The organism is Halopenitus salinus, from assembly GCF_055397165.1.
Genome location: NZ_AP043853.1, coordinates 1,006,938 through 1,116,785, shown reverse-complemented (window position 1 = coordinate 1,116,785; position 109,848 = coordinate 1,006,938). Strand labels below are relative to the sequence as shown.

Sequence of the window (109,848 nt, the reverse complement as noted above, 5' to 3'; positions counted from 1 at the left end):
ACACCTCACAGGACGCCGTCGAACACTCGACGGCGGTCGGGTCCCGCGCCCCCACCCGGAAGGTCACGGAGCCGACCGTTTCTGTTGCCATGATACGTGTACACACACTCTCGGACCACAAAGCTTTTCTGCCGTTTCGGTCGCGGATCGCGACGGTTCGTTCTCACACCCCGATCGATCTCCCGACCTCAGCCGCCTCACAGGACGGCCGATCCTCCGACCGCGTTGCGATACCCGATCCCGTAGACGTGCAACGCGGCGACGTACACCGTCGCCGCGATCACGGGACCGGCGATCCAACCGAGGATCGGTACGAGCGAGACGATCGCCGCGACGATCCCGCCGATGACCATGATGCCGAGCGCGAGCAGCCACGCCATCGCGTATTCCACGGACGTGAGGACCCTCGCGAGCGTTCCCACGTCGAATCCCGCAGCCAGCGTTCCGACCGCGGCGTGGTTCGCGAGCGACGCCGGCAGCAGGTAATAAAACGTCGCGGTGACCACGAAGACGAGCAAACCCGCGAGCGCGACGGAGACGTCCCGAAGGAGGAAAAACGAGATCGCCGCGACGACGATCGGTACGAGCATGTACGCCACAGCAACCGCGACCAGTTTCAGCCCGTCGACGAACAGATCGCCCCAGTCGCTCCACTCGGGGAGTTCCGATCCGCCCTCCGCCGTCGTCTCCAGGATCCGAACGTAGTAGCCAGCCACGAGGAAGATCGGGACGATCAACCACGAAAACAGCGACAGTCCCGCGAGAATCCCGATCTTGATGGGCCAGTCGTCCCCGCTCGTCGGATAGCTGATGGCGTCGTGTATCACGTGTGTCGTCCCCCTCTCGGGACGTGATCTCTCCCCCACCCCATTTAAACCCATGCGTCGATCCTTCGGGATCCGTCGCCGACCCGTCGATCGACGGGCGGTTTCGTTAGAGTCAAACCGGCCACTCGTAAAGTGTCACCCATGCACACTCGCGAGGAGCGGACCATCCGCTGTCTCGTCGCCAAGGTCGGCCTCGACGGCCACGACCGGGGTGCCCACGTCATCGCGCGGGCGTTCCGGGACGCGGGCTTCGAGGTCATCTACTCCGGGCTCCACCGCGCGCCCGAGGAGATCGTCCAGGCCGCAGTCCAGGAGGACGTCGACGTCCTCGGCATCTCCATTCTCTCCGGCGCCCACGACACGCTCATCCCGAAGGTGCTCGAGGGGCTCGAGGAGTACGGGGCCCTGGAGGACACCCTCGTCCTCGTCGGCGGGATCGTCCCCGAGGACGACGAGCGCCACCTCAAGGAGCTCGGCGTGGCCGAGGTGTTCGGCCCGGGGACGCCGATGGAGGAGACGATCGCGTTCGTCCGCGAGCACGTCCCGGATCGCGAGCCCGACCGATGACCGACCGTTCCGACGCTGACTCGGGGCCGGATCGGGACGCGGAGGTCGCATCCGATTCCGACCGTTCCGACGAGGACTCGCCCTCGAGGGAGCTGGTCGAATCCCTCCTCGCCGGCGACCAGCGCGCGCTCGCACGCGTCATCACGAGGATCGAGAATCGAACCGCCGGCTACCGGTCGATCGTCTCGATGCTCCACCGGCACGCCGGCGACGCGGCGGTGATCGGGATCACGGGATCGCCGGGAGCCGGCAAGTCGACGCTCGTCGACCGTCTGGCGCGGGCCTATCGCGACCGCGGGCTCACCGTCGGCGTGATCGCCGTCGATCCCTCCTCGCCGTACTCCGGCGGGGCGGTCCTCGGCGACCGGATCCGGATGGCCTCGAACGTCGGCGACATGGACGTGTTCTTCCGCTCGATGAGCGCCCGCGGCCAGCTCGGCGGGCTCTCGGCCGCCACGACCGACGCGATCACGGCCCTCGACGCCTTCGGCAAGGACGTGGTCCTGATCGAGACCGTCGGCGCCGGGCAAAACGAGGTCGACGTCGTCCGCACCGCCGACACGGTCGCCGTGCTCGTCCAGCCCGGCTCCGGCGACGACGTCCAGCTGCTGAAGGCCGGCATCCTCGAGATCGGCGACGTCTTCGTCGTCAACAAGGCCGACATGGACGGTGCCACCCGAACCGTCGCCGAACTGGAGGAGATGCTCCACCGACGTGAGGGGACGGGCGCGGGCGTTCCGACCGGACATCACGGCGCGGTCGCGAGCGCGGCCGAACACGGGGGCTCCGCCGACTCGAACGGCGAGGGTCCGGACACCGGCGCTGCGGACGAAAGCGGTGATCGCTCCGCGGAGTGGAGCCCGGAGATCGTCGAGACGATCGCCACCGACGGAACCGGGATCGACGACCTCCTCGAGGTGCTGTCGGCCCACCGCGAGCACCTGGAGACGTCGGGCGGACTCTCCGCCGCCGCACGCCGTCGGTACGCCGCGGAGATCCGGACCCTCCTGCGGAACGATCTCGGCGAACTCGTCGAGACGGAGATCGAACGACGGGGCGGGATCGACGAGCTCGCGCGCCGCGTCCGCGACCGCGAGACCGATCCCTACACCCTCACCGAGGAGATCCTCGCGCCCATTCGCGATGCGGTTCGCGACAGCGACTCCGATCGAGATCCTGACCGCCACGCGTGAGGTCGCCATTGCCGGGACGCGCCAGCCATAAGCCCGAGGGGACCGACGTACCGACATGAACCGAAAGCGGCTGGCGAGCGCGGTCGCGGTGGGGATCGGGGCGGCGGTCGCGGGCAACCGAGCGCTTCGTGGGGACCTCGACTCGTTGGAGCCGCCGCTCTCCGGCGATCCGGGGACCGTCTCCTGGCGCGGGATGGACGTCGCGACCGTCGAGGCGGGCGACCCCGAGGACCCGACGGTCGTGTTAGTCCACGGCGTCAACGCCGCCGGATCCGCGGGCGAGTGGCGGGCGATCTTCGAGGACCTCGCCGAGGACCACCACGTCGTCGCCCCGGACCTTCCCGGATTCGGCCGATCGGATCGTCCGCCGCTTCGATATTCCGCGACCCTCTATCGGGAGTTCCTCCGCGAGTTCCTCGCGTCGTTCGATCGTCCGCACGTCGTCGCCTCCTCGCTGTCGGCGGCCTACGTCGCCACGGTCGCCGACCACCCGGACGTGTCGCTCCGGACGGCCACCCTCGTCGTTCCCACCGCGGTCGCCGGCCCCGATCCGCCGAAGACGTGGCTTCGCGAGCTCCTTCGGAGTCCCGTCCTCGGCGAGGGCCTGTTCAACCTGATCGCCTCGAAGCCGTCGATCCGGTACTTCAACGCCGATCACGGCTACTACGACCCCGACGCGGCCACCCCCGAGTGGATCGATTACGAGTGGCGTACCGCCCACGTCGAGGGCACGCGATACGCGCCGGCCTCGTTCGTTTCGGGACACCTCAACGCCGACGTCGACCTCGCCGCGGAAGTCGCGGCCATCGACGCGCCCGTCACGCTGGTGTGGGGGCGCGAGACCGAGATCACGCCCCTCTCGGAGGGGCGCTCGCTCGCCGAATCGACCGATAGCGCCCTCGTCGTCCTCGATCGGGCCAAGCTGCTTCCTCACGTCGAACACCCGGACGTGTTTCTCGATGTGGTCCGGGACGCCTTCGAGGGGCGGCCCGGCGAATCGGATATCTGAGCCTTCTCGACCCCCGAAGCGGGCTTTCGATCCGGAGACCGGCCCTCCGGGATCTTCAGGGCATCTCGACCGGCCGAAGGGCGACCGCTCGACCTCCGTCCTCGCGCGTTTCGACGCCCGCCTCGACCTCGAGGCCGATCGGGATCGCCTCGTCCGCCGCCTCGACGCCGCGGAGCAGCCCCGTGAGTCGGATCGGGCCGAACGCGGCGATAGCCGTGACGTACGGCACGTCGGCGGCGAACTCGGGCGCACCGACGTGGACCACGGTGAACGTCTTCACCGTCCCCGTCGGGGGGAGCCGTTCCTTCGACAGATCGCTCGAGCCGCAGTCCGGACAGACGACACGCGGGGGCAACGCGGCGTGGCCGTTCGGACATCGCATCGCGTATCCCTCGCCGTCCGCGAGCGCGTCGAGCCACTCGTCGTGGCTCGTGTTCGCGATCCGTGACTCGATCGGCGCGTCGCCCTCGCCTCGGTCGACGGAACCCGCGTCGTCCTCGCTTCGATCGAGGTCGTCCCCACCGTCGTCGCTCACGCGACCACCTCCAGGACGTGCACCACGGCGCTCGCGACGCTGCCGCCGGCGTTGTGTGCGACTCCGACGTCGGCGTCGGGGACGTGTTCCGCGTTCGGGTGATCCCCCCGAAGCAGCCGGGTCACCTCCACGATCTGCGAGCCGCCGGTCGCGCCCACCGGGTGACCCTTCGCCTTCAGCCCGCCGGAGAGGTTGACCGGCAGGTCGCCGTCGGCCGTCGTGAGCCCCTCGCGTGCCGCGGCGATCCCCTCCCCGTTCGGAGCGAAGCCGAGCGACTCGATCGCGAGCACCTCCGCGATCGTGAAACAGTCGTGCACCTCCGCGACGTCGACGTCCTCCGGACCGATTCCGGCCTCCCCATAGGCTGACTCCGCGGCACGGGTCGCGGCCGGCGTCCGCGCCAGGAACTCGCGGTCCGCGAGCACCATCCGATCCGTTCCCTGGCCCGACCCGGTCACGGCGACCGGCGCGTCGACGTCCTCCGAGTCCGCGTAGCGCTCCGAGACGAACACCACGGCGCTGGCGCCGTCGGTGATCGGACAGGCGTCGAACAGGTGTAAGGGGGACGCCACCGTCGGGGACTCGAGCGCGCGATCGACGCTCACCCGATTGCGGTACTGTGCGTACTCGTTCGGGACCGCATTCTCGTGGTTCTTGCTCGCGATGTGTGCGAGATCGCGGCGCGTTCCGCCGTAGGTCTCGAAGTACGACCGCGCCATGAGCGCGTAGGCGCCGGGGAAGGTCATCCCCGCCTTCACCTCGAGGAGGTCGTCCGCCGCCGTCGCCAGCCCCGCGGTCACGGCGTCCGTCTCGAGGTGACTCATCCGCTCCATGCCGCCGGCGATCGCGACGTCGACGTCGCCGGCCCGGACTGCTCGGACTGCCTCGCGAACCGCCACTCCCGCGGACGCACACGCCTCCTCGTAGCGCGTCGCCGGACACGAGACCCCGGCGGCCTCGGCCATCAGGGGGGCCTGGTGGCCCTGGTTCTCCGCGATCGATCCCATGTAGTTGCCGTAGTTGAGCGTCTCGACGTCCGATCGCGGGACGCCCGCGTCCTCCATCGCCTCCGCGGCCGCCCGCGCGAACAGCTCGCGCCCGGTCCGCTCCGGATGGCTCCCGAACCGGGTGAGCCCGACGCCGGCGATGCGTGCGCTTCCCATAATGAGGGATTCGCCCCGCGCGGTATAGGCCTGCCGGCCCCGCTGGCGATCGGCCGACTCGTTCGGGTCGCCGATCGATCGAACCGTCCGGATCGGTGATCACCCGTCCCGTCCCGATCGGCGCTCGCTCGAGCCGTCCGATTCGACTCCGATCGCTTCGTTTCTCCGCCGATGTACCGCAGCTCCTCAGCCGATGTATCGAAGCTCGTCGTCGCCCATCGAGGGGCCCTCCTGCATCTCCTGGATCTTCCCCGTGACCTCCTCCATCTCCTCGGCGCGCTCCTCGAGCGATTCGAAGTCGACCTCGAAGCCGAGGTGCTCCTCGAGTACCTCGAGCACCGCGCGGGCGCTTTTGGGGTCCACCAGATATCCGCTCGTCTCGCCCATCAGGCAGGCGGCCGACAGTCCGCGACGCCCTCCGAGGCCGAGAACCAGTCCGGAGACACCGACGATCCCGCCGGCCGGCTCGTCGGACCGGAACTCGACGCCGACCGCCTCGAGTTCCTCGCGCATCCCGCCGTCGCTCACCGCGGCGAGCACCGAGTACTCCTCGACGAGTTCGCCGGTCGGCACGCCGCCCAGCGCGAACGCCCGCTCGACGCCGAACGACTCCGCGACGTCGAGGAAGGCGTCCGTGAGCCGGTAGTGTCCGGCGTTCGTCGCCGCCTGGTGGTCGCCGGTCAACACGAGCAGGTCGACGCCGTTCGTCCGGACCGCGTGGAACTCGGCGCATGTCAGCTCCGAGACGCCCTCGTCGTCGACGGTCACCTGCGGGGGGAACTCCGTGGCGTACACCCGGCGAACCAGCGTGCTCTCACACTCCTCGAGGAGGTGTTCGGCGGCCAGCTTCCCGACGTGTCCGACCCCCGGGAGCCCCTCGATCAAAACCGGGTCCTCGAGCTCCGGAGTCTCGACCTCGTCGATCTCGATGTCGTCCATGGCGTACACTCCGGTTCGCGGGGCATAAGTGCGTGCTCATTCGTCCGGAATTCTCCCCTCCGAGTCGTCTCCCCGTTCCGTTGGGAGCCTCGATCGTCAGGCTCGTCTGCCCGTCCACGAACTCACTCGTCCGGAACGGGACCGTCCCGCTCGCCGCGAGCGCGTCGACGATACTCCCCGTATCGATCCTCGGGAGAAAACGGCGGCGGGGCGCTGTTCTCGGTTTCGGCACCACAGTTCGGACACCGATCGCCGAAGGTGTATACCGGGCGATCGTGGGCCTCCCGCCAGGAGCCACAGACGCGGATCGGGGATTTCACGGGCGTCCGACCCCGTTACTCGTCGTCCTCGTGACGGTCGCGGTGGAAATTGCCGGTTCCGCCGACCGACTCGATCGAGGTCCGTGCTCGCTTTGCGGCCGCCTCGAGTTCGTCCTCCGCGGTCTTGTAGTCGGGCGCTCGTACCCGGATGCGGTACTCGGGCGAGCCGACGTAGGAGACCTCGAGTTCGACCTCCTCGGGCACCTCGCCGTTCCCCTCCGCGGCCTCCAGGGCGGCCTTCAGGTGGTCGATCCCGTCGGGTTCGGCACACTCGAGGTCGACGTAGCCGGTGACGTCGACGTAGGGAACGGAGACGTTCTCGCGTGCCGTCTCCACGATGCGCTCTGCCACGTCGTCGTCGAGGTCGATCGCGTCCAGCGCCTCGGAACCGTGGATCGCCGCGCTCTCGAAGGCGTCGTACAGCGACTCGTGCTCCGAAAGCAGCGCGTTCGCGACCGTCCCGTAGCGGTCGTCGGAGACGTCCTCGCCGAGCGCCAGCAGCATCCAGTTGTCGGCCTTCTGCTCGTTTTTCCACTCCTGGATCTTCTCCTTGCGCTGGTGCTCGTTGACGTCCTTGATCGAGAGATCGATCTGCTGGGACGACTCGTCCACCTCGAGCACCTTCGCGACGACCGTCTGTCCCTCGCGGACGTGATCGCGAACGTTCTTGATCCAGCCGGACGCGACCTCGCTTATGTGACAGAGGCCGCGTTTGTCCTCGTACTCATCGAGGTCGACGAAGACGCCGAAGTCGGCGATCTCGTCGATCTCGCCGACCACGAGCTCGCCGGGTTCGGGCCATCCGCTGTACTTCATGAGTCGTGGTGAGGCGGTTACCGTGCCTCGACGGTCTCTACGATCTCGCCTTCGATGTCGGCCTTGCCGCCGGTCGGCGTCGCGAGCGTCGTGCCGCAGACGGCACAGGCGACGCTCGTGGACGCCTTCTCGAAGACGGTCTGTTCGTTCTCACAGTCGCCGCATGCGACGCGGATGAAGTCTCCCGCCATGTTACTCCTGGAAGGTGAGACGGCCGGCGCGCCATCCCTCTCGCATGTGGGCCTTTCCGCAGTCGGAACACCGGTACTTCAGATGCGTCTTCTTCGTCGGCTTGTCGCCACCGGGAACCTTCGAGTACCCGCCGGCGTTGCCGATCGTCGCCAGCGCGCGTCGCTGCTGGCGTGCGTCGCGTTTCAGACCCGTCTGTCGTCCCGATCGGACCTTCTCGACCTCGTGTTCCTGGTGGGAATCGCAATGCGGACAGTACGTGTTAAAGCGGCGTGGCATCTCCATGGTATCTACCTTACAGTCCGCTTGGATGTGGTTTCTTAAAACCTGTTTGGTCTCGCGTCGTCACGGCCACCGTCGATCGACGGACGGTGTCCCCGATTCAGGCGGACGTTCATTACCGGTCGAGAGCCAGACGCCCCGTGAGTTGACTGACGCCTTCGACGGTCGAGGCGGGTGTGCGACGAGCCGTCGAAGGAACCGAACCGTGTCGCCTGGTCGCCATCGGATCCATCCCGACGATCCCGGACCCGTCCGTCCCGCCTCCGTCCGCTCCCTAGCCTAGATCCGATCGAGGTCCCGAAGGAACGCCTCGAGCTGTTCGCGGGTGACGTGTGGCATGCAGACGACCCGGACCTCGCCGCGTGCGGTCCGCGAGATCTTCCAGCCGGCCGCACGAAGCTCCTCGATGGTCGACTCCGGGATCGACGATGCGACGAGCGGCAGCGTCGGCGCGACGACTTCGTACCCCCGGCTCGCCAGCTCGCTCGCCAGCCAGTCGGCGTTCCGCTGACACCGTCTCGCGGTCTCGCGATAGCCGTCGGGCCACAGCTCCTCCATGACGGCGACGGCGCTCGCGACGCCCGCACCGCTTCGCGTTCCCGTCAGCGTCGCCTGCGAGTACGTCTCGAGGTACGGCGTCTCGACTGCCAGGGCGTCGAGCGTCGTCGAGTCCCGGGCGATCAGTCCCCCGGCGGGAACCACGGCGCGCCCGAACTTGTGGGGATCCACGGTCAACGTGTCGATCGGAGCATCCGCGAAGCTCCAGTCGTGTTCGGTGAAGGGGAGAACGAACCCGCCCCACGCGGCATCGACGTGCATCCGAGCTCCGGCGTCGTCGGCGATCGCCGATAGCTCCGGTATCGGGTCCACGCGTCCGTACTCCGTCGATCCCGCCACCCCGACCACGAGCGCCGTGTCCGCGTCGACGGCGGCCGAGACGGCGTCGGTATCCGCCCGCAGATTCGAATCGAGCGGGACCGTCCGAAGCTCCACGTCCAGCAGCTCCGCCGCCTTGGTGAACGAGAAGTGTGCGCTCTCGGGAGCGACCACGTTCGGATCGTCCGAGTCGGAGCGGTTCCTGGCCGCTCTGACCGCCTGTACGTTCGCCTCCGTGCCGCCCGAGGTGATGTAGCCGTCCGCCGTCCTCGGATCGGGATGGTCGACGATCCCGGCCAGCAGGTCGATCGCCCGCGTCTCGAGTTCGGCGATCTCCTCGTAGGTCGCGGGATCGCCGGGGTTCGACGCGAGAAACCGCTCCGCGGCCTCGCGAGCCGCCGGATGGGGCTCCGTACACATCGACGAGAGGATGCGATCGAACGATTCGGCGTCGACGACGGGTGATCGGTGCATGGATCGGTTCGTGTCCGGACTATCGCGGCCGATCGGTCCGTATCGCTATCGGACCGAGTCGAGCAACAGCCGCTGTTCCTTGCGCTTGACCTCGTGTTGGACGTCCCTAACGGCATCGATGTTCGCCGAGATCGACGAGACGCCGGCCTCGACGAGGAAATCGACCATCTCGGTCCGGGATCCGGCTTGCCCGCAGATGCTCGTGTCGACGTCGAGTTCGCGACACGTCTCGATCGTCCGCTCGATGAGCTCGAGGACGGCGGGGTGAAGCTCGTCGAACCGGTCGGCGACGTGTTCGTTGTTCCGGTCGACCGCGAGCGTGTACTGCGTCAGGTCGTTGGTCCCGAAGGAGGCGAAGTCGATCCCGGCCTCGGCGAGCTCCCGGATCATGAGCGCGCTCGCGGGCGTCTCGATCATCACGCCCCAGCTGCGCGCCTCGGGATCGATGCCCGCCGAGCGCATGTGCTCTCTCGCCTTCCTCACGTCCGTGGCGTCGTTGACGAGGGGAAACATCACCTCGACGTTGTCGTAGCCCATCTCGTAGAGCCGAGCGAACGCCGCCAGTTCGTGTTCGAAGACGTCCGGCTTGTCGAGGCTTCGGCGGAGCCCGCGCCAGCCGAGCATTGGGTTGTGCTCGTTCGGCTCGTCGTCGCCCCCCTCGAGTTCGCGAAACTCGTCCGTCGGCGCGTCCATCGTTCGAACCCGAACGGGTCGGGGGTAGAACTCGTCGGCGACGGTCCGGATCCCATCGATCAGTTCGTCCTGATAGGCGCGTGCGCCGTGTTCCGCGATGTAGCGCTCCGGCGTTTTCCCGAGCGTGAGCACCATGTGTTCGATGCGGAGCAGTCCGACCCCGTCGGCCCCCGTCGCGGCCGCTCGTTCCGCAGCTTCCGGGATGGAGACGTTCACCTTCACCTCCGTGGCGGTCATCGGCTTGACCGGCGTCTCCGGGCGTGCAGCCTCGACCGGCTCGCGTTCCTCCGCCGTCTCGGCTTGCTCGCCCGCGCCGGCGCGAACCGTCCCCTTGTCCCCGTCGATCGTGACCTGCTGGCCGTTCTCGAGCGCCTTCGTCCCCGATCCCGTTCCGACCACCGCCGGAACGCCGAGCTCCCGGGAGACGATCGCGGCGTGGCTCGTCATCCCGCCCTCGTCGGTGATGATCCCGGCCGCCCGTTTCATCGCGGGAACCATGTCCGGCATCGTCATCTCGGTTACCAGGACGTCGCCGTCCTGTACCTGGTCGAGGTGGTCGAGCTTGGTGACGATCCGGACGGCTCCCGAGACGATCCCCGGACTCGAGCCGATCCCCTGGATGAGGACGTCGTCCTCCTCGTTCGACGAGAGGCCGGTTCCACCCTCCTCGACCTCCATGCCCTCGTCGACGGTCGTTCCGTTCTCGCGTCCGTCCGACTCGTTTATCGTCGTTATGGGGCGCGACTGAAGCATGAACACCTCGTCGCCGACGATGGCCCACTCGACGTCCTGTGGCGTTCCGTAATGGTCCTCGACGAGTTCGCCAAGCGCGACGAGCTCCTCGATCTCCGCCTCCGTCAGCACTCTCGCGTCCCGCCGGTCCTCCGGAACCTCGCGTTCCGTGGTCTCGCCGGTCTCCGGGTCCTTTTCCATCATCACCTTCTTGTCGGCGATCGTGGCCTCGATCACCTCCTCGCTCGGCCGGTCGTAGACGTAGTTGTCGGGGGAGACGGAGCCGGAGACGACCGCCTCGCCGAGCCCCCAGGCCGCCTCGATGATGATCTGTGGATCCCCGCTCGATGGATGGCTCGTGAACATCACGCCGGACTTCTCGGCGTCGACCATCCGCTGTACCACGACGGCGATATCGACGTCCTCGTGGGGAAAGCCCTTCCGTTGGCGGTAGTAGATCGCCCGCTGGGTGAAGAGGGACGCCCAACAGTCCTTCACCCGTTCGAGCAGCTCCGCCTCGCGAACGTTGAGATAGGTGTCCTGTTGCCCGGCGAAGGACGCGTCCGGGAGATCCTCGGCCGTGGCCGAGGACCGAACCGCGACGAACGCCTCCGTTTGTCCCTCCCCGAGCTGGCGATAGTTCTCGAGGATCTCCTCGCGTACGTCGGCCGGGAGTTCGGTTCCGAGGATCAGCTCCCTCGCGCGCTCCTCCGCTTCGCGGAGCGCCGCGGAGTCCTCGGGATCGACGTCGACGGCCGCGAACAGCTCCTCGTCGATCCCCGCCTCCTCTATGAAGGTTCGGTACGTTTCGGCGGTCACGGTAAACCCCGGCGGGACCGGGAGCCCGGCGCCGGTGAGTTCACCGAGTGAGGCCGCCTTGCCGCCGACGGTATCGACGTCGTCGGCGTCCACGTCGTCCAGCCAGAGTACAGCCATTGCCTGTACCTTCGAATCCCCGAGACCACCAAAGAAACTTCCGAAGCGGATGTCCAGCAGTAATTATCACTCGAACGCGAGTAGTCATTTTCGCCAGGAGTCGACCCGATCGCCGTTTTGGTTGGGGGAGGGACCGTTATCGCGTCCTCGCGATCAAGCGACGTGTTCCTCGTAGAGCTCCTGTGCGTGTTCGATCGCGTCCTTGGCCGCGTCGGCGTCCTCCCAGCCGAGCGTTTCGACCTCCTTGCCCTCCTCGAGGTTCTTGTAGGTCGCGAAGAACTCGTCTATCTCGTCTCTGGTCTGTTTCGGAATGTCCTCGATATCTTCCATGTGGTCGTACCGCGGGTCCTCGCTCGGAACCGCGATCACCTTGTCGTCCTGCTCGCCGTCGTCGTCCATCCGCATCAACGCGATGGGGCGGGCCTCGATGACGCAACCGGGGAAGGTCGCGTCCTCGACGAGGACCAACACGTCGAAGGGGTCCTCGTCGTCGTAGTACGACCGGGGGATGAACCCGTAGTCGGAGGGGTAATGCACGTTCGAGTGCAGGACGCGATCGAGCACGACGCCGGGCACGTCCTTGTCGTACTCGTATTTGTTCCGTTCGCCCTTCAGACACTCGACGACCGCGTAGATGGTTTCCGGCGGATTCGGTCCCGTCTCGAGTTCCGTCCAGAGGTTCGTCATACGTCCCCTCGTGCGGCCAACGGCTCCAAAGCCCTTTCGGGTTCGGTCGCCGGAAACGTCACACGTCCGGAGCCTGAAATCCCGGTGTACGGCGGAATCCGGCCGCTCGTAGTACGTCGGCAATTCGCCAGCCCGGAGTCGATCCGCTTGCGAAGCGTTATATATACGGGTGTCATGCCTCGAACCATGTCAGAGGCACAATCCGTTCGTGCCAGGGGAAGCGTCATCAGCGAGTTGACCGCGTTTCAACAGAACATCCTCGTCATCCTCTCGCGGGAGACGATGTACGGACTCGCGATCAAACGCGAGCTCGAGGAGTACTACGGCGAGGACGTCAACCACGGGCGGCTCTACCCGAACCTGGACGACCTCGTCGAACTCGGGCTGATCGAAAAGAGCGAGCTGGACAAACGGACGAACCAGTACGAGCTGACCGAGGAGGGACACGACGCCGTCCTCGATCGCCTCGATTGGATCCTCTCGAAGTTCCTCACCGACGCGGAACGTGCCGGCCAGATCCGCGATCTCGTCGAGGACCGTCGGTAGCTCCGAGGTTCCGCCGGGACCCACGCGGATCCTGATCCGTTCTCTCGGCCGCTATTCGTTTCGCTTCTCGAGGTGCTCCTCGAGAAGCTCGAGGGACCGATCGACGATCGCCCGCTGGTCCTCGTTCGGCCAGGCGTTCCGCGGGTAGTACTCCTCGAGGAACTCCTTGCGGTCGTCGATCGTCGCCTCCTCGAGGCTCCGCACGTGGTGGTTCTCGAGGAACGTCGCGTACGCGCGCGCGTTCTCGGCGTGGTCGATGCCGTACTCGGCCTCGAACCGGTCGAGGATGGTCGCGTTCTCCTCCGTAACTCCCTCGTAGCGGTCCGGATCGCCGGCTCCCGAAAGCGGCCGCTCCACGGCCCGCTCCGTCTCCTCGATCCGGTCGAGCTGTACCGTTCCGTCGGCCATCCACTCGCTCGGGTACAGGACGAGCGTGTCGTCGTCCTCCCGTACTCGCGGCGTGTATCCGTGTTCGTCCGCGAGTTCCGACCGGTGGTCACGATAGGCGTCCGCGGCGTCCGGATCGCTCGCGTTTCGTGCAAGCCGGGTGAGTCGCTCCGCCTCCTCCACCGCGTCCTCGGGGATGTCCGGAGCGCGCTCGCCCTCGTTCGCTGCGCTCTCGAACGCGTGGTCCCCACCGTCGCTCCCGGCGGTTTCGGCTTCCGACTCCTCGAACCGTTCGGTCATCACGTGTTCGATGTCGTCGCGGGCGTTTCACTCGTTCGCTTCGGGACGCTCGTTCGTTTCTGGACGTCCCTTCGATTCGGGTCTATCCGTCGAGCGCCTCGTTCGCGAGGTCGTCCGCACGGCCGTTCACCGACCGGGGAACGTGGGCGATCGAGAACCGATCGAACTCCTCCAGCAGCGACCGCGCCTCGACCCGGTATTCGCGGAGCGTGGGATCGTTCGTGTTCCACTCCCCGCGGACCTGCTTTACGATCAGCTCGGAGTCCCCCCGGACGTCGACCTCGTCGAACCCGTACTCGCCGGCGGCCCGCAGTGCCGCCAGTAGCGCCTCGTATTCCGCCTGGTTGTTGGTCATCTTCCCGATCCGCCGTCCTCCCTCGGCGACGATCCCGTCGCTCGTCACGAGACACCACCCGACCGCCGCCGGCCCCGGGTTGCCGCGGGAGGCCCCGTCGAAGTAGACGTGGGCCCGACCGCTCTCCTCGGAAAGCAGCCCCGTGATCGCGGTCGGGTTCCGCCCCTGTACGACCACGGAATCGTCGTAGGCCACCGCGACCGCCCCGTCACGTTCGGCCCGCCAGCGTTCGTGGTCGGTGTTTCCCGCCTCGATCTCGACGCCCGCCTCCGCGAGTCGCTCGCGGGCGGCGTCGGGATCGCAGTCGATGGTCGGCATCGTTCCGGTCCTCACGCTCCCTCGCCAAAGGGCCCTCGATCGGCCGTGGAGCGAACCGTGACGTCGGGAAAATCGCCCGAACTTCGGCCGAACTTTTAACACCGTCGGCTGGACTACTATATAAATGCGATGACACGGCCAACCCGTCAGCGGGAGCATGATCGCCGGCGCACGCGTCAAGACGAGGAGCAAACGGCCGAGGAGGGTGAAGACGAGGCGGCCGCCGACGAGATCGACGTCGACGACCTCGATCCCGAGGAACTGACGCGGACGGCCGACGGGGAACTCATTCACGAGGAGACCGGCCTCATCATCGAGGAGGAGCGGATCGACCCCGGCCCCGAGTGGCGGGCGTTCAACCACTCCGAGCGCCAGGAGAAGTCCCGTGTCGGTGCCCCGACCACGAAGACGATGCACGACAAGGGGTTGACGACGACGATCGACTGGAAGGACAAGGACGCCTACGGCCGGTCGCTCTCCTCGGAGAAGCGCTCGCAGATGCACCGGCTGCGCAAGTGGCAAGAGCGCATCCGCACGAAGGACGCGGGCGAGCGAAACCTCCAGTTCGCGCTCTCGGAGATCGACCGCATGGCCTCCGCGCTCGGCGTGCCCCGGTCGGTCCGGGAGGTCGCGTCCGTGATCTATCGACGGGCGCTCGACGAGGACCTCATCCGCGGCCGGTCGATCGAGGGCGTCTCCACCTCCGCGCTCTATGCCGCCTGTCGCAAGGAGGGGATCCCCCGCTCGCTCGAGGAGATCTCGGAGGTCTCGAGGGTCGAACGCAAGGAGATCGGCCGGACGTATCGGTACATCTCCCAGGAGCTCGGACTCGAGATGCGGCCCGTCGACCCGAAGAAGTACGTTCCCCGCTTCTGTTCGGAGCTGGAGCTCTCCGAGGAGGTCCAATCGAAGGCCAACGAGATCATCGAGACGACGGCCGAACAGGGTCTCCTCTCGGGCAAATCCCCGACGGGCTACGCCGCGGCGGCGATCTACGCCGCCTCGCTTCTGTGCAACGAGAAGAAGACCCAACGCGAGGTCGCAAGCGTCGCGCAGGTGACCGAGGTCACCATCCGCAACCGGTATCAAGAGCAGATCGAGGCGATGGGCATCCCGAGTTAGCCGAACTGCGATCCTAACCCGCGGTCGGACCGCCCCGAACGGATCGCCGATCGAACCGGCCCGAACGGATCGCCGATCGAACCGGCCCGAACGGATCGCCGATCGAACCGGCCCGAACGGATCGCCGATCGAACCGGACAAGCTTCAAGCCGGTCGGTCACGAAGCCATGATCGAATGCGGCTCGACGAGTTCGTGGAGTTCGAGCGGAACGAGCGGGCCGAGCGGCGACGCCTCGCCGAGCAGAAGGACTACGCGATCCTCGACCACGTCGAGACCTTTCAGGACCGCTTCGAGGAGTCGCTTTCGGGCGATTCGCTCGTCGGCTCCGTCTCGCCGTCGATCTTCGTCGGACGATCGAACTACCCGAACGTCTCGACCGGAATCCTCTCTCCGGTCGGTCGCGAGGACCGGGCCGATCAGTTCCGGACCTCCGGCGCCTGGTACGACGAGGGCGTCTCCATCGCGGACGTCTTCGAGCGACGGACCAGCCTGCTCAACTCCAACCGTCCCACCGACGTCGACTCCGTCCACGACGCCTGGGACGGCTGGCTCGGGACCCAACGCGAGGTCGCGATCGCCGACCGGCCGGTGGACGTCGAGATCGGCCTCGGGTCGAAGCCCGACCTCGATCTCGACGTCGACGCGACCGACATGGGCGCCCCGGTCGGACCGAGCGCCCGCGCCCGGGATGCGACCCTCGGCGAGAATCCACACGTGCCGCGACCCGTCGAGAAGACCCTGGAGGACGACGACTGGCGCGCCCAGGGGGCGATGACCTACCTCTATCGCCGCGGGTTCGACGTCTACGACATCAACTCGATCCTCTCGGCCGGCGCGCTCGGCCGCGGCGAGAACCGCCGGCTCGTGCCGACCCGCTGGTCGATCACGGCCGTCGACGACACGATCGGCCAGTACCTCCGCGGGACGATCCGCGACGCGCCGAGCGTCGACGGCGTCGAGATCCACCGCAACGAGTACCTCGGGAACGCCTTCTGGGTGATCCTCGCGCCCGGCCGGTGGGAATACGAGCTGATGGAGATGAAGGCGCCCGGCAGCGTGTGGAACCCGGATCCGGAGGCCGGAACCTACCTCGCCGCGGCCCACGAGAACCGCGAGGGCCGGACGAGCTACGTCGACGAGACCGCGGGCGCCTACTACGCCGCCCGCCTCGGCGTGCTCGAACACCTCTCCGATCGCGACCGGCAGGCCAAGGCCATCGTCCTCCGGCACGTCTCCGACGAGTACTGGGGACCCGTCGGCGTCTGGCAGGTCCGCGAGTCCGTCAGAAACGCCTTCGAGGGCGAACACGGCACCGCCGAGAGCTTCGGCGAGGCGGTCCGCGGCGTCGCCGAGCATCTGCCGGTCTCGCTTTCGGACCTTCGACGAAAGTCCACGATGGCCGCCGGGTTGCAGACCGACCTCCGGTCGTTCGTCGACGGGTGAGCCGGTCGACATCGACGGGTGACTCCACCGGTTCCGGTCGTCGTCGGCTCGGGCGTCTCGTTGCCGCTACCCCTCGAGTGCGACGTCGAGGTCCGCGAGCCGGTCGAACGTCTCCGTAACCATCTCGCCGGTCTCCGAGATGATGGCCTCCATCTCCTCGGTCTCGGCCTCCTCGACCATCCCGAGCAGTCGGGCGATCCGCATGATCGAGACGTGATAGACACGCTGTCTCCCCGGTTCGATCTGGGCGATCACCATGTTACACGGGAACAGCGCGCCGATGTCCCCGCCGGTCGCATCGAGCGCGCGGTCGGCCACCGCCGGGTTGCACGCGCCGAGCACGTAGTAGGGATCCCGGTCGGCGTCGACCTTCTCGTTCAACAGGTCGGACGGGGAGAACTCGACGGGGAAGCCGAACCCGACCGCGGAACACGTCCGACGAACGTGTTCGATCGCCGATTCGTGATCCGTCTCGAGGACCAGCTCCTCCTCGCCGAAATCCTCGCCATCGATCGCCGCGGGATCGAACGGAAGCGTCATGCCCGGTTATCCGTTCCGAGGGGAGAAAAGCGGTGGTGGTCGGTCACTCGGTCGCGACCGGTCCGCGGCCGACCACGTCCTCGACGGCCTCGATGAACGCCCGACGGGTCTCGAAGAAGGTCTCGTCGGTCTCCTCGAGCACCGCGGACAGCTCGCGCGGGCCCTCCGGCGTCCGGATCGTCGAGGAGCCCTCCTGGGCCGCGACGTCGCCGTTCGACTTCGGCCAGACGAGCCGCGAGGCCACGCGCGCCACGGGCTGTCCCTCGATCGTCCGTTCCTCGCCGAGTTCGACCGCCGGTTCCGTCTCCTCCGTTTCCTCCTCGGCGTCCTCGCTCATACCCGGAGATACCCGAGCGTCCGTGTAATTCTTTCGAAGCGATCGCTTTCGCCCCGCGCCACACCGCATTACACTGCGCCGCCCCCACCGCACCACACCGCATTACACTGCGCCGCCCACACCGCACCACACCGCTTCCCCATACCGCATCACATCGCGCCGCCCCACACCGCGCCGCCCCACACCGCGCCGCTCCGTTCCGCCTCCTCGATCCTCCTTCGTCACGCGCCCGTCTGACGTAGTGTTTTGGGGATGGACCACGAACGACGCGTATGACCAGTCTCTCGGAGGTGTACGGGGACGGGGGACGTTCGACGACGAGCCTCCGGCGGCTGTACCTCGGGGTCGGGCTCTTCGTCGTCGGCATCCTGCTCATCGTGGCCGGGATCGTCGCCGCGGGAACCGACCTCATCCCGTCGATGGAGGCCTACAGCCTCGCCGACGCGCGGTGGATCGGCGGGATCCTCGGCGGGATCGGGCTGCCGCTTTCGATGCTCGGCGTCATGAGCGTCCTTCCGGCCGGTCGAACCACTCGCGCGGCGTCGATCGTCGGCGCCTCGGTGATGGGGCTCGGGGTCGCGCTGTTCTCCTACGCGTATCCCTACCACTGGATCAACAGCCCGCGCCCGGAACTCGTCGACCTCACGCTGCCGACCGCCGGCGTCTACTTCCTCGGCGCCGCGACCACCTTCTGGTGTTTGTTCGTCGGCGTCGCCAACTTCAAGACCCGAAACGATCCCGGCGGCACCGTCACGCTGGAGGTCACCCACGAGGGCGAAACCCGCTACGTCGAGGTCGAACGCAGCCAGCTCGACGGCGTCGGCGGCGTCGGCCTGCTCGGCGGCACGCCCGACGGGTCGGTCGAGACGCAGACCAACGACCCCGACGCCAACCGGATCGGCGAGGAGGACGTCTCGGTGACCACCGGTTCGGGGTCCTCCCTCGCGTCGGGCTCGTCGACCGGCTCCCGGTCCGGATCCTCGCCGACCGGCGGCCTCGGAACCCCGAGCGTCAGCGACGGCGGCTCCGAGCCGGAACGGATCTCCACGCCGACCGGCTCCGGACGCTCGGACTCGTCCGGGTCACGAACCTCCTCGACCACTTCCGGACACTCCGGAAAGGCCGGAGACCCCGATCGGCGCGGACGCAAGGAGTGGCCCGATCCCTGCCCGGGGGGAACCGCTCCCGATCGGAGCTCCGATCGTGGGTCGGACGAACCCGAACGGCGCTCCAAGGATCGACGTTCGGAGGATCGACGCTCGAAGGGTCGGAACGGGATCGACCGGAACTCCACCGTCGAGAACGCGGGTCCGGAAACCGACGGTGGCGAGGACGAGGACGTCGAGTTCATCGAGTGAATCGCGGCCTCGCTACTTCTCGCGGTCCGAATCGTTCCCGACGTTCGCGAGTTCCTCCGCGACGCGCTCCCAGTGGCTTCCGCGCCAGAACCGGTGTCCACAGTCGCGACACCGCCAGATCGGACGGTCGTCGGGAACGTGGTCCGGACGATCGCCGGAGACGTGCGACGACCGCTCACCGTCCGCTGGGGCGTTCTCCGATCGTTCGAGCCGACCGTTGCAGCGGCCACATCGCCGCGGCTCGTCCGCGATGGTCGCGTCCACGCCCTCCTCGGCGAGCTCCGCGAGCTGGTCGGTCACCGCCCGTTCGGTCACGAGGATCGCGTCCGTGGCGCGCTCGGCGAGTTCCACGTCCCGGGTGATCAGGGTTCGGTTCTCCTCGCGCACGATCGACAGGATCCGGTCGTCATCCTCGACGCCCCGATCGAGCGCGTAGGCGGCGTCGTAGCCGCAAAACCGGAGGTATCTCGCGAGCCGGCCGCACATTACGTCGAGGAGAAACCGGGCGTTCTCGCGGCTTCGACACGCCTCGTCGTCGCGTCTTCGTTCTGTATCGTCGCCACGATCCCGATCCGTGTCCCCGTCGCGCTCCTCGCCGGTCCCGGTCTCGGAGTCGCCAGTCACGCCTCGAGGAAGGCCCGCAGCTCCTCGGCGGAGCGCGTGTTGATCACGTCCGCGCGCTCGGCCCACCCCCGCCTGGCGGTGTGGACGCCGTAGCGGACGTGCTCGAGCTCCCGCGGCGAGTGCGCGTCGGTGTCGATCGCGATCGTGGCGCCGGCCTCGATCACCGCCCGAACCGCCTCGCCGTTCGCGTCGAGGCGCGCCGGGTTCGCGTTCACCTCGACGGCCACACCCTCTCGGGCGGCCGCCTCGCCGATCCGGTCGAAATCGAGGCTCAGCCCCGGCCGCCCGTTGATGATCCGGCCGGTCGGGTGCCCGAGGACGTCGACCGCCGGGTGCTCGATCGCCCGAACGAGCCGCTCCGTCGCGCCCTCGTCGCTTCCCAGCCCGGAGTGCGGCGAGGCGATGACGATATCGAGGTCGGCGAGCACGTCCGCGTCCGTCGAGAGTCCGCCGTCGGCGTCGACGTTCGCCTCGACGCCGTGAAGAACGTCGATCGATGCCTCCTCGCGGACCGCCGAGACCGCCTCGGCCTGTTCGGCGAGTTCGTCCGCGTCCAGCCCGACGCCGCCGACGATCCCGGGACCGCTCGCGTGGTCCGTGACGGCGTGGTAGTCGTAGCCCCGCTCCGCCGCGGCCTCGACCATCTCCGCGATCGTGTAGTCCCCGTCCGACCAGTCGGTGTGGGTGTGGAGGTCGCCGCGGACGTCGCCCTCCTCGAGGAGGTCCGGAAGCCGGTCCTCGGCCGCGGCCGCCACCTCGCCCGTGTTCTCGCGGAGCTCCGGCGGGATCCACGCCATCTCCAGCGCGTCGTAGACGCCCGTCTCGGTCTCGCCGGCGACTCGATCCCCCACGCGCTGGCCGGCGTCCGGGTCGTCGACGTCGCTCACGTCGAAGACCCCGTACTCGTTCACCTTCAGCCCGCGGTCGATCGCGCGGTTGCGGACCGCGATGTTGTGGTCCCGCGACCCGGTGAAGTACTGGAGTGCGGCGCCGAACTCCTCGATCGCGACCACGCGGAGGTCGACCCGGAGCCCGTTCGCACGGACGCTCGCCTTGTTCGTGCCGGCCTCGATCGTCGCGTCCGCCTCCGGCCAGTCGACGAGCGCCTCGACGACCGCCTCCCGGTCGTCGCTGGCGACGAGCACGTCGACGTCCCCGATCGTGTCGCGCCACCGCCGGATCGACCCGCAGACCTCGAGTTTGGTCACCGCCTCCCGATCGGCGAGGTACGACAGCGCGGCGTCGGCCACCGGCCGGGCGTCGCCGAGCCGGTCGCGCTCTTGGGCCTTCCGTGCGAACGGAACGTTCTCGAGGACGTTCTCCTCGGTCTTCGCGCCGAACCCCTTGATCTCGCGGATCTCGCCCGCCTCCGCGGCCGCCTCCAGCTCGTCGAGCGTCGTGATCCCGAGCTCCTCGTACAGCGTTCCGACCGTCTTCGGGCCGACCCCCTCGACGCGGGTGAGCGCGGTCATGTCGACCGGCAGCTCCTCGCGCAGCTCCTCGAGTTCGGCGATCGAGCCGGTCCGGACGTACTCGACGATCTTCGAGGCGATCGCCTCGCCGACGCGGTCGATCTCCTCGAGCGCCGCCTCCCCCTCGCCGGCGAGCCCCTCGACCGGCGCCGGGTGATCGCGGACGTTCTCGGCCGCCCGACGGTACGCCGTGGGCTTGTACTCGACCCCCTTCGCCTCCAGGAGGTCCGCGAACTCCTCGAGGACGCTCGCGATCTCGTCGTTGCGGCTCATTCGTCCGGGTGGTTCGATCCCGACCCCCTTAAGCGAGCCGTCGAACGGGAGCGACCCCGTCGACGGGGACGCCTGAAAACAGCTAAACCCGTGGACGCGGAAGCGAGGCCATGAAACAGGCCATCGTCGCCAGGGCCGATCTCGGTATGGGCGAGGGGAAACTCGCCGCCCAGGTCGCACACGCCTCGCTTTCGGCCTACGAGGACGCCTCCTCGTCCGTCCGAAAGCGCTGGAAGGGGGACGGACAGAAGAAGGTCGTCCTCCGGGGCGACTCCGAGAGCCAGCTGTTCGAGCTCGCCGACCGGGCCGACCGCGAGGGGCTTCCCTACGCGATCGTCCGCGACGCGGGCCACACACAGCTCGAGCCCGGAACCGTGAGCGCGCTCGCGGTCGGCCCCGGATCGGAGGACCTCGTCGATCGGGTCACCGGGGACCTCCCGCTCTACTGACCGATGCGTCCCGCACACCCCCTCGAGCGCGCGGTCGGGATCGAGTGGTACGTCTCCGACGTCGAGGGGATCGGCGGTCGGCTGCGCGCGTCCCCAGAGGACTTCCGGGTCCGCGAGCTGGAGGCGTTCGAGGCCGTTCCCCTCGAGGAGCACCGCGGCGACCGCGGCGCGTACCCGGAGCTCGTCGTCCGCGTGCGGCTCTCGAACTGGGACACGAACGACTTCGCGCGACGGCTCACGAACGCGCTCGGGATCAGCCGCGAGCGCGTCTCCTGGGCCGGAACGAAGGACAAACGCGCCGTGACAACCCAGCTCATGACCGTCAGGGACGCAGATCCCGAGGCGGTCCGCGAGGTCGCGGACGCCATCGACGGGGCGACGATCGAGGTCGTCGGACTGGCCGGGCGACCGATCTCCTTCGGGGATCTCGCGGGAAACGCCTTCGAGATCCGGATCCGGGGAACCGACGTCGGCTCCGACGACCCCGATGGAAGCGCGGCCGTCGAGGACGATCCGGTCTCCCGCGCCCGCGAGATCGCCGACGAACTTCGAGCGTTCGGTCGCGGGGTGGACGCGATCGAAAGCGACGCCGGGAACGACGCTTCGGCCCCGGATCCGGGCGATCCGGTCGCGGTTCCGAACTACTTCGGCCAACAGCGGTTCGGCAGCATTCGGCCGGTCACCCACGAGGTCGGCCTCGCGATCGTTCGCGGCGAGTGGCGCGAGGCCGTCCGAACCTACGTCGGCAACCCCGCCGAGGCGGAACCCGATGACACGCGGGAGGCCCGGGCGTTCGTCGACGAGCAGTTCGCAAGCGGGGACCCGGACTGGGCGGCCTGCCTCGAGCGGGTCCCCCGCCGGCTTCGGTTCGAACGGGCGATGCTCCACCGGCTCGAGGAGTGGGACGGTGACCGTTCCGCCGGCGCGACCGACGGTGACACGGACGACGACGTGGCCGCGGACCGCGATATCGACGACCCGGGGGAGACCGACGGCGGCCGCTGGCGACACGCGCTCGAGGCCGTCCCCTCGAACCTCCAACGGCTGTTCGTCAACGCCGCCCAGTCGTACCTGTTCAACCGGATCGTGAGCGAACGGCTCGATCGGGGACTTCCGTTCCACGAGCCGGTCGCCGGCGACGTCGTCTGTTTCGCGGACGCCGACGCCCCCGAGGATCTGTCGCTTCCGGACGTCGATCGACTCCAGCGCGTGGACGAGGACCGCGTCTCGGTGATGCGACGCCACTGTGAGCGAAACCGGGCGTTCGTCACCGCGCCGCTCGTCGGGACCGACACCGAGCTGGCCGGCGGCGAGCCGGGGGAGATCGAACGCGAAGTCCTCTCCGCCGCCGGCGTCGTCCCCGACGACTTCTCGCTTCCCGACGAGTTCGACTCGAGCGGCACGCGCCGGGCGATCCTCCTTCGAACCGACCTCTCCGTCGACGACGACCTCCGGTTCGCGTTCACGCTGCCGAGCGGGAGCTACGCGACGGTCCTCCTGCGGGAGTTCACGAAGAACGGGCCCCTCGATCGGTGAGCGACCCTCGGTCGCTGGATCGCTCCCGCTCGACGCGCCCGCTTCGAGTCCGATCGCGGCGTCATCACCGAATTATAAGGATCCGGCGTACCAACCGATCGCATGGACATCGTACCCGCCTCGGTGTGGACGCTCCACGTCGCCTTCGCGGCGCTTTGGACCGGCAGCGTGCTGTTCGTGACCGCGACGGTGATACCGGCGGGCGCCGCCGGCGACGTCGGCGCCGAGGCGCTTTCGGCCATCGTCGGTCGGCTCCGCACGTTCACCCGCGTGTCCGCGCTCGTGTTGTTCCTCACCGGCGGCCACATGGCCGGGACGACCTACACCGTCGAGCGGCTGACCGGGACCGGCCGCGGTCACCTCGTCTTGAGCATGCTCGTCCTCTGGTTGGTTCTCGCGGGGATCGTCGAGGCCGGATCCGGAAAACTCCTCTCGGGGCTCGATGCGGGCAAGCTGCGCGAGCCGGTTCGCGAGTCGCGAACCCTCTTTCGTGCCGCCGCGGCGGTCTCCGTCCTCCTCTTGATAACGGGCGGCGTGCTCGCGAGCAACGTCGTCGCCTAGGCGTTCGCCGCCCGCGGACGCCTCAGTCGTCGGCCGGCGCCGGCGAGGAGAACCCGACGTCGGTGGCGTCGATGCCTAGCTCGTCGATCGCGGTCTGTGCGGCCTGCTTGCCCGAGACGAGCATCGCGCCGAAGGTCGGGCCCATTCGCGGGAGGCCGTAGGCGGTCGCCACCGACATGCCCGTGGCGATCAGTCCGTCGTGGACGACGCCCGTGTGTTCGACGACGGCGTCCTCGCTCTGGGAGACCCACATCGAGTCGTGGCCGGGCGAGTCGTGGCCGGGCGCGCCGTACTGCTCGTCGCCGGTCTCGTCCATGCCGGTGTTGTGTTCCTTCGCGTGTTGGATGCCGGGCGCCTCGAAGACGCCGCGCTCGTCGAGCTTGCTGATCGCGACGGCCTCGTGGCCGGTCGCGTCGATGACGAGTTCGGACTCGACCGCGATCGGGTCGACGCAGGTGATCTCGCGGGGCAGCGCGTGCACCGGCGTCCAGTTCATCACGATCCCCCCGACGCGGTGGTCGTCGCGGACCACGATGTCGGTGAACTCCGTCATGTTCTGGACCTTCGCGCCGGCGTCGCAGGCGGCCTTGATCAGTCCCGAACAGGCTTCCGGACCGTTCGCGACGTAGAGGTCCTCCGAGTCGGCCGCCTCGGTGTAGTCGACGTCGAGCTCGTCGAGGACGTTCTGGGCCGGGTCACGGACGGTGACCTTGTTCATCAGGAAGCCGCCGAGCCAGAAGCCCCCGCCGAGGTAGTTGTTCTTCTCCACGATCATCACCTTCACGCCGCGTTCCGCGAGTTCCTTGGCCGCCATCAGTCCCGAGGGACCGCCGCCGACGACGATCACCTCGGACTCCGAGAACTCGAGGAACTCCTCGGACCACTGTTCGCCGATCGCACGCGTGACTTCCGTCTCGCTCACGTCGCTGAACGTGTTGAACTCGGGCATACAACTGAATAATATTCCTCGGTTGTATTATCGGTTGTGGTTCTCTCCGCTCGGGAGTTCCTGAAACGATCGAGGAGCCGTCTCGCGCGGCTACCCGTTCGATGCGAATCGTCCCCGCTGTTCGGTAGAAGCGAAGCGTTCCGTCCCCTACTCGTTCAACCGCTCGACGACCGCCTGGAGGTCGGCGGTCGCCTCGACGTCCGATTTGATCCGCTCGCGTCTGCGTACCTCCTCGGCGTCGGCGTCGTAGGCGCGGACGTACTCCGCGCGCGTGTGCTCGTTGAACGCGTGGCGGATCGCGAAGTAGCCGTCGGGGACGACCGTCCCACACACCTTGCACTCGTGGCGTCGATGATCGGTCGTCTGGTGGATGATCGCGGGCTCGACGGACTCGAAGGTCTCGTGACATCCGCCGATGCCGCACGTCCAGGGGGACATGACCGGGGAAACGCTCCCGCTCGCATTAATCGTTTTCCTCGTCTTCCGACCGCTCGGTTCTCGACCCTCGATCGACCGGTCATCCTCCCGATCGACCGGCTCTCGTCTCCCGGTCGTTTCCTCCTCATCGCCCGATCGCGGTGGCCTCGCTTCCCCGCCGTTCCGCCGCGGAGCGACACGCCTTTGCTCTACGAGACAGACCCCTCGAACGTGCCAGACCGCGGGACTCGAATCGACGCGCACGTGAAGGTGCTCGACGATCGCGTCGTCGCGCGCGCGAAGGCGCGCGGACTCGACGGGATCGTCTACGCCCCTCACTTCCGCCGGCTGCCGGACGTCCGCGAGCGGGCGGAGCAGTTCTCGGACGACGACCTGCTCGTCGTCCCCGCCCGCGAGGTGTTCACCGGCGACTGGCGGAACCGTCGACACCTCCTCGCGCTCGGCCTCTCGGATCCGATCCCCGACTTCATCACCTTCGAGGGCGCGATGGCGGAGCTCGACCGCCAGGACGCCGCGATCCTCGTTCCCCATCCGGCCTTCGCCACCGTGTCGCTCACGCGTCCCGAGATCGACGCCCACGGCGCCCGCATCGACGCGATCGAGACCTACAACGCGAAGCTGCTCGCCCACCAGAACCGACGGGCCGGGGACATCGCGGACGACCTCGATCTCCCCGCGTTCGGGTCCTCCTACGCCCACCTGCCGTGGACGACCGGGGAGGCTTGGACGGACTTCGAGGGGGACCTCACAACCGAGGCGGACGTCGTCGAGGCGTTCAAGACGGCCACGCCCCGCCGAGTGGTCCACCGATCGGACGCGGGCCACCACCTCGCCGGCGCGGTCGAGTTCGCCCACCTCGCCTACGAGAACACCTGGAAGCGACTCGACCGGATGCTGCTCTCCGGCGAGGACCCCACGAACCCCCACGGGGTCTTCTACGAGGGTCGGTTCGACGACGTCGCGGTGTACTGACGCCCGGCCGTCGCCACGGTCGACGACCTCAGATCCCGATCGCCTGCGAGACCGTCGCCACGTCGACGTCGAGGTCGACGACGTAGGTGTGGACGGCCCAGAAGGCGGCGATCTCGAGGGCGGTGATGATCACGGTCACGAGGTCCGCGTACTTGCTGGAGGTGGTCACCCCGAACGGCAGCGAGAACTCGCTGTCGGAAAGGGGGTGAAACAGCGCGATCCCTCGCCTGCTGCCGATCAGATCGAGCAGGTAGTGGGTGAGGACGCCGACCCAGACGAACTGGAGGTTGTCGAAGACGATCGGATAGGCCATCACGACCGCGAGCACCGGCAGGCTGTGGAGCGTCTTCCGGTGTTTGCCGAAGGCCGTATCCACGTCCGGGAACAGCGCCCCGAGGACGATGGGGACCGTGATCTGGGCGATCTTCCGTCCCGTGGCGACGTCGACGGCGGGCTCGAGCACGAATCCGAGTCCGACGGCGAGCAACAGCGCGTTCAGCACGTGGCCGCGTTTGTTCATCGAGCGGGTATCGGACGCCCCCCGACTCAAGCGTTTCCCACTCGAGCGCGCTCCCCGCGAGCGGTCCGCCCCATCACAACGCGTTTTTACCGCTCGCAGCCCTCCATCCGACATGGACTGCAGGCGGTGTGGAACGCCCCTCGATCGCCCGGGGGACTACTGTCTCACCTGCAACACCGCCAACTGCGACGGCGTCGTCGTCGAGTTTCGCGCCGACCGTGCCGAGTTGACGATGATCGAGGAGTCGACGGTCGTCGGCCGGACCACGATCACGACGATCCCCGAACGCGACGGCGAGGAGCTGGAGACGGTCCAGACGCGGAACTTCGCCGGCCGCGTCGCCGACGAGATACGTCGCAAACGCCCCGAGACCGTCTACGCCGCGGGCGAGCGCGACCCGCTCCGGGAGGCGCGCGCACAGCTCCACTACGAGTTCTACCGGGTTCCCGACGAGGAGGACCTCGTGGGCTGGGTGCTCGATCGCCGCGGCGAGCGCAGCCTCGAGGTCGTCGAGGCGGCCCCCGCCGAGAAGATCGGCGGCACCCACTCGACGCTCATCGGCGGTCGACCCGGTCGGACGGCGATCCGAACGGTCGCCGAGCATCCCCACGTGAAGAAGATCGTTCCCGGCCCCATCGACGCCGGCGGAACGGGCTCGCGAACCGGCCTCCGTGCGAAGGCGACGAGAGCCGACACGAACGGCAACGTCAGACTCCTGTTGCGGGACGGATCGAGCGTCCAGGAGAACCGCGTCGTCACCACCGCGATGGACCCCGAGACCGGCGAGCGCGTTCGAAGCGACCTCAACGAGGCGCTTCGGGACGCCGAGCTACAGGACGCCTGAGCGATCGAGGCGTTCGCGACGATCTCTCCCGTCGATCAGACGAATCGCTCGGCCAGCCGCTCGGCCGCCTCCTCGACGCGCGGCGTCACCAGCGCGAACCGGATCCAGTCCGTCCGGGTGGTCCCGAAGGTGTCGCCCGGCATGCCCGCGACGCCGATCTCGTCGATCAGCCGCTCGACGTTGGCTGTCGTCCCGGGATACCCCTCGAAGCGCGCGAGCACGTAGAAGCCGCCCTCCGGGGTCGTGTACTCCGCGCCCGCCGCCTCCAGCGCGTCGGTGAACGCTGCGATCCGCTTCTGCATCCGTTCCCGTGCGGCCTCCTGGTAGGCGGGGTCCATCCCCTCGAGCGCGTGGAGGACCGCGTACTGGGAGGGCCGCGGGCTCGCAACGTTGACGAGCATGTGTCTGGTCCGGGCGGCGTCGGCGTGTTCGGCCGGGAATACCCCGTACCCGACCCGGAATCCGGTGATCGCGAGCGACTTCGAGAAGCCGTCGGTCACGATCCGGTTGGGCGAGTCGACCGCGAGCGCGCTCTCGAACTCGCCGGCGTAGTCGAACTCGCGGTACACCTCGTCGGCCACGACGAGCGCGTCGTGGCGCTCGGCGGCCTCGATCACGGCCTCGACCGCCGCCGGATCGTAGACCGCGCCGGTGGGGTTGTTCGGCGTGTTCAACACGACGAGGGCGGTCTCGTCGCTCATCGCCGACCGGATCGCGTCGAGGTCGATCCCGCCGTCACGCTCGGTGGGAACGATTCGGGGGGTTCCGCCGAGCAGCTCCACCTTCCCCGGGTAATACGGGTAGACGGGATCGAGGAGGATCGCCTCGTCGCCGGCGTCGCGTTCGAACGCCCGCGCCATCGCGAGGTAGTTCGCCTCGCCGGTCCCGACGGTGATCACGACCTGATTCGCGTCGACCCCGCGGCGCCGGGCGATCGTCTCGCGTAGCTCGCGGAGGCCGTCGCTCGGGGGATACTGGAACGCGTCGGACTCGAGGTCGGCGTACGCCGAGAGCGCCTCCCGGAGCGCGGCCGGCGGCCCCCAGTCGGGGTTGCCGCTCACCATGTCGATGACGTCGCCGTCGGCCTCCGCGGCGTACTGCATCACCTGGAAGAACTTCGGCTCCTCGTAGTCCATGGCCGCCTCAGCCCTCCAGGCGGTCGCGAAGCAGGGCGTTGACCTCGCCGGGGTCCGCGGAGCCGCCCGTCCGCTGCATGACCTGGCCGACGAGGAAGTTGATCGCCCCGTCGTCGCCGTCGTGGTAGTCGGCGACCGCCTCCGGGTTCTCCTCTATCGCCCCCTCGACGGCGGCCTCCACCTCGCCCGTGTCGGCCGTGCCGAGCCCCTCGCGTTCGACGATCGTCTCCGGGTCCTCGCCGGCGTCGAGCATCTCGCGCAGGACGACCTCCTCCGCGTTCTTCGCCGTGAGCTCGTCCTCGTCGACCAGCTCGATCAGCCGCTCGAACTCGTCCAGGCGGTCGTCGACCTCGAGTATCCCCATGTCGCGGTAGTGCAACTCGCCGAGCAGGTTGTCCGCGACCCACGTCGCGGCCAGGTCGGGATCGAAGGTCTCGGCGATCTCCTCGAAGAAGTCGGCTATCTCGCGGCTGGAGGTGAGCTTCGAGGCCGACTCCTCCTCGAGGCCGTACTCCTCCCGGAAGCGCTCGCGTCTCGCGTCCGGCAGCTCGGGGATCGCGATCGACTCACGCCAGTCGGACACCTCGAGGGCGGGGAGATCGCCCTCGCGGAAGTAGCGGTAGTCCTTCTCCTCCTCCTTCGAGCGCATCGAGACGGTGATTCCCCGCGATTCGTCCCAGTGGCGCGTCTCCTGTTCGACCTCGCGGCCGCGACGGACGGCGTTCCGCTGGCGGGTGACCTCGTAGGCGAGCGCCTTCTCCGCGCCCCTGTGGCTCGAGATGTTCTTCACCTCGGTGCGGTTCGCCTCCGCGAGCGCGTCCGCGGGGATCGACCCGTCCGACTCGACCGCCGACTCGGGCACGAGCGAGATGTTGGCGTCGACGCGCAGGCTGCCGTCGCGGTTCGCATCGAAGACGCCGAGGTACTCGAGGACCTCCTCGAGCTTCGCGAGGAACGCCCGCGTCTCCGCCGGCGACCGGAAGTCGGGCTCCGTGACGATCTCGACGAGCGGCGTGCCGGCCCGGTTGTAGTCGATCAGGGTGTACTCCGCCGTCTCGATCGACCCGCCCTCGTGTCGCAGGGAGCCCGGGTCCTCCTCGAGGTGTGCGCGGGTGATCCCGATCGACCGGCGCGTTCCCTCGACGGATATCTCCAGCTCGCCGTCCGCGCAGATCGGCGCGTCGTACTGGGTGATCTGGAAGTTCTTCGGCAGGTCGGGGTAGTAGTAGTTCTTCCGGTGGAACGTCGTCCGCTCGGGCACGTCGGCGTCGAGGGCCTTGCCGATCTTCACGGCCGCCTCGACGGCCCCCTCGTTGAGGACCGGAAGCGCCCCCGGCAGGCCGAGACAGGTCGGACAGGTTCGGGCGTTCGGACCTTCGTCCTCGGTCGGCTCCGTCGAACAGCCGCAGAAGATCTTCGTGTCGGTTTCGAGCTGAACGTGGACCTCCAGCCCGATGACGACCGCCAGCTCCTCCCGTGCGGTCTGGGTGCTCATTGGAACACCGTTGTGAGTGCGCTGTGTAAAGCGTGTCGGGTCGCTGTGTAGCGCGTATCGGGTCGCTGTGGACGTGTCGGGTCGTTTCGTTCTCAGAGGAGCCCCTGCTCGCGGTCGAGTCCGGCCACGATCGCGGCGTGCGGGAGCGTCAAGGTCGCGACCGTCACCAGATAGACGCCGATCAGCTCGACCGGCGTCCCCGGTGAGCGCGGGACGGCGACGACGATCCCGCCGAGGAGAAGGAGCCCGCCCGCCGAAAGCGGCGCCGCGTCGCGAGCGAACCGCCGCAGAGCCGGGGCGATCCGCCCCGCCGAAAGCGACGGCGTCGACCGGGCGTCGAGCGCCGTCGCCCGCACGACGTGTCGAAGCGAGTGCCAGACGCAGAAGTAGGTCCCGACCGCGAGCACCGGCGGGACGAGCCCGAAGAAGGCGACGAGCAGCGCCGTCTCGCCCGCGTCGAGCACCCACCCGCGAACGGCATCCATCCGGCGTGCCCGAACGCCGCCGACGGCGAGCGTCCAGGCGGCGAGCCCGCAGATGCAGACGAGGATCGCCACCCGCACGTCAGCACGGAGGAACGGCTCCAGGGCCGCCGCGGCCGCTTCGCCCGCCGCGGCCGCTTCGCCCGCCCCGGCCGCTTCGCCCGCGAACGGACGAACGAGCAGCTCCGCGACGGCCGAAAATCGGTCGGGAAACGCGACGAGCGGGAGCCCCATCGGGATCGCGCCCCGAACCGCCGCGGTCGCGGTCCGCATCCCCCGCGTCTCGAGGTGTTCGGCGCCGGCGAGCGACGCCAGCGGATACAGCTCGCCGGTCCCCCAGTGGAACCACGTCAACGCGATGAAGCCCCCGAAGGCCGCCATCGGTCTCGTGAACCACGCGATCGCGTACAGTCCGCCGAGGACCGCGTAGACGACCCCGACGCTCGCGAACCAGCGCCGACCGGGGCGCTCGTCCCTCGCTCGCGGGAGCAGCAGGTGGTCGACCGCGCCGTGGGGCAACCCGAGCACGACGACGCTCGCCGCGAGCGGGATCCACCGGTACCGCGGCGGCACGGACGCTCCGAGCGCGAACGCGGCCGTCATCCCGGCGAGTATCGCCCACCCGGGCAGGAACGCGACGCGCGCGAGGGTCTCCCGGGTCGCTTTCGGTTCCCGGGTCGCTTTCGGTTCCCGGGTCGCTTTCGACTTCTCCCTTGCGCCCGGATCAGTCATCGATCCCCTCCCCGTTCCGTCGTGGCGGTCCCGTTGCCAGCTGCCGTTCCCGTTCCCGACTCGACCAGTCGGACGTACGCGAGGAGTCCCTGAACGAGAAACACGTTCGTGGCGAGGAAGAACGCCCCCTCCTCGATCGGCAGCCCGAGGGGCGTGATCCCCGTCGTGTGGTCGCTCGAGATCCGCCAGAGCCCGAGTCCGATGGCGATCCGGTCCGCGAGACAGAGGTAGAGCGTCGGCACGCACACGCCGAGCGCCAGCGTTCGCCGTCGCCGGACGAGGGCACGCCAGTCGTAGGCCCACTGCACCGCGAGGACCGGCCCCGCCCACAGGAGGACCGCGCCGAGGTACGCTGCCGATCCGTCGAGCCATGCCGATCCCTCGAGCGGTGACGACCCGCCGAGCAGCGTCCACCCGACGGCGCCGACGAAGATTCCGGCGAGGGCGCCGACGAGACGGTCCCACGGGGACATCGACGGCGACCCGACCGCCGAAAGCTGGAACTGCGCGGTCCACGCCAGCGTCAACACGGGCTGTAACAGGAAGAACGCGTACTCGCCGAGCGGGACCCCGAGGATCCGTCCCGCCACCACGCCCTCGCCGTACCACCATACGCCGGCTTCGATCAGCCACGCGTCCCACGGCGTCGTGTACGCGACCGCCGCGATCGAGAGGATCGCCGTGGCCTCGAGCAGTCGTCGGTCGAGACGCGAGCGGCGCCACGAGACGGCGACCAGCGCGAGGATGGGCGGCGCGAGAAACAGCGCGTGAAACTCGAAATAGGTGAGCGGTGGGATCATGTGGTGGTGGGAGGCTCGCGCGGTCGGCCGATTCGATCCGGATCGACGTCTCCTCCCGAGGACGCCCCGGGGACGCCCCGACGACGACCCTCGGCCCGTAGATTCTTAACACAGTGGGCGGAAGACGATCCTGCGCACTCGACGTGCGCAACGGAGGGGAAGCGCGCCTGCAAGCACAGCTTCCCCTCCGCGGCCCCCAAACGGGAGCGTTCGCCGGTTCGCGCCGATGCGATAAAGATGTGACGTGTTCTCACGCCACTCTACGGCGTCGATCGCCGTCGTCGCGCCCGATTGCGGGTCGAGCCGAAGGAGCCACGATGAAGATCGGATTGACCTGCACGAGGTGTGGTGCGCGTCTCGAGCGCGCGAGCGAGAACCGCGAGTTGACCGAGACGATCGACTGTGAGTGTGGTGCGATGTACGCGGTGACGGTCTCGACGCTGCGGGGCTAGCATCGGCCCGGTCGGCGACGTCGGTTCGGCCGGGACTGCCTTCCCGCCGATATCGACCGGGACTGTCTCCCCGCCGATACCGGCCGGGACTGCCTCCCCGTCGATCGACGGAGCGCTTTTCCGATCGTCCAACGGAAACTCGGACATGGAGCGGACGCCGTCCGGGACGCCTGTCGGCGTCGACGACCCCTACGCGGTCGCCGGCGTCTGTGATCACCTCACCGACGACGGTCGGTGCCGATACGCCCTCGAGAACGCCGGCGACGATCGTGGATTCATCGCCGACCGACGTCGTGACGGGTACGCCTGCCACGTCGGCGAGGCCGATCGCTGGCGCGCGTGTCCCCACTATCGATCGACGACGGACGGTCGAAGCTGTCGCCGCTGTGGACTCGAGGAGGTTCGGATCGCCCACGAGGACGCCCGTCCGCTGCTGGAGGAGCATCACCTCGCGTACGCCGACGCGCCGTCCTCGGTGCAGTTCGACGAGGAGGACGACCCCGGTGGCGGGGGCGAAACCGATCGCCGGAGCGGGGACGACGAGGGGAACGCCGGCCCCCACGAGATCACCGTCTCGCTGTGTCGGTGGTGTCACGCGAAGGTGCACGGCTCGTTCGCCCGGATCGACGACGACGCGAGTCCCGATCCGGAGGCGATCGCCGAACGCGAGCGTCGGCGAAGCGCGGAGCTGTCCGAACTCGAGTTCGAAACCGCACGCGATCGATACGACGGCGAGGAGTGAGTTCCCTTTCGGTCCGCCCCGTCAGTCGTTCCCCTTCGGGCGCACGACGTCGGCGAGCGCGACGAGGAGGCCGAGCAACCAGCCGGTCGGGATCGCGAGCGCGAACCACATCAGGACGTAGCCGGTCCCCTCGAGCGTGAAGTTCGCCCGGATCCACGCGTTGAGTCCGCCGAACGCGAGCAGGGTGTCGAGGATCCACACGGCGAGTTCGGTGCTGTTCGGAAAGATCACGTTCCCGAGCGACGGCGTAAAGAGGGCGGCGACGACCGGCGGGAGGAAAAGCGCCGTCATCGCGAAGGGATACGCGAGCGCGACGCTCGTCCCCCTGCCGCCGACCTTCGCGAAGAGCGCCGCGAGGCCCGCGGAGACGACGGCGACCACGCTGGCCGCGGCGACGGCGAGGAACGCCTCCGCCGAGAGCTGGATGCGCGTGATTATCGTCAATAGCCCCCACACGAGCGTCGCGACGCCGACCGCGCCGACGATCCCGAGGCGGGTCGCAGCGGAGTCCAGCCGCGCGGCGTAATACCGCGTCGCGAACCCGACGAGCAGGAGGGGATAGCCGATCACGACGAGCGGGATCCCGATCGCGGCCCAGAGGTTGTAGGCGGCCTTTTGTGGTGTCGTCTCGGGCTTCCAGCGGCCGAGGACGCTGCCCGCGTCCAGCTGGCGTGGGAACACGAGCTCCATCCACGTCGCGTGAAGTCGCGCGACGTCGATGCGGATCGCGCCGAGCAGACCCGGTGTCCGTGGTTCCATTGTGCACCACTCACTCGCGGGGTAACGTGAACTTTGTGTCTTTCCGGATTCCGTCTGACGTTCCCCGACCTGCTTCGAGCCCGTCGTCCTCGGGCGTATCGATCAGGACTAGTCCCCGCCCCAGCGGCTGGATCCCTCGAGGAACCGCTCCTTGGCGAAGCGTCCGAGCAGCGAGACGTCGCTCGCGTGCAACAGCTTCCGGAAGGCGCCCCGGTCGCCGGCGTTGATCCGTGCCAGCGTATCGTTTCCCGTGCTCCGAAGGTCGCGCATGAGCCGATCGTAGCGGTCGTTCGAGGCGAGGTAGAGGAGCTCCGTCATCAACAGCCGGCTTCGGACCCGCGGGGCGACGCGATCGTGCCAGAGGTCGTCGTAGATCGACATGTTCGCCGCCGAGGTGTCCGGCTCCGCGGGCGTGAGACAGCGGTCGGCGGTTGCGGCGGCTGCGCGCCCCGACTTCATCCCCTTGTGGATCCCCTCGCCCCAGAGCGGGTCGATCGTCGGCACCGTGTCGCCGATCGCCATGAACCCGTCCGTGCTCAACTCGTCGGGCAGTTGAATGTGGGCGGACCCGCGGTGGACCTTCCCCTCGATCCGGGTCGCATCGGCGAACCGCGGGTCGGACTCGAGCCAGCGGTCGAGATAGCCGTCGATCGTCATCCCCTCCTCGGCGTGTTCGCGATGGCGGTCGTTCTGGATGTAACAGAGCCCGACCTTCGCCGTGTCGCCGCCGGTGTGGAAGATCCACGAGTAGCCGCCGGGAGCGACGTCGTGATCCAGCCGCAACATCATCGCGCCGTGGAGGTCGGCGTAGCCGGGCGCGTCGACGTCGATCCCCTCGAGTTCCCACTCGATGCCGATCGCCTGGTTCTCCCGTTTGAGGTCACAGACGTCGAGCGCCTTCGCCAGCGGCGCCGCGGGGCCGGTCGCGTCGATCACGACGTCGGCGTACACCTCCTCGCTGCCGTCGTAGCGGACGCCGACGACCGATCCGTCCTCCTCGATCGGCGCGGTCGCGCGCGAGTCGAAGCGGTATTCGGCGCCCCTCTCGCGGCCGTCGGCGACGAGCCAGCGTTTGAACTCGGCGAACTCGAGGACCGCCCCGGGCTGGTCGCGCACGTAGAAGTCGTTCGGCGACTCGAGGACGACGGAGTCGGTGAACTGCATGACGACGTCGTCGGGCACGCCGAAGGCGGCCATCATGGAGGGGAAGGTTCCCGCGGTCGATTTGTTGCTTTGACGCGGGAACTCCGCTTCCGGCTCCGTCTCGAGCACGAGGACGTCGTAGTCCCGCGCCGCGAGGTCGCGGGCACACTGGGCGCCCGCGGGGCCGGCACCGGCGATGACGACGTCGAAACGATCGCTCATACCCGAACGTGTCCCGTATCGCTAATGAGTGTTGTTGATACGCCTCGTTCCTCCGGCGAATTCCGTCCCTTCGAGGCGGTCGAAACGAGGGATGAAGCGGTCGTTTTCGAACCGGGCTGAACCGGCCGCGCTTCAGTAGAACTCGCGGACGAGGTCCATCGCGTCCTCGGGGGCCCCGTCCGGAATGTCTGACATGTCGGCGTCGACGCCGTGACGCTCGCCGTAGGGGACCGACTCGTCGTCGCGGTAGAGGACGCCCTGATACTCCTTTTCGGAGTCGAGGATGACGTCCTTTGCCGCCTCGCGGTCGGTCGGGTCGTGGTCGGTCTCCGCGAGATCGACGAGCGAGTCGCGGAAGTAGTCGTAGGTGTCGACGTCGTTGAAGGTGACACACGGCGAGTAGACGTTCACGAAGCCGAACCCGTCGTGTTCGATCGCCTCCTGAACGATCTCCTGGTGGCGCATCGCGTCCGAGGAGAACGACTGGGCGATGAACGACGCCCCGGAGGCCAGCGCGAGCGCGTGCGGGTTGACCGGCGGCTGCTGGGGACCCTCCGGCGTCGTCGAGGTCTCGAAGTCCGACCGCGAGGTCGGCGAGGCTTGCCCCTTCGTGAGCCCGTAGATCCGGTTGTCCATCACCACGTAGGTCATATCGACGTTCCGCCGCACCGCGTGGACGAAGTGGCCGGCGCCGATGGAGTAGCCGTCGCCGTCGCCGCCGGCCACCATGACCTCGATGTCGGGTCGCGCGAGTTTGACTCCCGTCCCGACCGGAAGCGCGCGCCCGTGGACGCCGTGGAGCGCGTAGCTCCGCATGTAGGTGCCGATCTTGCCCGAGCAGCCGATGCCGGCGACCACGAAGGTGTTGTCGGGATCGTTGCCCGTCTCCGCGAGGGCCTTCATCATCCCGTTCATCGTCCCGAAGTCGCCACAGCCCGGACACCACGTCGGCTGTTTGTCCGTCTTGAAGTCGGTGAATCGAACGTCTGAGCTCATGAATTACGCCTCCAGCGTCTCCGTTATCTCACGTGCGAGCTCGTCGGCCTTGAACCGCACGCCGGTGTATTTGTTGATGCGTTCGACCCGCTCGAGCACGTCGTGTTCGATCAGGTCGGCGAACTGTCCGGTCGCGTTACACTCCACGACGATGACGTTCTCGGCCGCGCGAACGTCCTCCGTCAGATCCGGCCGGGGGAAGACGTAGGGCACCGAGACGACGCGGACGTCGATCCCGTCCTCCTCGAGGAGCTCGAGCGCCTCGACGAGCGCGCCCTCGTTCGAGCCCCACGTGATGACGAGGGTGTCCGCGTTCTCCTCCCCGAACTCACGGGGTTCCCAGTCCTCCCGTTCGCGTGCGGTGTCGACCTTCCGGGACCGCTTGTCGACCTGCTCGACGCGCATCTCCTGGTCCTCGGTCCGACGACCGAGTTCGTCGTGTTCGAGCCCCGTCGACATGTGTGCACCGCCGTCGGTGCCCGGGAAGGCTCGCGGCGAGATACCGTCCTCGGTCACCTCGTGGGGTTTGAACTGTTCCTTTTCGGTCTGGTGTGCCTCGATCGAGTCGTCGTCGACCACGAAGCCGCGGTCGATCTCGACGTCGTCCATGTCGAACCGCTCCGGCTCGAAGGTCTGTTCGGTCACGGCCAGCGACAGGTCGGCGGTGAGGTAGACCGGCGTCTGGTACTTCTCGGCGAGGTTGAACGCCTCCACCGTCTTCCAAAAGCACTCGTCGATCGTGGTCGGGGCGACGACGAACCGCGGGATCTCCCCGTGTCCGCCGTACAACATCCCGTTCAGGTCGCCCTGCTCCTGTTTCGTCGGCATCCCCGTCGAGGGTCCCGACCGCATCACGTTACAGATGACGAGCGGGGTCTCCGAGGTGGCGACCAGCCCGAACGTCTCCGTCATCAGGTCGATCCCGGGACCGGAGGTCGCCGTCATCGATCGCGCGCCGCCGCGGGCCGCGCCCAGCGCCATGTTGATCGCGGACAGCTCGTCCTCCGCCTGCACGACGTGGCCGCCGTATCGCTCGATCCGTCCCGTCAGATACTCCATCACGTCCGTCGCGGGCGTGATCGGGTAACCGGAGTAGAACCGACAGCCGGCGGCGATCGCGCCCATGCCGATGGCCTGGTCGCCGTTCAACAGGACGTAATCGTTGTCGGTGGTCTCAAGCTCGTAGTCGAACTCGTGGTCGAACTCCTCGTCGACGTACGACTGGCCCGCGCGGGCGGCCTCCTTGTTGTTCTCGACGAGCTTTTTCCCCTTGTTCCCGAACCGCTTTTCGAGCGCGGAATCGAGGTTCTCGATCGGGAAGTCGGTGACCTCACAGGCGGCCCCGAGCGCGACGACGTTCCGCATGATCGCGCCGCCAGCCTCCTCGGCGAGCCGCTTGAGCGGGACGTCGAGCCCGATCATCCCCTCCGGGATCTCGATGTCGGCCATCGTGGTTCGTTCGCCGTCGTAGATGATGACCGACCCCTCGTGGAGTTCCGGGCGGTTCTCCTCGATCGTTCGGGGCGTCAACGCGATCAGGACGTCGAGCCGGTCGACGACGCTCTGTACACGATCGACCGACGTCCGCACCTTGTAGGCGGTGTAGCCGCCGCGGATCCGGGACGCGAAGTCCTTCGAGGTGAAGACGTGCCGACCCGAGCGTGAAAGCGCCTGGGCGAAGATCTTGCCCGTCGAGTCGATGCCATCGCCGGCCTCCCCGCCGATGGCCCAGTTGAAGTCCGCAGGCATTCTGTTTCGGTGGTTCTCTTGCACCAATCAAAAGACTTCTGAAAGCCCACCCACAACTAATCCTCACGATCGTCTACTTATAACCCGAATTTCGGTGTGTAATCTCCCGAAAGCGAATTAGCATGGGTATTCATCCCGGAATGTCAATCACATCTCGACGATCCGGGGACGGCGATCGGGCGAGGGTTTCGACGGGCGTCGAATGGCCTCGTCCCACGAGCCTCACCTGCTCCGTCGACCCCACCCGCTTCGTTCGAACTGGTGGACCCACTGGTCCGGTCGTCGAAGTCGTCCGTGACGGGACCCGTCGCCGAAGTCATCCGTAACGGACTCCCCAGTCATGGTCATCCGCGACGGGAACTGGTTTGTGTGTGAGCGATCAACCGTTCGTATGGACGCGACCGTCACCGTGGCCGCCGTCGAGGAGGTCGGACCCGACACCGTTTCGATCACCTTCGAATCCCCGGCGGGGTTCGAGGCCGAACCCGGACAGTTCCTCAAGCTCACCGGCGTCGTCGACGGCGAGGAGTACTCGCGGTTCTACACGCTCTCCTCGCCGGACGTCGAGTCGACCTTCGAGACGACCGTCGCCATCGATCCCGATGAGGGCGGTCCCTTCTCCGAACACCTCGCGTCCCTCTCGCCGGGTGACGAACTCGAGATCGAGGGTCCCTTCGGGAGCGACTACTACGAGGACGAACCGCGGGTCGTCGTTCTCGCCGGCGGTCCGGGGATCGGCCCCGCGGTCGGCATCGCCGAGCGCGCGACGGCGGACGGCAACGAGGTCGCCATCGTCTACCGCGACGCGACGCCGGCCCACCGCGATCGGCTTGATGCACTTCGCGAGCGCGGCGCGACCGTTCACCTCCTCGAGGACGACGCGGCCGAACTGGCCCCGAGCGTCGCCGACGTCGTGACCGGCGCCGACGGCGAACAGGTGTTCGTTTACGGGTTCGCGGACTTCCTCGAGGAGGCGACCGCCGCCCTCGAGGCGGCCGGAGCGGACCGCGACGCCGCGAAGATCGAGAACTTCGGGTAGGGTGTCGGCTCCCTAACCCCCCGACGCAGTCGTCGGATTTCGACGGCGATCGCGGGAAGTACCATACGTTTATAGCCGGCGATGTTAATCATCGATCGTAATGTCTGGTACGGACGAGGAAGCCGAACTTGAAGCACGACTCGCGGACCAGGACGTCTTCGAGCCCCCGGAGGCGTTCTCACGGCAGGCGAACGTGACCGATTCGGACATCTACGAGGAGTTCGAGGAGAACTGGCCGGACTGTTGGGAGGCGGCGGCCGACCTCCTCGAGTGGGAGTCCTCCTACGACCGCGTGCTCGACGACGACGACCCGCCCTTTTTCGAGTGGTTCACCGGCGGCGAGTTGAACGCGTCCGCGAACTGCCTCGACCGTCACCTCGCCGACCGCGGCGATGAGGCCGCCATCGAGTGGGTCGGCGAACCGGTCGACGAGGAGAACAGGACCTACACCTACGCGGAACTCCACCGCGAGGTGAACGAGGCGGCGGCGGCCCTGCGCGATCTCGGCGTCGAGGAGGACGACGTCGTCACGATGTACATGCCGATGATCCCGGAGCTGCCGGTCATGATGCTCGCGTGCGCGCGAATCGGCGCGCCCCACAGCGTCGTCTTCGCCGGCTTCTCCGCGGACGCGCTCGCGACGCGCATGAACTCCGCCGACTCCGAGTACCTGATCACCTGCGACGGCTACTACCGCCGCGGCGATCCCCTCGACCACCTCTCGAAGGCCAACGAGGGCCTGGCTGGCGTCGACTCGGAGACGACCACCGTGGTCGTCGACCGCCTCGGGCCCAACGGTGACGACTTCGGCCACGACCTCGGCAACGATCAGGTCGACTACGGCGACCTCCTGGCCGACCACGAGGGCGCCGAGGTGGACCCGGTCACCCGGGACGCCGAGGACATGCTGTTTTTGATGTACACCTCCGGCACCACGGGCAAGCCCAAGGGCGTCAAACACACCACCGGCGGCTACCTCGCGTGGGCGAGCTGGACCTCCCAGGCCGTCCTCGACGTCAAGCCCGAGGACACCTACTTCTGTTCTGCCGACATCGGCTGGATCACCGGCCACTCCTACATCGTCTACGGCCCCCTCGCGCTCGGCACGACGACCATGATGTACGAGGGGACCCCGGACCACCCCGACCGCGACCGGCTCTGGGAGATCATCGAGGAGCACGAGGCCACCCAGCTGTACACCGCGCCGACGGCGATCCGCGCGTTCATGAAGTGGGGCGCGGAGTACCCCGACGCACACGACCTCTCGAGCCTCCGACTGCTCGGGACCGTCGGCGAGCCCATCAACCCGCGCGCGTGGAAGTGGTACTACAAGCACATCGGCGACGAGGACTGTCCCATCGTCGACACCTGGTGGCAGACCGAGACCGGCGGCATGATGATCACGACCCTGCCCGGGATCGCCGACATGAAGCCCGGATCCGCCGGCCCGCCGCTGCCCGGCGTCGACGTCCGGATCGTGGACACGGCCGGCGAGGAGATCGGCGCCGGCGAGGCCGGCTACCTCACGGTCCAGAAGCCGTGGCCCGGCATGCTTCGCACCCTCTACAACAACGACGAGCGCTACATCGAGGAGTACTGGGCGGAGTACTCCGACGTCGACAGCGACGACCCCGACGACTGGGTCTACTTCCCCGAGGACGGCGCCAAGATCGACGACGACGGCTACATCACCGTGCTCGGCCGCGTCGACGACGTGATCAACGTCTCCGGCCACCGGCTCGGAACGATGGAGATCGAGTCCGCGATCGTCGGCGTCGAGGGCGTCGCGGAGGCCGCCGTCGTCGGCGGCGACCACGAGATCAAAGGCGAGGCGGTCTACGCCTACGTCATCACCGAGGAGGGCTACGAGGAGACCGACGAGCTTCGCGACCGGATCGTCGCCGGCGTCGAGGACGCCATCGGCCCGATCGCGCGACCCGAGCAGGTCGTCTTCACGCCCGAGCTCCCGAAGACGCGCTCCGGAAAGATCATGCGCCGCCTCCTCGAGAACATCGCGAACGAGGAGGAACTCGGCAACACGAGCACGCTCCGCAACCCCGAAGTCGTCGCCGACATCCAGGAATCCGTTCAGGGCGACTGACTCGGCGGCTCGACCGCTCTTCCGATCCGTCGACCGCTCTTCCGATCCGTCGACCGCTCTTCCGATCCGTCGACCGCTCTTCCGATCCGTCGACCGCTCTTCCGATCCGTCGACCGCTCTTCCGATCCGTCGACCGAATTTTGACTGTTCGAGACGCTACCCTGCCGCTCTACGTGCTCACCACTTCGAGGAGGTTCCCGTCGGGGTCCTCGAAGAAGATGATCCGCGATCCGCTCTGGGTCCGTTGCGGCTCCGCGATCGGCGCGGCCGACTCCGGAAGCGACTCGTAGAAGGCGTCGATGTCGTCGACCTCGAAGCCGGCGTGTTTCGATCCGAGCTGGTTGACCGTCTCGGCTCGCACGGCCTCGCCGGCCGGCTCGTACTCGACCAGCTCGATGCGCGCCCCGCCCGCATCCAGGTGGGCGAACTTCGCCGTCACGTCCTCGACGCCGATCGCGGTCGCGATCCCCTCTCCGTCGAGGGTGAACTCCGCGGCCACCTCCAGCCCGAGCGTGTCCCGGTAGAAGGCGAGCGATTCCTTGAGGTCCTCGACGATCAGTCCGAAGTGGTGGGCCTGTAGTTCGACCATGTCGGTGGTCTCGTCGGACGGGAGTTAAACCCCGTCGATGGGATGTCGACGTCGGACGGCGATGGTGGTGACGTTTCCTCCGAGCGGATCGGCTACGACGATCGTTGCAACTCACGGATGGTTCGCCAGAGTAGTAGTCCCGGGCGGATTCGAACCGCCGTCCTGGGCTCCAAAGGCCCAGATGATTGGCCAGCTACACCACGGGACTTCCAGTTCGTAGCGAGGCACGTGCCCCTTGTGAGTATTTCGTTTCGATCGGAATCCCTGGGACGTCGTCGCTCCGTGGTCGACGGCTCGTGGCGCCGTCGTCAGTCCGCGCCCTCGAAGGCCGCCTCCAGACAGCTGCAGGCGTCGGCCTCCGGGTCGAAGCAGTCGGGACACTCCGGCTTGCGGTCGATGATCGTATCGAGGCGGTCGGCGACGGTGTCGTCGATCACGGCCTCAAGTTCGCGGGCCTCCGCGCGGAAGTCCTCGACGGCGAGGACGTTCGCGAGGAACCGCTCGATGATGCAGTAGGTCTGTAACGCGTCCCTGGCGCGGACGATCCCGTCCTCGGAGAGCTGTACGCCCTTGTACTTCTCGTGGTCGGCGAGCCCCCGGGACTCGAGTTTGCCGATCATCTCGTTGGCGCTCGCGGGGCTCACGTCGAGCGCGTCCGCGATCGACCCCGTCGAGGCCGGTCCGTCCTCCTGTCTCTGGATCAGGTAGATCGTCTTGAGGTACTGGTCTGCGGTGTTCACGGCTGGTCCTCCTCGATCGTCTCCGTCGGTCGGTCGTGGGCTCCCCTCATCGTTCCTCCATGATCTCGGTTACGGCCTCGACGCCCTCGGCCTCCTCCTCGCGGATCGCCGACAGCGTCTCTACAAGCTCCTCGCGGTCGATGGCGAACGTCGCGTCCGACGCCTCGATCGCCTCGATGAGGTCGTCGTAGAACTTGTAGGCCGTCTCCTCGTTGCACAACGCGTCGTACAACACGCCGTCGAAGTCCTCGGGCTGGGTCCGGCCGTACCGGGCCTCGACGAGCCCCTCGATCTCCTCGAAGGGCACGCTCTCGACGTCGAGCCCCTCGATGAGCGCCTCGAGACGCTCGCGGTGTTCGGCCGACTCCTCGGCGGCGTGCTCGAGCAGCTCCTCGATCTCCTCGTCGAGTTCAGCGTCGAGGCTGCGGTAGTGGTGGTACGCGCGCGCCTCGACGACCTCCTCCAGAACGATTCCGATCTGTAGGAGGCGAGCGAGCTGGTCGTCGGAGGCGATTCGACTTCCGACGCTCATCGAACACCCCCGATCGGCGATACCGGTCGCATACACGGTTCTCCGTGGGTGATCGACTTAAGGAGTTCCCCTCGAAGACGGACCGGCCGTCGAGAAAACGTCCCGCCCGCGATCGTGGGCGGTCTCCGATGGCCGGCCTCGGGTCGCCGGCCAGTTCGATCGTCGGCTACTCCAGTCGCGCCTGGACGAGTTCCTCGAGGTCGTCGCGGAACTCGTCGACCGCGATCTCCTCGAGGACCGGCACGAAGAAGCCCTCGACGAGCATGTTCCGGGCAGTGTTCGGGCCGATGGAGCGGCTCTCCATGTAGAACAGCTCCTCGGCGTCGACCTGTCCGACGGTGGCGGAATGGGACGCCTCCGTGTCGTGGTTGTGGATGATCAGCTTCGGCGACGCGTCGGCCTCGGCGTCGTCCGAGAGCATCAGCGTGTTCTCACGCTGGTAGCTCGAGGTGTTCCAGGCGTCCTCGCCGACGTCCTGGACGCCCTCGTAGACGGACCGTGCGACGTCGTCGAGCACGCCGCGGGTGACGAGGTCGGCGGTCGTGTTCTCGGCCTGGTGCCACACGCGGGCGTTGATGTCGAAGTGCTGGTCGTCGTGGCCGAAGAACGCGCCGACGATCTGGCTCTCGGACCCGTCGCCCGAGAGGTCGGTCTCGATGTCCGAGCGCGTGAGCCGGGAGCCGAGGTTCCCCTCGATCCAGTTGATCGTGGCGTAGGTGTCGGCGTCCCCGCGTTTGAGCGAGTAGGTATAGGTCTCCTCGTCGAGGTTCTGCAGCGAGCCGAACTGGACGTGGGAGTTCTCGCCGGCCGCGACCTCCACGAGGTTCGAGAAGTACCGCTCGCCCTCGAGGGAGTCGCCCGTCTCGATGCTCTCGAGGATCGTGACGGAGGACGACTCCTCCGTGACGACGAGCGTCTGGCTGAACAGCGAGCGGGAGTTCATCTCCGCGCGCACCGTCACGTCCTCGGCGGCGACGCCCTCGGGCACGTAGACGAACGTTCCCGTGGTGAAGAGCGCGACCGAGAGGGCCGTGAGGTAGTTCTCCTGCGGGTCGAGCACGGATCCGAAGTTCGCCTCGATGACGTCTCCGTACTCCTCGAACGCCTCCGTGAACGGCAGTACGACGGCGCCCTCGTCGCCCTCGCGCTCCGTCACGTCGGCCTGATCGAGGGGGTCGACGAGCGACTCGAACTCGAGCGCCTCCAGGTTCGTCCAGCGACGGCCGGGCGTCTGGATGACGTCGGGGAGATCGAGTCCCTCGAGCGCCGCGAGCGCCTCGAGGCGGATCTCGAGGAGCCACTCCGGCTCGTCGCGCTCCTCGGCGATCCGTCGAACCGTGTCCTCCGAGAGGGAGGCGGGAAGCTGCGCGCTCATTATCCCAGGCTCCCCTCCATCTCCAGTTCGACGAGTCGATTCAACTCGACGGCGTACTCGATGGGCAACTCCTCCGTGATCGGCTCGATGAAGCCCGAGACGATCATCTGCTTGGCGTCGTCGTCGTCGAGGCCGCGCGACTGGAGGTAGAAGATGTCCTCGTCGCCGATCTTCCCGACGGTCGCCTCGTGGGCGACGTCGACCTTCGATTCGTTGATCTCCATGTACGGCATGGTGTCGGAGGTCGACTCGTTGTCGAACATCAACGCGTCACACTCGACGGCGGTCGAGGAGTTCTCGGCGCCGTCGGCGATGTGGACGAGCCCGCGGTAGTTCGTGCGGCCGCCGTCCTTGGCGATCGACTTCGACTCGATGGTCGACTTCGTGTTCGGCGCGTTGTGGTACACCTTCGCGCCGGTGTCGATGTCCTGGCCCTCGCCCGCGAAGGCGATGGTGATGTGGTTGTCGGAGGCGCCGCGACCCTTGAGGATCGTCGACGGGTACAGCATGGTGGCCTTCGAGCCCATCGAGCCCGAGATCCACTCCATGCGGCCGTTCTCCTCGACGATTGCGCGCTTCGTGTTGAGGTTGTACGTGTTCTTCGACCAGTTCTGGACGGTCGAGTACTGGACGTGGGCGTCCTCGCCGACGAACACCTCGACGCCGCCGGAGTGGAGGTTGAACGCCGAGTACTTCGGCGCCGAACAGCCCTCGATGTAGTGGACCTCCGAGCCCTCCTCGGCGATGATGAGCGTGTGCTCGAACTGGCCCATCCCCTCGGAGTTCATCCGGAAGTACGCCTGGACGGGCATGTCGACGGTCGTGTCCTCGGGCACGTAGACGAACGAGCCGCCCGACCAGATCGCGCCGTGGAGCGCGGCGAACTTGTTGTCGCTCGGGGGGACACACTTCGTCATGAAGTAGTCGCGAACGAGGTCCTCGTGCTCCTGGACGGCCTCGTCCATGTTGCAGAAGATGACCCCCTTGTCCTCCCACTTCTCGCGCATGTTCTGGTAGACGACCTCCGATTCGTACTGCGCGCCGACGCCGGAGAGCGCGTTCTTTTCGGCCTCCGGAATGCCGAGCTTGTCGAAGGTGTCCTTGATCTCGTCCGGGAGCTCCGTCCAGTCGTCGACGCCCGCCCGCGTCTCCACGTCCGGGCGGATGTACGGGACGATCTCGTCGACGTCGACCTCCGAGAGGTCGGGCTGGCCGGGCCAGTCAGTCGGCATCGGCATCTCCTGGAACTGCTCGAGCGCGCGGAGGCGCCGCTGCAGCATCCACTCCGGTTCGTCCTTGTCCTCCGAGATGAGGCGGATGGTCTCCTCGGTGAGGCCCTTGTCCGCCTGGAACGCCGACTTCTGTTCCTTCTTGAACTCGAAGCGGGCTTCGGTGTCCGTGTCTTGTAGATCTTCTGAACTCATTGTTCGTTGGTTACGTCTCCGAACGTATATGTGTGCGTGTAATCACGGATCGTTACGCGGTCTCGTAGACTTCCTCGCGGACCCAGTCGTACCCCTCGTCCTCGAGCTCGTTCGCGAGCTCGGGACCGCCGCTTTTGGCGATCTCGCCGTCGAGCATCACGTGGACGTGATCGGGCTCGACGTACTCGAGGATGCGCTGGTAGTGCGTGATCTGGAGGACGCCCGTTCCCTGCTCGTCCCGGAGGGCGTTGATTCCCTCGGAGACGTCCTGGAGCCGGTCGATGTCCAGTCCCGAGTCGATCTCGTCGAGAACCGCGATCGCGGGCTCGAGCAGGGCGGCCTGAAGCACCTCGTTTTGCTTCTTCTCGCCGCCGGAGAAGCCGGCGTTGAGGTACCGCTGCATGAACTTCTCGTCCATGTCGAGGAGATCCATCTTCTCTTTGAGAAGCTGCTGGAACTCGGCGACGCCGATCTCGCCCTCGTCGGTCGGGCCCTCCATCGGGGAGCTGTCGTAGCCCGACTCATCGTCGTCGTCGGCCTCTGCCTCCTCGTCTTCGTCCTCGAAGAGCTCCTCGCGCTCGTCGTGTTTCGCGTTGAGCGCCTGCCGCAGGAAGCTCGTCATCGTGACGCCCTCGATCTCCGCCGGGTACTGGAACCCGAGGAAGATGCCGAGCGCGGCGCGTTCGTTCGGCTCCAGATCGAGGAGGTTCCAGCTGTAGTCCTCCTCCTCGAGGTCGGCGTCGACGTCGGCGAGGTCCTCCTCCTCGAGGTGGAGGAGGATCTCGCCTTGGGTCACCTCGTAGGCCGGGTGACCGGCGATGACCTTCGCGGTCGTCGACTTTCCGGATCCGTTCGGTCCCATCAGCGCGTGGATCTCCCCGGAGGAGACCTCCAGGTCGACGCCACGGAGGATGTGTTCTCCGTCCTCTTCGGCCACTTCGGCGTGGAGGTCGTTGATCTCGAGAGTTGCCATGAGTGTGATTCCTCGTGTGCGGATAGTGGTCGCTACCGCGGTTAATGGTTACGGATTCACCCGTGCAAACGACTCTCAACGGAAAAATTTCTTTCCGAAACGGAAAACGAGGGCGATGGGGGAGGGAAAGCGGTCCCGCTCCGCCGGTTACATGTACTGGCCGAGTCCGCTCTGTTCCTGGCCGGTCTTGACCTCGTCCCAGCTCATCCCGAGCGCCTCGATCACTCGCGAGATGGGCCCCTTCAGCGTCTTCTCGAGCATCTTCTCCCAGTCGATCCGGAACTCCTCCGGAATCTCGTCGGCGTACTCATAGCAGATCACGTCCGGGTCCCGCTTGAACTCGCCGTAGAGGGGATCGGTGTGGGGATCGAGTCCGCGCTCCTCCTCCATGCGCCGCCAGAAGTCGGGGTGGACCTTCTCGAGGTAGAGCCGCTTCGGCTTCGATCCCCGATCGAAGTTGGTCCCCAACATGAGGTTGGCGTACTTCGCGCCGCGGACCTGTGCCGTGTCCGTCTCGTAGGCGTCGAGGCGCTTTCCGATCCCCCCCGGAATGCCGATCTCCTCGAGGTCGACCTCGCCGGAGAGGAAGTCGTCGATGACGTCCGAGAGGTACGACTTCACCTCCTCCATGTCGTCGTCGATGTCGTCCCCCGTCACGATCGTCTCGATGACGCGCTTTTGGACCTCCTTCGTGATCGGCGCGATGTCCGACCGCTTGTACTCGAAGCCGGTGATGTCGATGTCGTCGACGTCCTTGCCCTCCTTCCAGACGATGTGGCCCGCATAGCGCTTCTTGCGGCCCGCCTGGAAGAAGCGACGGTACAGCTTCTCGAACTCGATCTGGAAGCGGTGCATCTCGGCGTTCAGCTCCTGGCGCGCGAAGTCGTCGTACCGCCCGTTGATGTGGTCCTCGATCGAGAACGACTGCTCGATGGCGGACTCGACTCCCGTGTCTTGTCCAAGTTCCAACATGACGGAATCCGTATCTCCATATACCACTTCATTGTCAATTTCGGCCGCCGCCTGCTCGGTAAACGAGATCACCTCGCGTCCCGTCGCCGTGACGGCGGCTGCGCCTTCCTTGTCGTAGAGCCGGAATCGATCCCACCCCGTCACGCCGTACAGCGACTGGCCGACGAACTGGAACGTCCCGTTTCGCCCGGCGAGAAGCGTGTGGTTGTCCGCGACGGTGACGCAGTACACGCCCTCCTCGGCACGGCTCGTCGATCCGCTCCGGTGCATTCGAAGCGTGTTTTTGCCGTTCTCGGTCGCGTAGATGCGCCACGAACCGCTGTCGTGTCCGTAGTTCGCCGTGATTCCCAGGTGGGCACAGAGCCTGAGCACGTCGTCTCGAAGCCGTTCGCTCGAGGTCGTATAGCGCCACGAGCCGGGTTGGCGATCGCCGTCGCCGTCGATGAGCGTCTCGAGGAACCGTCTCTTCTGCTCCGCGCTCGCCCCGAAGATGAACTCGGGGATCCGCTTTTCGAAGCTTCCCGCACCACACGCGTCCTCCAGGTACCTTCCGAGCAGTTTCGAGGTGAACTGATAGCTCCGGTCGTCGACGTAGTAGTCGAATCCGAGATCGTCGAGGGTCCCCCCGATCGTGGCGTGCGTGTCACAGCCACCGCCGTCAGTGATCGGGGCAACTGTCGGATCGTCGCGTGCTGTCTGTGCGATCTGGATCGACGTCGCGACCCCGCGAACGGCGTCGCCGAATCGCTTCTCCTCCGACGTGTACACGCTGCCCTCCGTGATGTACCAGGCGAGCAGCGCGAGGAAGTCGTCTCCGTCGTAGGTTCGTGGGATCCACTTTCGGCCGGATTCGCGGTGAATGAAGCTCGTCTCACAGACCGACTCGACGTACTCGCGGTGTTCCTCGAACTCCTCGGCGGTGAACACGTAGCCGGTTTGCCCGACGTCCGCGTTCGGGACGCGCCGCGGCGTCCAGCCGAGCTCGGCGGTGAACGTGTGGCCGTGGACCTCGGGGCGAACCCACACCTCGTATTCCCCGTCGACGAGTCTCGTGAGATCGACCTCCTCGATCGGCTCGCCGTCCGGCCCGTCCCAGCCGTGGGGGAGCTCGTAGTTCGTCGCGCCATCGAGATCGCCGGCCTCGATGAACCGATACTCCTCCTCGGTGATCCCGTTCGTCTCGTTCTTGCGAACGAGCATTCGGTGGTTCGGCGTCACGCTTAGGTCGATCTTCGAGGTCTCCATGTTCACGAGCTGGCCGCGGTACTCGGGGTACGCGTGCGTCTCCGTGACCGGCTTGACCTCCATCCGCATCGTGTCCGGATCGAGGGAGTAGACGTCGTCACCGATCTCGAGGTCCGTGATCGGCCGGACGCCATCCGGCGTGAGGACGTCGGTGTCCGGCGTGAAGCAGTTCATGATAACCTTGACAGCTGCCTGCTGTCGGTCGTACTGCTGGTACGGTTGGGTCCCCGGATCGTGGTCGTTGCGCAGCTCCTTTTTCCGTTCGCGCTCGGTGAGCAGTTCGTCCACCATCTCGCGCATGATGCCGTCCGGCTCCTTGCGGAAGTGGGTCCCGTTCGGCGCGACGTACGTCTCCTCGTCGTACTCGTCTGGATCCACCTTCGTCTCCGGGCCGGCGTTGATCGTCACCATGCACATCGGATAGAGCGATTTCAAGTCCAGGACGGTCACCATCTCCTTCACGCCGGAGATCGGATCGAAGACGGCCCCGCCCTCGAACTCCTCGGACTCCTGTTGGCCCTTCGTCGGGAGCGCGAACTTCCCGTGGGCCTTCTGGAGGACGTAGACGTCGACCGCGTCGCCGGGCGTCGGCGCGTCCTCGAGCTTGCAGCCGACGAACTTCTTCACCTCGTTCCAGAAGTCGATCAGGTTCTGCTTGCGGTCGATCTCCACGCACAACTCGACGTCGCGCAGGTTGTACTCGAGCAGGCGTTCGGGGTCCTGTTCCCACAGATCCCCGATGTCGCCGGCGTAGCGCTCCTTGCCGACGTCGAGTTCCGTCTCGCCGACGGCGTCGAGCCGGTAGGACTCGAGCTCGGTGAACTGCGTGCGCTTGTAGGCGTAAAGCAGGTCGAAGACGACCCGCCCCTTGACGTCCGGACCGCCCCATCCCGACCGCCACACCTCGCCGATCCGCGAGAGGCGATCGACGGAGAGGTCGCGATCGGTCCGCGAGTCGAGCCGCTCGAGGCGATCCAGGAGGTAGGGCGCATCGAAGTCCTCGAAGTTCCACCCGCAGGTGACGTCGGGATCGGTATCGACGATGTAGTCGATGAACGCCTCCAGCATCGCCTCCTCGGTCTCGAAGGACTCGACGCGGACGGCGAGGTCCCCGTCGTCGATCCCCTCGTACCCCGGCAGGTCCTCCGGCGGCGATACTTCGCCTTCGGGCGCATCGTAGAGCCAGACGACGTACTCGTCGTCGTAGGAGTCGTGGCTCGTCAGACAGACGATCGGCTCCTCGCCGTCCTCGGGAAACCCGCGTCGGTCGTCGACCTCGATGTCGAAGGTGTTCACCCGGATGTCGGCCTCGACGTCGGCCGGCTCGAGGTGCTCCTCGCCGACCTGCAGCCGCTCGTCGTCGAGCCGCCGTTCCTCGATGCGGATCCCGCCGGCGATGCCGTTGTCGATCAGGAAGCGATTGGGAAACAGGATGTCGGCCTCGAAGGTGGTCTCGAAGTCGTCGCGGATGTTCCCGACGTCCCGCGGCGTTCGGGCGACGATCCGCGTGAGCGGCTCCCCGCGGATGCTCTCGTAGGGTTCGCCCTCGGCGTCGGTCTCGCGTGTCCCGATCACCACGTCGTACTCGTCGGCCGGATCGCGGTCCAGGTCGGCCGTCGGCACGTAGAAGTACGGCTCGACGCCCAACACCCGAACGTGCTCGGCGACGTCCTCGCCGTTCGGGTTCGGTCGGCGTCCGAAGACGTGCACCACCGGGTACTCGTCCGTTCCCCGCCCCTCGACCGCGTAGTCCACCTGCGTCACGGCCAGTTCGATCGTCCCCTCCGAGTCCGGGAACCGCGTCTCGTCGACGTCTATCACGTCGTGGACGTGGCCGCCGCTGCCGCCGGCGACCGCGCGCGCCTCCTCCCGGACGACGTCCGCGGACCGCCCGTCCGTCGATGGATCGGCCGCGGAATCGTCCTCGGCGGAGAACTCGGAGAGCCCGGTCTGCGTCATGGGCTCCCTTCGGGTTACCCCCTAAAAAGAGCGCCCATTCGCCGGGTGCGACCGGGCGTCGAACCGTCCGGGGCCGGCGGATATCGTCCCGACGGAAAGACATTTACCGTGGTACGACATACCACGGTTCATGACGTCTGATGCCCACGCGAACGGTACGCAGCGTTCGGACGCCCGAACCGCTCGAGCGGCCGCGATCGACGTCGAAGCCTACGAGGACGGCGACAGCGTCGTCCTCTTCGATGCCGACAATCCGCTCGCGTGGGTCGAGGCCAGCCGGTCGGTCCGGCTCAGCGACGCCGCCTAATCGGCCGTTTTCGATTCGATCGGTCGTCGTCGCGGTCTCGCGGTCGTCGCGTCGACTTTACGGGACTCGACATCACGCCGACCACACCGGAACCCATTTTTCGCGCGCGCTCCAACGACGAGCCGTGATTCCCCTCGAGGACGCCGACCGCGACGACGGCGACGAGGGGAGCGGCGAGTTCGCCTTCGACGAACCCAGCCCGACGGAAGTCGATCTCGCCCCCAAAGCGCCCTCCGTTTCGAACCCGGCCGACCGGTTCTCGGAGCCGACCGGTGATCTGGGCGATCCCGGCGATCTGGACCCGCGAACCCACCGGACGTTCGTGATCTGCGTGCTCTACTCGAACGCCGCCCTGTTCGGGGTCAGCCTCGGAGTCATGATCTGGTACTTCCGGGGCCGTCTCCGCGTCGGGGCGGCCGTCGCCGTTCTCGGTCTCCTCGCCGGGATCCGAACGTATCAACACTACCGGTCCTGGCAGCAGTACCGCCGCGAGCGCGACGCGGAGGAGAGCCCATGAGGACCGTTCGCGACGAATCCGGACGCCGGTACCTCCTCGTGAAGCGTTCGAGCGACTCGAGTCTCGTCCGCGACCCACACACCGGCGAGCAGCGGTACCTCCCGACCGCGGAGCTGGAACCGGTCGACGGGGCGTCGCTCCTCGAGACGGCCGCGACCGCCGTCGATCCGGACGTTCGCCGGCTGATCACCGCGGTTCACGGCGAGCGTGGGCTGGGCGTGCTCGTCGAACTCGTCGATCGGGGTCCGATGTCGGTCCTCGAGCTGCTCGACGTCGACACGCTTTGTGAGTCGGACCTACACGGACTCCTCGCCGAGTTCCGCGCGGCCGGACTGATCGCGGAGGTCGAAGTCGACGGACAGCGGGGATACGACGCCACCGACGCCTGCGAGCGTGCCGTTTCGCGCCTGCGGGAATCCGGCTCGGAGTGAGCGGTGAGATCGCTCCCCGTCCTCTGAGCGAGCGGTGACGTTGCGCTCCGTCGTCCGACGACGTTCGGGAGACGTCCCCGCTCCCGTCGGCGGTCAGTCTCCGGACTCGATCGGGGTCGCTCCGGCGACGCCCGGTTCCGCTCTCGTGACCGTCGATCGGTTCGTCCGCGGGTCCTTCTCGACCGACAGGAGGTCGTCGGCCGCGCCGATCAGCTCCTCGTCGTGGCTCACGATCACGATCTGTCTGACGCCGAACTTGCGCATCTCCTCGACCAGGTCGACGAGCCTGGCGACGTGGCCGGTGTCCAGAAACACCGTCGGCTCGTCCAGGATGAGCGGCGGGGTCGGGGCCGCTCCCTCGATCCCCTCCGCGAGCAGCCGATAGATCCCACACCGCAACGAGAGGTTGAAGAGCGCCCGCTCGCCGCCGGAGAGCTGCTCGGGCTCGAGCGCCTCCCCGTCCTTTTGGTACACGGTGAGATCGTAGTCGCCGTCGAGTTCGATGTGCGAGTAGGCGTCGTTCCCGTAGACCAGATCGAACGTCTCGTTGACCATCCGCTCGAGCGTCCGAACGTTCCGCTGGCGCAGCTCCGTGCGCAACTCGCCGTACATCGACTCGAGGTCGCTCGTCTCCTCGTGAACCGACTCGAGAGCGGCGACAGTCTCCGCGAGGTCCTCCCGCTCCGAGCGAAGCGTCTCGAGCGTCCGGATCTCCCCCTTCACGCCGCCGATCCGGCTCTGCAACTCGTCTCGCCGCTCGCCCAATCGATCGAGTTCCTCGGCGACGTTCTCGAGGTACTCCGCCGCGTTCCGCTTGCGCTCCCGGGCCGACTCGATCGCGTCCTCGTCGACCGCCTCGCGCAACTCGTCGCGGCGCTCGCGTTTTTCGGCCAGCCGCTCGCGTCGTTCGTCGTTGAGTTCCGCCAGCGTCTCGCGGCGCTCGCGGAGACGTTCGATCTCCGTCTCGAGGTCGTCGATCCGGTCGAGGCGGTCGTCGATCGCGTTCAACCCCTCGCGAATCTCGTCGATCTCCGCCAGTTGCTCCTCGAGCGTCTCGACGCGCGCGTTCGCCTCCGCGGCCGCCTCCCGCTTTTCGGCGGCGATCTCCCGGGTCGATTCCGCCTCCGAACGGAGCTCCGCTGCCCTCTCACGCCGTTTCTCCGCCTCCTCGCGTTTCCGATCCGCCTCCTCGCGCGTCTCCGCGATCCGCTCTTCGAGCAGCTCCCGCGTCGTCTCGATCTCCGCCAATCGCTCCTCCGCCTCGACGAGATCCTCGACCGCCCCGATCTCCTCGTCCAGCGAGCCGACGCTCTCTTTCGCCTCCTCGAGCGACGACTCGAGTTCGTCCACCCGCTCGCGGCGATCGTCGATCGCGTCCACGTGCGGCGACTCCTCGACCGGCTGTCCACACTCCGGACACTTGCCCGCCTCGAGCAGGTCCTCGGCCTCCTCCAGACGTTCCCGTGCGTTCCGCAGCTCCGTCTCGAGTTCGGCGACCCGCTCGCGGACGTCGCCTCGCCGCTCCCGCAACTCCTCGAGCCGCGTCGCCGCATCCCCCCGATCGAGATCGCTCGTCTCGAACGCGTCGGCCAGATTCCCCGCCTCCTCGTCCAACTCCGCGAGACGCGACTCGCGTTCTTCCACCTCGGCGCCCGCCTCCTCGGCGCGCTCGCTCGCGCGTTCCGCCTCGGATTCGGCCTCGCTCGCTCGCTCGGCCAGGTCCTCGGCCTTCGTCTCGAGGTTGTTCGCCTGGTTCTCGAAGCCCGTCGCGGCGGTGACCGCCTCCTCGCGTTCCCCGCGAAGCGTCGATTCGCGCTCCTCGAGCTCCTCCCGCCGTGCCTCCACCGCCTCGGCGTCGACTCCGATGGCCCCCGTGTCGGCTCCTTCGATATCCGCGTCCGCCGCTCGTTCGTCGATCTCGTCCTCGAGCGTCTCGATCCGTTCTCGCGCCTCGGCGATCTCCTCGCGGCGCGTCTCCCGTTCGGATTCGGCCTCCCGGATGGTCCCCTCGAGCTCCTCGAGGTCACCCTCGATCTCCGCCAGCCGATCGCGCTTCTCCTCGTGTTCCTCGAGGAGCCGTTCGGCCTCCTCGCGGGTCGTCTCCGCCTGCTCGCGCTGGGTCTCGTAGTGGTCGATCTCCTCGTCGACGTCGCCGAGTTCACTTTCGAGTTCGTTGAGCGTCGCGTGGAGATCCTTCCCCTCGAGTCGCTCGATCCGCTCCTCACGTTCATCGAGGATCGCCCGTTTGGCGTTCAACACGTCCTCGACGCCGAGGCGTGCATCCCCGGCCCGCTCGCGGTACTCCTCGAGCACGCCGAGCTGGAGGAGGTCGTCGATCGTGTCCTGGCGCTCGCTCGGGCTGGCGTTGATCAGCTTGTTCACCTCGCCCTGGCGGACGTACGCGCAGTTGAGGAACGCCTCGGCGTCCATCCGCAACAGCTCGGTGACGAACCGACGGACCGCCCGCGCACCGTCGCGCGTCGTCCCGTCGTCGCCCTCGAGGGTACACTGGTGGTCGGTTCGGTCCCCGTACTCGCGCAGTCGGCGTTCGATCCGGTAGCTCACGCCCTCGTGGACGAATCCCAGCTCGACGAGCGTCTCCTCCTCCCCGTTCGTGACCACGTCCTCCAGGGTCCCCTCGAGCGCGCGCGACCCGTACAGCGCGAAGAAACACGCCTCGAGCAGCGACGACTTCCCGCTGCCGTTGACGCCGTGGATGACGGTGACGCCGTCCGAAAGCGACACCGCCGCGTCCCCGTAGGGCTTGAAGTTCTCGAGGCGAACCTCCTCGAACCTCATCGGAAGTCCTCCATCGAGACCTGGCCGTCGGTTTCAGCGACCGTCTCCTCCGCCGTGTCGTCGTCCGCGGCGTCGGGATCGTTTGACGTCGCGCCGTCAACATCGCTGGGGGCCGCGTCGCCGGGATCGCTGGAGTCGTTCCCTCCTCCTGCATCACCGGAGCCGTTCGATCGCTGCGTCTCCTCGACATCGGTCTGCAGATCCCCCTCCTCCAGACGTTTCTCGAGGCGATCCTTCACGGTCTCGCGGACGTTGCTGTCGGCGATCTTGCTCGCCCGTATCGTCTCGTCGACGTCGAGTGCGGCCGTCGAGAGCCCCATCGACTCGATCCGCTCTCTGACCGCCTCGTCGGGGTCCGCGAAGCTCACCTCCAGATCGGCCTCCGCGTCGATCTCGCGTCGGTCCGTGACGCGGGCGATGAGCGCGCCCCGGTTGCTCGCGACCTCCTCGACGGCGGCGGGCGTGACCGGCTCGCCGTCGCCGTCTATCTCGATGATCGCCACCGCGTCCTCGAGGTCGTGTTCGCGGACGCGCTCTTCGACCCTGGCCGTTCCCTCGTCCTCCCGGAGATCGATCTCGATGAACTCGAACGGGCGCGTCTCGATGGACCGACGCCGGATGTCCACGTCCGAGTCCTTCCCGTCGACCGCCTCGCCGAAGGCGATCAGATTGTATCCGCGCCCCTCCCGTTCGCTCGTGCTCGCCCGCTCCGTCGAGCCGGGGTAGGTCACCCACGTCTCACGGACCCGCGTGCGTCCCGGCTCGTGGTTGTCGCCGAGCAGCAGCGCGTCGAAGCGAACTGAGCTCTCCTCGATGACCGTCTCCGTCTCCCAGTTCGCGTACGCGAACGGTTCGAACAGCCCGTGGGCGACGAGCGCGGCGTGAGAGGCGTCGTGCGGCGAGAAGTCGTATTCGAGTTCCGATCGTCTCGAGACCGGAACGTGATCGAGCCCGTAGAAGGCGACGTCGCCGACGACCGTCGGCGAGTCGTCGAGCCGCGTCGCGAGCCCCATCCGCTCGAAGAGGTCGAGCCACTGGCCGCCCCGCGTGGCCTCGTGGTTTCCGACGATCGCCAGGAAGGGAACGCCCGCCTCCTCGAGGCGACGAAGCACGGAGAGCGTCCCGAGGAGGTCCGGAAGCTCCGGGCGGCGGTCGTGAAACAGGTCACCGGCGTGGATCACGGCGTCGACGTCGCCGTCCACCGCGTCGTCGATCACGGCCTCGAACGCCTCGAGGAAATCGTTCCGACGCTCCGGCGAGTTGTACTGCCGGTACCCGATGTGGGTGTCGCCGGTGTGTATCACCCGCGTCATTACGACGAGGGTTGGCCCGTTCGCCTTTTAGCCGTTCCGCCACCGGAGTGAAGGTGATCGGTCCCGTCTCGGGGTTCTCGTTCGTTCTCCCGCGGTTCATTCTCCTCGTTCTGCGGCTCCCGCTTGCCGGCCCCGTCGGATGCGGCGCGTCGGTACGTTCGAAACGCACGGGCGGCCCGTCGTCCCCGTTCGGCGGTCTCGAGCGCCCCGTCCGTTTCGGCCGCCTCGATCGCCGCCTCCAACCGATCGATCCCCACGGTCTCGACGAAGGCGGCCGCGCGTTCGAGATCACCACGGACCGCACACGCCTCGTCGACGATCGCGGTGTACGGCTCCCGTTCGGTGTCGGTTCTCTTCGAGAGAAAGGTCAGCGTTCGCTTGACTCGACCCACGCGTGTTTCGTCCATCGGCGACGCTGGGTCGGCTTCGATGATAAACCAACGGGACGAATCGGCGGAGGCAATGACGAACCGGTAGCGACGAAGGCGAATCAGATGAGGCGAGGACGAACCGGTAGCGGCGAGGGCGAATCGGCGGAGCCCAAACACGACCGACGGTGGCGAGGACGGATCGACAGCACCGGGGTCGAATCGACGGCGACCTAGATCCCGAGCGAGTAGAGGCGCTTTCTGGCGTCCGCAAAGGAGAACCGCGAGTCGACGACGCCCTCCTCCTCGAGACGGGAGAGCGCGTATCGAACCGTGCGCGGCGGCAGCAGCGTCTCCTCGGCGAGCTCGCTTTGGGTCAGCGTGTCGTTGTAATCGAGGACCTTCGCGACGAGCTTCGCGCTCGGCGGCAGATCGCGAACCGGTTCCCACCGGTCGCCGACGTCGTCGTCGGCCTGAACGTCCTCGTCCGCCTGAACCTCCTCTTCGGGGTGGATGGCCTCTGGTGCACTCATTCGTGTCCGTACCTGTGAGATGCTGGTAAATAATATTTACTATCCATGGTGATTACCTTGGGGCATATCCATCGGGGACGATCGTCGATTTCCGGCCGTGGCCACGCCGGACGCATCGACCGCTCCGTCCACGAAACGTGGTGTCCGTCCACGAAGCGTCGTGGGATACTTTAGCGTGTCCGGGAGGTGCCCGACCCGAAGCCTCTTAGTACTGACCGACCTACCATGGTCCGATGACCGACACTGTGGACGACGTCGATCTGCCCTACGACGAGGACGCGACGTCCCAACAGGAGCAGATCGAGGTCCTCCAGGAGCGCCTCGAGGTGCTCGAGTCCCAAAACGAGGAGATGCGGGACCGGCTGCTCGACGCCAACGCCGAGAACAACAAGTACCAACAGAAACTCGAGCGGCTCACCCACGAGAACAAGAAGCTGAAACAGTCGCCGCTTTTCGTCGCGACCGTCCAGGAGCTCACCGACGAGGGCGTGGTGATCAAACAGCACGGAAACAACCAGGAGGCGCTCACCGAGGTCACCCCGGAGATGCGTGAGGACCTCGCGCCCGACGACCGCGTCGCGGTCAACAACTCCCTCTCGATCGTCAAACGCCTCGAGAAGGAGACCGACGTCCGCGCCCGCGTGATGCAGGTCGAACACTCCCCGGACGTCACCTACGAGGACATCGGCGGCCTCGACGACCAGATGCAGGAGGTCCGCGAGACGGTCGAGATGCCCCTCGAGCGCCCGGAGATGTTCGAGGAGGTCGGCATCCAGCCGCCGAGCGGCGTGCTGTTGCACGGCCCGCCGGGCACCGGCAAGACGATGCTCGCCAAGGCCGTCGCCAACCAGACGGACGCGACGTTCATCAAGATGGCCGGCTCCGAGCTCGTCCACAAGTTCATCGGCGAGGGCGCGAAGCTCGTCCGCGACCTCTTCGAGGTCGCCCGCGAGAACGAGCCCGCCGTGCTCTTCATCGACGAGATCGACGCCATCGCCTCCAAGCGGACCGACTCGAAGACCTCCGGGGACGCCGAGGTCCAGCGGACGATGATGCAGCTGCTCTCGGAGATGGACGGCTTCGACGAGCGCGGGGAGGTCCGCATCATCGCGGCCACGAACCGCTTCGACATGCTCGATCCCGCGATCCTCCGTCCCGGCCGCTTCGACCGGCTCATCGAGGTGCCGAAGCCCGACTACGCGGGCCGCGAGATCATCTTCCGCATCCACACGCGCAAGATGAACGTCTCCGATTCGGTCGACTTCGAGACGCTCGCCGAGCTCGCCGACGACGCCTCCGGCGCCGACATCAAGGCGATCTGTACCGAGGCGGGGATGTTCGCCATCCGCGAGGACCGTACCGAGGTCACGATGGACGACTTCGAGGAGGCCTACGACAAGCTTCAACGGACCGACGAGACGGACGTCGGCGACTCGCTCGCGTTCGCGTAGTCGACCCCGTCACGCGGGTTTCGTTCCCGGTTTCGGATGCATCTCCGGTTCTTCGAAGTTCTCCCCTTTCACCACGCTCGAGCCGACCCGATCACGGCGTTCCGATCACGGCGACCCGAACGCCAGATACGGGAGCACAAAGACGACGAGGAGGATCCCCGCGAGAAGCAACAGATACCCCGTTCCGACGGCCGCGAGCGTGCGGAACGCGGGTCGGTGCCCGTCGTCGTCGGCCGTCGATTCCTCGGTCATACGAGGCTCGCGCCGTCGAAGTCCGTTCGCTCGAACTTGATGTCGAGGAGCTGCATGATCGTGGGAGCGATGTCCAGAATGTCCGCGTCGTCGACCGCGATCCCGGGCTCGTCGATCAACACGGCGGCGTCGTCGAAGCTGTGCATTCCCGTTCGCGGCCCCGTCTCATCGAAGACCGTCTCGTGGCCGGAGAAGTCGGCCTTCAGGTCGAAGCCGTCGCGGGGCAGCGCGACCAGGTCCGGGGCGATCTCGTCGTGGTCGCCCCGGAAGACGTCCTCCTTTTCGACGACGCGGCGGATGACGGGTCGACCGTCCGGCGTCTCGAGCGCCTCGAGTTCCCGTCGCAACTCCTCGCGCGTGGCTGCGTACTCCGACTCGGGAACCGACCCGCGCGGCTCGCGGCCCTCCAGGTTGAGGTAGAACCGTCCGGGACCGAGCGAGTAGGCGCGCGTGTCGTCGTCGACGTCCGAGAGCGCGGCGTGGTCGTCGGTCTCGAAGGAGAGCCATCCCTCCCGTTCGAGCCACTCGTTGCAGTGGACTGACGACTCGAGGGGGCGGAACCCGTGATCGGAGGCCACGACCAGGGTCGTATCCCGGCCGAGCGCGGATCGGATCTCGCCGATGCACTCGTCGAGGCGTTCGTAGAACGCGAGGAATCCCTCGCGGTCGGCTCCCCCGGAGACGTACTGGTCGAAAAGGAAGTGGTTGACCCGGTCGGGGGCGAGATAGACCCCGAAAAAGAGGTCCCAGTCGTCGCCCTCGACGTAGCGACGGAACGCCCGCTGGCGCCGATCGAGCGTCTCGTGGGCGTGCTCGAGGAAGTCGGATTTGTCCGAGCGGTGCCCGAGCTTCGCGTTGACGTCGATCCGGTAGTCGATCTCCTGGAGGAACGCGCGAAGCTCCTCGGGCGCCGCGGCCGAGTCGATCTCCGGCGAGAGGAACCCGGAGACCATCCGCTGGACGTTCCGCTGTGGCGGGAACGTGACGGGGACGTTGAACACGCTCGCGTTTCGTCCCTCGGCCGTCACCCGATCCCACACGCGTTCGCGCTGCACGTCGCGCCCCATCGGAACGTAGGTGTCGTAGGATCCCACTTCCCGGTCCTGGTACCCGTAGACCCCGGTCTCTCCGGGGTTCGTTCCCGTGGTGATCGCCGGCCAGCACGCGGTGGTCTCCGGGGGATAGATGCTCTCGATCGACCCGGCGGACCCCTCGTTCATCACCGCCGTGAGGTTCTCGAAGACGTCCGGGTTCTCCGCGATGAGCCGGTACGGAACCCCGTCGATCCCCAGGAACGCCACGCGGGGATCGTCCCTCCCGCGCAACCGGTCGATCAGGCCCATGTGTTCCCTATCGCCGACCGTGATTAAAAGCCTGGAGGTTTCTACCCCCTCCGTGCGGAGAGATGTCCGAGGGTGCGGACCCCCTTCTCCGGAGGGGAGTCCTTTTGAGGATCCCCGGCGACCACCGGGTATGGAGACGCGACGGACCCTTCTCGTCGACGCGTTCACGACCGATCCCCTCGCGGGCAACGCCGCCGGCGTGGTTCCGAACGCGGACGGCCTCTCCCCGGATCAAATGCGTGCGATCGCCGCCGAGATCGGCGCCAGCGAGACGGCGTTCGTCCGGGAGAACCGGCCTTCGGACGACGGGGACGATCCGGGCCTTCAGCTCCGATATTTCACTCCCGACCGGGAAATCGACCTCTGTGGTCACGCCACGGTCGCCTCCGTCGCCCACCTGTTCGACGACGACGTCCTCGGGTCCGGCACGCACGCGGTCGCCACCGACGCGGGGACGGTGGACGTCGAGATCGACCCCGACGGAACCGTTCGACTGTTCCGTCCCGTCGAGGCCGTAGAACCCGTCGAGGTCGACTACGGCCGGCTCGAGGAGGCGCTCGGAATTCCCTCGGCCGCCTTCGCCGACGTCGGGGCCGACCTTCCGGCCGCGTGCGCCTCGATCGGCCTCCCGTTTCTCGTCGTCCCGGTGAACTTCCTCGAGCGGCTCGCCGAGGCGGACCCGGATCTCGACGCCGTCGAGGCCCTCTCGGAGTCGTTCGATGTCGCCGGTGTCTACGCGTTCACCTTCGACACGCTCGAGGCGGACTCGACCGTCCACGCCCGCGCGTGGGCGCCGGGAATCGGCGTTCCGGAGGATCCGGTCACCGGAACCGCCGCGGGTGCCCTGGGTGCCCACCTTCGAGGATCGGACGTCTTCGATGGCGATCCGCCCGCGGAGCTCCGCCTCGAGCAGGGACACTTCGTCGATCGGCCGGGGACCGTCCGGATCGGCATCGAGAACGCCGACGATCGGATCTCCGTGGGCGGATCCGCGGTCACGAGTCTCGACGGCGATCTCGCGATACCCGCACCGGAGACGGACGAGATCATCGAGGCGTGACGGTCGGACGCTCTTCGGTTCGGGTCACGACGGCGTTACTCCTCGGTGTAGTCCGGCTCCCGCTGATTCCTGCCCGTGACACCCTGGCCCCGCTGACGCCCCGGCTCTCAGGTCTCGCGTCCGCGGTCGTCCTCCTCGTGTTCGATCACGTCCTCGATCCGGTCGCTCTCGACGTCCGAGGCCACGGCGACGCCGAAAAGCGAGACGACGATCCCCGCGAGGATGAAAAGCGCCAGCCGCTGTGTGGGCGAGACGACGACGTCGGCGACCACGAGCGGCCCGAGGACCGACTCCTGTTCGAGGAAGTAGCCGGCGAACCCACGCACGACGAGGCCGACCGCGACCGCCAGAAACGGGAGGTTCAACACGTGCGAGCGGATCCCCTCGTCGCGGATGATCTCATCGAGCAGCCGTCCGGTCGCGGCCGTGAGGGCGGCGACGGCCAGCCACGGGACGGCCGCGTAGACGAGCTGCATCGATCGGACGACGAGCGGCCTGTTTTCCGCGATCTCCGAGACCGACAGCGCGCCCAAAAATAGACCGACGAGCGTGAGCCCGGCGGCGACCACGTAGGTGACGATCGACACCTGTCCCGCATAGAGCGCCTCGCGGACGCGATCCGGGATCGAAGCGAGGTGTTCGTCGATCGCGAGCCCCTTGTAGAGCAGCGCCGCCCCGATCAAGGCCGTGACTCCGGCGAAGGCGATCTCCGTCGAGAACCACAACAGAAGCGACGGCAGCACCAGCAGGCCGATGCCGAGCGGAACGAGGACGGTCGAGCGGAGCTCCTCGTCCGCGAGAAACTGCTTCAACAGGTAGTAGGACGACTCGAGGTCGTGGGCCTGTCTGACAACCACGCGATCGACGGAATCGACCGCGAGTCGCGACTCCACGATCGGGAGCACCCGCTCGTCCTCCGCCGAGTCGACCACGACGATGGCGGTATCGGGGTCGAACCGATCGACGAGCTCGTCGAGCTGGGCGGCGATCGATCGGTCGGCGCCGACCCGCGAGTCGTGGCTTCCCGATACCACCCCGACCACCGCCTCCTCGCGGTCGTCCCGGAGGTCGCGAGCGACCCGCAGCGCCTCCAGCAGACAGTTGACGCTCGCGTCCTCGGGATCGGCCAACCCGACCTCGGTCACGAGCGAGCGCACGGCCTCCCACCCGGAGACGGGCATCGGGACGCTCGTGGCGCGTCCGACGTCCCCCGACCGGTCGACGCAGATCACGAGCGTCGTCACGATCGATGACACGTCCGGCCGGGGTAAAAATCCACACGGTCGTTCGCGGGCCGGATCGGTGAATACGTCGGAACCATTCCGACGCGGCGACAGGGACTTGTCGCCCGCGACCGGACGCGAGGTATGCTCGAGATCGACGGGAGCGCGGGCGGCGGCCAGCTGCTGCGGTCGGCGATCGCCCTCTCCGTCATCACCGACATGCCGGTCCGGATCGAGGACGTCCGCGGCGCCCGTGAACAGCCGGGGCTGAAGGTCCAACACGCGACCGCCGTCCGCGCCGCCGCGGCGATCGCGAACGCGACGGTCGAGGGCGCGACGTCCGGATCGCGGACCGTCGAGTTCGAACCCGGTCGTCCCTCCGGCGGACGCCACGCGGTCGACATCGGCACTGCCGGCAGTCTCACGCTCCTCTTCGAGACCCTGATCCCGATGGCGGTCGTCGCCGACGCTCCGCTCCGGCTCCGGGCCACCGGCGGTACCGACGTGACGTGGTCGCCGCCGTTCGCGTTTCTCTCCCGCGTGAAGCTTCCCCTGCTTCGGCGGTTCGGTCTCGGTGCGGCCGTCGACCTGGAGCGTCGGGGGTTCTACCCCGAGGGTGGCGGCGCCGCGACGCTGTCGCTGTTCCCGAGCCGAGTCGATCCCGTTCGACTGCCCAAACCGGACGCGACCGACGACGTCGCGACGGTTCACGTATACGCCGTCGCGTCGGAGTCCCTCGCGGACGCCGAGGTGGCGGAGCGAATGGCCGCCACCGTCGACGAGGAACTCACACGGGAGGGACACGACGTTCGAGAGCGTGTGATCGAGTACGCCTCGACGGCAAGCCCCGGCGCGGTCGTCACCGTCCGCGGTGACCTCCCCGGAACCGTTCGCGAGCCAGCCGATGCCGTTCGACCGACGGACGGCGTTTCGGAACCGGGGGAAGGCGTTTTCGAAAGCCGGCCCGCGGTCGGCGTCTCCGCGCTCGGCGAGCCCGGAAAACCCTCCGAGGAAGTCGCTCGCGAGGCCGTCGATCGGTTTCGTGAGTTCGCGGACTCCTTCGGCGCGGTCGATCGACACCTCGGTGACCAGCTGGTGGTACCGCTCGCGCTCGCCGGCGGCGAGGTGGCGGTCCCGACCGTCACCGAACACGTGGCCTCGAGCGTCGATCTGATCGAGCGATTCGGGCTCGAGATCGAGATCGAGAGCCGGGAGGGCGGGACGGACGGGGCGATCCTTCGATCGCCGGGGATCGACTCGGTTTAGCCGTGTGCGTCGACGCCCACACCAGGTTCGAACCTCTCCTCGAACACGAACTGCCTCACCGAACGCGGACGTCGATCTCGGCGTCGGTCTCCTCCGTGACCACGCTTGCGATCCCGGCTCCCAGCCCGTAGGCGACCGATCGGGCCCCGACTTGGAGGCGATCGACGAGACCCCGCTCCGGGGCGAACTCCCGAACCTCGACCGGGCGGTCGAGACGCTCCCCGAGTCGGTCCTCGACGTCCTCGTCGGTCCCGATCGCGTCCACGAGACCCCACTCCTTGGCCTCCTCGCCGAGGAACACACGCGCTTCCGTCTCGCGGACCGTCTCGGGGTCGAGGCCGCGTCCCTCGCTTACGGTCTCGACGAACTGCGCGTACAGGTCGTCGACGATCCCCTGGAGGTACGCGCGCTCCTCGTCGGTCATCTCCGAGAGGGGATTGCCCGCCTCCTTGAACTCCCCGGCGGCGAACTGTTCGTACCGGACCCCGAGCTTCTCCGCCAACTCGGCCGCGTTCGGGCGCGATCCGCGGACGCCGATCGACCCGACGAGGCTCGCCTCGTGGGCCCATATCTCCTCACAGCCCGCGGCGATCCAGTAGCCCCCCGAGGCGCAGACGTCGCCCGCGTGGGCGATCGTGGGACCCTCGAACCGGTCGACCGCTCGTCTGATGTCCTCGCTCGGTAACACCTCCCCGCCCGGCGTGTCGAGCCGGACGAGCAGCGCCTCGACGTTCGGGTCCTCGTCGGCCCGTTCGATCTGCGCTACGATCTCGTCGGCGGTCGCTCCGATCGGCGCGGAAAGCGGTCCCGGACCGCCGCCCTTGCGTACGATCGGACCGTCGACCGCCACCTCGGCGACGTCGTAGTCGTCGAACATCCCCGAGAGAAACGAGCCGCCGATCTTGGCGGTCGCCAGTCCGACGAGGAGCACGAGCAGGACGCCCGCGAGCTCCGTCCCGCCGTCGGGCACCGTGACGAAGAGGAGCCACGCCGCGCCCGCGGCGAACGCCGCGATCGCGAGGGTGCCCGCGACGACGGCGAGGCCACGAAGCCGGTCGATTCGGTCGGTCATACGCCACGGTTCGTCGCCATCGGGTAAAAACCCGCGTCCGCCGTCGCCGCTCGACTCATCGTCTTCGTTCGATCCATCGTCGCCACTCGCCGTGATCGAGCGGGCCGGAGCGCTCGGACCGAACGGATCGAAGAGCCGGGATCGAACGGGTCGAAAAACCGGTAGAACTGGAAGAATCGGAAGAACCGGAAGAATCAGCAGAATCGCGAACTTCGGGGATCCGACGGTCGCGCTCTAGAGAAGCCCCGTCTTCTGGAGCTTCATCAGGTCCTCGGTGTCGAGGGTCTCGCCCTCCTTGAACTTCTGGTAGATCTCCTCGGCCTCCTCCTTCTCCTCCTCGCGCTTCTCGGCGCGCTCGTCCTTGCGCTCCTCCTCCTCCTTCTTGTCGAGTTCACGGAGTCGCTTCTGGACGCGGACGAAGTCCTCGTGGTGTCGGTCGGCCGCCTCCTGGGCCTCGACGAAGAGCTCGTGGACCTCGTCGGCCTCGTCGCGGATGTCGTCGGCCTCGCGGTAGGCCTCGATCATCTGGTTGTGGTGTTCCTGGGCCTTGTCGGCGAGCTCCGTCACCTTCTTGTGGTGTTTCGACGCCTCCGAGCGGACCTCCTCGGCCTCCTCGATGAGGTCCTCCAGCTCGCCGGTGTCCTCCACCTTGTCCTTCTTCTCCGCGAGCTTCTCGCGTTTCTCCTCGATCTCCTCGATGAGCTCGCGCTCGTCCTCCGCGGAGAGCACCTCCGTCTGCTGGCGGAACTCGAGGTCCTCGATCTCCTCTTCGAGCTCCTCGATCGACTTGCCCTCGTTCAACTCGAGGTCCTGTTTCAGTTCCTCGACCTGATCGAAGAGCTCGTTCGCCTCCGCGTTGAGCTCGTTGCGGCTCTCCTTGTGCTCTTGGACCTGCTCGTTGAGCTCGTCGCGCTTCTCGCGGTGTTCCTGTGCCTCGTCGACCTTCTCGCGTGTCTTCGCGTTGAGGTCGTCGCGTTTCGATGCCCGCTCGGAGGCCATCTGGTTCAGCTCATTTCGTCGATCACGGAGCTGGCCCGCGCGTTTGATGAGCTGTCCCTTCGACCCGTTTTCGAGATCGTCCTCCGAAAGGTCGATGTTGTCCGTTTCTTCAAGTGCTTCGATGTCGTACTGCTTGATGACTTCCTGTTTCGTTACCATTTTTTATCACTCCATCACCGCTCCGGATATGGCAGACGCTCGTACCGGTGCGTCCGACCGTGGATAAGAACTCCCGATCATTCGTCGTGCGGTTCCACCAGCGCCGGAGGCGTTCTGGTACTAGCCAATTGTCCCTTACCACATATAAATACTTCGGTGGCTAATCGTGTGAAAATGGCTACCACACCGCCCATATCCTGCGTTTCGGGATATCTCGGTGAAACCACCTGACGGTATAAATGGTTCCCTCTCACATGGGTGCCCTTCACACGCCGAGCGAGGGTTGCTTCTCCGGAGGCAGTACGCGATCCGAACCGCTTTCGGGGGTCGCCACGGAGGCGACGATATGACCGATCTCGTCGAGACGATCGACGCGCACGGACACGAACACGTCCGCGCCGAGCACGCGAGCACCTTCGAGGTGACGAGCGACGACTGGCTCACGCCCGCGGGCGACTGCATCCTCGCGATCGAGGCGACGACGACGCCGGCGGAGTTCGATCCGGCGTTCAAGCGGGCCTGCCGGTGCCACGAGGCGACCATCACGGCGACTATCGTCGTCGAGGACGAGGATCATGTCTACGAGGAGACGATCGTCGGCTCCGGTCATCCCGACCTCACGTTCGCCGGCGATCGCTCGGCCGTCGCGCGCACGAGCACGTACGTGGACGATCGGACGGTGATGGTGGAGGCGGACGCGGCCGCCGCCGACCTCGATCGGGACCTCGTCGCGGCGCTCGCCGACGGCGCCGACTGCACCCTCCGGCTCGCAGTAGACGCGTAGGCTGGCTCAGATATGCTGGTTCATTGATGAAGAGGGATCTGGACCAGCCGCCGACAGCGTCCGTTCGGCGTTTCTAACTCGGAAACGAGAATTACATGAGTCCAAAATGATATTATGGGGGACCATCAATTCGCCGGACATGGTCGTCTGTCCGGACTGTGGCAACCAGGTGGATAGTTCACAGGACTTTTGTAGAAACTGTGGCGAGTCCGTCGGAGACGTAGAGGAGGTTCAGAAAGCTCGGATTCATCTCCGTGATGCCGAGAAATCGATAACCTGTAACAAGATCTCGTATCCCTCCATGGGGGGCAACTGGATTCGTGCATACATGGAAGACAACTCTGTGAGGGTGTATCCCATGGATCGGATCGCGTACGTCGAAGCAAGTCCCGGTTTAGGAAATGCATTTGCCGAGGCTGAACCGGGGAACGTCCAAGTGAAGGAGGTCGATTCGTTCGATAGCCTCAGCCAGATGCTTGGTGGTCTCAAGGACGCACTCTCATAACAATGGGATTTTGTCCAAACTGCGGCAGTGAAATAGAATCCGGTCGGAAGTGCCCGGAATGTGGTCATGTTGATGAAGACTGTCGTAATTGTGGCTCGACGTTCTCCGACGACAGCTGGCTGTGCTCGTCCTGTCAGGTGATTCGCTCATTCTGTCCGGAATGTGGATCCCGACTCGGTGAGGACGGATGTCCGAACTGTGGTGTCAAAAAACCGGCAACCTGCACCCAATGTCGGGCGAAGATCAGTCCGGACGTCACCGAATGTCCGGAGTGTGGGTATGCCCCTGGTGAACGGAAACGAAAGATCGGGACTGGCATCCAAGCGGTTGGGGGGATCGTACTTCTCTATGGCGGTTATGAAGTGGCGACTCTGTTTTCGCAAGTGTCCCAATACGACTCTGCCGGGGCGACGACGTTTGTCGTCATGATCGCTGTCACGTTCCTCGTCTTCGCGGGCGTACTGATCGGAGGGGGAACGTTAGCAAAGAGATCCGCCGGCGATGAAAGTCCGGTCAGCTGATCGTCTTGACATCCTCCCCGCGCTAAAGCGCGAGCATACCTCCGTTCAAAACCCCGCCGCCCCATGCGTGTATCCGTATCCAAACACCGTCAGTCGGCGGACGCGAACCCATTTTTACGAGGCCGACGAACGATCCCCCGATGACCGAGGAACCCGCGGAGAACATAAGCGGCGGTCCCGGCGGCGGCGCCATGCCGGCGTCCTTCGAGCCGGGTGACGGCGACTCGCGTCCGGAGGCGATCGTCGACGAGCTGGGCGAGTTGTACTGGCAGACCGCCTACGGCGGCCGCGACGGGTTCGAGTGTCTCGTCCGGACGATCCTCTCACAGAACACCTCCGACGTCGCGAGCCAGCCCGCCCACGACTCCCTGATGAGCCGGTACGGCCCCGCAGACGAGCTGGCGGAGGCTCTCTCCGAGGCCGACCGCGACGAGCTGGCGGAGACGATCTCCTCGGCCGGCCTCTACAACCGGAAGTCGGAGGTCCTCATCGCGGCCGCCGAGTGGGCGTGCTCGGAGTTCGGATCCACGGCAGACTTCGACGCGTTCGTCGCCGAGGAGGACCCGGAGACGGTCCGCGAGACGCTGCTCTCTCTCGACGGCGTCGGGCCAAAGACCGCGGACTGCGTTCTCCTCTTCGCCGGCGGCCGCGACGGGGTCTTCCCCGTCGACACCCACGTTCACCGCATCGCGAGACGAATGGGGATCGCGCCCCCCGACGCCGACCACGAGGGCGTTCGGGAGGCGCTGGAGGCCGAGATCCCCGAGGAGAAATGTGGGTTCGGCCACACCGCGATGATCCAGTTCGGTCGCGAGTACTGCGGCGCACGAAAGCCGGCGTGTCTCGACGGCCCGGAGGCGTGCCCGCTCTACGATCTGTGTGATCGCGTCGGGATCGACGAGATCGACGGCGAGGTCGTCGATCCGGCCGACGCCTGATGGGGCTGGCGATGAGGTCGTCGATCTCCCGTTCGGATCATCGACCTTCGTTCGAGTCGTCGATCCCTCGTTCGGCTCGTCGATCCCTCGTTCACACCGGAAGGTCGGCGTCCGGATCGACGACCCGATCGACCTCGGGCGGAACCCGCCAGTCCGTCGTCAACTCCAGCAGCTGTGCGAGCATCCTGCCGGTCGCCCCCCAGACGGTGTAGCCCTCGACCGAGAAGAAGTGGATCCGTATGTCCCCGTGTTCGGGATGATCGCGTCGTTCCGACTCGTAGTTCGAGCGGTCCGTGAGTTCCGAGACCGGGAGGAAGACGATCTCCGCGACCTCCCGCTCGTCGGGGACGTACTCGCGGTCCGGAACCTCCGCCACGAACGGCCGGATCGCGTAGCCGGTCACGGTGGTGATGTCGTCGAGTCGTCCCCGGATGCCGGCCTCCGCGGCCGCCAACCCGATCTCCTCGTCGGCCTCCCGAAGCGCGGTATCCCGGAGCGTCTCGTCGCGGGGCTCCCGTCCGCCGCCGGGAAAGCTCATCTGTCCGGGATGCTCGCCGAGGTGGTCCGCACGCTTGGTGAAAAGCAGGTGCGGATCGCCCTCGCGGTGGAGCACGGGAGCGAGGACCGCGGCCTCGCGTTCGCCCTCCGCGGCCGTCACCGGCGTGTGACGTCGTACCCCGGACAGGTCCATGTCGGTCGAAGGGCACCCGGACGCCTTAGTCTTACTCCTCGTCCGTCGCCGCGTCGCTCGTCCCCTCCATCGCGTCCGCGATCCGATCGCGGACGTCGCCGACCTCGACCGGGGCCCAGCTCTCCAGGTCGTAGGTCACCTCGAGGAGGGCCTCCAAGCGCGCGCGGTCGCCGTCCCCGATCGCGGCGTCGACGTCATCGATCACCCGTCGCTCGACGTGCTCGCCCGCCACCTTCCGGTCGATCTCGCGGTCCGGAACGTCGAGGATGTACGGAAGGTCGTCGGCCTTCGGCGGCAACACCGGAAACACGGCCGGACCCGCGATCAGGAGCGTTTCGTCCCCGGTGCCCGGCCCACTCTCGTCGCGGTCGGTGCTTCGGTCCTCGTCGCGGTCAGCGCGTCCGCCCCCGTTGCGATCGGCGTCCTCGATTCCGCCGGCGACGACGTTCCCGTCCGCCTCGAGAGGGACGAGTGCGTACTCGCGAACCGCGTCGTCGATCACGTCCTCGACCGCCGACTCGTCGACCTCGCTCCCGCGTTTGAACGCGAGTTCCGAGAGCGCTCGACGCAGCTCCTCGCGCGTCAGCGCGCCGAACAGGTCGACGATTCCGACGACCTCCTCGCGTGCGGCCCGACTCTCCCCGTCTGCCGGGTCCGAGGTCATTCGGCGACCTCCCGGAGGTCGGCCTCCGCGGCCTCCAGCACCGCCTCCGCGGAGACGGGCGAGTTCCGCCACGGCGGCAGCCGGTCGTCGGGACCGACCGGTCCGATCGCCTCGGCGTACGCCTCGATCTGGTCGCGTTCCGACTCCCGGTCGTAGTCGAACCCGTTGAACGCCGCGTCCGTCGAGTAGGCACGAACGAGCTCGTCCGCGGCCTCGCGATATCGGTCCGGCAGGGTCGTCTCGTCCGGCTCGATCCCCCGATCGAGGAGCGTTCGAAGCGTCGCGTCCACGACGGCCTCGCTCATCTCGGCCAGTCCGGTCGGGCCGCGAACCGACCGGTGGTCGTGCTCGTACCGACCGAGGTCCACCTGCGCGCTCCCGTCGAACCCGCCGTACGCGAAGGCGTCGCCGAGGGTCCCGATCTCGAGGCCCCACCCGCGCTGGATACGGAGCGTCGAAACGAGATCCGCCGTCGCCGCGAACTCCCCGGCGAGCGCGTACCGGAACGATTCGAGGTACTCGACGATCGGATCGGCGTGTTCCTCGGCGAGCGCGCGGACGAGCGGACGGTAGAGGAGCCGAAAGAGCCGCCCGTAGAGTTGCCCGTCCTCGATGCGGGCGTAGTACCCCTTCGAGAAGTCGTACCCCCGCGCGAGCGGAAACAGGAGTCGATTCACGTACGCGGGCGAGTACGTGCGCGTGTCCGCGTCGTGGACCACCACGAACTCCTCCGAGAGCGCGCGGCCCAGGCCGACCCACACGTCCCGCCCCTTGCCGCGGTCGCCGTCGAGACCGTAGTCGGCGAGCAGCCGCTCGAGCCGCGGGCCGTCACACCACACGGTCTCGACGGTGAGATCGAAACCCTGGAGCCACTCGTCGAAGGACCCGGCACGCTCGGCCGGTGCGCGAAGCGGCACGACCACGCGACCGGGATCGACCGACTCGAGGGCCGACAGAACGCGCTCGGCCGCCAGCCCGCCGTACTCCCGTTCGGTCATCGGGACAACCACCGCCGCCCGGTCGGTCGGGGCTTCGGGAGATCCCTCCCCGAGCGCGTGCAGCGTGGTGACGCGCTCTTGTACGTACTCCATCGTTGCATCCCTGGCGGGCGCGGCGGAAAAGCATCCGGATCCGATCGATCGGGTGTTCGATCCCAGTCGATCAGGTGTTCGCTCCCGGTCGATCGGGTGTTCGCTCCCGGTCGATCGGGTGTTCGGATCCAACCGCTCCCGTTCGTCGCCATCCCCGATCTGGTCCCGATCGTGTCAACCGTCGATGACGACCCAGGGCACGGTATTTAACACGTCCGGCGTCCAACGGCGAGGTATGAAGTCGACTCGCAAGGGACTCCGCGACGGCGACCTGCTAAAGGACACGTACGAACGACTCACCTGCGCGAGCTGTGAGAAGACCCTGAAAAAGGAGAACGACCCCGACGAGGTGTTCGCCGTTCGCGTCTGTCCCGAGTGCGGAGCCACCTACAAGGAACTCCGTTAGGACCGTCCTCAAAACCGGAATCGGTCACTCGAAGACCGAGTCGAACGCCGTCGCGCCGAGCGGGTCGAAGGTGCCTGCCGCGACGTTCTCGCGGACGTGATTCGGATCGCTGCTCCCGACGAGCGCGCTCGTTACCCCGGGCGCGCTCCGGGAGAAGTTGATGGCCCGCTGGGCGGGCACGTCCCCTGCGAGCTCCGCGTCGATCGACTCCGGGATCGACTCCGAGAGCGCCCCCTGTCCGATGCTCGCGCTGGTGAAGACGCCCATCCCCGCCCGTCTCGCGCACTCGAGCGTCGACATCCGCGTCTCTCCTGACCCGTCCGGGTCGTCGGGAAGCGGTTGGTTCTTCCGGGTGAACGCGTCCGCCATCGCGACGTTGAAGGGGAGCTGTATCGCCCGTAGCCCGTGGTCGGGCTCCGTCTCGGAGTCGGACGCTTCGCCCATCTCCCCTCCGGAGACCGACGCGACCGCCCTCCGTGCACGCCCCAAGATCGCGGGCAACGAGAGGTACGACTCGTCGCCCTCCGGCACGCGGAAGGCCTCCCAGGAGGCGATCCCGTAGCAGCCGATCTCCCCCGCCAGCCGGCGACGCTCGAGCCGCTCGAAGGCTGCCTCGAGGCGGTCGTAGACGGCCTCCCGAGATCGGACGGCCAGCTGCGTCTCCGGGTTGTGGACGTAGTAGACGTCGATCGTCCCGAGGTCGAGCGCACGCAGCGACCGATCCACCATCGCGTCGATGAACGACGGGCTGATCGCGTGGCTTCCGCGTGCGAGCTCGTCGGCCGAGACCACCCCGGGTTCGACGAACGTCCCGCGGACGTATCCCGCGGGGTCGTCGGGACGGTCTCCGTCGAACGGGACGAACCCGCCCTTGGTCGCCACGAGCACTGACTCCCGGTCGATCCCGCTCTCGCGGATCGCGTCCCCAACCACGCGCTCGGACCGTCCACAGCGGTAGTTCACGGCCGTGTCGACCACGTTGACGCCCGATTCCAGCGCGAGCCGGATCGATCGCCTGTAGCGCTCGTCGACGGCGGCGGTCGGCTCGCCGAGGTACGTGCCGATGCCGACGCTCGAGACCACGCCCGGCCCGAACCGGCGAAAGTACGTCCGCCCGAAGGAGTCGCCGAACCGGTTCCGGTAGCGCCAGGTCCCCTCGCGTGTCGCCATACGTGGGATACGGCTCCCTCGAGGTATAACCGCCACGACCGATCGCTTATGCTTCGCGCCGTGGGATCGCCGATCGTGTCCCTCCACGACGACGTTCGCGCCCTCCTTCGAGGCGGCCGCTCCCTCCTTCGAGCGATCGAAACCGCCCTCCTTGCACCCCGTCGGTTCTTCGCCGAGTCCCCGCATCGCGACTCCCTCGGCGCGGCCGTCGCGATCGTCGTGTTCGTCGCGGCCGCCGTGACCCTCGGGATCGTGCTGCTCGGCGGCATTCTCGAGGCGACGGTCGACGCGACCGTGACGATCGACAATCCCGACCGCCCTGACGGCTGGGTTTGTGAGCGACTCGGGAACGACACGGACGCGCCGATGTACGACGCCTGCCAGGAACCGGCGCGGATCGACCGGGACCTCGGAACGATGCTCCGGGAGGCCACCGGCGAGTTCCTCCACTACGGCTTCCTCGGGGTCGGCATCTGGTGGCTCGTGGCCGGCGGCATCGTCCACGTCGGCGCCCGTCTCGCCGGCGGACGGGGGTCGATCGGCGAGTCGCTCTCGGTCGCGGCCTGGGCCCTCCTCCCGGAGCTGTTCCGGCTTGCCGTCGGCCTCGTCGGAATCTACTACGCGCTCTCCGAAACGACGGTCCGAGCGACCTCGCCCGAGGGGTTCCGGGAGGAACTGCTCTCGGCCTTCGCCGCGATCGAGGGTCCCCTCCTCGTCGCGTCGCTTCTCACCATCGCCTGGCAGTGGTGGATCCTCCGGGGCGGGATCGCCGAACGGCACGATCTCTCGACGGCGGCCGCCGGGGGCGTGGCGGGGGTATTCGCCGTGATCACCGTCCTGCTTGTGTCCTGACCGGCGTTCGATCCCGATCACGTCCGAACGCCGTCCGATCTTGCTCACGGCTCGACCGGAGTTCGCCCCCGATCGTCGATCGGCGAGAATTTACTACCCCGGTGTCTCTCGTCGGGATATGATACTCTCAGACGTCGACATCCTCCGCCGTCTCGAGGACGGCGATCTCGCGATCGACCCGATCGACGACGTCGACCAGCAGGTACAGCCGGCGAGCGTCGACCTCCGGCTCGGCGAGCGGTTCCTCGAGTTCCAGCGGGCGAACATTCCGTGCATCCACCCGACCCGCGCGGACGAGGTGGGCGACTACGTCACGGAGACGTTCGTCGAGGAGGGCGAGGAGTTCGTCCTCCACCCCGGCGACTTCGTGCTCGGGACGACGAAGGAGCGCGTGGCGATCCCCGACGACCTCGTCGCCCACGTCGAGGGACGGTCCTCGCTCGGCCGGCTCGCGATCGTCGTTCACGCGACCGCGGGGCTCGCGGACCCCGGCTACGAGGGACAGATCACCCTCGAGCTGTCGAATCTGGGCACGGCGCCGGTGGCGCTTTCCCCCGGAATGCGCGTCTCCCAGCTCACCTTCACCGAACTCACCTCGCCCGCCGACCGCCCCTACGGCGAGGAGCGCGGATCGAAGTATCAAGGCCAGGACGGCCCGCAGGCGTCCCGGATCGGCGACGATCCGGAGTTCGACGACGAGCCGTCGGAGTCGGAGGGGGAGGAGGACCGATAGCCGATGAAGTTCATCGAGGAGATCGTCGTCGAGGAGTTCCTTCCCACGATCCGTGCGATGCTCGCCGAGGACCTCCGCGACCGCGGCTTCACCCAACACGAGGTCGCGGAGGCGCTCGGCATCTCCCAGTCGGCGGTCTCGAAGTACGCCCACGGCGACGTCGCTCGCCACGACCGCATCGTCGCGGACGAGCGCGTCCGCGAACTCGTCGACCGGATCGGGGAGGGGCTCGCCGCCGGCGACGTGAGCCGTGTCGCCGCCCTCGTCGAGATCGAGATCCTGATCCGGCAACTCGAGGAGGACGACCTCCTCGCCGACCTCCACGAGGAGGCGATGCCGAAGCTGGCCGACGCGAACGTCGAGTTCGCCGTCCACGACCCGGACAACGCGCTCCGCGAGCGCGAACGCGTGCTCGCGTCGGTCCGGCGCGGACTCCGGACTCTGCGGAACGCCTCCGGCTTCGCGGCGCTCATCCCGAACGTCGGCGCCAACGTCGTCGAGGCGCTCCCGGACGCGGAGACGATCGACGACGTGGCCGGCGTCCCGGGGCGACTAGTGGACGTGAAGGGGCGGGCGATGGTCCCCGGCGAGCCCGAGTTCGGCGTGAGCGAGCACGTCGCCTCCGTTCTCCTCGCCGCGCGCGCGGCCGGCGTTCCGGCGCGCGGTGCGGTCAACGTGCGATACGATCCGGACCTCCTCGAGGCGATGGGCACGGAGTACGAGACGATCGAGTTCGACGCCGAGGAGCACTCCCCGACCGCGGTGCGCGCCGCCCTGGAGGGCCGGGACGTCGACGTCCCGGTCGTGTTGTACCAAACCGGCGCGGTCGGCGTCGAGCCGATCGTCTACGTGCTCGCGGGCGACGCCGTCGAGGCCGCCCGGATCGTTCGCGAGTATCTCTAACCCCGTTCGCGAGCACCGCCACCCTCCGGTACCTCCCGCCCCTCCGCTGGTGTCCGGCTATTCGTCCTCGGCCAACTCTGCGCGAAGCGCCCGGTTCATCGCCTCGACCGGCGCGTCCTCGCCGGTCCAGATCTCGAGCGCCTCGACGCCCTGAAACAGCAGCATCCACGCGCCGTCGATCGTCCTCGCGCCCGCCGCGTCCGCCTCGCGGAGGAGCCGCGTCTCGATCGGCGAGTAGACGGCGTCAAGCACGGCGAGGTCTTCGGAGAGCAGCTCCGCGTCGACGGGCGTCTCGTCCGACTCCATCCCGACGCTCGTCGCGTTCACGAGCACGTCCGCCTCGGGGACGCGGGCCGCGAGCGTCTCCAGCCCGCCGCCGGTGGCTCCCGGAACCTCCTCGGCCAGCGCCTCCGCCCGCTCCGCGGTGCGGTTCGCGACGTGGACGCTCGCTCCGGCGTCCGCGAGCGCGAAGGCGACCGCCCGTCCCGCGCCCCCCGCACCGACCACGACCGCCTCGGCCTCCGAAAGCGTCACGTCGTGGTGGGCGAACGCACGCCGAACGCCGGCCGCGTCCGTGTTGTACCCGCGCGGACGCGGCGCTTCCGGGTTCGGTCCGCTCCCGCCGTCGTCACCCGGTTCCCCTTCCGCCGAGGCGAAGTCGATCGTGTTCACGGCGCCGATACGGGCGGCGAGGTCGTCCGTCTCGACGTGTTCGAGGACGTCGCGTTTGAACGGGATCGTCACGTTGAGGCCGCGAACGCCGAGCGCGCTCGCGCCGGTGATCGCCTCTCCGGCCGCGTCCGGGGCCGGCTCGAAGGTCACGTACCGCGCGTCGAGTCCCAACTCCTCGTAGGCCGCCTCGTGCATCGGGGGCGAAAGCGAGTGTTCGACCGGGTTGCCGATCAGGCCGTAAACGTCCATACGAATCGGGTCGGCTCCCGGAGCAAAAATCCGCCGGGTCGGAGCCGATCGGTCGTCTCGACTGATTCTACTGACGCCCCGCGTTGACCGCGACCACCGGAACCGCACAGCGTCTGATCAGCCGCTCGGCCGTGCTCCCGATGAGGTAGCGGTCGAGGCCGGTTCGCCCGTGGGTTCCCATCGCGACGAGATCCACGTCGTGTTCGTCGACGTACTCCAGCAGGATCGAGCCGGGCGAGCCGTTCGGAACCGACCCCACGGCGTCGATTCCGCGCTCCTCGGCTCGCGCCAGGATGTCGTCGACCGCCTCCTTCGCGTTCCCGGTGAGGTGTTCCCGGAGTTCCGCGATCCGGGTGTACTCCGGATTGGTCTCGAGACCACGGACGCTCACGACGCTGACGGCGTGCACGCGAGCGCCCGTTCGCTCCGCGATCGCCAGCCCGTGCTCGACGGCGACCTCGGCGGCCTCGCTCCCGTCCGTCGGCACGAGGACGTCGTCGTATCCTCGCTCCGGATCGCTCTCGACGGTTGCGCGGGTCGTCAACACCGGCGTCTCCGAGAGGCGGACGACGCGTTCGGTCACGCTTCCGGCGATGTAGCGGTTCACGCCCGTGCGACCGTGGGTCCCCATCGCGAGGAGGTCGGCACCGACCTCCTCGGCGTGTTCGAGTATCGTCTCGGAGGGCTCGCCGCGGACGACCGCCGTCGAGATCTCGGCGTCGTACCGCCCCTCGATCGCGTCAGCGGCCGCCTCGAGCACGTTCCGTCCCTCCTCCTCGATGCGGCGGACGAACTCCCCGTCGACGCCGCCCGCGTTGAACAGCCCGCCCGCGGACTGGACGTCAGCCACGTTGAGCAGGTGGAGGTCCGCGTCGAACGCCCCGGCGAGGCGGCTCCCGTGTTCCGCGGCTCTGATCGCGTGTTCGCTCCCGTCGACCGGGATCAGGATGGTCTCGTACATGGCCTGTATGAAGCAGTTCCACGTTCGATGATAAATAACCGGACGGCGGTTCACGGGAGACCGGGTCCTCGATGGGACCAGCGTTCCCGATCCGCTCCGGACTCTGCGTGGGAGAACACGCACGACCGCCTGACCCGGGTTTAATGTCCCGGGCGGGTGTAGTTGCCGGCAATGACCCGAACGGGTACCTTTGAGGTGTACCGGGACAACGCCGGCGAGTGGCGCTGGCGGCTCGTCGCGTCGAACGGCAACATCGTCGCCGACAGCGGCGAGGGATACCGATCCAAGCAGGGAGCCAAACGCGGGATCGAGAGCGTCAAGCGAATCTCCCCGGACGCCGCGGTCGAGATCCTCGACGAGGGGTGAGGAAGTCCTCGATTTTGGAACGCGGGATGGACCCGAAACGGCTCGATCCTTCCGCTTTGAGCCGTCTGCGTGGAAGATCATCCGAAAGCCGGTGAGGGCCGTGATCGGGTCGTTCGGCCACGGAAACGTCCGGATGCGGTCGATCACGGCACATCTTGTGTATTATATGTGGGGACGTTGTGGGTCGAGGTGATTCGATGACATCGGGACGCACTACCAAGCACGCGAACCGTCTCCCGGGCCGGCGTGGTGTTCAGCCTCGATCGAAACGAGGTGACGAACCCTCGTCGATCCGAGGAGACGATCGCCGATGAAGGGAGACGATCGCCGATGAGACGGCAGGCCCTGCAGGCGCTCGCGGGGGCGGCCGCCTTGACCGTTCCGTGGGTCGCGGTCTGGATCGCGACGACGGTGCTCCCGGCGTTGGGTTATGCGGCACCCGCGGCGCTCGCGGGGCTCTCCACGCTCGCGATCGTCGCGATAAGCGGGATCTCGGTCCTGGGTGCGGCCTTCCTGCTCGCGTGGGCCGCGGAGACCGCGGAGAAGGACGTCCCGAGAGCCTTCGCCATCGCGGTCCTTGCCGTGCTCGCGGTCGCTCCCGAGTACGCCGTCGACGCGCTGTACGCCTGGAACGCCGGCATCTACGCGGGGACCGAACGCGGCATCGAGGCCGGCAACCTCGCGGTGGCGAACATGACCGGCGCGAACCGGATCCTGATCGGGATCGGGTGGGCCGGGATCGCCCTGTTTACCATCTATCGGCGGGGATCCGATGCCGATCCGGCCGTCGAACGGCGAAGCGGTTTCCTCGCCGATGCCGTCTCGATCGACCGCGACATCGGGCTCGACATCGTCTTCCTCCTGCTCGCGACGTGCTGGGCGTTCCTCATTCCGCTGAACGGCGGCATCGACGTTCTCGACATGCTGATTCTCGTCGGTATCTACGTCGCCTACATCGCGATCATTCTCCGCGGCGAGATCGATCCCGCGGAGGAACACGTCGGCGTCCCGGCGTACCTCCAGACGTTCTCGAAACCCGGCCGGGTCGCGACCGTCGTTCTGCTTTTCGCCTACTCCGGATTGATGATCTTCACCGCCGTCGAGCCCTTCGCCCACGGACTCGAGGAGATCGGCCAGGACATCGGCGTCCCCTCCTTCTTCATGATCCAGTGGGTCGCGCCGCTGGCCTCCGAGTCGCCGGAGCTCATCGTCGTCCTCTACCTCGTGAACAAGGCCCGATCGACGGCGGGGTTCAACGCGCTCATCTCCTCGAAGCTCAACCAGTGGACGCTGCTCATCGGAACCCTCGTCGTCGTCCACTCGCTCGCGCTCGGTCGGTACGGCGTCCTCGCCTTCGACGCGCGACAGGCCGCCGAGATCTGGCTCACGGCCGCCCAGTCCTTCTTCGCGATCACGATACTGCTCAACTTCGAGATCTCCGCACGGGAGGGCGTGATGCTGTTGGTGCTTTTCCTCTCGCAGGTCGTCTCGGAGTTCCTGATCATCCGCGACGTGCTCGTGTTGCCGGTCACGAGCCACGAGCTGCTGCTCGTCTACAGCGGGGTGTACGTCCTGCTCGGCACCGTGCTCCTCGTCTCGCGGCGACGGGAGTTCAGCCGGCTCCTCTCGAGGACCGGCGGAACGATACGCGAGGCCGTGTCGGCCGGCGGATCCGGGACTCCGAGGGGCGACGACTGACGCTCCTGGATGACGAGCCGGATCGACGACTATTCGGCCGTGACCCTCCGACGTCCGATCGTGATCGCGATCGTCGTCAGTCGAGCCGACCGCGCCTCCGAACACGTCGGCGACCGGCTGTTGGAGATCGGCGAGTGGGAACAGACGACGGACGAGTCCGTTCCGGACGCGGCGGGCGGCGGGACGGTCCATCGCCGTCCGGGCGCCGAGATGCGGACCTTCGAGGACCTCCACATCCACCTCGAGGATCCCGCGGCCCCCTTCGAGGCGACCGGCCGCGACCTCGACCTCCTCGTCTTCGTCTCGAGACACGCCGGCGAGACCGGACCACTCTTGACCGCCCACTTCACGGGGAACTTCGGGCCGGCCGAGTACGGCGGGACGGAGGGCGGGCTCGCCCGCGCCGCCCCGGCTGCGCAAAAGCACCTGTTCCACTCGTTCCGCGAACACGCCCCGCCGGAGTACGACGTCGGTATCGAGTGTACCCACCACGGGCCGAGCGACGTCGGCGTCCCGTCGCTGTTCGCGGAGCTCGGGTCGGGGGACGATCAGTGGGACGACCCGGACGGCGCCCGCGCCGTGGCCCGTTCCGTCCTCGATCTGATCGAGGACCACGATCGATCGGGCGACGTCTCTCCGGCCGATGTCTCTCCGGCCGACGTCTCTCCGACCGACGCACCTTCGACCGACCTCCGCGGTGACGACGGGGCCTCCCGACACGTCGTCGGGTTCGGCGGCGGCCATTACGCGCCGAAGTTCACGCGGATCGTGGCGGAGACCGACTGGGGCGTCGGACACGTCGGCTCCGACTGGCAGCTCACCGAGATGGGGTCGCCGGAGCGAAACCGCGACGTCGTCTCGCGCGCGTTCGAGGCGAGCGACGCCGACCACGCCGTGATCGAGGGCGAGAAACCCGACCTCGAGGCGACCGTCGAGGACCTCGGGCACCGCGTCATCTCCGAGACGTGGGTTCGCGAGGTCGGCGATCGTCCCCTCCGGCTGGTCGAGGCGCTCGAGGACGCGATCGCGTCGGTCGAGGAGGGGCTTCGATTCGGCGAGGTGGTTCCGGACGGTCCCCCGGGGAACGCGGAGCGAACGGGCGCCGTAGGCGACCGCCCGTTCATCGTCCACGAGCTTCCCGGCGACCTCCTCACGCGGGCGCAGGGGATCGACCACGATGCGGCGCGCGCGGCGATCGAGGAACACGCGATCGCCTTCGAGACGGCGGAGGGCGGGACGCGGGCGGCGGGAGCGCTCGCCGTCACCGATCGCGATGCTCTCGACGCGCTCGTCGAATCGCTCGCCGAGATCCTCAGGGAACGGTTCGAGGAGGTCGACGTCCGATCGGACGCGGTCGTCGCGCGCGAGACGGGCTTCGATCCCGAACTCGCGGCCGACCGGGGCGTTCCCGAGGGACCCAAGTTCGGCGCCCTGGCCGCGGGAAATCCGGTCGAGATCGACGGCCGGACGATCGAACCCGATGCGGTCTCTCGCGAGCACGAGGAGCGCTTCCCGATCTGAACTCCGCCCTTCGATCTGAGCTCCGATCGCCGATCTGAATTCCGATCCGGGCTGGCTCCGTCCTCCCGATTCGCTCGATCCCCCGCAATTCGGTCGAAACGCCCCCTCAGCGTCAGACGAAGGTCCGACGAATGGGGAAAGGTAATTAACCTCGCTGTATAACCCTTCGCCAATATGGACTCCATCGTTGAGGACGCGATCGACGAGGCCGAGGAATCCGGATCCGGCGGCTCCGGGGACTCCGCCGGACAGGACACAGCCGACGCCGGAGGAACCGGCGCTTCGGGCGCCGCCTCCCGAACCGGAACCATGACCGACGACGAGCTGCAGGACGTCCTTCAGGACCTGCAGACGAACATCACGGTCGTCGGCTGCGGCGGCGCCGGCGGCAACACCGTCAACCGAATGAAGGAGGAGGGGATCCACGGCGCGAAGCTCGTCGCGGCGAACACCGACGTCCAGCACCTCGTCAACATCGAGGCCGACACGAAGATCCTGATGGGCCAACAGAAGACGCAGGGTCGCGGCGCCGGCTCGCTGCCGCAGGTCGGCGAGGAGGCCGCCATCGAGTCCCAAGAGGAGATCTACGACTCCATCGAGGGCTCGGACATGGTCTTCGTCACCGCCGGACTCGGCGGCGGGACCGGAACCGGCTCCGCGCCGGTGGTCGCGAAGGCCGCCCGCGAGTCCGGCGCGCTCACGATCGCGATCGTCACGACCCCGTTCACCGCCGAGGGCGAGGTCCGGCGCACGAACGCCGAGGCCGGCCTCGAGCGCCTCCGTGACGTCGCCGACACCGTCATCGTCGTCCCCAACGATCGCCTCCTCGACGCCGTCGGCAAGCTCCCCGTCCGCCAGGCCTTCAAGGTCTCCGATGAGGTCCTCATGCGCTCGGTCAAGGGCATCACCGAACTGATCACCAAACCCGGCCTCGTCAACCTCGACTTCGCCGACGTCCGCACCGTGATGGAGAAGGGCGGCGTCGCGATGATCGGCCTCGGCGAGTCCGACTCCGACTCGAAGGCGCAGGACTCCGTGAAGTCGGCGCTTCGGTCGCCGCTCCTCGACGTCGACATCTCCGGGGCGAACTCCGCGCTCGTCAACGTCACCGGCGGCAGCGACATGAGCATCGAGGAGGCCGAGGGCGTCGTCGAGGAGATCTACGACCGCATCGACCCCGACGCGCGCATCATCTGGGGCACCTCCGTCGACGAGGAGATCGAGGGACAGATGCGAACCATGATCGTCGTCACGGGCGTCGAATCGCCCCAGATATACGGCCGCAACGGCGAGGAGGCTCCCCAACCCGAGATGGCGGACGAGCCGGTCGACCAGCAGGTCGACGACATCGACTACGTCGAGTAGCCGCGATCGTTGCGACCGGTCCCTCGACGGCCGGCTTCGATCGGTCGTGTTCTCCTTTCGACCGCAACCACGCTCGGTCGCGACCATACTCGATCGCGACTACTCTCGGTCGCGACTACGCTCGAACGCGACCACACGCGGTGGCGCAACATCACAAGGTAAAAAACCGCGCGTCGCCTACTCACGCTCAATATGGACGTCCCCTACGACCTCAACAGCTACATTCGGGTGTTAAAGCTGGCGAGCACCCCGAGCACCGAGGAGTTCACCCAGGTCTCGAAGGTCGCCGGCGCCGGCATCATCCTCGTCGGCTTCATCGGCTTTCTGATCTACGCGATCATGAGCCTGCTCCCGGGGGTCGGCGTCTGATGTCGTCGATCTTCGCGGTCAAGACGACCGCGAGCCAGGAGCGGACGGTCGCGGACATGCTCGCCGAAAAGGAGATGCCGGAGATCCACGCCGTGTTGGCGCCCGACCAGCTCACGAGCTACGTGATGGTCGAGGCCGACGACGGCAGCGTCTTCGCGCGCGTCCTCGACGAGATTCCGCACGCACGCGGCGTCATCTCCGGTTCCGACGGACCCGCGGCGAGCGGCTTCTCCGAGGTCGAGCACTTCCTCTCGCCGACCCCCGACGTCGAGGGGATCGCCGAGGGCGACATCGTCGAGCTCATCGCCGGGCCGTTCAAGGGCGAGAAGGCCCGCGTCCAGCGCATCGACGAGGGGAAAGACCAGGTCACCGTCGAGCTCTACGAGGCGACCGTTCCCATTCCGGTCACGGTCCGCGGCGACCAGATCCGCGTCCTCGACAGCGACGAGCGGTAGCCCCTCCATCGATCCGCCCTTTCGTTTTGCGTTCCTCGCCTCCGCCGGCGGCTTTTAAATGCCCCCCGTTCGTACTGTGCGCCGATGGCGCTCCTGCAGACACTGAAACGGATGCTCGGGTTCGGCGACGCCGACGACGGCGACGCCGATCGAACGGACACCCGAGTGACCGTCGAGCACGAATCGAGCGAGGAGGGAGGGGATAGCGGATCCGACGCGGGAGGGTCGGCGGACGACCCCGCCGCGGCGGGAACCGACGCCACGGCCTCGACCGAGTCCCTCGTCGACGAAAGCGCGGCCGAGGATCCCGGCGAGGCCGCCGAACCGGCCGAGGCGGCGGCCACCCCGGACTCCGACGAGGCTGAACCGGCCGAAGACGACGACGCGGACGAGGAGGCCGCGACGGACTCGGTGGACGGAAGTCCGGACTCCACGGAGGAGACGGACGTCGCTGGTTCCGACGCTGCTGCTGCGGATTCCGAGGATTCCGACGCCGCTGATGCGGACTCCGGCGACGCCGACTCCCCGTCGGTCGACACGATAAAGGGCATCGGCCCGGCCTACGCGGAGCGACTCTCCGACATCGGCATCGAGACGGTCGCGGATCTGGCCGCCGCGGACCCCGCGGACGTCGCCGAGGGGGCGAACGTCGGCGAGAAGCGCGCGGCCACGTGGATCGAACGGGCCGGCGAGACGGCCTAACCGTCGAATCTCGAACGTCCCCGGAATCTCGAACGTCCCCGCCTCGGCGTGTCTCCGCTCCGCCTCTCCAAACCTTCAAACGCGATCCGTTCCTCGCTCCCGCATGGACGATGCGCGAGGAGCAGTCGACGAGCGACGAATGATCGACCTCGAGGCGGTTCCCGCCGACGGGACGCTGCTCGTGACCCTCTCGCCGGTCGACGGCGTGGACCTTGGCGACGCCGGCGACGTCGGGGAGGACGGCGAGACGGTCGAGGCGTTCCTCATCGCCCTCGAGGACGGCGTCGCCTGCTACCGCAACCACTGTCAACACTGGACGGACGTGCGTCTCGATTCGGGCGATGGCGCGTTCGTTCGAAACGGCGATATCTTCTGTCAAAAACACGGCGCGACCTTCCAGCGTGAGACCGGCTACTGTGATTTCGGCCCGTGCGAGGGCGCGGTCCTCGATTCGGTCGCCGTCGAGACGCGGGACGGCGGCGTCCACCTGACCGATCCGGACTACGTCTTCGTCGGCGTCGGCCCGGTCGAACGCGGTGACGCCGAGGGAGGCTCACGGATCGACTTCACCGGATCGTGATCGCGGTTCCCGGGCGCGAGCACGCTCGGGTTTCACGCTCCATCCGGGGTAACATTCAGGTAGCACTGCCCGAAACACGTTGGCATGAGCGAGGAGACGATCGACGACGACATCGATGACGTCACCGGCGGACTCACCGACCAGGACCTCAGACAGCTCACCGACGGGCTGGTCAAACACAGCTCCGGTGGCGGGACGACGGTCTACAAGAACGCCGCCGGGGTCGGGTGTCCGAACCCCGACTGCGACCGCGGCATCTTCCGGACGCTGTTCGTCAGCGACAGCGACTGGCAGGAGCTCGGCGCGACCCGCGAGGGGATCGATCTCTGTCTCACCTCGACGGGGGACAAACGACTCGTGTTCATCCACGAGGAGTGAAGCCGTGGACGACTCCGACGGCGGGGACGGCGAGCCGGATAGCTCCGCCCGCGAGGAGGGTGACCGTCGGGACCGGGCCCGAACCCACGGCACGCCCGGCGCCGGCATCACCCCCGAGGACCGCGAGATCGTCGCCGACGCCCCCGAGGAGTTCGGGCTCGTCCAGGTCTGGTGGGGCGACGGCAAGGGCAAGACGACCGCGGCGCTCGGGATGGGGATGCGCGCGGCCGGCCACGGCTATCGGGTCCACCTCCTGCAGTTCATGAAGGGCGGCGCGGACTCCGTCGCGCCGGTCCGCGGCGAGTACAACGCGATCGCCGCGCTTCCGGGAATGACCTACGAGAACACGGGCCACTACGGTTGGCACGGCTTCCGAGACGGTTCGGACGACGACGATCACGCGGCCAAGGCGCGCGCCGGGCTCGACCGCGCCGGCGAGCTGATCGAGGCCGCCGGGGACGCGGACCTCGCGTCGCCCCTCCTCCTCGACGGCGATCCGGAGGCCGGCGTCCACATGCTCGTCCTCGACGAGATCCTGTACGCGGTCGATCGCGGGCTGCTCGATCCGGACGACGTCCTCGCGTTGATCGAGGACAAGCCCGCCGATCTGGAGCTCGTGTTGACGGGAAGCCACGAGGAACCCGAATACCTCGCCGACGCCGCGGACCTCATCACCCGAGTCGAAAAGTCGAAACACCCGATCGACGCCGGCCAGCGGGCGCGTCAGGGGACCGAGTTCTGAGACGCCATGGCGGAGTCCACGCCGACGATCCTGGTCGCGGGGACCGCGAGCCACGTCGGAAAGAGCACGGTCGCCGCCGGCCTGTGTCGGCTGCTCGCCGACCGCGGGCTCGAGGTGGCTCCGTTCAAAGCCCAGAACATGTCGAACAACGCCCGGGCGGTCCCGATCGCTGACGATGCCGGAGGGCATGCGGACGTTGACGATCACGATGACGCCGGGACCCCCGGCTCCGGAACGGCCGGCGATGCCGGAAACGCCGATACCGGCCGCGACGCGTTCGGCGAGATAGGCGTCTCGCAGTACGTCCAGGCGCGTGCCGCCCGCGTTCCCCCGACGACCGACCACAATCCCGTCCTGCTCAAACCCCGCGGGAACGGCGAGTCGCAGCTCGTGATCGATGGCGAGGCGATCGACCACTTCCCCGCCCGCGAGTACTACGACGAACGCTGGAGCGACGCCCGCGGGGCGGCGATCGCGGCACACCGACGGTTGTCCGCCGACGCGGACGTCGTGGTCGCGGAGGGTGCCGGCTCCATCGCGGAGATCAACCTCCACGACCGCGATCTGGCGAACGTCGAGACGGCGCGGTTCGCCGACGCGGAGGTCGTCCTCGTCGCGGACATCGAGCGCGGCGGCGTCTTCGCCTCCCTCGTCGGAACGCTCGAGCTGCTTCCGGACGACCTCGAAGCGCAGGTCGCCGGAGCGGTCATCACCAAGTTCCGCGGCGACCCGTCGCTCCTCGAGTCCGGGATCGACGCGTTCGTCGATCGGACCGGCGTCCCGGTCCTCGGCGTGATCCCACACGAGGACCCGGGGCTGCCGGCCGAGGATAGCGTCGACCTTCCCGCGGCCGATTCGGCGGCCGGCGAGGCCGCGATCCGCGGAGGAGACGACGGCGTTCCCGCGGACCGCGCGGTCACGGTCGCCGTTCCCAGGTTGCCCCGGATCTCCAACTTCACCGACCTGGAACCCCTCGCCGCCGAGCCCGGGGTTCGGGTCGCGTACCTTCCCGTGCCGGATCGCGGGGCGAACGGTGATGGAAACGGCGCCCCGCCGCGGCTCCGTGAGTCCCTTCGGGAGGCGGACGCGGTCGTGATACCCGGCACCAAGAACACCGTCGACGACCTGCTCACGCTGCGCCGATCGGGATTCGAATCGGCGCTTTCGGCCTTCGAGGGGCCGATCGTCGGCCTGTGTGGCGGCTATCAGATCCTCGGTGAACGGATTCGGAACGCCGGGATCGAGGGAACCGAAGGAGAATCGATCGTCGAGGGGCTCGGTCTGCTTCCGGTCGAGACGACGTTCTCAAAGAGAAAGCGGGTCGTCTCGACGGAGCTGACGCTTCGCGGATCGGGCCCGCTCTCGGGCGCGGACGGCTCGGTGCGGGGCTATGAGATCCACATGGGCGAGACCCGATCCCTCGAGGACGTCGACCGGGAGCGGTCGATCCGATTTCCGTTCGCCCGCGGTGAATCCGGTGGCGATGGCTCCCCCGATCGCGCGTCGCTCGGCGTCTCCGTCGGTGATTCCGCGGGAGTCCTCGGGACCTACCTCCACGGGCTCTTCGAGAACCGCGCGGCTCGCTCGGCGTTCGTTCGGAACGTCCGATCGGCGTCCGGGCGGGCGCCGTCCGGACCGAGGGGCGAACCGGCTCCCCGATCCCCGTACGACGCCGCCGCGGATCTGCTCCGCGAACACGTCAACCTCCAGGGCCTTCCCCTTCCCGAGTGAGCCGGCGGGCCGGCGGCGACCCGTTCTCGTCCTGCTCGGAATCGCGTGGATTTTTAACGGACGGCGGCGACGCGTTCAGACATGCGCGTCGCGTTCGTCTCGCTTTTCACTCCGCATCACGGCGAGACGCCGGCGCGGTCGCGGACCCACCGCATCGCTCGACAGCTCGCCGACCGCGGTCACGAGGTCCGCTGGCTGTGCGCCCAGTGGTGGGGCGGCGATCACGACTCCTTCGAGGACGAGGGGATCGGCTACCGGCGGGTGGTCGCCGACCCGGACCCGGCGCGGTTCGCGGCCCGTCTCCCGGCCGCGCTTCGGCGGGCCTCCCCCGACGTGGTCCACGCGACCAACAGCCCGCCGGGCGGCGCCCTCGCCGCGACGGCGACGCGGCTTTTCCACCGCGCTCCGGTGCTCGTCGACTGGTGGCGCGATCACCCCGCCGATTCCCCGATCTCCTACCGGCTTCTCGCCCGCGGCGCCGACGGAATCGTCGTTCCCTCCGAGACCGCCAGAACCCGTCTGCTCGAGTACGGAACCGACGCCGAGGCGACCACGATCATCCCCGAGAGCATCGACTTCGGGCTCGTGGAGTCGGCCGACGTCGACGACCGGTTCGACGTCGTCTACTCGCGCCGGCTCGATCGCGACGCGAACGTCGAGTCGTTCCTGCTCGCGCTCGCCGAGCTTCGAACCCGCGAGTGGCGCGCAGCCGTGATCGGGGACGGACCGGAACGGCGCGCCGCCGAGGAGACCGCCTCGGACCTCCGGATCGACGACCGGGTAACGTTCCTCGGCGAGACGCCGATCGACGAGCGCGTGTCGGTGTTCAAGGGTGCTCACGTCGCCGTTCAGACCGCGACCCGGGAGGCGTTCGCGAGCGACCTCCTGTGGGCGCTCGCGTGCGGTTGTGTCGGGCTCGTCGAGTACCAGGCCGGCTCGAGCGCTCACGAGATCGCGGAGGCGCGCGAGCGCGCCCGTCTCGTCACGAGTCCCCAGGAGATCGCCGACGCGTTCCTCGAGGCCGGCTCGATGTCGAGACGCGCCGTCGACGACCGGTTCGAGTCCTACGACCGCCGGCCGATCCTGGAACGGTACCTCGAGCGCTACCGCTCGCTGCTCGATGCACGCGGCAAGCTTTGAGCGGGATGTGGGACGTCTCGGTTCATGTCGATCCACTAGCGCCCGGACCTGATCGAGGAGATGTCACGGCGATCCGGACCTGATCGAGGAGACGTCACGGCGATCCGAGCGCCCGCGCGTCGGCGCGATCGAGGGGATCGAGACGATCCCGCTACTCGTCGCGGTTCGACCCGCCGTAGCGGATGAAGAAGAACGCGATCCCGAGCGTCGCGACCATCGCGATGAACGTGGCGACGCTGAGCGCCTTGGCCGCCTCCGGCACGAAGACGACCCCCGTGGCGGCGTCGTCTCCGCCGGTGTCCTCGGTTTCGATGTCCTCGCCGATGGCGAGACCGCCGTGCATGCCGACCTGCGAGTGGGGGCCACACTGGTAGTGGGTGATGCCGGCGTCCTCCTCGGACGTCTCGTACTCGAAGGTGAACCCCTCCTCGGCCGTGATCTGGCTTTCGAACTCGGCGGGTCCCTCGACCGTCTCGACGTTGTGGTCGCCGCCGTTGCCCGTCCACTCCCAGATCACGGTCGTTCCGGGGTCGATCCACACCATCGTCGGGTCGAAGGCCAACCCGTCGCCGGCACCAACCGAGATCGTCACCTCGTCCTGCCCGCGGGCGTCCGTGTAGCTCCCGACGTTCGCGCCCTCGACCGCCGACGGCCAGACCGGCGCTTCCTGTGCGGCCGCGGTCCCGCTCGCCCCGGCAGCGACGCCCGCCGCCGCGGTGGTTCCGCCCGCGGTCCGAAGAAACGCCCGTCTGGAGACGTCCTCTGTGCTCATGCCCGGCGATTGGTGATGCCCCGTAGTGAATACTTTGGTTCGCGTTCGATGGACGGGGACGACATCGCGTGCGGTACCTCCGTGACCGGACTTCCACCGGTGTGGACGGATCTCCGATCGGTGTTGGTGGACCTCCGATCGGGGTGGGTGGATCTCCGATCGGTGCTGGAGCCGATCACCGCGGCCGGCCGTCGCCTCGAACGGGGTTTCACAACCCTTTTTGTCCGTCTGGCGGTGGAGTCTGTATGACCGACGTCGAATCCGAGCTTCGCGCGCAGTTCACCGAGGCGTTTCGGGACGCCGAGTTCCCGGTCGAGACACAGATGGACCTGCTGCCGGCGCTGCCGGACGGGCCGTCGACGACCTTCGAGGCGGGCGACGTGCGCTTTTCGGCGATGGAGCTCGCGGCGAAGCTCGGCGACGAACAGGACTTCCCCTACGAGTCGCTCGATGAACTCGTCGATGACGTCATGGCGGCGCTCGAGGCGAACGACATGCTCTGAGCGAGTTCCGAGCCACGTCATCCGCCGGTGCGTGTTCGAACCGGCTGGTGGGGGCCCGACGAGGGGTTCTTGAGGATCCACGTCCAAGGTGGCGTGTGGTCGTAGACGTCCTCTCGGTCCTCCCCGTCTGGCTGCTCGTCGGGATCACGCTGGGGTTCGCCGCGGCGATTCTCGTCGTGGCGACGTTCTATCTCGGCGATCGCCTCTTTCCGGAGGCCGTCGCCGCGAACTCGGTCGGCGAGTCGGGGGATTCCCGGCGTCGCGTGGAGATCCGCGAGTATCTGTCGGCGATCGACGAGCGCTTCCTCGAGGACTACTCGATCGCCGGCTCCACCGTCGCCTTCTACCTTCCGGAGCGGGAGGTCGCCATCACCTTCGACGCACACCTCCACTTCCGGCTCGAGAACGCCGGGACGCGATCGGTCCTCTGTGAACACGAGATGCCGGGACGCGGGCTCGGCAGGCGGCTTCCCTTCGAGGTTTCGGATCCGACGTTCGGCGCTTCCTCGGTCGAGGACCCGATCGCGGCGGCCTTCGAGGAGCTCGGACTTCCCCGCTCGGCGGACGACGAGGCGGTCGAACACGCCTACCGCGACCGGATCAAGGAGGCCCACCCCGACCACGGCGGCGACGAGGAGTCGTTCCGCCGGGTTCGGGAGGCCTACGCGACCGTTCGCGACCACCGCGGTTCGGACGGCGACTCCCCGACCGTTCGCGATCGTGGCACGGCGTAGTCCAACCGGATCGGACCAGGCCAGATCGGACCAGATCGGATCAGACCGGACCAGACCGGATCGGATCGGACCGGACCGAACTCCCGGCTGTGGATTCGTCGAACTTCGAACCACCGATACACCCTTTTGCATGCGGACGATCCATCGACGTATGCAGAGTCGGACGGTACCATCCACCGAGGAGGCGTGCGATCGTGAGTGATCCGCTCGCGGAGACCGACGTGCGTCGCGTTCTCGACGCCGACGGTCGACCGTTGCCCGACGCGGAGATCCCGGACCTCTCGGACGAGCGTCTCGTCTCCATCTACCGGGACATGCGGATCACGCGCCGCTTCGACGAGCGCGCGGTGAGCCTCCAACGGCAGGGTCGGATCGGGACCTATGCGCCCTGTGCCGGCCAGGAGGGGTCGGCGGTGGGATCGACGCACGCGCTCGCGGACCGCGATCTGATAAGCTACCAGTACCGTGAACACGGCTCCATCGTCGCCAGGGACCTCCTCGCCGAGTACCTCCCCTACTGGATGGGCCACGAGTCCGGCACGGCGGCCATTCTCGAGGGGAACGTCTACCCGCTTCAGATCGGCGTCGGAGCACATCTCCCACACGCCGTCGGCGCCGCGTGGGCCTTCGAGTACCGCGGGGACGACCGGATCGTCGCCTGCCACTTCGGCGACGGCGCCACCTCAGAGGGCGACTTCCACGAGGCGCTCAACGTCGCCGGCGTCTTCGATCTCCCGGTCGTCTTCTGTTGTCACAACAACGGGTGGGCGATCTCCGTTCCCCGGTCGCGCCAGACCGCGACAGACACCTTCGCCGAGAAGGCGAGCGCCTACGGCTTCGAGGGAGTCCGCGTCGACGGCATGGACCCGCTCGCGAGCTACGCCGTCACGCGCGAGGTCGCGGAACGCGCTCGCGATCCGGACGCCTCCGCCCGCCCGACGCTCGTCGAGTTCGTGGAGTACCGCTACGGCGCACACACGACCGCCGACGACCCGACGGTCTATCGCGACGACGAGGAGCTCGAACGCTGGCGATCCATCGACCCCATCGACCGCATGGAGACGTTCCTCCGCGAGACCGGCCGGATCGACGACGAGGGCGTCGAGACCGTCGCCGCCGAGGCGGAAGCCATCGTCAAGGAGGCCGTCGAGGCGAGCGCGGACCTGGAGGCAGATCCCGGCGAGATGTTCGATCACGTCTACGCGGAACGGCCCGCGGAACTGGATCGGCAACGCGAGGAGCTGTTGGAGCTGATCGAGACGCACGGCCGCGAGGCGTTCGGCTACGAGGAGTGAGGCCGGTTCCGGTCCCCGAGCCCGTCGCGCCGATCGCCTTCCTACAGGTGCCGGACCACGAGTTCGCTCGCCCGCCTTCCGCTTTCGACCGCCCCCTGCAGCGAGGACCACCGCGTGTAGTCCCCGGCGAGCACGACGGGACCCTCCGGATCGTCCGGATCGGGTAGACCCTCGCGGAATCCGGGGGGTTGTGCGAACTGTGCGAACGGCGTCCTGTCCGTCGCGATCGGCCGTAGCCCATCGGCCGATCGTTCCGGATACCACGAGGCGAGCGCCTCCCGCGTCTCCGTCGCGAGCGCCTCGTCCTCGAGTTCGAACGCGCCGTCGTCGACGAAGGTCGCCACCAGCAGGGTTCTCCCGTCGTCCGGCACGTAGCTCGAGGCAACCTCGCCCATCGGGACCACGACGTTCGGACGCTGCGACCCGGCGTTCAACAGGATCCGCCGTCCGAGTTCGAGACGCCGACCGGGAGGCAGGGTGTACCACTGCGTGATGCATCCGACCCCTTCGGTCGGGATCGATTCGACGCCCGTGAGTCGCCGCGACTCGGGCGGCGTCGTCGCGACGACCGCGGCGCTCGCCGTCTCCACCGTCCCGTTGGAGCAGATCACCTCCACGTCGCCGTCCGCCATGGTGTCGATCCGGGCGACCTCCGTCCCGGTCCGGATCTCGCCGCCCGCGGCCGACACGCGGTCCGCCAGCTGGCTCGGAATCGCGCCCATTCCCGCCGCCGGGACCGCGATCCGACCGCGGCTCATCGCGCGGAACGTGTACTCGAAGACGTGCTTGGAGCTCGAGAGCGATCGATCGAGGGTGATCCCGCCGTAGAACGGCTCGACGAACCGGTCGACGTACCGCTTCGAGAAGCCCCGCTCGCGGAGGTACGTCCGGATCGTCGCGTCCGTGCCCGCGAAGAACTCGGACTCCGAGCGGCCGGTCAGCTCCCGTCTGAGCGCGAGCGTTCGGAGCTTGTCGCGAAACGGGATCTCGGGATCTAACACGGATCCGAGCGCCGCGATCGGGTCCCGAAACGGGTCCGCGAGTGTCGATCGCGACCCTGGGCGACAGATCACCGCCCCCGGCGAGAAGGGACGGAGGTCGAGCGCGTCCAGGTCGAGTTCCGCGCGCAGCGCCGGATACGCCTCGAAGAGCACCTGGAACCCGCGGTCGACCGTGAACCCGTCGACGTCCCTACTCTCGACGCGCCCGCCCACCGCGTCCTCGCGTTCGAACACCGTCACGTCGACGCCGGCTTCCGCGAGCCGCGCGGCCGTGGTCAGCCCCGCGACGCCGGCGCCGATGACGATGACGTCTCCGTTCTCGGTCGCGTCCATGCACGTGGTTCGTAGTCGACCCACAAAAGCGTCCGCGGGATGCTATCCGATCGCCGAGATCGGATCCGAAGCGTTCTCGACGTCACGAATCCGGTTCTCGTCCGTCACCGGGTTCGGTTCGTCGGCTCCCTCGGGAGGTCCAACGCGGCGAGCAGGTCGTGTTCCTCCCCGGTCAACACGTACAGGACGTCCTCTAAGACGACCACGAGCTCCGGAATCTGTCGCGCGACCAGATAGGTGATCGCGACGAGCGCGACGACGGCAAGTAGCTGGCTAATTATCCGATCGGAGACGAGAAACGAGACGCGATAGGGATCGCTCGCGCCGAACATCGCCAACACCAGCTCGGGCTGCCAGTGCATGTACTGGTTGCCCGTGACGACGGTGATGAACGTCGTCCGCGCGATGTTCAACACGTAGATGAGCGGGATCGAGACCGCGAGCCCGCGGATCTTCCGTTCGATCGGGGCGTCGACGGCCGCGATGAGTCCCGCGAAGATCGCCATGCTGCCGATCCCCGTACACGCGAGGACGACCGAGACCAGCACGACGTGTTCCTCCGGGCCGTACACCCACCGGAACGTCGAGAGGTATCCCTGGGAGTTCTCGATCAGCGCCGGCGAGTAACCCAGAAGCGACATCGCCGTCGCGGTCTGGGACGCCACGATCTCGATGAGGACTCGCTTCGGCTCCGGGATCGTGACTCCGCCGACGGACACGGCGGGGATCGTCTCGAAGGGGAGGTAGATGATCAACATCGCCGCCACCGCCCGGGTCAACACGAACAGGGACTCGCGGCCCCGATACAGGAGGTATCCGGCGTAGACGCAGGCGGGCACCGCGACGAGCGAGAGGGCGCTCTCGACGTAACTGAGGTGCTCGAGGGCGAAGTACGGGACCATCGTCAACCAGAAGGCGCCGAAGAGGACCCACGTGCCGGCCGCCAGCGACCGGCCCTCCTCGCGTCCGTACCGATCGAGTACCGCGGCGACGACGAAAAGCGCCGCCACGATCCACGCGAACGTGAACGTGTCCGGAAGCGAGGCGAGCACCGAAAGCGTCTGCGGCGTCGACTCGCCGATCACGCCGATCATGTCCGGATCACGGTTGCGCGATGTAAAGCGTTTGTCGTTGTGGACGACGCTCGCCTCCGTTCACATGGTTCGCCCGCGGTAGATCCCCACGAAGAAGAGCAGAATCACGAGCATCGACAGGAGGATCTCCGGGTCGATCCGTCCGCGAACCGCCTCGGTTCCGGCGGCGATCGGGCCCGTCGGATCGGCTCCCACGTTCGGGGTCGTGCCCGGATCGGTCGTCGTCGATCGCTCCCGCGACCCCTCGGAGCCGGATCCTCCGGGTATCGGTTCGGCCGTCGTCTCCTGCTCGATGCCGAGGATCGTCCCCGGTACGCTCGCTCGTTCCTTCCGGATTCCGGCGCGTCTCACGTGTACCCGGTAGCGATCGCCGGGCGACCCCGTCGAGAGGTCGACCTCGGCAGACCAGGATCCGTCGCCGGCGACCACTCCGTCCGAAGCCACCCGTTCGAGGGTCGCTTCGGTTCGGCTCTCCGGTCGTACGTCGACGGTTATCGGGGTCCCGGGCGCGATCGAGGTCTCGCCCTCGAAGGTCCGGTCGGACGTCGGCGCCGCGTCGTAGGGGTCCTCACGGAACTCGACGTCCCGCTCGACGACGCTGAACGTGGTCGTCGCGGATCGTCGATCGATCGCGAAGGCCGGAGTCGAGGTTTCTCCCGTCCCGTATTCGGTCCCGGAACCGATCCCCGTCTCGGCCCGCTTCGAGGCCGTTCGCATCGCGCCCGCGGGTCGCTCGAACCGTTCGTTTCCGCGGCCCAAACTGCCTCCGGGTCTGGCGACCCCGCCGATCGTTCCCGGAACGACCATCGTCTCCTCGCCCGACGATCGGGCGTCGGGGACACGGACGTCCAGCCGGAACGTCGTCGAGTCGGTCGGATCGACGCTCGTACCGTCCTCGAAGGCGAACCGAGCCGTGTCCACGAGGAGGTACACGCGATCGCGATCCCCGGCCGTGGCGACCGAGACCCCGTCCGATTCGATGTCGACGGTGCGACGGTCACCTCGTGTGCCCGCACTCGTCGGCGTTTCCCCGATGTCCAGCTCCACCGCGGCGCGGGAGCCGTCCCCACCGGAGGACTTCCCTCCCACTCCCGCTCCGGACCAGCCCGGGTCGGTCGCCGTTCGGAGGCGTTTCGTCGCGTTTCTCGTTCCGCGTTCGCGTCCGGCGAGCGCCAGCAGCCCGGAGAGGCCGGTCGCCCGCACCTCGAGAATTGCGACGTCCCCGTGGGCGATCCGGTCGCGGCGTGTGACGGTCCCGTCCCTGGAGCCCGCGGCCATCGCTACCGCCGGATCGTCGGCTTCACGGATCGCCTTTGCGGTCCGTCTCGATGTGGTCCAGGTCGTGGCTTCGGCGTTCCCCCGTGGTTCGATCACGAGCACTCCCACGTCGCCGGGGTTCCGCTCCGCGGTTTCCGGGTGGGGCGCCGTCGAGGCGACGAGCGAATACTCGCCGGTCCCGATCCGTCCGATCGGTCCCGTCTGGTCGCGTTCCGGATCGAAGCCGATCGACGCGCCCGCCTCGAGCGAGGCCGCGTCGAGTTCGACGACCGGGCCGGCCGTCGTTCCCGCCGTGTAGGTGTTGAAAAGCACCGTTATCGACTCCGCCTCGCCGAAGGTCTCGACGTGGATCGCCGCCCCGTACTCCATCGCGGAGTCGTTTCCGATCAGCAACGCGCCGCCCGCCGCGACGTCGTCCCGGTTCACGGTGATCGGAGCGACGTCGCCGCGCCCGACCGTGAGGATCGGCTCCGCGAGTGCGACGTCGCCATCCCCGACGTATCCGCGAACCGGAGGCGGGACCGTCTCGTTCGGTTCGGGTACTGGTTCCGCTCCCATCGCGCTGCCGCTTCCGAGCGTTCCGCCGCCTCCACCCGAGGTGGATCCTCCGCCACCGGAGGTCGATCCCGTACTCGAACCGGAGTCGAGATCCTCGGTCCCGTCGGTCACGGTCTCGGTTTCAGTATCGTCTCCCGATTCCGTGGGCTCCTGGGTAGTGACGGAGTCCTCCTCCTTGTCCCCCTCCTCTTCGGTTTCGGTGTCCTCGACGATCTCCCCCTCGGACTCGTTCTCCGTGATCGTAAGAGAGCCCTTCGCGACGTCGTCCGTGAACGACTCGGTCACGGTGATCGGGTGGGTACCGACGTCGAGGGTCGACAGGTTCTCCCCGTTCAGATCGAAGCTGAAGCTCGACGACTCGCCCGCATCGAGTCCCGGTCGGTCCGACCGCTTCGTCCGGACCGACCCGTTTGCGACGTCGAGAGCCAGATCGTACGTCTCCGTCGCGTTCGCGCCGCCTTCGTTGGTCACGGTCCCGGCGATCGTCGGCGTGTCCGTGGATCCGGACTCGTAGCTCACCGTCTCGTTGTCCAGCCGAACGCGGTTTTCCGGCGGTTCGACGATCTCGACCGTCCCGTGTTCGGAATCGTGATCCCCGCGAACGGTGACCGAGAGGTCCTCCCCGGGAGACTCGTCGATCGTGTCGTAGGATAGCGTCACCGCCGCCGTCTCGTCCGGTTCGACCGTCACCGACTGCGTGTCAACGACGCTTCCGTTGACGATCAGCTCGAGAGTATCGGTGTAGGTAGTCGATCCGGTGTTTGTTTCGTTTATTTGAATGTCCAGTTTGTCTGTATCTTCCACACCTGGAATTGTTGTATTTAGTTTTATCCCTTGAATCTCATATGAGGTTGGTAATATTTGTGTATCATTTACCAGATCAACAGATTGACTTAAATTATCCTTTCCACTCGCTGCGTATATTTCATGTCTTGTTTGTGGTATTAAATCAACCACATCCTTATCCAGAATATAGTCTGCTGAACTATTCACTCCCCCAATCGAAAAATGAGTTTTAGTACCATCTTGAGCTGGGCTGAGGTTATAGTCCTGGTCTGCTGTGTTATCCAATTCACTATCAACCGCAATTGATATTTGTTGAGTGACATCCTCCCCGTGATGTAATGTGACGTTAACTTTTTGTTCAGATTTTGTTCGATCTAGTGCAGAAGTAGCATCAATTGTTTTGATACGCTTATCAACAATGTCAAACTCATCACTTTCAATAGAATTCGCTAAATCACCATCTGGTGCCGTGTTTTCGCCATTAAGATCTGGACTCTGATATGAGGGGTCTGACTGAAACTCCGCACTAATATCGTATGTTATATTTGATCTTCGGCTTCCTTGTTGCGAATCAATACCTGTCGTATTGAATGTGAAATCAAACCCATCTGAATCACTATATTCATTCGGCGGATCTGTAAGTTCAAATACTAAACTTAGTACGTCGTCCCCTTCGTGATTTATATCCCATTCTCCAGTATATTTCACATCTCCCTTCGAATTATCGAAGTTATACACTTCAACCTGTTTAACAGTTGAATTTTGGAGATCAACCCCATCTTCAGTTAAACTTGTTATATTATAATAAACACGAACATACTTCTCGTCTGAATTTCCTAATTTTATTTTAGTTAGCCCATATGATTGTTTTGTACTATCCTTTATCTTAACGTTACCAACACTATCTGAGTTTGCAACTTCGGCAGACGTTTGTCCCGTTGTATTTTCAATAATCCCACCCGGAGATATACATGCAATAACCACGAGCACGATCACGCCGACGGTTCGAACCGCGTATCGAACTGAAATTTCGTCTCTCTTCATATGTCTGTGAACTCTACCAGAGAAGCAGCAATACGGCCACACGGTCCGCAGACCACGACTACGAACCCTCCGCGACTACGTATTCCACATCACCGACTGAGTTCGACTCAATGTCGTCTGAGAATGGTAATGTATTTGTTTTCATCTTCAGTTTTTACCAATATTGACCCGTGACTATTCGATCGAATGTCAAAATACAATATAATCTCGTAAACTTGTCTGTCGTCTTTGGATTTTCATATCGCTCTCTCGCTCCCACGGACCGCCGACGCCGCTCCCGTGGTACTCGCTTTCCGTTTGGAGTGATTCGTCCCGATCCGGAGGCGACTGCCGCGTGGCGAAACGTCTTAGGTAACTCCGTGAAATGACCGACACCTCCAGTGACCCGCTTTCCGAACCCCGTCCGGCTCGCCATCCTCTGGATCGGACTCGGCCTCGCCCGGGCGGGGGTGATCGATCGCGAGCGGGCGATCCGGACCACGGATCTCGCCTGGCCGCGGGTCCTCACGGGGATCGCCCGGATGTCGAAGAACGCGGTCGACGTCGCCATGGTCGGCGTCGCGATCGGGTCGGCGGCGATCGCGGGCGTCGGGTTCGCGGGACCCTTCTGGGGTGTCGCCTTCGCGACCGGCGGCGGAGTCGCCGGCGGGACGATCGCGCTCGTCTCCCAGCGATACGGCGCTGACGCCGGCGAGCAACTCGGGCTCGCGGTGCGGTCGAGCACCCTCCTCGTCGTGCTGGTCAGCCTCCCGATCGTCGCGTTGTTCTTCTCGTTTCCCGAGGAGCTGATCTCGCTGCTCTCCAGCGACGACCGTGCCATCGCCTACGGCGCCGCATACCTCGAGATCGTCGGATTCGGGGTCCCCTTCGCCGGGCTCAACCTCGTCGGCAGCCGCGTCCTCGTCGGCGCCGACGACGCCTACTCCGCAATGCAGCTCCGCGGGGGCGGCGCGGTCGCAAACGTCGTGATCAACGCGGTACTCATCTTCGGGCTCGGCCTCGGCGTGGTCGGTGCGGCGCTCGGGACGGTCCTTTCGAACGTCATCGTCACCGCGGCGTTCGCGGCCGGACTCTCCCGCGGATCGCTACCCATCGTCGGGGCATTTCCGGTTCGGATCGATCCGCGTGGGACCTACCTGGACCGGGAAACGATCGTCGACCTCCTCGAGATCGGGATCCCTGTCGGCGCGCGCAACCTGGTGTGGACCGCCGCCGAGTTCCCGATGCTCGCCATCCTCGACGTCTTCGGGCAGGACGTCGTCGCCGCGTTCGTCATCACCCGGCGCATCTGGGGTCTCATGAACACGCCGGGATGGGGGTTCGGGCTCGCCTCATCGAGCCTCGTCGGACAGGAGCTCGGGACCGGCGAGGAGGACGAGGCCGAGCGGTACGGCCGTGAGATCGTCCGGTTCGCGGTGGCGACCTACGTGGTCTCCGCCGTCATCGTTTTCACCTTCGCCGAGCCGATCGTCGGACTGTTCGTCGATGACCCCGGTGATCCCGCGATCCCGATCGCCGTTCGGTTCGTCTACGCGGCCTGTCTCGCCATCGTGTTGAAGGGTGTCGCGGGCGCCGCGGCCGGAGTTCTGGACGCCAGCGGGGATACGACGGTCCCGTTCGTCAGCCAGGTTCTCGGAATGTTCTGTCTCGCCATTCCGTTGGCCTACCTCGGCGCGGTGACGCCGCTCGGATTGTGGGGCGTCTATCTGGCCTTCCTCGCGGAGACGACGGTCCCGGCGGCGATCAACTACTGGCGGTTCCAAAGCGGCGCGTGGAAGACGGTCAGTCGGGGCTATCGTCCCGACACGCCGAAATCCGGGTGACGGGTGGATATGGATCGTCGACTTCCACCCTATCGTCCGAGGAGGCCGCGAAGGTCGCTCCCGTACAGGGCGACTGCGGCCCCCCACGTGAGGACGGCTCCGACGGGGAGGAGCACCGTCGACGACCCGCCGAATCCCCCGGTGCGCGTCGCGATCCCGAACGTGACCGAAAACGACGCGAGCCCGGCGAGGACCAGGAGGCCGCCCGTGACACGTCGATCCTCCCTGTCGATCGTCGCTCCGAGCGTCGCGCTCGCGAGCGCGAGCACGTGGAAGCCCAGCCCCACCGGCCAGGCCCGGATCGAGGCCGGCAACGCCTCGAATCCGATCGGATGCTCCGCGAGGTACCTCCAGATCGGATAGACGTGGACGCCGCCGGGTCCCGTCGACCCCAGATCGACGAGCCCCCAGACCATCACCAACGCGTAGTCGCCGTCGGCACCCGAGACCGTCACCGGGATCGCAAACAGCGCGGCGACGGCCCCCACCGCGATCCACCGCCGCGTCATGTCGCGTTCATCGACGGGTGATGATCCGGAGGACGTCCTCGTCCGCGAGTTCGTGGTCGCGTCCGACCTGCTGTTCGTCGTGTTTCGCGCTCGGCCCCGACACGCGCGCGAACTTGAACCGTTCGTCGATGTCCCCGCCCAGCTTTTTGCACGCGTCGCCGACCGTCTCGCCCGAAAAGAGGATCAACGGCTCCTCGTAGTCGACGCCGCGACCGGGTTTGTCCATGTAGACGCGAACGAGCCCGAGTTCCTCCCAGACCCGCTCTTTGAGCCCGTCAAGTCCGCGCTCCTCCTCCGCGGAGATGAACGTCACCTCCTCGGGATCCAGTCCATGATCGCGGAGCTGTTCGTGTACCGTCGGCACGTACTCCTTGTCGATGAGGTCGGCCTTGTTCACCGTCACGATGGAGGGGAGGTACTCGCGGTTGTCCATGATCCCGTCGATCAGTTCGTCGATCGTCAGGTCGTGCGGGATCGTCACGGCGGCGTTCACGTAGCCGTGTTCCCTGAGGACGCTTTTGATCGTCGTCTCGTCGAGGTCGACGTCGTCGCCGGTCGTCACCCGGATCCCGTCTTTGTGCGTCTTCCGGATGGAGATGTTCGGCGGATCGGTATCGAGGCGGATCTTGTTCGCGTACAGCTCGCGTTTCAGCCGTTCGTACTGGTCGATCTCGAAGACGGAGAGCATGAAACAGACGAGGTCCGCGGTCCGAACGACCGAGAGGACCTCCTTGCCGCCGCCGCGTCCCCCCGCGGCGCCCTCGATCAGCCCGGGGACGTCGAGGATCTGGACGTTCGCGCCCCGGTACTGTAACATGCCGGGATTGACGTCGAGCGTCGTGAACTCGTAGGACCCCGTTTCGCTGTCGGCGTTGGTGAGGGCGTTGATGAGGGTCGATTTGCCGACGCTCGGAAAGCCGACGAGCGCGACGGTCGCATCCCCGTGCTTCTCGACGGCGTATCCGTGGCCGCCGCCGGCGGAGGACTGGTTCTCCAGCTTCTCCTTTTTTTCCGCCAGCTTGGCCTTGAGACGACCGATGTGCTCCTCGGTCGATTTGTTGTAGGGTGTTTCGGCGATCTCCTCGCGGAGATCCTCGATCTCCTCTTCGAGTCCCATCACCGGACACTCCGCCGTTCAGTTCGTTAAACCTGTTCTTTCACCCCCGTCGGCGACTCCGTGACCGTCGGCGTTACCGTCCCGACGACCGCTGGTGGCCCAGGCGTTTTCGTCACGGTTATACGCCACCTGTTTCACGTTCCGAACGTCGAATGCCGGATCCGGCTCGCCTCCGAGACAGCACGCAGATCGTGGTTCCCTGCCGGGTCCTCGATGAGATCCGGGACCGACTCGAGGCCGAATACACCGTCACGGTCTTCGAGGCCGACGGCCGGTGTCGGATCATCGGCAGTCCGATCGAGATCAAGGCCGTCAGCGACTTTCTGACCCGACACGGAATCACCGTCGCGTAGGCGGCTGACTGACACGGTTCCGTGGGGAACGTGAGCACGCAGCAAAAGATGTGACACGGCAAAAAACGACGTGTGCGCCCCCGACGAAAGCGGCGAACGGGAACTCCCCGTAGCGACGATCGCTTCCTCTCAGCCGGCGATTCCGACGACGAGCTGGAGTGCGATGACGAGCATCAGCACCATCCCGAGCGCGATCGATCCGGCGGCGACGCCCTGTGCGTTTCCGAGTCCTCGATCCCGCGTCGCCGAGTAGGCGCCCAGGAAGACGAAGGCGCCGATCAGCAGCCCTACGAGTCCGTAGACTGCGTTGAGGAGCGTCCCCGGAACGCCCTCGGGCAGGCCGAAGTTCCCGAACGAAAGGACCACCAGGACGCCGATGCCGACCGCGATGACGATGAACGTGATCGTCCAGACGACCGGCGTCCGAACGAGCGATCCGAGCCTCGAGGCGAGTCGATCGTATCGGTCCCCCTCCTCGGCGGTGAGCGACGAGCGTTTCCGTGCGAGCCGCCCCACGGCGATGAACGTGGCGAGTACGAGCAGACCCATCAGCGTGGTGCTTAAAAGCGTTGGCGAGACCATGGCTGTCTTAGTGTTCCTCGTTACATCGATGGTCCGGACGTGTGTACAAATAGGCTTCGTATGTCGTCGGTTCGTTTCCGATCCTCGTAGCGTGTCCTCGACATCCGGATCCATCGTCGACCTACGAACGGATCCATCGTCGACCTACGAACGGCCCTTCGACGACGACGCTACAAAAGAGATAAGTGCGGCATCACCAACTGATCCACAAGGGCCGACACAAGAACATGACAGCGTCAGTATTTATACTAGCATCCGTGTTACTACAGGGCGACGGCATCCGGGCCCAGGCCGCGATCTTCGACGAGATCTTCCTCGTCTTCCTCGGACTCGGCACGCTCGTCGGGATCGTCGTCGTCACGTACACGCTTTTGAACGCGTACAAGTATCGCGACGACGGGAGCGAACCCAAGGAGAGCTTCGATCCTCCGGTTCTCGGCGAACTTCCGACCGGCAAGGGTGGTCCGAAGGCGAAGAAGCTCTTCCTCTCGTTCGGAATCAGCGCGATCATCGTCATTAGCCTCGTCGTCTACGCCTACGGTCTGCTCCTCGTCGTGGAGGAGGGACCGGACGGCGCCGGCGTCGAAACCGACATGGAGGTCGAGGTCGTCGGCTACCAGTTCGGCTGGGAGTTCCAGTATCCGAACGGCGTCACGACCCAGAACACGATGTACGTTCCCCAGGACTCGGCGATCGAGTTACGGGTGACCTCGCGGGACGTCTGGCACAACTTCGGGGTCCCGGAGTTACGCATCAAAACCGACTCCATCCCCGGGGATTACTCCGAGACGTGGTTCACGACCGATGACGGACTCTCGCCCGGTGAGGAGCGGACCTACGAGATCAAGTGTTACGAACTCTGCGGGTCCGGCCACTCGTTCATGAACGGCGAGATCGTCGTCATGCACGAGGACGACTACCAGGAGTGGTACGACACGCAGGAGGCCGAACTCGAGAACGAATCCGACGGGTCCCAAAACGCCATGAACACACACGACGCGCGCTTGGAGGCTGAGGCGTAATGTCCGAACTGCCACCGAAGACGTCCGTTCGCCGCTGGCTCGTGACGACGAACCACAAGGACGTCGGGATACTCTATACGGTCACGTCGATGTTCTTCCTGGTTTTCGGCGGAATGCTCGCCCTCCTCATCCGGCTCCAGATGTGGGAACCCGGCGCTCAGGTGCTCTCCGGGATCGCCTACAACGAGGCCGTCACGACCCACGGACTGGTGATGGTCTTCTGGTTCCTCTCGCCGTTCGGGTTCGGCTTCGCGAACTACTTCGTCCCACTCCAGATCGGCGCTGACGACCTCGCGTTCCCACGGTTGAACGCCCTCTCCTACTGGATGTACGCGCTCTCGGGACTCCTGTTGGGGGTGAGCTACTTCCAGGGCGGCACCCTCAGCACGGGTTGGACGATGTACGCCCCGCTCAACGTGCCGATGTACACCCCGAGCCTCGGGTCGACGGGGGCCATCCTCGCGCTCGCGATGTTCGTCATCGGCATCACCGCCTCGACGGTGAACTTCCTCACGACCATCCATCATTCCCGTGCGGAGGGCATGGGGCTGATGGACATGCCGCTTTTCACCTGGTCGATCCTCGCGACCGTCTACATGATGCTGTTCGCGTTCGCGGCGCTGCTGGCGGTCGCGCTCATCCTGTTGTCGGACCGCATCCTCGGGAGCCTCTACTTCTCGGCCACCGAGGGCGGCGCGTTGCTTTGGGGACACCTCTTCTGGTTCTTCGGCCACCCCGAGGTGTACATCGTCTTCTTCCCGGCGCTCGGCGTCATGTTGGAGCTGTTCCAGTCGTTCTCCGGAAACCGCCTCGTCGGCCGCAAGTGGGTCATCATCGCCATCTGTCTCATCTCCATCCAGTCGTTCCTCGTCTGGACCCACCACATGTTCCTCACGACGATCAACCTGGAGGTCAAGACGCTGATGATGGCGACGTCGATCGGCATCTCGTTGCCGTTCGACCTCCTCGTCTTCTCGCTCATCTACACGCTGATCAAGGGGCGCATCAGGTTCACGACCCCGTTCCTGTTCGCGTTCGGCGCCCTGTTGCTGTTCATCCTCGGCGGCATTACGGGCGTCTTCCTCGGGGCGATCGTGCTCGATTACGAGTTCCGCGGGACCTACTGGGTCGTCGCCCACTTCCATTACGTGATGTTCGGCGGCGCGACCGCCCTGTTCGGCGGGGCCTACTACTGGTTCCCGAAGATGACCGGGAAGATGTACGACGAGTTCCTCGGGAAGGTCCACTTCGTGATCTTCTTCATCGGATTCAACGCGGTGTACTTCTCGATGTTCCTCGCGTGGGAGACGCCGCGGCGGGTCTTCGATTACGACCCGGCCTACCAGAGCATGCACCAGTTCGGCACGATCGGCGCGTTCGTGCTCGGACTGTCCTTCTTCATCATGTTCTACAACTTCGCGAAGTCCTACGTCTCCGGTCCGGACGCGCCGGACAACCCGTGGGAGTACACGCGGACCGCGGAGTGGGCGGTCTCCTCGCCGCCGCCGCTGGAGAACTGGGGCGGGCGGCCGTCCTACGCCTCCGGAAAGCTCGAGTTCGTCTCCGAGGCGCTCACCACGACCGACGACGGCCACGGCGAGCCGGCCGCTGCGACCGACGGGGGTCACGGAACCGCTCACGGCGACGACCACATCGAGAGCTATCCCTACTGGGATAAACACGCGAGCCACGCCAGCATCTGGCCGTTCGCGCTCTCGCTTGCGACCGGGATCTTCTTCTTCGGTCTCTCGGGAGTCCGTTCGTCGATCGGCGTCTCGGCCGGCGACACCCTGTTTGCGACCGCCGTCTCGGTCTCCAATCCGATCTACCCGGTCTTCACCGTCCTCGGCGTGCTGGGAGTCGTCTGGTCCGCGGTGCGGTGGGGACTCGAGGACTTCTACGCGCCGCCGATGGAGATCGCCGAGCGGTGGCCCTTCGAGGGCGTCGAGAAGGTCAAACTCGGCATGTGGTTCTTCCTGGCCTCGGACGTCATCGTCTTCGGGGCGTTCATCTCCGCGGCCGTCTTCATCCGCGTGGCCGCGGGCTGGTACACCTGGGAGCCGCTCACCGACTCGCTGCCGGGGCTCATCAACACGTTCGTGCTGTTGACCTCCTCGTTCACGGTCATCCTCGCGCTCGTGTACGCGCGCAGACGGAGTCGCGGCGGGTTGCTCGCCAGCCTCGGCGCGACCATGCTGCTCGGGTTCACGTTCCTGTCGATCAAGCTCTGGGAGTGGCACCACGAGATCTACGACGTCGGCGTCACGCTGACCCAGAACTCCCACGGCGACCCGGTGCAGGCGACCATCTACTACGTTACCACCGGTCTTCACGGACTCCACGTCGTGATCGGGCTGTTGATCGCCGGGTTCCTACTCGTGCGCGCCTGGAACGGCGCCTACCAGGAGGACTCCCGTCCGATCGAGTACTTCGGCCTCTACTGGCACTTCGTCGACATCGTCTGGGTCATCCTCTTCCCCCTCTTCTACCTCTTCTAAGGGGTCGCGGCTTCCTTCGGGCCGGCCCGGCCGGTCCGCGTTTTGGATGCGTCGTGTGCTTCGTCGCCGGCGTCGCTCGATGATCGGCCTCGATCGATAGCCGGCGTCGATCGATACGCGGATATTTACGTCCCGATCGCCGACTGATCGCATGGCCACCGACCTCCTCACCGACCCGCGGCTGTGGAGCGGCATCTTCTGGACGCTCGTCGGCGTGGGGTTTTGGATCGCCGGACCGATCGTCGGGTACCTCCTGTGGAAGCGATGGCGGGGACCCGACGAGGAGGATGGGTAAATCTTTAAGCACGCACATCCAGGTTTCGCGTGAACAATGGCGTCGGATTCGATCAAGCTCTATGCGCTCATTTACGTCGCACTCGTGGGGTTGGCGACCTCGAAGTTCGTCTTCTTCGAGTTCGATCAGTTCTTCACCTACGAGCAGGCGTTCGTCGGGACGATGGGCGCCGCGGTGTTGAAGTCCGCCCTCATCGTCGGCTACTACCAACACCTCAAGTGGGAGAACCGATCGCTGACCTATCTGATGGTGACCGCCCTCGCGTTCGCCCTGTTGTTGATGGCGGCCGCAACCTACTCGATCACGTAATCGGGTCCGACCACGCAGTCGCCCTCGATCGTCCGGGTGGCGCGATCCCGTAGTCGAGGCCGTTCCCCGTCCGCGGGGATCGGGGAAACCTCCAAATTCCCCCCTTGCGTACCCGTGTTCATGTACCACGTGTTGCTTGCAGTCGACGACGACGAGCGGCGGAGCACCCGGCTCGCGAACGCGGTCGCGGAACTTCCCGACGCCGACGAGAACGTGTTCGTCTCCGTGTTTCACTGTTTCGTCGACAACCCGGCCGGGGTCTCCGCCCCGCAGGTCGGCGGCATTCGGCGCGTGATCGACGCCCTGGAGGAGGCCGGCGTCGACCACGAGGTGCTCGAGGCCAGCGGCGATCCGGCCGAGTCGATACTCCGTGCGGCGGACGACGAGGACGTGGACGTGATCTACGTCGCCGGTCGGAGCCGCTCGCCCGCCGGCAAGGCCCTCTTCGGCAGCGTCGCACAGTCGGTCATCCTCGGGGCGGACCGTCCGGTGACGATCGTCGGCCGGGCCGGCGGCGAGTGAACCGCCGGGGAGGTTATTTGTAAGTGGAGTGTGAACACACCTCACATGGAGATCCGAGAGGCAACCACGGACGACCTGGAGGCGATACGATCGGTCGCGCGCGCGTCGCTTTCGGCCTCGTATGGACACGCCGTCTCCGAGGAGGGGATCGCCGAGCTGGTCGATCGGTGGTATGACCCCTCGGAGGTGACCGCCGACCTCTCTTCCGGGAGAACGGTGTGTCCCGTGGCCGTCGAGTCGGGCGAGATCGTCGGCTTCGCCGAGAGCTACGTCATCGACCGGGACGAACGCGTCGGGGAGATCGACTGGCTGCACGTCCATCCCGACCACCGCGGCTCGGGATTCGGCGGCCGGCTGCTCGCCTACGTCGAGGACCGCCTGCGCGAGCGCGACGTCGACCGCATCGAGGGACGAGTCCTCGCGACGAACGAGTCGGGCACCCGGTTCTACGAGGACGAGGGGTACGATCGGACGGACGAATCGGAGATAACCGTCGAACGCGAGACGTTCGACGAGCTGGTCTACACGAAGCGGATCGCCGAGGACTCCGAGGCGGAGACCTCGCGCGTCTACACGGACGACTCGGGCGACTCCGTCCACGTCGACCTCTCGGAGAGCGAACGGGGCGCACGGGGGCCGTTCTACCTCGCGTACGCCGACCCCGACCACGGGGAGCGGTACGGCTACGTCTGCGGCAACTGTGAGAGCCTCGACGTCGTCGTCGACACGATGGACCGCCTGGAGTGTAACGCCTGCGGCAACCGGAGCAAACCCACGAGGTGGGACGCCGCGTACCTGTGATCTGAACGTCACGTCGCCGTGACTTCGCGGCTCGCCGCTCCACGAGGCTCGCGGCGGTCGATCCGGGTTTTCACTCCGCCTGTCGTAACGCCTAAGAACGAAACGACCGTGGGTTCCGGCAATGAACCACGGAATTCGCGGACGTCGCGTCACTCGAGCCGGGAGGTGGGAGCGTGGGCGTTGAGATCAAGGGAACCCGCGTCTCGGAGGCGGACTTCGAGGACATGCGGTCGTTCGTTCACGATTACCTCGCCGCGAGCGTCGAAAGCGAGGACGACGGCGGCCGGATGCGGTGGTACCCCTGGCACTCGGCGGAATATCGGTTCAACCACATCCTGAACGTCGCGGACATCGCGGCGCGGATCGCCCGCGAGGAGGGCGCCGACCGGGACGTCGTCCGGGTCGCGGCGCTGTTTCACGACGTCGCCAAACTCGAGGTCGACCAGGACGTCCACGCCGAGGAGGGCGCGCGGATCGCCCGCGAGTACCTCGAGACGCGCGGCGAGTATCCGGACTCGTTCGTCGCCGAGGTGGCCCAGGCCGTCGAGGCCCACTCCTACCAGGGCGATCTCGAGAACGTCTCCCTCGAGACGCAGTGTCTGATCGAGGCGGACCTCCTCGACAAGGTCGGCGCGAACGGGACCGCGCTGATGTTGCTGCGGATGGGTTACGAGGCGCGGACCCACATGGACGCGGCGAAGATGGTCGATCGGGTCCTCGAGCGCAGCCGGGATCACGTCGATCGCATCCGCTCGGAGACCGGGGAGTCGATCGCCCACCAGCGGATCAAACGCGTCCGTTGGTTCCGCGAGTGGCTCGAGGCGGAGGTCGCGGAGATGGACCGCGAGGGCGTCACGGACCGGTAGCGCTCGCCCCGGGTCGCGTTGGCGTCGGCGCTCCGCCCCGGAGTAGCCCCGGCGCGCGGCCGCTTCGGTCGCTTTAAGTCCCGCACGCCGGTTTCTGGATCCGATGACCGACGACGATCAGGAGCTCGGAATCACCGAGTCCAAATCACACGACACCGGCGAGTGGTACGCCGAGGTGGTCCAAAAGGCGGGCCTCGCCAACTACGGTCCCGAGGGCATGAGCGGGTTCATCGTCACCCGCCCGCGCGGATACGCGCTCTGGGAGGCCGTCCAGAACGCCCTCGACGCGAAGTTCAAGGAGACCGGGGTGCAAAACGCCTACTTCCCGATGTTCATCCCGGAGTCGTACCTCGAACGCGAGAAGGACGTCGTCGAGGGGTTCGATCCGGAGGTCGCCTGGGTCACCCACGGCGGCCACGAGGAGCTCGAGGAGCGACTGGCCGTTCGGCCCACCTCAGAGTCGATAATCGCCCCCTACATTGCACGGTGGGTCCGCAGCCACCGCGACCTTCCCCTCCGGGTGAACCAGTGGTGTTCGGTGGTTCGCTGGGAGGCGACCGAGACCAAGCCGTTCTTCCGAACGAAGGAGTTCCTCTGGCAGGAGGGCCACACCGCCCACGAGACCGACGAGGAAGCCCTCGAGGAGACGATGCTCCGGCTCGACCAGTACGAGTCGGTCTACGAGGACGTCCTCGCCATTCCCGTCCTCCGCGGGCAGAAGCCCCCCCACGACAAGTTCCCGGGCGCGAAGACGACGACGACCGTCGAGGCGTTGATGCCGGACGGCAAGTCCGTCCAGGGCGCCACCTCACACCACCTCGGCCAGTCGTTCGCGGAGGCGTTCGACATCACCTTCTCCGACGTCGACGAGACGGAACGCACGGCCCACACCACCTCCTGGGGGATCTCCTGGCGGTGTCTCGGCGCGTTGATCATGACCCACTCCGACGAGCAGGGGCTCGTGCTCCCGCCGACGGTCGCGCCCGAACAGGTCGTCGTCGTCCCAATCTGGCAGGCCGACACGAAGGAGGACGTCCTCGAGTACGCGGAGGGCGTCGCCGAGGACCTCGAGGAGGCGGGCATCCGCGTCGAACTCGACGACCGGGACGAGCACAATCCCGGCTTCAAGTTCAACGAACACGAGCTCCACGGCGTCCCGTTGCGCATCGAGATCGGCCCGAACGAGGTCGAGGACGGCGAGTTGACCCTCGTCCACCGGCCGGACGGCGAAAG

Annotated in this window: 112 protein-coding genes and 1 tRNA gene (2 of these 113 running past the window's edge); 54 read left to right on the top strand and 59 right to left on the bottom strand. The window is 67.1% G+C overall.

The features are described 5' to 3' along the window. Both ACZ5YD_RS07385 and ACZ5YD_RS07380 read right to left on the bottom strand, forming a co-directional pair. On the bottom strand, window positions 1-91 hold the beginning of the coding sequence (locus ACZ5YD_RS07385) for a DUF7260 family protein (protein ID WP_379739009.1). 869 nt of this gene lie to the left of the window's left edge; only the first 91 of its 960 coding nucleotides appear in the window; it begins with the start codon at window positions 89-91; its stop codon lies beyond the left edge, outside the window. 106 nt (window positions 92-197) lie between these two features. Continuing rightward, the gene (locus ACZ5YD_RS07380; protein ID WP_379739006.1) at window positions 198-827 is read right to left on the bottom strand and encodes a DUF4013 domain-containing protein; all 630 of its coding nucleotides are present in this window, start codon (window positions 825-827) and stop codon (window positions 198-200) included. 141 nt (window positions 828-968) lie between these two features. On the opposite strand from ACZ5YD_RS07380, the gene ACZ5YD_RS07375 reads away from it, so the two are divergent. The 3 genes from ACZ5YD_RS07375 to ACZ5YD_RS07365 are packed head-to-tail and all read left to right on the top strand — an operon-like array spanning window position 969 to window position 3,596. Further along, a complete protein-coding gene (locus ACZ5YD_RS07375) occupies window positions 969-1,394 on the top strand; it encodes a cobalamin B12-binding domain-containing protein (RefSeq protein ID WP_379739003.1) in 426 nt (141 codons plus the stop codon). After that, entirely contained in the window at window positions 1,391-2,587 is a 1,197-nt protein-coding gene (gene meaB / locus ACZ5YD_RS07370; protein WP_379739000.1) for a methylmalonyl Co-A mutase-associated GTPase MeaB, read from the top strand. The genes ACZ5YD_RS07375 and meaB overlap by 4 nt, the downstream gene beginning before the upstream one ends. Window positions 2,588-2,642: 55 nt before the next feature. Then, entirely contained in the window at window positions 2,643-3,596 is a 954-nt protein-coding gene (locus tag ACZ5YD_RS07365; RefSeq protein ID WP_379738997.1) for an alpha/beta fold hydrolase, read from the top strand. Window positions 3,597-3,651: 55 nt separating this feature from the next. Here the strand turns inward: ACZ5YD_RS07365 and ACZ5YD_RS07360 are convergent, their stop codons facing one another. From ACZ5YD_RS07360 to ACZ5YD_RS07315, 10 genes are all read right to left on the bottom strand, one after another. After that, window positions 3,652-4,131, bottom strand: a complete 480-nt coding sequence (locus ACZ5YD_RS07360) for a Zn-ribbon domain-containing OB-fold protein (RefSeq protein ID WP_464384465.1) — start codon at window positions 4,129-4,131, stop codon at window positions 3,652-3,654. Further along, entirely contained in the window at window positions 4,128-5,294 is a 1,167-nt protein-coding gene (locus ACZ5YD_RS07355) for a thiolase C-terminal domain-containing protein (RefSeq protein ID WP_379738994.1), read from the bottom strand. The genes ACZ5YD_RS07360 and ACZ5YD_RS07355 overlap by 4 nt, the downstream gene beginning before the upstream one ends. A gap of 186 nt (window positions 5,295-5,480) precedes the next feature. After that, on the bottom strand, window positions 5,481-6,233 hold the full coding sequence (locus ACZ5YD_RS07350) for a proteasome assembly chaperone family protein (protein WP_379738991.1): 753 nt from the start codon (window positions 6,231-6,233) through the stop codon (window positions 5,481-5,483). 122 nt (window positions 6,234-6,355) lie between these two features. Beyond that, complete coding sequence (locus tag ACZ5YD_RS07345) at window positions 6,356-6,553, bottom strand: RNA-protein complex protein Nop10 (RefSeq protein WP_379738988.1); 198 nt, start codon at window positions 6,551-6,553, stop codon at window positions 6,356-6,358. 15 nt (window positions 6,554-6,568) lie between these two features. Beyond that, window positions 6,569-7,369 (bottom strand): translation initiation factor IF-2 subunit alpha, encoded by an 801-nt coding sequence (locus ACZ5YD_RS07340; protein ID WP_379738985.1) that lies wholly within the window; start codon window positions 7,367-7,369, stop codon window positions 6,569-6,571. 17 nt (window positions 7,370-7,386) lie between these two features. Further along, a complete protein-coding gene (locus ACZ5YD_RS07335) occupies window positions 7,387-7,560 on the bottom strand; it encodes a 30S ribosomal protein S27e (RefSeq protein WP_379738983.1) in 174 nt (57 codons plus the stop codon). A gap of 1 nt (window position 7,561) precedes the next feature. After that, window positions 7,562-7,843: a 50S ribosomal protein L44e gene (locus tag ACZ5YD_RS07330; RefSeq protein ID WP_039400251.1), complete on the bottom strand. Its 282-nt coding sequence runs from the start codon at window positions 7,841-7,843 to the stop codon at window positions 7,562-7,564. 276 nt (window positions 7,844-8,119) lie between these two features. Then, complete coding sequence (gene mfnA, locus ACZ5YD_RS07325; RefSeq protein WP_379738980.1) at window positions 8,120-9,190, bottom strand: tyrosine decarboxylase MfnA; 1,071 nt, start codon at window positions 9,188-9,190, stop codon at window positions 8,120-8,122. Window positions 9,191-9,235: 45 nt separating this feature from the next. Beyond that, the gene (gene ppsA / locus ACZ5YD_RS07320; protein WP_379738977.1) at window positions 9,236-11,551 is read right to left on the bottom strand and encodes a phosphoenolpyruvate synthase; all 2,316 of its coding nucleotides are present in this window, start codon (window positions 11,549-11,551) and stop codon (window positions 9,236-9,238) included. A gap of 153 nt (window positions 11,552-11,704) precedes the next feature. Then, window positions 11,705-12,238, bottom strand: coding sequence for an inorganic diphosphatase (locus tag ACZ5YD_RS07315; RefSeq protein WP_379738974.1), 534 nt, complete (start codon window positions 12,236-12,238; stop codon window positions 11,705-11,707). 186 nt (window positions 12,239-12,424) lie between these two features. On the opposite strand from ACZ5YD_RS07315, the gene ACZ5YD_RS07310 reads away from it, so the two are divergent. Next, a complete protein-coding gene (locus ACZ5YD_RS07310) occupies window positions 12,425-12,784 on the top strand; it encodes a PadR family transcriptional regulator (RefSeq protein WP_379738971.1) in 360 nt (119 codons plus the stop codon). 51 nt (window positions 12,785-12,835) lie between these two features. Here ACZ5YD_RS07310 and ACZ5YD_RS07305 read toward each other — a convergent pair whose 3' ends face one another. Both ACZ5YD_RS07305 and rnhA read right to left on the bottom strand, forming a co-directional pair. Further along, entirely contained in the window at window positions 12,836-13,471 is a 636-nt protein-coding gene (locus ACZ5YD_RS07305) for a DUF7108 domain-containing protein (RefSeq protein WP_379738968.1), read from the bottom strand. Window positions 13,472-13,553: 82 nt separating this feature from the next. Further along, on the bottom strand, window positions 13,554-14,144 hold the full coding sequence (rnhA, locus tag ACZ5YD_RS07300; RefSeq protein ID WP_379738965.1) for a ribonuclease HI: 591 nt from the start codon (window positions 14,142-14,144) through the stop codon (window positions 13,554-13,556). Between the two features lie 129 nt (window positions 14,145-14,273). On the opposite strand from rnhA, the gene ACZ5YD_RS07295 reads away from it, so the two are divergent. Both ACZ5YD_RS07295 and nreA read left to right on the top strand, forming a co-directional pair. Continuing rightward, entirely contained in the window at window positions 14,274-15,266 is a 993-nt protein-coding gene (locus ACZ5YD_RS07295) for a transcription initiation factor IIB (RefSeq protein ID WP_379738962.1), read from the top strand. 175 nt (window positions 15,267-15,441) lie between these two features. After that, a complete protein-coding gene (gene nreA, locus ACZ5YD_RS07290; RefSeq protein WP_379738959.1) occupies window positions 15,442-16,710 on the top strand; it encodes a DNA repair protein NreA in 1,269 nt (422 codons plus the stop codon). A gap of 66 nt (window positions 16,711-16,776) precedes the next feature. On the opposite strand, the gene ACZ5YD_RS07285 is transcribed toward nreA, so the two are convergent. Then, window positions 16,777-17,250, bottom strand: a complete 474-nt coding sequence (locus ACZ5YD_RS07285; RefSeq protein WP_379738956.1) for a DUF302 domain-containing protein — start codon at window positions 17,248-17,250, stop codon at window positions 16,777-16,779. Window positions 17,251-17,293: 43 nt separating this feature from the next. Continuing rightward, window positions 17,294-17,587, bottom strand: a complete 294-nt coding sequence (locus ACZ5YD_RS07280; RefSeq protein WP_379738953.1) for a DUF5789 family protein — start codon at window positions 17,585-17,587, stop codon at window positions 17,294-17,296. A gap of 272 nt (window positions 17,588-17,859) precedes the next feature. Between ACZ5YD_RS07280 and ACZ5YD_RS07275 the strand changes: the two genes are divergently transcribed. Then, the gene (locus tag ACZ5YD_RS07275) at window positions 17,860-18,945 is read left to right on the top strand and encodes a cell division protein CdpA domain-containing protein (RefSeq protein WP_379738951.1); all 1,086 of its coding nucleotides are present in this window, start codon (window positions 17,860-17,862) and stop codon (window positions 18,943-18,945) included. A gap of 12 nt (window positions 18,946-18,957) precedes the next feature. Here ACZ5YD_RS07275 and ACZ5YD_RS07270 read toward each other — a convergent pair whose 3' ends face one another. Next, a complete protein-coding gene (locus tag ACZ5YD_RS07270; RefSeq protein ID WP_464384470.1) occupies window positions 18,958-19,431 on the bottom strand; it encodes a Mut7-C RNAse domain-containing protein in 474 nt (157 codons plus the stop codon). A 134-nt stretch (window positions 19,432-19,565) separates the two neighbouring features. Then, window positions 19,566-21,314 (bottom strand): DNA polymerase/3'-5' exonuclease PolX, encoded by a 1,749-nt coding sequence (gene polX / locus ACZ5YD_RS07265; protein ID WP_379738945.1) that lies wholly within the window; start codon window positions 21,312-21,314, stop codon window positions 19,566-19,568. A 110-nt stretch (window positions 21,315-21,424) separates the two neighbouring features. Here polX and pth2 point away from each other — a divergent pair, with 110 nt between their 5' ends. From pth2 to ACZ5YD_RS07250, 3 genes are all read left to right on the top strand, one after another. Beyond that, a complete protein-coding gene (gene pth2, locus ACZ5YD_RS07260) occupies window positions 21,425-21,763 on the top strand; it encodes a peptidyl-tRNA hydrolase Pth2 (protein WP_379738942.1) in 339 nt (112 codons plus the stop codon). Window positions 21,764-21,766: 3 nt separating this feature from the next. Further along, the gene (gene truD / locus ACZ5YD_RS07255; protein ID WP_379738939.1) at window positions 21,767-23,299 is read left to right on the top strand and encodes a tRNA pseudouridine(13) synthase TruD; all 1,533 of its coding nucleotides are present in this window, start codon (window positions 21,767-21,769) and stop codon (window positions 23,297-23,299) included. 102 nt (window positions 23,300-23,401) lie between these two features. Continuing rightward, window positions 23,402-23,860: a transporter gene (locus tag ACZ5YD_RS07250; protein WP_379738936.1), complete on the top strand. Its 459-nt coding sequence runs from the start codon at window positions 23,402-23,404 to the stop codon at window positions 23,858-23,860. Between the two features lie 22 nt (window positions 23,861-23,882). Here ACZ5YD_RS07250 and ACZ5YD_RS07245 read toward each other — a convergent pair whose 3' ends face one another. Together ACZ5YD_RS07245 and ACZ5YD_RS07240 are read right to left on the bottom strand one after the other, a co-directional pair. Continuing rightward, a complete protein-coding gene (locus ACZ5YD_RS07245; protein ID WP_379738933.1) occupies window positions 23,883-24,809 on the bottom strand; it encodes a sulfide-dependent adenosine diphosphate thiazole synthase in 927 nt (308 codons plus the stop codon). Window positions 24,810-24,956: 147 nt separating this feature from the next. Next, on the bottom strand, window positions 24,957-25,247 hold the full coding sequence (locus tag ACZ5YD_RS07240; protein WP_379738930.1) for a DUF7565 family protein: 291 nt from the start codon (window positions 25,245-25,247) through the stop codon (window positions 24,957-24,959). A 210-nt stretch (window positions 25,248-25,457) separates the two neighbouring features. Here ACZ5YD_RS07240 and ACZ5YD_RS07235 point away from each other — a divergent pair, with 210 nt between their 5' ends. Beyond that, window positions 25,458-26,219 (top strand): PHP domain-containing protein, encoded by a 762-nt coding sequence (locus ACZ5YD_RS07235; protein WP_379738927.1) that lies wholly within the window; start codon window positions 25,458-25,460, stop codon window positions 26,217-26,219. Between the two features lie 28 nt (window positions 26,220-26,247). On the opposite strand, the gene ACZ5YD_RS07230 is transcribed toward ACZ5YD_RS07235, so the two are convergent. After that, entirely contained in the window at window positions 26,248-26,739 is a 492-nt protein-coding gene (locus ACZ5YD_RS07230) for a metal-dependent hydrolase (RefSeq protein ID WP_379738924.1), read from the bottom strand. 112 nt (window positions 26,740-26,851) lie between these two features. Between ACZ5YD_RS07230 and ACZ5YD_RS07225 the strand changes: the two genes are divergently transcribed. After that, window positions 26,852-27,583 carry a DUF2103 domain-containing protein gene (locus tag ACZ5YD_RS07225; protein WP_379738921.1) on the top strand — a complete coding sequence of 244 codons (732 nt, stop codon included), beginning with the start codon at window positions 26,852-26,854 and terminating at the stop codon, window positions 27,581-27,583. A gap of 35 nt (window positions 27,584-27,618) precedes the next feature. Here ACZ5YD_RS07225 and ACZ5YD_RS07220 read toward each other — a convergent pair whose 3' ends face one another. The 4 genes from ACZ5YD_RS07220 to ACZ5YD_RS07205 form a co-directional block, all read right to left on the bottom strand. Further along, a complete protein-coding gene (locus ACZ5YD_RS07220) occupies window positions 27,619-28,719 on the bottom strand; it encodes a pyridoxal phosphate-dependent aminotransferase (protein WP_379738918.1) in 1,101 nt (366 codons plus the stop codon). A gap of 7 nt (window positions 28,720-28,726) precedes the next feature. Then, window positions 28,727-30,214: an Asp-tRNA(Asn)/Glu-tRNA(Gln) amidotransferase subunit GatB gene (gatB, locus tag ACZ5YD_RS07215; RefSeq protein ID WP_379738915.1), complete on the bottom strand. Its 1,488-nt coding sequence runs from the start codon at window positions 30,212-30,214 to the stop codon at window positions 28,727-28,729. Between the two features lie 92 nt (window positions 30,215-30,306). Further along, entirely contained in the window at window positions 30,307-31,428 is a 1,122-nt protein-coding gene (locus tag ACZ5YD_RS07210; RefSeq protein ID WP_379738912.1) for a Brp/Blh family beta-carotene 15,15'-dioxygenase, read from the bottom strand. Next, window positions 31,425-32,228, bottom strand: coding sequence for a lycopene cyclase domain-containing protein (locus ACZ5YD_RS07205; protein WP_379738909.1), 804 nt, complete (start codon window positions 32,226-32,228; stop codon window positions 31,425-31,427). Before ACZ5YD_RS07205 ends, ACZ5YD_RS07210 begins: the two co-directional genes overlap by 4 nt. 317 nt (window positions 32,229-32,545) lie before the next feature. On the opposite strand from ACZ5YD_RS07205, the gene ACZ5YD_RS07200 reads away from it, so the two are divergent. Next, a complete protein-coding gene (locus tag ACZ5YD_RS07200; protein ID WP_379738906.1) occupies window positions 32,546-32,680 on the top strand; it encodes a hypothetical protein in 135 nt (44 codons plus the stop codon). Between the two features lie 145 nt (window positions 32,681-32,825). Continuing rightward, on the top strand, window positions 32,826-33,422 hold the full coding sequence (locus tag ACZ5YD_RS07195) for a DUF7097 family protein (RefSeq protein WP_379738903.1): 597 nt from the start codon (window positions 32,826-32,828) through the stop codon (window positions 33,420-33,422). A 21-nt stretch (window positions 33,423-33,443) separates the two neighbouring features. Here ACZ5YD_RS07195 and ACZ5YD_RS07190 read toward each other — a convergent pair whose 3' ends face one another. From ACZ5YD_RS07190 to ACZ5YD_RS07175, 4 genes are all read right to left on the bottom strand, one after another. Beyond that, complete coding sequence (locus ACZ5YD_RS07190; protein ID WP_379738900.1) at window positions 33,444-34,181, bottom strand: hypothetical protein; 738 nt, start codon at window positions 34,179-34,181, stop codon at window positions 33,444-33,446. A gap of 108 nt (window positions 34,182-34,289) precedes the next feature. Beyond that, a complete protein-coding gene (locus tag ACZ5YD_RS07185; RefSeq protein WP_379738897.1) occupies window positions 34,290-35,546 on the bottom strand; it encodes a digeranylgeranylglycerophospholipid reductase in 1,257 nt (418 codons plus the stop codon). Between the two features lie 132 nt (window positions 35,547-35,678). Further along, entirely contained in the window at window positions 35,679-36,542 is an 864-nt protein-coding gene (locus tag ACZ5YD_RS07180) for a 2-oxoacid:ferredoxin oxidoreductase subunit beta (protein ID WP_379738894.1), read from the bottom strand. A gap of 3 nt (window positions 36,543-36,545) precedes the next feature. Continuing rightward, window positions 36,546-38,291 (bottom strand): 2-oxoacid:acceptor oxidoreductase subunit alpha, encoded by a 1,746-nt coding sequence (locus ACZ5YD_RS07175; RefSeq protein WP_379738891.1) that lies wholly within the window; start codon window positions 38,289-38,291, stop codon window positions 36,546-36,548. 391 nt (window positions 38,292-38,682) lie between these two features. Between ACZ5YD_RS07175 and ACZ5YD_RS07170 the strand changes: the two genes are divergently transcribed. Together ACZ5YD_RS07170 and acs are read left to right on the top strand one after the other, a co-directional pair. Further along, window positions 38,683-39,330, top strand: a complete 648-nt coding sequence (locus ACZ5YD_RS07170) for an FAD-dependent oxidoreductase (protein ID WP_379738888.1) — start codon at window positions 38,683-38,685, stop codon at window positions 39,328-39,330. 100 nt (window positions 39,331-39,430) lie between these two features. After that, a complete protein-coding gene (acs, locus tag ACZ5YD_RS07165; RefSeq protein WP_379738885.1) occupies window positions 39,431-41,431 on the top strand; it encodes an acetate--CoA ligase in 2,001 nt (666 codons plus the stop codon). Window positions 41,432-41,600: 169 nt separating this feature from the next. Here the strand turns inward: acs and ACZ5YD_RS07160 are convergent, their stop codons facing one another. The 8 genes from ACZ5YD_RS07160 to ACZ5YD_RS07125 form a co-directional block, all read right to left on the bottom strand. After that, window positions 41,601-42,020: a VOC family protein gene (locus ACZ5YD_RS07160; protein WP_379738882.1), complete on the bottom strand. Its 420-nt coding sequence runs from the start codon at window positions 42,018-42,020 to the stop codon at window positions 41,601-41,603. A gap of 134 nt (window positions 42,021-42,154) precedes the next feature. After that, window positions 42,155-42,228, bottom strand: a tRNA-Gln gene (locus ACZ5YD_RS07155). Window positions 42,229-42,328: 100 nt separating this feature from the next. Continuing rightward, window positions 42,329-42,760: a metal-dependent transcriptional regulator gene (locus ACZ5YD_RS07150; protein WP_379738879.1), complete on the bottom strand. Its 432-nt coding sequence runs from the start codon at window positions 42,758-42,760 to the stop codon at window positions 42,329-42,331. A gap of 46 nt (window positions 42,761-42,806) precedes the next feature. Then, complete coding sequence (locus ACZ5YD_RS07145) at window positions 42,807-43,292, bottom strand: ferritin-like domain-containing protein (protein WP_379738877.1); 486 nt, start codon at window positions 43,290-43,292, stop codon at window positions 42,807-42,809. A gap of 166 nt (window positions 43,293-43,458) precedes the next feature. Further along, a complete protein-coding gene (sufD, locus tag ACZ5YD_RS07140) occupies window positions 43,459-44,667 on the bottom strand; it encodes a Fe-S cluster assembly protein SufD (protein ID WP_379738874.1) in 1,209 nt (402 codons plus the stop codon). Next, window positions 44,667-46,091, bottom strand: coding sequence for a Fe-S cluster assembly protein SufB (gene sufB, locus ACZ5YD_RS07135; RefSeq protein ID WP_379738871.1), 1,425 nt, complete (start codon window positions 46,089-46,091; stop codon window positions 44,667-44,669). Before sufB ends, sufD begins: the two co-directional genes overlap by 1 nt. 52 nt (window positions 46,092-46,143) lie before the next feature. Beyond that, window positions 46,144-47,064, bottom strand: coding sequence for an ABC transporter ATP-binding protein (locus tag ACZ5YD_RS07130; RefSeq protein WP_379738868.1), 921 nt, complete (start codon window positions 47,062-47,064; stop codon window positions 46,144-46,146). A 147-nt stretch (window positions 47,065-47,211) separates the two neighbouring features. Beyond that, the gene (locus tag ACZ5YD_RS07125; RefSeq protein WP_379738865.1) at window positions 47,212-51,240 is read right to left on the bottom strand and encodes a DNA polymerase domain-containing protein; all 4,029 of its coding nucleotides are present in this window, start codon (window positions 51,238-51,240) and stop codon (window positions 47,212-47,214) included. 130 nt (window positions 51,241-51,370) lie between these two features. Between ACZ5YD_RS07125 and ACZ5YD_RS07120 the strand changes: the two genes are divergently transcribed. The 3 genes from ACZ5YD_RS07120 (at window position 51,371) to ACZ5YD_RS07110 (ending at window position 52,495) form a co-directional block, all read left to right on the top strand. Beyond that, window positions 51,371-51,547 (top strand): DUF7331 family protein, encoded by a 177-nt coding sequence (locus tag ACZ5YD_RS07120; protein ID WP_379738862.1) that lies wholly within the window; start codon window positions 51,371-51,373, stop codon window positions 51,545-51,547. A 124-nt stretch (window positions 51,548-51,671) separates the two neighbouring features. Beyond that, a complete protein-coding gene (locus ACZ5YD_RS07115; protein WP_379738859.1) occupies window positions 51,672-52,064 on the top strand; it encodes a DUF7322 domain-containing protein in 393 nt (130 codons plus the stop codon). Beyond that, window positions 52,061-52,495 carry a DUF7346 family protein gene (locus ACZ5YD_RS07110; RefSeq protein WP_379738856.1) on the top strand — a complete coding sequence of 145 codons (435 nt, stop codon included), beginning with the start codon at window positions 52,061-52,063 and terminating at the stop codon, window positions 52,493-52,495. The genes ACZ5YD_RS07115 and ACZ5YD_RS07110 overlap by 4 nt, the downstream gene beginning before the upstream one ends. 93 nt (window positions 52,496-52,588) lie before the next feature. Here the strand turns inward: ACZ5YD_RS07110 and rad50 are convergent, their stop codons facing one another. The 4 genes from rad50 to ACZ5YD_RS07090 all read right to left on the bottom strand — a co-directional run bounded on the left by rad50 (window position 52,589) and on the right by ACZ5YD_RS07090 (window position 57,508). Then, the gene (gene rad50 / locus ACZ5YD_RS07105) at window positions 52,589-55,294 is read right to left on the bottom strand and encodes a DNA double-strand break repair ATPase Rad50 (RefSeq protein ID WP_379738853.1); all 2,706 of its coding nucleotides are present in this window, start codon (window positions 55,292-55,294) and stop codon (window positions 52,589-52,591) included. Then, a complete protein-coding gene (gene mre11 / locus ACZ5YD_RS07100) occupies window positions 55,291-56,607 on the bottom strand; it encodes a DNA double-strand break repair protein Mre11 (RefSeq protein ID WP_379738849.1) in 1,317 nt (438 codons plus the stop codon). The genes rad50 and mre11 overlap by 4 nt, the downstream gene beginning before the upstream one ends. Next, window positions 56,607-57,014 (bottom strand): hypothetical protein, encoded by a 408-nt coding sequence (locus ACZ5YD_RS07095; RefSeq protein WP_379738846.1) that lies wholly within the window; start codon window positions 57,012-57,014, stop codon window positions 56,607-56,609. Before ACZ5YD_RS07095 ends, mre11 begins: the two co-directional genes overlap by 1 nt. A gap of 194 nt (window positions 57,015-57,208) precedes the next feature. Further along, the gene (locus ACZ5YD_RS07090; RefSeq protein ID WP_379738843.1) at window positions 57,209-57,508 is read right to left on the bottom strand and encodes a MarR family transcriptional regulator; all 300 of its coding nucleotides are present in this window, start codon (window positions 57,506-57,508) and stop codon (window positions 57,209-57,211) included. A gap of 233 nt (window positions 57,509-57,741) precedes the next feature. Between ACZ5YD_RS07090 and pan1 the strand changes: the two genes are divergently transcribed. After that, window positions 57,742-58,959, top strand: coding sequence for a proteasome-activating nucleotidase Pan1 (pan1, locus tag ACZ5YD_RS07085; protein ID WP_379738840.1), 1,218 nt, complete (start codon window positions 57,742-57,744; stop codon window positions 58,957-58,959). A gap of 105 nt (window positions 58,960-59,064) precedes the next feature. Here pan1 and ACZ5YD_RS07080 read toward each other — a convergent pair whose 3' ends face one another. Further along, window positions 59,065-59,211, bottom strand: a complete 147-nt coding sequence (locus ACZ5YD_RS07080) for a hypothetical protein (RefSeq protein WP_379738837.1) — start codon at window positions 59,209-59,211, stop codon at window positions 59,065-59,067. Next, window positions 59,208-60,554 carry an alkaline phosphatase family protein gene (locus tag ACZ5YD_RS07075; RefSeq protein WP_379738834.1) on the bottom strand — a complete coding sequence of 449 codons (1,347 nt, stop codon included), beginning with the start codon at window positions 60,552-60,554 and terminating at the stop codon, window positions 59,208-59,210. The genes ACZ5YD_RS07080 and ACZ5YD_RS07075 overlap by 4 nt, the downstream gene beginning before the upstream one ends. Before the next feature lie 130 nt (window positions 60,555-60,684). Here ACZ5YD_RS07075 and ACZ5YD_RS07070 point away from each other — a divergent pair, with 130 nt between their 5' ends. Further along, window positions 60,685-61,614, top strand: coding sequence for a PhzF family phenazine biosynthesis protein (locus ACZ5YD_RS07070; protein ID WP_379738831.1), 930 nt, complete (start codon window positions 60,685-60,687; stop codon window positions 61,612-61,614). A gap of 107 nt (window positions 61,615-61,721) precedes the next feature. On the opposite strand, the gene ACZ5YD_RS07065 is transcribed toward ACZ5YD_RS07070, so the two are convergent. Next, complete coding sequence (locus ACZ5YD_RS07065) at window positions 61,722-62,858, bottom strand: DUF373 family protein (protein ID WP_379738828.1); 1,137 nt, start codon at window positions 62,856-62,858, stop codon at window positions 61,722-61,724. 123 nt (window positions 62,859-62,981) lie between these two features. On the opposite strand from ACZ5YD_RS07065, the gene rtcA reads away from it, so the two are divergent. Continuing rightward, window positions 62,982-64,103 (top strand): RNA 3'-terminal phosphate cyclase, encoded by a 1,122-nt coding sequence (gene rtcA / locus ACZ5YD_RS07060; RefSeq protein ID WP_379738825.1) that lies wholly within the window; start codon window positions 62,982-62,984, stop codon window positions 64,101-64,103. Window positions 64,104-64,158: 55 nt separating this feature from the next. On the opposite strand, the gene sppA is transcribed toward rtcA, so the two are convergent. Beyond that, window positions 64,159-65,175: a signal peptide peptidase SppA gene (gene sppA, locus ACZ5YD_RS07055; protein ID WP_379738822.1), complete on the bottom strand. Its 1,017-nt coding sequence runs from the start codon at window positions 65,173-65,175 to the stop codon at window positions 64,159-64,161. A 234-nt stretch (window positions 65,176-65,409) separates the two neighbouring features. Then, window positions 65,410-66,333: a coiled-coil protein gene (locus ACZ5YD_RS07050; RefSeq protein WP_379738819.1), complete on the bottom strand. Its 924-nt coding sequence runs from the start codon at window positions 66,331-66,333 to the stop codon at window positions 65,410-65,412. A gap of 346 nt (window positions 66,334-66,679) precedes the next feature. On the opposite strand from ACZ5YD_RS07050, the gene ACZ5YD_RS07045 reads away from it, so the two are divergent. The 3 genes from ACZ5YD_RS07045 to ACZ5YD_RS07035 all read left to right on the top strand — a co-directional run bounded on the left by ACZ5YD_RS07045 (window position 66,680) and on the right by ACZ5YD_RS07035 (window position 69,081). Next, a complete protein-coding gene (locus ACZ5YD_RS07045; RefSeq protein ID WP_379738816.1) occupies window positions 66,680-67,117 on the top strand; it encodes a DUF371 domain-containing protein in 438 nt (145 codons plus the stop codon). A gap of 139 nt (window positions 67,118-67,256) precedes the next feature. Continuing rightward, window positions 67,257-67,622, top strand: coding sequence for a zinc-ribbon domain-containing protein (locus tag ACZ5YD_RS07040; protein WP_379738813.1), 366 nt, complete (start codon window positions 67,257-67,259; stop codon window positions 67,620-67,622). Window positions 67,623-68,283: 661 nt separating this feature from the next. Continuing rightward, the gene (locus ACZ5YD_RS07035; RefSeq protein ID WP_379738810.1) at window positions 68,284-69,081 is read left to right on the top strand and encodes an endonuclease III domain-containing protein; all 798 of its coding nucleotides are present in this window, start codon (window positions 68,284-68,286) and stop codon (window positions 69,079-69,081) included. Between the two features lie 91 nt (window positions 69,082-69,172). Here ACZ5YD_RS07035 and ACZ5YD_RS07030 read toward each other — a convergent pair whose 3' ends face one another. Genes ACZ5YD_RS07030 through ACZ5YD_RS07020 form a run of 3 tightly spaced genes read right to left on the bottom strand, consistent with a single transcriptional unit; the run spans window position 69,173 to window position 71,527 of the window. After that, window positions 69,173-69,772: an NUDIX hydrolase gene (locus ACZ5YD_RS07030; protein WP_379738808.1), complete on the bottom strand. Its 600-nt coding sequence runs from the start codon at window positions 69,770-69,772 to the stop codon at window positions 69,173-69,175. A 31-nt stretch (window positions 69,773-69,803) separates the two neighbouring features. Then, window positions 69,804-70,436, bottom strand: a complete 633-nt coding sequence (locus ACZ5YD_RS07025; protein ID WP_379738805.1) for a DUF7109 family protein — start codon at window positions 70,434-70,436, stop codon at window positions 69,804-69,806. Then, a complete protein-coding gene (locus ACZ5YD_RS07020) occupies window positions 70,433-71,527 on the bottom strand; it encodes a glycosyltransferase family protein (protein ID WP_379738802.1) in 1,095 nt (364 codons plus the stop codon). Before ACZ5YD_RS07020 ends, ACZ5YD_RS07025 begins: the two co-directional genes overlap by 4 nt. Before the next feature lie 235 nt (window positions 71,528-71,762). On the opposite strand from ACZ5YD_RS07020, the gene ACZ5YD_RS07015 reads away from it, so the two are divergent. After that, a complete protein-coding gene (locus ACZ5YD_RS07015) occupies window positions 71,763-71,933 on the top strand; it encodes an HVO_0758 family zinc finger protein (RefSeq protein ID WP_379738799.1) in 171 nt (56 codons plus the stop codon). A 24-nt stretch (window positions 71,934-71,957) separates the two neighbouring features. On the opposite strand, the gene ACZ5YD_RS07010 is transcribed toward ACZ5YD_RS07015, so the two are convergent. After that, window positions 71,958-73,103: an aldo/keto reductase gene (locus tag ACZ5YD_RS07010; protein WP_379738797.1), complete on the bottom strand. Its 1,146-nt coding sequence runs from the start codon at window positions 73,101-73,103 to the stop codon at window positions 71,958-71,960. A 75-nt stretch (window positions 73,104-73,178) separates the two neighbouring features. On the opposite strand from ACZ5YD_RS07010, the gene ACZ5YD_RS07005 reads away from it, so the two are divergent. The 3 genes from ACZ5YD_RS07005 to ACZ5YD_RS06995 all read left to right on the top strand — a co-directional run bounded on the left by ACZ5YD_RS07005 (window position 73,179) and on the right by ACZ5YD_RS06995 (window position 75,591). After that, window positions 73,179-73,955, top strand: coding sequence for a Yip1 family protein (locus tag ACZ5YD_RS07005; protein ID WP_379738794.1), 777 nt, complete (start codon window positions 73,179-73,181; stop codon window positions 73,953-73,955). Window positions 73,956-74,073: 118 nt separating this feature from the next. Further along, window positions 74,074-74,688: a dCTP deaminase gene (gene dcd, locus ACZ5YD_RS07000; RefSeq protein ID WP_379738791.1), complete on the top strand. Its 615-nt coding sequence runs from the start codon at window positions 74,074-74,076 to the stop codon at window positions 74,686-74,688. 3 nt (window positions 74,689-74,691) lie between these two features. Further along, window positions 74,692-75,591 carry a thiamine-phosphate synthase family protein gene (locus ACZ5YD_RS06995; protein WP_379738788.1) on the top strand — a complete coding sequence of 300 codons (900 nt, stop codon included), beginning with the start codon at window positions 74,692-74,694 and terminating at the stop codon, window positions 75,589-75,591. A gap of 57 nt (window positions 75,592-75,648) precedes the next feature. On the opposite strand, the gene ACZ5YD_RS06990 is transcribed toward ACZ5YD_RS06995, so the two are convergent. Beyond that, on the bottom strand, window positions 75,649-76,512 hold the full coding sequence (locus ACZ5YD_RS06990; protein ID WP_379738785.1) for a shikimate dehydrogenase family protein: 864 nt from the start codon (window positions 76,510-76,512) through the stop codon (window positions 75,649-75,651). A gap of 67 nt (window positions 76,513-76,579) precedes the next feature. Then, window positions 76,580-77,473, bottom strand: coding sequence for a universal stress protein (locus ACZ5YD_RS06985; RefSeq protein WP_379738782.1), 894 nt, complete (start codon window positions 77,471-77,473; stop codon window positions 76,580-76,582). Between the two features lie 171 nt (window positions 77,474-77,644). On the opposite strand from ACZ5YD_RS06985, the gene ACZ5YD_RS06980 reads away from it, so the two are divergent. From ACZ5YD_RS06980 to ACZ5YD_RS06925, 12 genes are all read left to right on the top strand, one after another. Continuing rightward, the gene (locus ACZ5YD_RS06980; RefSeq protein WP_379738779.1) at window positions 77,645-77,839 is read left to right on the top strand and encodes an HVO_2922 family protein; all 195 of its coding nucleotides are present in this window, start codon (window positions 77,645-77,647) and stop codon (window positions 77,837-77,839) included. A 330-nt stretch (window positions 77,840-78,169) separates the two neighbouring features. Next, a complete protein-coding gene (locus ACZ5YD_RS06975) occupies window positions 78,170-79,537 on the top strand; it encodes a sodium:calcium antiporter (protein WP_379738777.1) in 1,368 nt (455 codons plus the stop codon). Between the two features lie 60 nt (window positions 79,538-79,597). Further along, window positions 79,598-81,058 carry a D-aminoacyl-tRNA deacylase gene (locus ACZ5YD_RS06970; RefSeq protein WP_379739222.1) on the top strand — a complete coding sequence of 487 codons (1,461 nt, stop codon included), beginning with the start codon at window positions 79,598-79,600 and terminating at the stop codon, window positions 81,056-81,058. A gap of 174 nt (window positions 81,059-81,232) precedes the next feature. Then, window positions 81,233-82,423, top strand: a complete 1,191-nt coding sequence (gene ftsZ, locus ACZ5YD_RS06965; RefSeq protein WP_379738774.1) for a cell division protein FtsZ — start codon at window positions 81,233-81,235, stop codon at window positions 82,421-82,423. Window positions 82,424-82,615: 192 nt separating this feature from the next. Then, on the top strand, window positions 82,616-82,792 hold the full coding sequence (locus ACZ5YD_RS06960; RefSeq protein WP_379738771.1) for a protein translocase SEC61 complex subunit gamma: 177 nt from the start codon (window positions 82,616-82,618) through the stop codon (window positions 82,790-82,792). Further along, window positions 82,792-83,247: a transcription elongation factor Spt5 gene (locus ACZ5YD_RS06955; protein ID WP_379738768.1), complete on the top strand. Its 456-nt coding sequence runs from the start codon at window positions 82,792-82,794 to the stop codon at window positions 83,245-83,247. The genes ACZ5YD_RS06960 and ACZ5YD_RS06955 overlap by 1 nt, the downstream gene beginning before the upstream one ends. Before the next feature lie 84 nt (window positions 83,248-83,331). Next, entirely contained in the window at window positions 83,332-83,949 is a 618-nt protein-coding gene (locus ACZ5YD_RS06950; RefSeq protein WP_379738765.1) for a helix-hairpin-helix domain-containing protein, read from the top strand. A 103-nt stretch (window positions 83,950-84,052) separates the two neighbouring features. Then, window positions 84,053-84,529, top strand: a complete 477-nt coding sequence (locus ACZ5YD_RS06945; RefSeq protein WP_379738762.1) for a Rieske (2Fe-2S) protein — start codon at window positions 84,053-84,055, stop codon at window positions 84,527-84,529. A gap of 84 nt (window positions 84,530-84,613) precedes the next feature. Continuing rightward, a complete protein-coding gene (locus ACZ5YD_RS06940; protein WP_379738759.1) occupies window positions 84,614-84,907 on the top strand; it encodes a DUF7385 family protein in 294 nt (97 codons plus the stop codon). A gap of 4 nt (window positions 84,908-84,911) precedes the next feature. Then, the gene (locus ACZ5YD_RS06935) at window positions 84,912-85,649 is read left to right on the top strand and encodes a cob(I)yrinic acid a,c-diamide adenosyltransferase (protein ID WP_379738757.1); all 738 of its coding nucleotides are present in this window, start codon (window positions 84,912-84,914) and stop codon (window positions 85,647-85,649) included. A gap of 6 nt (window positions 85,650-85,655) precedes the next feature. After that, window positions 85,656-87,380 carry a cobyric acid synthase gene (locus ACZ5YD_RS06930; RefSeq protein WP_379738754.1) on the top strand — a complete coding sequence of 575 codons (1,725 nt, stop codon included), beginning with the start codon at window positions 85,656-85,658 and terminating at the stop codon, window positions 87,378-87,380. 81 nt (window positions 87,381-87,461) lie between these two features. After that, window positions 87,462-88,520: a glycosyltransferase family 4 protein gene (locus tag ACZ5YD_RS06925; RefSeq protein ID WP_379738751.1), complete on the top strand. Its 1,059-nt coding sequence runs from the start codon at window positions 87,462-87,464 to the stop codon at window positions 88,518-88,520. Window positions 88,521-88,671: 151 nt separating this feature from the next. Here the strand turns inward: ACZ5YD_RS06925 and ACZ5YD_RS06920 are convergent, their stop codons facing one another. After that, a complete protein-coding gene (locus ACZ5YD_RS06920; protein WP_379738748.1) occupies window positions 88,672-89,292 on the bottom strand; it encodes a halocyanin domain-containing protein in 621 nt (206 codons plus the stop codon). A gap of 245 nt (window positions 89,293-89,537) precedes the next feature. On the opposite strand from ACZ5YD_RS06920, the gene ACZ5YD_RS06915 reads away from it, so the two are divergent. The 3 genes from ACZ5YD_RS06915 (at window position 89,538) to ACZ5YD_RS06905 (ending at window position 91,824) form a co-directional block, all read left to right on the top strand. Next, entirely contained in the window at window positions 89,538-89,795 is a 258-nt protein-coding gene (locus ACZ5YD_RS06915; RefSeq protein WP_379738745.1) for an MTH865 family protein, read from the top strand. A gap of 95 nt (window positions 89,796-89,890) precedes the next feature. Then, the gene (locus ACZ5YD_RS06910) at window positions 89,891-90,529 is read left to right on the top strand and encodes a J domain-containing protein (protein ID WP_379738742.1); all 639 of its coding nucleotides are present in this window, start codon (window positions 89,891-89,893) and stop codon (window positions 90,527-90,529) included. 194 nt (window positions 90,530-90,723) lie between these two features. Further along, on the top strand, window positions 90,724-91,824 hold the full coding sequence (locus ACZ5YD_RS06905; RefSeq protein ID WP_379738739.1) for a thiamine pyrophosphate-dependent dehydrogenase E1 component subunit alpha: 1,101 nt from the start codon (window positions 90,724-90,726) through the stop codon (window positions 91,822-91,824). A gap of 41 nt (window positions 91,825-91,865) precedes the next feature. On the opposite strand, the gene ACZ5YD_RS06900 is transcribed toward ACZ5YD_RS06905, so the two are convergent. The 3 genes from ACZ5YD_RS06900 to ACZ5YD_RS06890 form a co-directional block, all read right to left on the bottom strand. After that, on the bottom strand, window positions 91,866-93,158 hold the full coding sequence (locus ACZ5YD_RS06900) for an NAD(P)/FAD-dependent oxidoreductase (protein WP_379738735.1): 1,293 nt from the start codon (window positions 93,156-93,158) through the stop codon (window positions 91,866-91,868). 104 nt (window positions 93,159-93,262) lie between these two features. Next, the gene (gene artA, locus ACZ5YD_RS06895; protein WP_379738732.1) at window positions 93,263-94,252 is read right to left on the bottom strand and encodes an archaeosortase A; all 990 of its coding nucleotides are present in this window, start codon (window positions 94,250-94,252) and stop codon (window positions 93,263-93,265) included. A 60-nt stretch (window positions 94,253-94,312) separates the two neighbouring features. Next, entirely contained in the window at window positions 94,313-96,892 is a 2,580-nt protein-coding gene (locus ACZ5YD_RS06890) for a BGTF surface domain-containing protein (RefSeq protein WP_379738729.1), read from the bottom strand. Between the two features lie 1,406 nt (window positions 96,893-98,298). Between ACZ5YD_RS06890 and ACZ5YD_RS06885 the strand changes: the two genes are divergently transcribed. Beyond that, window positions 98,299-99,741: an MATE family efflux transporter gene (locus ACZ5YD_RS06885; protein WP_379738726.1), complete on the top strand. Its 1,443-nt coding sequence runs from the start codon at window positions 98,299-98,301 to the stop codon at window positions 99,739-99,741. Window positions 99,742-99,770: 29 nt separating this feature from the next. Here ACZ5YD_RS06885 and ACZ5YD_RS06880 read toward each other — a convergent pair whose 3' ends face one another. Both ACZ5YD_RS06880 and ACZ5YD_RS06875 read right to left on the bottom strand, forming a co-directional pair. Further along, complete coding sequence (locus tag ACZ5YD_RS06880; RefSeq protein WP_379738723.1) at window positions 99,771-100,250, bottom strand: TIGR04206 family protein; 480 nt, start codon at window positions 100,248-100,250, stop codon at window positions 99,771-99,773. A 7-nt stretch (window positions 100,251-100,257) separates the two neighbouring features. Then, a complete protein-coding gene (locus ACZ5YD_RS06875) occupies window positions 100,258-101,367 on the bottom strand; it encodes an OBG GTPase family GTP-binding protein (protein WP_379738720.1) in 1,110 nt (369 codons plus the stop codon). 152 nt (window positions 101,368-101,519) lie between these two features. On the opposite strand from ACZ5YD_RS06875, the gene ACZ5YD_RS06870 reads away from it, so the two are divergent. Continuing rightward, window positions 101,520-101,720, top strand: a complete 201-nt coding sequence (locus ACZ5YD_RS06870; RefSeq protein WP_379738717.1) for a VNG_1110C family protein — start codon at window positions 101,520-101,522, stop codon at window positions 101,718-101,720. A gap of 129 nt (window positions 101,721-101,849) precedes the next feature. On the opposite strand, the gene ACZ5YD_RS06865 is transcribed toward ACZ5YD_RS06870, so the two are convergent. Beyond that, window positions 101,850-102,269, bottom strand: coding sequence for a hypothetical protein (locus tag ACZ5YD_RS06865; protein ID WP_379738714.1), 420 nt, complete (start codon window positions 102,267-102,269; stop codon window positions 101,850-101,852). 260 nt (window positions 102,270-102,529) lie between these two features. On the opposite strand from ACZ5YD_RS06865, the gene coxB reads away from it, so the two are divergent. The 8 genes from coxB to proS form a co-directional block, all read left to right on the top strand. Beyond that, a complete protein-coding gene (coxB, locus tag ACZ5YD_RS06860; RefSeq protein WP_379738711.1) occupies window positions 102,530-103,324 on the top strand; it encodes a cytochrome c oxidase subunit II in 795 nt (264 codons plus the stop codon). After that, a complete protein-coding gene (locus ACZ5YD_RS06855; RefSeq protein ID WP_379738709.1) occupies window positions 103,324-105,822 on the top strand; it encodes a cbb3-type cytochrome c oxidase subunit I in 2,499 nt (832 codons plus the stop codon). Before coxB ends, ACZ5YD_RS06855 begins: the two co-directional genes overlap by 1 nt. Before the next feature lie 151 nt (window positions 105,823-105,973). Beyond that, window positions 105,974-106,117, top strand: coding sequence for a hypothetical protein (locus tag ACZ5YD_RS06850; protein ID WP_379738707.1), 144 nt, complete (start codon window positions 105,974-105,976; stop codon window positions 106,115-106,117). A 36-nt stretch (window positions 106,118-106,153) separates the two neighbouring features. Next, window positions 106,154-106,426, top strand: a complete 273-nt coding sequence (locus tag ACZ5YD_RS06845; RefSeq protein ID WP_379738705.1) for a cytochrome C oxidase subunit IV family protein — start codon at window positions 106,154-106,156, stop codon at window positions 106,424-106,426. A gap of 120 nt (window positions 106,427-106,546) precedes the next feature. Continuing rightward, the gene (locus tag ACZ5YD_RS06840; protein ID WP_379738703.1) at window positions 106,547-106,948 is read left to right on the top strand and encodes a universal stress protein; all 402 of its coding nucleotides are present in this window, start codon (window positions 106,547-106,549) and stop codon (window positions 106,946-106,948) included. A gap of 45 nt (window positions 106,949-106,993) precedes the next feature. Further along, the gene (locus tag ACZ5YD_RS06835) at window positions 106,994-107,749 is read left to right on the top strand and encodes a GNAT family N-acetyltransferase (protein ID WP_379738701.1); all 756 of its coding nucleotides are present in this window, start codon (window positions 106,994-106,996) and stop codon (window positions 107,747-107,749) included. Between the two features lie 173 nt (window positions 107,750-107,922). After that, entirely contained in the window at window positions 107,923-108,615 is a 693-nt protein-coding gene (locus ACZ5YD_RS06830) for an HD domain-containing protein (protein ID WP_379738699.1), read from the top strand. Window positions 108,616-108,718: 103 nt separating this feature from the next. Then, a protein-coding gene (proS, locus tag ACZ5YD_RS06825) for a proline--tRNA ligase (RefSeq protein WP_379738697.1) crosses the window boundary here: on the top strand, window positions 108,719-109,848 show its 5' portion. 346 nt of this gene lie beyond the right edge of the window; only the first 1,130 of its 1,476 coding nucleotides appear in the window; its start codon is at window positions 108,719-108,721; its stop codon lies beyond the right edge, outside the window.

Excerpts from the sequence above, each read along its gene's own strand:
- ftsZ (WP_379738774.1), top strand. The coding sequence starts at position 81,233 with ATGGACTCCATCGTTGAGGACGCGATCGACGAGGCCGAGGAATCCGGA.
- ACZ5YD_RS06835 (WP_379738701.1), top strand. The coding sequence starts at position 106,994 with ATGGAGATCCGAGAGGCAACCACGGACGACCTGGAGGCGATACGATCG.
- ACZ5YD_RS07355 (WP_379738994.1), bottom strand. The coding sequence starts at position 5,294 with ATGGGAAGCGCACGCATCGCCGGCGTCGGGCTCACCCGGTTCGGGAGC.
- ACZ5YD_RS07225 (WP_379738921.1), top strand. The coding sequence starts at position 26,852 with ATGGACTGCAGGCGGTGTGGAACGCCCCTCGATCGCCCGGGGGACTAC.
- ACZ5YD_RS07240 (WP_379738930.1), bottom strand. The coding sequence starts at position 25,247 with ATGTCCCCCTGGACGTGCGGCATCGGCGGATGTCACGAGACCTTCGAG.
- ACZ5YD_RS07350 (WP_379738991.1), bottom strand. The coding sequence starts at position 6,233 with ATGGACGACATCGAGATCGACGAGGTCGAGACTCCGGAGCTCGAGGAC.
- ACZ5YD_RS07335 (WP_379738983.1), bottom strand. The coding sequence starts at position 7,560 with ATGGCGGGAGACTTCATCCGCGTCGCATGCGGCGACTGTGAGAACGAA.
- ACZ5YD_RS07210 (WP_379738912.1), bottom strand. The coding sequence starts at position 31,428 with ATGACTGATCCGGGCGCAAGGGAGAAGTCGAAAGCGACCCGGGAACCG.
- ACZ5YD_RS07070 (WP_379738831.1), top strand. The coding sequence starts at position 60,685 with ATGGAGACGCGACGGACCCTTCTCGTCGACGCGTTCACGACCGATCCC.
- pan1 (WP_379738840.1), top strand. The coding sequence starts at position 57,742 with ATGACCGACACTGTGGACGACGTCGATCTGCCCTACGACGAGGACGCG.
- ACZ5YD_RS06930 (WP_379738754.1), top strand. The coding sequence starts at position 85,656 with ATGGCGGAGTCCACGCCGACGATCCTGGTCGCGGGGACCGCGAGCCAC.
- sppA (WP_379738822.1), bottom strand. The coding sequence starts at position 65,175 with ATGACCGACCGAATCGACCGGCTTCGTGGCCTCGCCGTCGTCGCGGGC.
- ACZ5YD_RS07245 (WP_379738933.1), bottom strand. The coding sequence starts at position 24,809 with ATGCCCGAGTTCAACACGTTCAGCGACGTGAGCGAGACGGAAGTCACG.
- truD (WP_379738939.1), top strand. The coding sequence starts at position 21,767 with ATGCGTCCCGCACACCCCCTCGAGCGCGCGGTCGGGATCGAGTGGTAC.
- mfnA (WP_379738980.1), bottom strand. The coding sequence starts at position 9,190 with ATGCACCGATCACCCGTCGTCGACGCCGAATCGTTCGATCGCATCCTC.
- ACZ5YD_RS07375 (WP_379739003.1), top strand. The coding sequence starts at position 969 with ATGCACACTCGCGAGGAGCGGACCATCCGCTGTCTCGTCGCCAAGGTC.
- ACZ5YD_RS06980 (WP_379738779.1), top strand. The coding sequence starts at position 77,645 with ATGACCCGAACGGGTACCTTTGAGGTGTACCGGGACAACGCCGGCGAG.
- ACZ5YD_RS07230 (WP_379738924.1), bottom strand. The coding sequence starts at position 26,739 with ATGAACAAACGCGGCCACGTGCTGAACGCGCTGTTGCTCGCCGTCGGA.
- ACZ5YD_RS07365 (WP_379738997.1), top strand. The coding sequence starts at position 2,643 with ATGAACCGAAAGCGGCTGGCGAGCGCGGTCGCGGTGGGGATCGGGGCG.
- ACZ5YD_RS07310 (WP_379738971.1), top strand. The coding sequence starts at position 12,425 with ATGTCAGAGGCACAATCCGTTCGTGCCAGGGGAAGCGTCATCAGCGAG.
- nreA (WP_379738959.1), top strand. The coding sequence starts at position 15,442 with ATGCGGCTCGACGAGTTCGTGGAGTTCGAGCGGAACGAGCGGGCCGAG.
- ACZ5YD_RS07185 (WP_379738897.1), bottom strand. The coding sequence starts at position 35,546 with ATGAGCGATCGTTTCGACGTCGTCATCGCCGGTGCCGGCCCCGCGGGC.
- meaB (WP_379739000.1), top strand. The coding sequence starts at position 1,391 with ATGACCGACCGTTCCGACGCTGACTCGGGGCCGGATCGGGACGCGGAG.
- ACZ5YD_RS06840 (WP_379738703.1), top strand. The coding sequence starts at position 106,547 with ATGTACCACGTGTTGCTTGCAGTCGACGACGACGAGCGGCGGAGCACC.
- ACZ5YD_RS07220 (WP_379738918.1), bottom strand. The coding sequence starts at position 28,719 with ATGGACTACGAGGAGCCGAAGTTCTTCCAGGTGATGCAGTACGCCGCG.
- ACZ5YD_RS07080 (WP_379738837.1), bottom strand. The coding sequence starts at position 59,211 with ATGACCGAGGAATCGACGGCCGACGACGACGGGCACCGACCCGCGTTC.
- ACZ5YD_RS07315 (WP_379738974.1), bottom strand. The coding sequence starts at position 12,238 with ATGACGAACCTCTGGACGGAACTCGAGACGGGACCGAATCCGCCGGAA.
- ACZ5YD_RS07285 (WP_379738956.1), bottom strand. The coding sequence starts at position 17,250 with ATGACGCTTCCGTTCGATCCCGCGGCGATCGATGGCGAGGATTTCGGC.
- ACZ5YD_RS07280 (WP_379738953.1), bottom strand. The coding sequence starts at position 17,587 with ATGAGCGAGGACGCCGAGGAGGAAACGGAGGAGACGGAACCGGCGGTC.
- ACZ5YD_RS07025 (WP_379738805.1), bottom strand. The coding sequence starts at position 70,436 with ATGACCTCGGACCCGGCAGACGGGGAGAGTCGGGCCGCACGCGAGGAG.
- ACZ5YD_RS07340 (WP_379738985.1), bottom strand. The coding sequence starts at position 7,369 with ATGAAGTACAGCGGATGGCCCGAACCCGGCGAGCTCGTGGTCGGCGAG.
- sufB (WP_379738871.1), bottom strand. The coding sequence starts at position 46,091 with ATGAGTTCAGAAGATCTACAAGACACGGACACCGAAGCCCGCTTCGAG.
- ACZ5YD_RS06845 (WP_379738705.1), top strand. The coding sequence starts at position 106,154 with ATGGCGTCGGATTCGATCAAGCTCTATGCGCTCATTTACGTCGCACTC.
- ACZ5YD_RS06950 (WP_379738765.1), top strand. The coding sequence starts at position 83,332 with ATGGCGCTCCTGCAGACACTGAAACGGATGCTCGGGTTCGGCGACGCC.
- acs (WP_379738885.1), top strand. The coding sequence starts at position 39,431 with ATGTCTGGTACGGACGAGGAAGCCGAACTTGAAGCACGACTCGCGGAC.
- ACZ5YD_RS07160 (WP_379738882.1), bottom strand. The coding sequence starts at position 42,020 with ATGGTCGAACTACAGGCCCACCACTTCGGACTGATCGTCGAGGACCTC.
- ACZ5YD_RS06940 (WP_379738759.1), top strand. The coding sequence starts at position 84,614 with ATGAGCGAGGAGACGATCGACGACGACATCGATGACGTCACCGGCGGA.
- ACZ5YD_RS07190 (WP_379738900.1), bottom strand. The coding sequence starts at position 34,181 with ATGGAACCACGGACACCGGGTCTGCTCGGCGCGATCCGCATCGACGTC.
- ACZ5YD_RS06915 (WP_379738745.1), top strand. The coding sequence starts at position 89,538 with ATGACCGACGTCGAATCCGAGCTTCGCGCGCAGTTCACCGAGGCGTTT.
- ACZ5YD_RS07170 (WP_379738888.1), top strand. The coding sequence starts at position 38,683 with ATGGACGCGACCGTCACCGTGGCCGCCGTCGAGGAGGTCGGACCCGAC.
- ACZ5YD_RS07145 (WP_379738877.1), bottom strand. The coding sequence starts at position 43,292 with ATGAGCGTCGGAAGTCGAATCGCCTCCGACGACCAGCTCGCTCGCCTC.
- ACZ5YD_RS06995 (WP_379738788.1), top strand. The coding sequence starts at position 74,692 with ATGAAGTTCATCGAGGAGATCGTCGTCGAGGAGTTCCTTCCCACGATC.
- sufD (WP_379738874.1), bottom strand. The coding sequence starts at position 44,667 with ATGAGCGCGCAGCTTCCCGCCTCCCTCTCGGAGGACACGGTTCGACGG.
- ACZ5YD_RS07250 (WP_379738936.1), top strand. The coding sequence starts at position 23,402 with ATGGACATCGTACCCGCCTCGGTGTGGACGCTCCACGTCGCCTTCGCG.
- ACZ5YD_RS06945 (WP_379738762.1), top strand. The coding sequence starts at position 84,053 with ATGGACGATGCGCGAGGAGCAGTCGACGAGCGACGAATGATCGACCTC.
- ACZ5YD_RS07040 (WP_379738813.1), top strand. The coding sequence starts at position 67,257 with ATGGTCGTCTGTCCGGACTGTGGCAACCAGGTGGATAGTTCACAGGAC.
- ACZ5YD_RS06925 (WP_379738751.1), top strand. The coding sequence starts at position 87,462 with ATGCGCGTCGCGTTCGTCTCGCTTTTCACTCCGCATCACGGCGAGACG.
- ACZ5YD_RS07045 (WP_379738816.1), top strand. The coding sequence starts at position 66,680 with ATGACCGATCTCGTCGAGACGATCGACGCGCACGGACACGAACACGTC.
- ACZ5YD_RS07090 (WP_379738843.1), bottom strand. The coding sequence starts at position 57,508 with ATGAGTGCACCAGAGGCCATCCACCCCGAAGAGGAGGTTCAGGCGGAC.
- ACZ5YD_RS06900 (WP_379738735.1), bottom strand. The coding sequence starts at position 93,158 with ATGGACGCGACCGAGAACGGAGACGTCATCGTCATCGGCGCCGGCGTC.
- ACZ5YD_RS06865 (WP_379738714.1), bottom strand. The coding sequence starts at position 102,269 with ATGGGTCTGCTCGTACTCGCCACGTTCATCGCCGTGGGGCGGCTCGCA.
- dcd (WP_379738791.1), top strand. The coding sequence starts at position 74,074 with ATGATACTCTCAGACGTCGACATCCTCCGCCGTCTCGAGGACGGCGAT.
- ACZ5YD_RS06990 (WP_379738785.1), bottom strand. The coding sequence starts at position 76,512 with ATGGACGTTTACGGCCTGATCGGCAACCCGGTCGAACACTCGCTTTCG.
- ACZ5YD_RS07195 (WP_379738903.1), top strand. The coding sequence starts at position 32,826 with ATGGAGCGGACGCCGTCCGGGACGCCTGTCGGCGTCGACGACCCCTAC.
- rad50 (WP_379738853.1), bottom strand. The coding sequence starts at position 55,294 with ATGAGGTTCGAGGAGGTTCGCCTCGAGAACTTCAAGCCCTACGGGGAC.
- ACZ5YD_RS06960 (WP_379738771.1), top strand. The coding sequence starts at position 82,616 with ATGGACGTCCCCTACGACCTCAACAGCTACATTCGGGTGTTAAAGCTG.
- ACZ5YD_RS07095 (WP_379738846.1), bottom strand. The coding sequence starts at position 57,014 with ATGGACGAAACACGCGTGGGTCGAGTCAAGCGAACGCTGACCTTTCTC.
- ACZ5YD_RS07305 (WP_379738968.1), bottom strand. The coding sequence starts at position 13,471 with ATGACCGAACGGTTCGAGGAGTCGGAAGCCGAAACCGCCGGGAGCGAC.
- ACZ5YD_RS07275 (WP_379738951.1), top strand. The coding sequence starts at position 17,860 with ATGACCAGTCTCTCGGAGGTGTACGGGGACGGGGGACGTTCGACGACG.
- ACZ5YD_RS07015 (WP_379738799.1), top strand. The coding sequence starts at position 71,763 with ATGAAGTCGACTCGCAAGGGACTCCGCGACGGCGACCTGCTAAAGGAC.
- ACZ5YD_RS07180 (WP_379738894.1), bottom strand. The coding sequence starts at position 36,542 with ATGAGCTCAGACGTTCGATTCACCGACTTCAAGACGGACAAACAGCCG.
- polX (WP_379738945.1), bottom strand. The coding sequence starts at position 21,314 with ATGAGCCGCAACGACGAGATCGCGAGCGTCCTCGAGGAGTTCGCGGAC.
- ACZ5YD_RS07035 (WP_379738810.1), top strand. The coding sequence starts at position 68,284 with ATGACCGAGGAACCCGCGGAGAACATAAGCGGCGGTCCCGGCGGCGGC.
- pth2 (WP_379738942.1), top strand. The coding sequence starts at position 21,425 with ATGAAACAGGCCATCGTCGCCAGGGCCGATCTCGGTATGGGCGAGGGG.
- ACZ5YD_RS07075 (WP_379738834.1), bottom strand. The coding sequence starts at position 60,554 with ATGGGCCTGATCGACCGGTTGCGCGGGAGGGACGATCCCCGCGTGGCG.
- ACZ5YD_RS07030 (WP_379738808.1), bottom strand. The coding sequence starts at position 69,772 with ATGGACCTGTCCGGGGTACGACGTCACACGCCGGTGACGGCCGCGGAG.
- rtcA (WP_379738825.1), top strand. The coding sequence starts at position 62,982 with ATGCTCGAGATCGACGGGAGCGCGGGCGGCGGCCAGCTGCTGCGGTCG.
- ACZ5YD_RS07120 (WP_379738862.1), top strand. The coding sequence starts at position 51,371 with ATGACGTCTGATGCCCACGCGAACGGTACGCAGCGTTCGGACGCCCGA.
- ACZ5YD_RS06855 (WP_379738709.1), top strand. The coding sequence starts at position 103,324 with ATGTCCGAACTGCCACCGAAGACGTCCGTTCGCCGCTGGCTCGTGACG.
- ACZ5YD_RS06880 (WP_379738723.1), bottom strand. The coding sequence starts at position 100,250 with ATGACGCGGCGGTGGATCGCGGTGGGGGCCGTCGCCGCGCTGTTTGCG.
- ACZ5YD_RS07125 (WP_379738865.1), bottom strand. The coding sequence starts at position 51,240 with ATGACGCAGACCGGGCTCTCCGAGTTCTCCGCCGAGGACGATTCCGCG.
- gatB (WP_379738915.1), bottom strand. The coding sequence starts at position 30,214 with ATGAGCACCCAGACCGCACGGGAGGAGCTGGCGGTCGTCATCGGGCTG.
- ppsA (WP_379738977.1), bottom strand. The coding sequence starts at position 11,551 with ATGGCTGTACTCTGGCTGGACGACGTGGACGCCGACGACGTCGATACC.
- ACZ5YD_RS07200 (WP_379738906.1), top strand. The coding sequence starts at position 32,546 with ATGAAGATCGGATTGACCTGCACGAGGTGTGGTGCGCGTCTCGAGCGC.
- ACZ5YD_RS06955 (WP_379738768.1), top strand. The coding sequence starts at position 82,792 with ATGTCGTCGATCTTCGCGGTCAAGACGACCGCGAGCCAGGAGCGGACG.
- ACZ5YD_RS06850 (WP_379738707.1), top strand. The coding sequence starts at position 105,974 with ATGGCCACCGACCTCCTCACCGACCCGCGGCTGTGGAGCGGCATCTTC.
- coxB (WP_379738711.1), top strand. The coding sequence starts at position 102,530 with ATGACAGCGTCAGTATTTATACTAGCATCCGTGTTACTACAGGGCGAC.
- ACZ5YD_RS07020 (WP_379738802.1), bottom strand. The coding sequence starts at position 71,527 with ATGGAGTACGTACAAGAGCGCGTCACCACGCTGCACGCGCTCGGGGAG.
- ACZ5YD_RS06975 (WP_379738777.1), top strand. The coding sequence starts at position 78,170 with ATGAGACGGCAGGCCCTGCAGGCGCTCGCGGGGGCGGCCGCCTTGACC.
- ACZ5YD_RS06875 (WP_379738720.1), bottom strand. The coding sequence starts at position 101,367 with ATGGGACTCGAAGAGGAGATCGAGGATCTCCGCGAGGAGATCGCCGAA.
- artA (WP_379738732.1), bottom strand. The coding sequence starts at position 94,252 with ATGATCGGCGTGATCGGCGAGTCGACGCCGCAGACGCTTTCGGTGCTC.
- ACZ5YD_RS07205 (WP_379738909.1), bottom strand. The coding sequence starts at position 32,228 with ATGATCCCACCGCTCACCTATTTCGAGTTTCACGCGCTGTTTCTCGCG.
- ACZ5YD_RS06870 (WP_379738717.1), top strand. The coding sequence starts at position 101,520 with ATGCCGGATCCGGCTCGCCTCCGAGACAGCACGCAGATCGTGGTTCCC.
- ACZ5YD_RS06985 (WP_379738782.1), bottom strand. The coding sequence starts at position 77,473 with ATGTACGAGACCATCCTGATCCCGGTCGACGGGAGCGAACACGCGATC.
- rnhA (WP_379738965.1), bottom strand. The coding sequence starts at position 14,144 with ATGCCGACCATCGACTGCGATCCCGACGCCGCCCGCGAGCGACTCGCG.
- ACZ5YD_RS07175 (WP_379738891.1), bottom strand. The coding sequence starts at position 38,291 with ATGCCTGCGGACTTCAACTGGGCCATCGGCGGGGAGGCCGGCGATGGC.
- ACZ5YD_RS07010 (WP_379738797.1), bottom strand. The coding sequence starts at position 73,103 with ATGGCGACACGCGAGGGGACCTGGCGCTACCGGAACCGGTTCGGCGAC.
- mre11 (WP_379738849.1), bottom strand. The coding sequence starts at position 56,607 with ATGACGCGGGTGATACACACCGGCGACACCCACATCGGGTACCGGCAG.
- ACZ5YD_RS07110 (WP_379738856.1), top strand. The coding sequence starts at position 52,061 with ATGAGGACCGTTCGCGACGAATCCGGACGCCGGTACCTCCTCGTGAAG.
- ACZ5YD_RS07130 (WP_379738868.1), bottom strand. The coding sequence starts at position 47,064 with ATGGCAACTCTCGAGATCAACGACCTCCACGCCGAAGTGGCCGAAGAG.
- ACZ5YD_RS06920 (WP_379738748.1), bottom strand. The coding sequence starts at position 89,292 with ATGAGCACAGAGGACGTCTCCAGACGGGCGTTTCTTCGGACCGCGGGC.
- ACZ5YD_RS07330 (WP_039400251.1), bottom strand. The coding sequence starts at position 7,843 with ATGGAGATGCCACGCCGCTTTAACACGTACTGTCCGCATTGCGATTCC.
- ACZ5YD_RS07270 (WP_464384470.1), bottom strand. The coding sequence starts at position 19,431 with ATGTGCGGCCGGCTCGCGAGATACCTCCGGTTTTGCGGCTACGACGCC.
- ACZ5YD_RS07050 (WP_379738819.1), bottom strand. The coding sequence starts at position 66,333 with ATGGTAACGAAACAGGAAGTCATCAAGCAGTACGACATCGAAGCACTT.
- ACZ5YD_RS07295 (WP_379738962.1), top strand. The coding sequence starts at position 14,274 with ATGACACGGCCAACCCGTCAGCGGGAGCATGATCGCCGGCGCACGCGT.